General features: G+C 64.3%; 108 protein-coding genes and 1 pseudogene. 62 read left to right on the top strand and 47 right to left on the bottom strand.

The window, feature by feature from the left end; genetic code table 11:
- The first annotated feature begins 127 nt into the window (after nt 1-127).
- Genes QME24_RS01695 through QME24_RS01680 form a run of 4 tightly spaced genes read left to right on the top strand, consistent with a single transcriptional unit; the run spans nt 128 to nt 5,263 of the window.
- Nucleotides 128-583, top strand: a complete 456-nt coding sequence (locus QME24_RS01695; protein ID WP_009686563.1) for a (2Fe-2S)-binding protein — start codon at nt 128-130, stop codon at nt 581-583.
- Entirely contained in the window at nt 583-2,832 is a 2,250-nt protein-coding gene (locus QME24_RS01690) for a molybdopterin cofactor-binding domain-containing protein (RefSeq protein WP_280091314.1), read from the top strand. The genes QME24_RS01695 and QME24_RS01690 overlap by 1 nt, the downstream gene beginning before the upstream one ends.
- A 17-nt stretch (nt 2,833-2,849) precedes the next feature.
- Nucleotides 2,850-4,193: a cytochrome c gene (locus tag QME24_RS01685; RefSeq protein ID WP_054903952.1), complete on the top strand. Its 1,344-nt coding sequence runs from the start codon at nt 2,850-2,852 to the stop codon at nt 4,191-4,193.
- A 50-nt stretch (nt 4,194-4,243) separates the two neighbouring features.
- Nucleotides 4,244-5,263: an XdhC family protein gene (locus tag QME24_RS01680; RefSeq protein WP_047149645.1), complete on the top strand. Its 1,020-nt coding sequence runs from the start codon at nt 4,244-4,246 to the stop codon at nt 5,261-5,263.
- Between the two features lie 21 nt (nt 5,264-5,284).
- Here QME24_RS01680 and QME24_RS01675 read toward each other — a convergent pair whose 3' ends face one another.
- The 3 genes from QME24_RS01675 to QME24_RS01665 form a co-directional block, all read right to left on the bottom strand.
- Nucleotides 5,285-6,073 (bottom strand): transporter substrate-binding domain-containing protein, encoded by a 789-nt coding sequence (locus tag QME24_RS01675; RefSeq protein ID WP_054903951.1) that lies wholly within the window; start codon nt 6,071-6,073, stop codon nt 5,285-5,287.
- 241 nt (nt 6,074-6,314) lie between these two features.
- A complete protein-coding gene (locus QME24_RS01670) occupies nt 6,315-6,512 on the bottom strand; it encodes a DUF1289 domain-containing protein (protein WP_029887314.1) in 198 nt (65 codons plus the stop codon).
- A gap of 7 nt (nt 6,513-6,519) precedes the next feature.
- The gene (locus tag QME24_RS01665; RefSeq protein WP_054903950.1) at nt 6,520-6,837 is read right to left on the bottom strand and encodes a hypothetical protein; all 318 of its coding nucleotides are present in this window, start codon (nt 6,835-6,837) and stop codon (nt 6,520-6,522) included.
- 314 nt (nt 6,838-7,151) lie between these two features.
- Here QME24_RS01665 and QME24_RS01660 point away from each other — a divergent pair, with 314 nt between their 5' ends.
- Complete coding sequence (locus QME24_RS01660; protein ID WP_054903949.1) at nt 7,152-8,900, top strand: BCCT family transporter; 1,749 nt, start codon at nt 7,152-7,154, stop codon at nt 8,898-8,900.
- Between the two features lie 222 nt (nt 8,901-9,122).
- Here the strand turns inward: QME24_RS01660 and QME24_RS01655 are convergent.
- Nucleotides 9,123-9,227 (bottom strand): annotated as a pseudogene (locus QME24_RS01655) (hypothetical protein); the annotation flags it as partial.
- Nucleotides 9,228-9,386: 159 nt separating this feature from the next.
- Here QME24_RS01655 and QME24_RS01650 point away from each other — a divergent pair.
- Nucleotides 9,387-10,037, top strand: a complete 651-nt coding sequence (locus QME24_RS01650) for a TIGR04211 family SH3 domain-containing protein (RefSeq protein ID WP_054903948.1) — start codon at nt 9,387-9,389, stop codon at nt 10,035-10,037.
- A gap of 6 nt (nt 10,038-10,043) precedes the next feature.
- Here QME24_RS01650 and QME24_RS01645 read toward each other — a convergent pair whose 3' ends face one another.
- On the bottom strand, nt 10,044-10,976 hold the full coding sequence (locus QME24_RS01645) for a LysR family transcriptional regulator (protein WP_029887319.1): 933 nt from the start codon (nt 10,974-10,976) through the stop codon (nt 10,044-10,046).
- A 208-nt stretch (nt 10,977-11,184) separates the two neighbouring features.
- Between QME24_RS01645 and QME24_RS01640 the strand changes: the two genes are divergently transcribed.
- Together QME24_RS01640 and QME24_RS01635 are read left to right on the top strand one after the other, a co-directional pair.
- Nucleotides 11,185-11,571 carry a VOC family protein gene (locus QME24_RS01640; protein WP_054903947.1) on the top strand — a complete coding sequence of 129 codons (387 nt, stop codon included), beginning with the start codon at nt 11,185-11,187 and terminating at the stop codon, nt 11,569-11,571.
- Between the two features lie 42 nt (nt 11,572-11,613).
- The gene (locus tag QME24_RS01635; RefSeq protein WP_054903946.1) at nt 11,614-12,183 is read left to right on the top strand and encodes a hypothetical protein; all 570 of its coding nucleotides are present in this window, start codon (nt 11,614-11,616) and stop codon (nt 12,181-12,183) included.
- Between the two features lie 34 nt (nt 12,184-12,217).
- On the opposite strand, the gene QME24_RS01630 is transcribed toward QME24_RS01635, so the two are convergent.
- The 3 genes from QME24_RS01630 to QME24_RS01620 form a co-directional block, all read right to left on the bottom strand.
- Nucleotides 12,218-12,658 (bottom strand): VOC family protein, encoded by a 441-nt coding sequence (locus QME24_RS01630; RefSeq protein ID WP_054903945.1) that lies wholly within the window; start codon nt 12,656-12,658, stop codon nt 12,218-12,220.
- Nucleotides 12,659-12,725: 67 nt separating this feature from the next.
- Complete coding sequence (locus QME24_RS01625; RefSeq protein WP_009686546.1) at nt 12,726-13,652, bottom strand: alpha/beta fold hydrolase; 927 nt, start codon at nt 13,650-13,652, stop codon at nt 12,726-12,728.
- Nucleotides 13,653-13,804: 152 nt separating this feature from the next.
- Complete coding sequence (locus QME24_RS01620) at nt 13,805-16,309, bottom strand: UvrD-helicase domain-containing protein (RefSeq protein WP_054903944.1); 2,505 nt, start codon at nt 16,307-16,309, stop codon at nt 13,805-13,807.
- Nucleotides 16,310-16,493: 184 nt separating this feature from the next.
- Here QME24_RS01620 and QME24_RS01615 point away from each other — a divergent pair, with 184 nt between their 5' ends.
- From QME24_RS01615 to QME24_RS01600, 4 genes are all read left to right on the top strand, one after another.
- A complete protein-coding gene (locus QME24_RS01615; RefSeq protein WP_054903943.1) occupies nt 16,494-17,192 on the top strand; it encodes a pirin family protein in 699 nt (232 codons plus the stop codon).
- A gap of 124 nt (nt 17,193-17,316) precedes the next feature.
- Nucleotides 17,317-18,234 (top strand): AEC family transporter, encoded by a 918-nt coding sequence (locus tag QME24_RS01610; RefSeq protein ID WP_054903942.1) that lies wholly within the window; start codon nt 17,317-17,319, stop codon nt 18,232-18,234.
- Nucleotides 18,235-18,266: 32 nt separating this feature from the next.
- Nucleotides 18,267-18,878: a cell wall hydrolase gene (locus QME24_RS01605; protein ID WP_054903941.1), complete on the top strand. Its 612-nt coding sequence runs from the start codon at nt 18,267-18,269 to the stop codon at nt 18,876-18,878.
- 231 nt (nt 18,879-19,109) lie between these two features.
- Nucleotides 19,110-19,961, top strand: coding sequence for a CAP domain-containing protein (locus QME24_RS01600; RefSeq protein WP_047149650.1), 852 nt, complete (start codon nt 19,110-19,112; stop codon nt 19,959-19,961).
- A 34-nt stretch (nt 19,962-19,995) separates the two neighbouring features.
- Here the strand turns inward: QME24_RS01600 and QME24_RS01595 are convergent, their stop codons facing one another.
- Nucleotides 19,996-20,970 (bottom strand): helix-turn-helix domain-containing protein, encoded by a 975-nt coding sequence (locus QME24_RS01595; protein ID WP_029887073.1) that lies wholly within the window; start codon nt 20,968-20,970, stop codon nt 19,996-19,998.
- 105 nt (nt 20,971-21,075) lie between these two features.
- On the opposite strand from QME24_RS01595, the gene QME24_RS01590 reads away from it, so the two are divergent.
- On the top strand, nt 21,076-21,687 hold the full coding sequence (locus QME24_RS01590; protein WP_280091313.1) for a LysE family transporter: 612 nt from the start codon (nt 21,076-21,078) through the stop codon (nt 21,685-21,687).
- 41 nt (nt 21,688-21,728) lie between these two features.
- Here the strand turns inward: QME24_RS01590 and QME24_RS01585 are convergent, their stop codons facing one another.
- Both QME24_RS01585 and QME24_RS01580 read right to left on the bottom strand, forming a co-directional pair.
- Nucleotides 21,729-22,931: an MFS transporter gene (locus QME24_RS01585; RefSeq protein WP_054905563.1), complete on the bottom strand. Its 1,203-nt coding sequence runs from the start codon at nt 22,929-22,931 to the stop codon at nt 21,729-21,731.
- A gap of 104 nt (nt 22,932-23,035) precedes the next feature.
- Nucleotides 23,036-23,941, bottom strand: a complete 906-nt coding sequence (locus QME24_RS01580; RefSeq protein WP_225785600.1) for a LysR family transcriptional regulator — start codon at nt 23,939-23,941, stop codon at nt 23,036-23,038.
- Nucleotides 23,942-24,259: 318 nt separating this feature from the next.
- On the opposite strand from QME24_RS01580, the gene QME24_RS01575 reads away from it, so the two are divergent.
- Both QME24_RS01575 and QME24_RS01570 read left to right on the top strand, forming a co-directional pair.
- The gene (locus QME24_RS01575) at nt 24,260-26,677 is read left to right on the top strand and encodes a glucose/quinate/shikimate family membrane-bound PQQ-dependent dehydrogenase (protein WP_054905561.1); all 2,418 of its coding nucleotides are present in this window, start codon (nt 24,260-24,262) and stop codon (nt 26,675-26,677) included.
- Between the two features lie 128 nt (nt 26,678-26,805).
- The gene (locus QME24_RS01570; RefSeq protein WP_009686532.1) at nt 26,806-28,074 is read left to right on the top strand and encodes a carbohydrate porin; all 1,269 of its coding nucleotides are present in this window, start codon (nt 26,806-26,808) and stop codon (nt 28,072-28,074) included.
- A gap of 70 nt (nt 28,075-28,144) precedes the next feature.
- On the opposite strand, the gene argE is transcribed toward QME24_RS01570, so the two are convergent.
- Nucleotides 28,145-29,305: an acetylornithine deacetylase gene (gene argE, locus QME24_RS01565; RefSeq protein WP_054905560.1), complete on the bottom strand. Its 1,161-nt coding sequence runs from the start codon at nt 29,303-29,305 to the stop codon at nt 28,145-28,147.
- Nucleotides 29,298-29,975, bottom strand: coding sequence for a DUF1028 domain-containing protein (locus tag QME24_RS01560; protein ID WP_054905559.1), 678 nt, complete (start codon nt 29,973-29,975; stop codon nt 29,298-29,300). The genes argE and QME24_RS01560 overlap by 8 nt, the downstream gene beginning before the upstream one ends.
- A gap of 308 nt (nt 29,976-30,283) precedes the next feature.
- On the opposite strand from QME24_RS01560, the gene QME24_RS01555 reads away from it, so the two are divergent.
- Nucleotides 30,284-31,603: an NAD(P)/FAD-dependent oxidoreductase gene (locus QME24_RS01555; protein ID WP_054905558.1), complete on the top strand. Its 1,320-nt coding sequence runs from the start codon at nt 30,284-30,286 to the stop codon at nt 31,601-31,603.
- The gene (locus tag QME24_RS01550) at nt 31,603-32,019 is read left to right on the top strand and encodes a RidA family protein (protein ID WP_029887064.1); all 417 of its coding nucleotides are present in this window, start codon (nt 31,603-31,605) and stop codon (nt 32,017-32,019) included. The genes QME24_RS01555 and QME24_RS01550 overlap by 1 nt, the downstream gene beginning before the upstream one ends.
- A 170-nt stretch (nt 32,020-32,189) precedes the next feature.
- On the opposite strand, the gene QME24_RS01545 is transcribed toward QME24_RS01550, so the two are convergent.
- From QME24_RS01545 to pgm, 4 genes are all read right to left on the bottom strand, one after another.
- The gene (locus QME24_RS01545) at nt 32,190-34,595 is read right to left on the bottom strand and encodes a TonB-dependent receptor (RefSeq protein ID WP_054905557.1); all 2,406 of its coding nucleotides are present in this window, start codon (nt 34,593-34,595) and stop codon (nt 32,190-32,192) included.
- Nucleotides 34,596-34,661: 66 nt separating this feature from the next.
- Nucleotides 34,662-35,606, bottom strand: coding sequence for a FecR domain-containing protein (locus QME24_RS01540; RefSeq protein WP_280091240.1), 945 nt, complete (start codon nt 35,604-35,606; stop codon nt 34,662-34,664).
- Nucleotides 35,603-36,115: a sigma-70 family RNA polymerase sigma factor gene (locus QME24_RS01535; protein WP_009686523.1), complete on the bottom strand. Its 513-nt coding sequence runs from the start codon at nt 36,113-36,115 to the stop codon at nt 35,603-35,605. The genes QME24_RS01540 and QME24_RS01535 overlap by 4 nt, the downstream gene beginning before the upstream one ends.
- A 77-nt stretch (nt 36,116-36,192) precedes the next feature.
- Nucleotides 36,193-37,830, bottom strand: a complete 1,638-nt coding sequence (gene pgm / locus QME24_RS01530; RefSeq protein ID WP_054905555.1) for a phosphoglucomutase (alpha-D-glucose-1,6-bisphosphate-dependent) — start codon at nt 37,828-37,830, stop codon at nt 36,193-36,195.
- Nucleotides 37,831-38,034: 204 nt separating this feature from the next.
- Between pgm and QME24_RS01525 the strand changes: the two genes are divergently transcribed.
- Together QME24_RS01525 and QME24_RS01520 are read left to right on the top strand one after the other, a co-directional pair.
- Complete coding sequence (locus tag QME24_RS01525; protein WP_009686521.1) at nt 38,035-38,682, top strand: DUF1345 domain-containing protein; 648 nt, start codon at nt 38,035-38,037, stop codon at nt 38,680-38,682.
- A 274-nt stretch (nt 38,683-38,956) separates the two neighbouring features.
- Nucleotides 38,957-39,217: a DUF1652 domain-containing protein gene (locus QME24_RS01520; protein ID WP_009686520.1), complete on the top strand. Its 261-nt coding sequence runs from the start codon at nt 38,957-38,959 to the stop codon at nt 39,215-39,217.
- Here the strand turns inward: QME24_RS01520 and QME24_RS01515 are convergent.
- Nucleotides 39,214-41,304, bottom strand: coding sequence for an EAL domain-containing protein (locus QME24_RS01515; RefSeq protein ID WP_281690736.1), 2,091 nt, complete (start codon nt 41,302-41,304; stop codon nt 39,214-39,216). The two genes, QME24_RS01520 and QME24_RS01515, sit on opposite strands and share 4 nt — an antisense overlap.
- A 173-nt stretch (nt 41,305-41,477) precedes the next feature.
- Nucleotides 41,478-42,878, bottom strand: coding sequence for a muconate/chloromuconate family cycloisomerase (locus tag QME24_RS01510; RefSeq protein WP_280091241.1), 1,401 nt, complete (start codon nt 42,876-42,878; stop codon nt 41,478-41,480).
- 135 nt (nt 42,879-43,013) lie between these two features.
- Between QME24_RS01510 and QME24_RS01505 the strand changes: the two genes are divergently transcribed.
- Nucleotides 43,014-43,886 carry a LysR family transcriptional regulator gene (locus QME24_RS01505; RefSeq protein ID WP_054905552.1) on the top strand — a complete coding sequence of 291 codons (873 nt, stop codon included), beginning with the start codon at nt 43,014-43,016 and terminating at the stop codon, nt 43,884-43,886.
- A gap of 101 nt (nt 43,887-43,987) precedes the next feature.
- On the opposite strand, the gene QME24_RS01500 is transcribed toward QME24_RS01505, so the two are convergent.
- Genes QME24_RS01500 through QME24_RS01490 form a run of 3 tightly spaced genes read right to left on the bottom strand, consistent with a single transcriptional unit; the run spans nt 43,988 to nt 48,160 of the window.
- Nucleotides 43,988-45,043 carry a lipocalin-like domain-containing protein gene (locus QME24_RS01500; protein WP_029887055.1) on the bottom strand — a complete coding sequence of 352 codons (1,056 nt, stop codon included), beginning with the start codon at nt 45,041-45,043 and terminating at the stop codon, nt 43,988-43,990.
- Nucleotides 45,033-47,495, bottom strand: coding sequence for an FtsX-like permease family protein (locus QME24_RS01495; protein ID WP_154211007.1), 2,463 nt, complete (start codon nt 47,493-47,495; stop codon nt 45,033-45,035). The genes QME24_RS01500 and QME24_RS01495 overlap by 11 nt, the downstream gene beginning before the upstream one ends.
- On the bottom strand, nt 47,492-48,160 hold the full coding sequence (locus QME24_RS01490; protein ID WP_054905549.1) for an ABC transporter ATP-binding protein: 669 nt from the start codon (nt 48,158-48,160) through the stop codon (nt 47,492-47,494). Before QME24_RS01490 ends, QME24_RS01495 begins: the two co-directional genes overlap by 4 nt.
- Nucleotides 48,161-48,361: 201 nt before the next feature.
- On the opposite strand from QME24_RS01490, the gene QME24_RS01485 reads away from it, so the two are divergent.
- Entirely contained in the window at nt 48,362-49,429 is a 1,068-nt protein-coding gene (locus QME24_RS01485) for an aromatic ring-hydroxylating dioxygenase subunit alpha (RefSeq protein ID WP_280091242.1), read from the top strand.
- Nucleotides 49,430-49,441: 12 nt separating this feature from the next.
- Nucleotides 49,442-50,392 (top strand): PDR/VanB family oxidoreductase, encoded by a 951-nt coding sequence (locus tag QME24_RS01480; RefSeq protein WP_054905547.1) that lies wholly within the window; start codon nt 49,442-49,444, stop codon nt 50,390-50,392.
- Here the strand turns inward: QME24_RS01480 and QME24_RS01475 are convergent.
- Nucleotides 50,372-51,112, bottom strand: coding sequence for a GntR family transcriptional regulator (locus tag QME24_RS01475; RefSeq protein ID WP_009686503.1), 741 nt, complete (start codon nt 51,110-51,112; stop codon nt 50,372-50,374). The genes QME24_RS01480 and QME24_RS01475 overlap by 21 nt on opposite strands.
- Before the next feature lie 56 nt (nt 51,113-51,168).
- Nucleotides 51,169-52,107, bottom strand: coding sequence for an MFS transporter (locus tag QME24_RS01470; RefSeq protein ID WP_280091243.1), 939 nt, complete (start codon nt 52,105-52,107; stop codon nt 51,169-51,171).
- A 349-nt stretch (nt 52,108-52,456) separates the two neighbouring features.
- Between QME24_RS01470 and mrdA the strand changes: the two genes are divergently transcribed.
- Nucleotides 52,457-54,352 (top strand): penicillin-binding protein 2, encoded by a 1,896-nt coding sequence (gene mrdA, locus QME24_RS01465; protein ID WP_110678469.1) that lies wholly within the window; start codon nt 52,457-52,459, stop codon nt 54,350-54,352.
- Between the two features lie 61 nt (nt 54,353-54,413).
- Here mrdA and QME24_RS01460 read toward each other — a convergent pair whose 3' ends face one another.
- Nucleotides 54,414-55,046: a glutathione S-transferase gene (locus tag QME24_RS01460; protein WP_280091244.1), complete on the bottom strand. Its 633-nt coding sequence runs from the start codon at nt 55,044-55,046 to the stop codon at nt 54,414-54,416.
- 189 nt (nt 55,047-55,235) lie between these two features.
- Between QME24_RS01460 and QME24_RS01455 the strand changes: the two genes are divergently transcribed.
- The gene (locus tag QME24_RS01455; protein ID WP_009686497.1) at nt 55,236-55,553 is read left to right on the top strand and encodes a DUF2388 domain-containing protein; all 318 of its coding nucleotides are present in this window, start codon (nt 55,236-55,238) and stop codon (nt 55,551-55,553) included.
- A gap of 60 nt (nt 55,554-55,613) precedes the next feature.
- Here the strand turns inward: QME24_RS01455 and glcC are convergent, their stop codons facing one another.
- The gene (gene glcC / locus QME24_RS01450) at nt 55,614-56,378 is read right to left on the bottom strand and encodes a transcriptional regulator GlcC (RefSeq protein ID WP_280091245.1); all 765 of its coding nucleotides are present in this window, start codon (nt 56,376-56,378) and stop codon (nt 55,614-55,616) included.
- A gap of 195 nt (nt 56,379-56,573) precedes the next feature.
- Here glcC and glcD point away from each other — a divergent pair, with 195 nt between their 5' ends.
- The 6 genes from glcD to QME24_RS01420 all read left to right on the top strand — a co-directional run bounded on the left by glcD (nt 56,574) and on the right by QME24_RS01420 (nt 62,749).
- Nucleotides 56,574-58,073, top strand: a complete 1,500-nt coding sequence (gene glcD / locus QME24_RS01445; RefSeq protein ID WP_154211006.1) for a glycolate oxidase subunit GlcD — start codon at nt 56,574-56,576, stop codon at nt 58,071-58,073.
- A complete protein-coding gene (gene glcE, locus QME24_RS01440) occupies nt 58,073-59,125 on the top strand; it encodes a glycolate oxidase subunit GlcE (protein WP_054905078.1) in 1,053 nt (350 codons plus the stop codon). The genes glcD and glcE overlap by 1 nt, the downstream gene beginning before the upstream one ends.
- Before the next feature lie 9 nt (nt 59,126-59,134).
- Entirely contained in the window at nt 59,135-60,370 is a 1,236-nt protein-coding gene (glcF, locus tag QME24_RS01435) for a glycolate oxidase subunit GlcF (RefSeq protein WP_054905077.1), read from the top strand.
- Nucleotides 60,363-60,761: a heme-binding protein gene (locus tag QME24_RS01430; protein WP_054905076.1), complete on the top strand. Its 399-nt coding sequence runs from the start codon at nt 60,363-60,365 to the stop codon at nt 60,759-60,761. Before glcF ends, QME24_RS01430 begins: the two co-directional genes overlap by 8 nt.
- A gap of 131 nt (nt 60,762-60,892) precedes the next feature.
- Nucleotides 60,893-61,231: a hypothetical protein gene (locus tag QME24_RS01425; protein ID WP_054905082.1), complete on the top strand. Its 339-nt coding sequence runs from the start codon at nt 60,893-60,895 to the stop codon at nt 61,229-61,231.
- An 84-nt stretch (nt 61,232-61,315) separates the two neighbouring features.
- On the top strand, nt 61,316-62,749 hold the full coding sequence (locus QME24_RS01420; RefSeq protein WP_054905075.1) for a PLP-dependent aminotransferase family protein: 1,434 nt from the start codon (nt 61,316-61,318) through the stop codon (nt 62,747-62,749).
- Here the strand turns inward: QME24_RS01420 and QME24_RS01415 are convergent.
- Entirely contained in the window at nt 62,742-63,935 is a 1,194-nt protein-coding gene (locus QME24_RS01415; RefSeq protein WP_232892162.1) for a CynX/NimT family MFS transporter, read from the bottom strand. The genes QME24_RS01420 and QME24_RS01415 overlap by 8 nt on opposite strands.
- 200 nt (nt 63,936-64,135) lie before the next feature.
- Between QME24_RS01415 and QME24_RS01410 the strand changes: the two genes are divergently transcribed.
- Nucleotides 64,136-64,576 (top strand): carboxymuconolactone decarboxylase family protein, encoded by a 441-nt coding sequence (locus tag QME24_RS01410; RefSeq protein WP_029887041.1) that lies wholly within the window; start codon nt 64,136-64,138, stop codon nt 64,574-64,576.
- A 45-nt stretch (nt 64,577-64,621) separates the two neighbouring features.
- Here the strand turns inward: QME24_RS01410 and QME24_RS01405 are convergent, their stop codons facing one another.
- The gene (locus QME24_RS01405; RefSeq protein ID WP_054905074.1) at nt 64,622-65,632 is read right to left on the bottom strand and encodes an AraC family transcriptional regulator; all 1,011 of its coding nucleotides are present in this window, start codon (nt 65,630-65,632) and stop codon (nt 64,622-64,624) included.
- A gap of 170 nt (nt 65,633-65,802) precedes the next feature.
- On the opposite strand from QME24_RS01405, the gene QME24_RS01400 reads away from it, so the two are divergent.
- The 3 genes from QME24_RS01400 to QME24_RS01390 are packed head-to-tail and all read left to right on the top strand — an operon-like array spanning nt 65,803 to nt 68,442.
- Nucleotides 65,803-66,987 carry an acetyl-CoA C-acyltransferase family protein gene (locus QME24_RS01400; RefSeq protein WP_029887040.1) on the top strand — a complete coding sequence of 395 codons (1,185 nt, stop codon included), beginning with the start codon at nt 65,803-65,805 and terminating at the stop codon, nt 66,985-66,987.
- Nucleotides 66,988-66,999: 12 nt separating this feature from the next.
- Nucleotides 67,000-67,848: a 3-hydroxybutyryl-CoA dehydrogenase gene (locus QME24_RS01395; protein WP_280091246.1), complete on the top strand. Its 849-nt coding sequence runs from the start codon at nt 67,000-67,002 to the stop codon at nt 67,846-67,848.
- A 12-nt stretch (nt 67,849-67,860) separates the two neighbouring features.
- Nucleotides 67,861-68,442 (top strand): TetR/AcrR family transcriptional regulator, encoded by a 582-nt coding sequence (locus QME24_RS01390; RefSeq protein WP_054905072.1) that lies wholly within the window; start codon nt 67,861-67,863, stop codon nt 68,440-68,442.
- A 48-nt stretch (nt 68,443-68,490) separates the two neighbouring features.
- Here the strand turns inward: QME24_RS01390 and QME24_RS01385 are convergent, their stop codons facing one another.
- The 5 genes from QME24_RS01385 to QME24_RS01365 are packed head-to-tail and all read right to left on the bottom strand — an operon-like array spanning nt 68,491 to nt 74,991.
- Nucleotides 68,491-68,868 carry a response regulator gene (locus QME24_RS01385; RefSeq protein ID WP_009686481.1) on the bottom strand — a complete coding sequence of 126 codons (378 nt, stop codon included), beginning with the start codon at nt 68,866-68,868 and terminating at the stop codon, nt 68,491-68,493.
- A gap of 45 nt (nt 68,869-68,913) precedes the next feature.
- A complete protein-coding gene (locus QME24_RS01380; protein ID WP_054905071.1) occupies nt 68,914-70,140 on the bottom strand; it encodes a hybrid sensor histidine kinase/response regulator in 1,227 nt (408 codons plus the stop codon).
- On the bottom strand, nt 70,134-70,709 hold the full coding sequence (locus QME24_RS01375) for a chemotaxis protein CheB (protein ID WP_280091247.1): 576 nt from the start codon (nt 70,707-70,709) through the stop codon (nt 70,134-70,136). Before QME24_RS01375 ends, QME24_RS01380 begins: the two co-directional genes overlap by 7 nt.
- Nucleotides 70,706-71,527, bottom strand: coding sequence for a protein-glutamate O-methyltransferase CheR (locus tag QME24_RS01370; protein WP_054905069.1), 822 nt, complete (start codon nt 71,525-71,527; stop codon nt 70,706-70,708). Before QME24_RS01370 ends, QME24_RS01375 begins: the two co-directional genes overlap by 4 nt.
- Nucleotides 71,524-74,991, bottom strand: a complete 3,468-nt coding sequence (locus QME24_RS01365) for a response regulator (protein WP_047149658.1) — start codon at nt 74,989-74,991, stop codon at nt 71,524-71,526. The genes QME24_RS01370 and QME24_RS01365 overlap by 4 nt, the downstream gene beginning before the upstream one ends.
- A 248-nt stretch (nt 74,992-75,239) precedes the next feature.
- Between QME24_RS01365 and QME24_RS01360 the strand changes: the two genes are divergently transcribed.
- On the top strand, nt 75,240-75,590 hold the full coding sequence (locus QME24_RS01360; RefSeq protein ID WP_054905067.1) for a response regulator: 351 nt from the start codon (nt 75,240-75,242) through the stop codon (nt 75,588-75,590).
- 60 nt (nt 75,591-75,650) lie between these two features.
- Here QME24_RS01360 and cobF read toward each other — a convergent pair whose 3' ends face one another.
- Both cobF and QME24_RS01350 read right to left on the bottom strand, forming a co-directional pair.
- Entirely contained in the window at nt 75,651-76,400 is a 750-nt protein-coding gene (cobF, locus tag QME24_RS01355) for a precorrin-6A synthase (deacetylating) (protein WP_054905066.1), read from the bottom strand.
- Nucleotides 76,401-76,468: 68 nt separating this feature from the next.
- Nucleotides 76,469-77,758 (bottom strand): OprD family porin, encoded by a 1,290-nt coding sequence (locus tag QME24_RS01350; RefSeq protein WP_054905065.1) that lies wholly within the window; start codon nt 77,756-77,758, stop codon nt 76,469-76,471.
- Between the two features lie 360 nt (nt 77,759-78,118).
- Here QME24_RS01350 and QME24_RS01345 point away from each other — a divergent pair, with 360 nt between their 5' ends.
- The 3 genes from QME24_RS01345 (at nt 78,119) to QME24_RS01335 (ending at nt 79,560) form a co-directional block, all read left to right on the top strand.
- Nucleotides 78,119-78,478: a histone-like nucleoid-structuring protein, MvaT/MvaU family gene (locus tag QME24_RS01345; RefSeq protein WP_054905064.1), complete on the top strand. Its 360-nt coding sequence runs from the start codon at nt 78,119-78,121 to the stop codon at nt 78,476-78,478.
- A gap of 226 nt (nt 78,479-78,704) precedes the next feature.
- A complete protein-coding gene (gene gloA, locus QME24_RS01340; RefSeq protein ID WP_054905063.1) occupies nt 78,705-79,232 on the top strand; it encodes a lactoylglutathione lyase in 528 nt (175 codons plus the stop codon).
- An 85-nt stretch (nt 79,233-79,317) separates the two neighbouring features.
- The gene (locus tag QME24_RS01335) at nt 79,318-79,560 is read left to right on the top strand and encodes a hypothetical protein (protein ID WP_009686469.1); all 243 of its coding nucleotides are present in this window, start codon (nt 79,318-79,320) and stop codon (nt 79,558-79,560) included.
- A 73-nt stretch (nt 79,561-79,633) separates the two neighbouring features.
- Here QME24_RS01335 and QME24_RS01330 read toward each other — a convergent pair whose 3' ends face one another.
- Nucleotides 79,634-80,455 carry a shikimate 5-dehydrogenase gene (locus tag QME24_RS01330; protein WP_054905062.1) on the bottom strand — a complete coding sequence of 274 codons (822 nt, stop codon included), beginning with the start codon at nt 80,453-80,455 and terminating at the stop codon, nt 79,634-79,636.
- Between the two features lie 159 nt (nt 80,456-80,614).
- Between QME24_RS01330 and QME24_RS01325 the strand changes: the two genes are divergently transcribed.
- Nucleotides 80,615-80,962, top strand: a complete 348-nt coding sequence (locus QME24_RS01325) for a hypothetical protein (RefSeq protein ID WP_009686467.1) — start codon at nt 80,615-80,617, stop codon at nt 80,960-80,962.
- Between the two features lie 94 nt (nt 80,963-81,056).
- On the top strand, nt 81,057-81,239 hold the full coding sequence (locus QME24_RS01320; protein ID WP_054905061.1) for a hypothetical protein: 183 nt from the start codon (nt 81,057-81,059) through the stop codon (nt 81,237-81,239).
- 97 nt (nt 81,240-81,336) lie between these two features.
- Here the strand turns inward: QME24_RS01320 and QME24_RS01315 are convergent, their stop codons facing one another.
- Nucleotides 81,337-81,687 (bottom strand): chemotaxis protein, encoded by a 351-nt coding sequence (locus QME24_RS01315; protein WP_281690735.1) that lies wholly within the window; start codon nt 81,685-81,687, stop codon nt 81,337-81,339.
- A 120-nt stretch (nt 81,688-81,807) separates the two neighbouring features.
- Here QME24_RS01315 and QME24_RS01310 point away from each other — a divergent pair, with 120 nt between their 5' ends.
- Nucleotides 81,808-82,632, top strand: coding sequence for a S24 family peptidase (locus QME24_RS01310; protein ID WP_054905059.1), 825 nt, complete (start codon nt 81,808-81,810; stop codon nt 82,630-82,632).
- 38 nt (nt 82,633-82,670) lie between these two features.
- On the opposite strand, the gene QME24_RS01305 is transcribed toward QME24_RS01310, so the two are convergent.
- A complete protein-coding gene (locus tag QME24_RS01305) occupies nt 82,671-82,991 on the bottom strand; it encodes a DUF1654 domain-containing protein (protein ID WP_054905058.1) in 321 nt (106 codons plus the stop codon).
- Nucleotides 82,992-83,217: 226 nt separating this feature from the next.
- Here QME24_RS01305 and QME24_RS01300 point away from each other — a divergent pair, with 226 nt between their 5' ends.
- Nucleotides 83,218-83,892, top strand: coding sequence for a polysaccharide lyase family 7 protein (locus QME24_RS01300; protein WP_054905057.1), 675 nt, complete (start codon nt 83,218-83,220; stop codon nt 83,890-83,892).
- A 281-nt stretch (nt 83,893-84,173) separates the two neighbouring features.
- Complete coding sequence (gene pbpG, locus QME24_RS01295) at nt 84,174-85,100, top strand: D-alanyl-D-alanine endopeptidase (RefSeq protein WP_054905056.1); 927 nt, start codon at nt 84,174-84,176, stop codon at nt 85,098-85,100.
- Between the two features lie 30 nt (nt 85,101-85,130).
- On the opposite strand, the gene QME24_RS01290 is transcribed toward pbpG, so the two are convergent.
- Nucleotides 85,131-85,577 (bottom strand): hypothetical protein, encoded by a 447-nt coding sequence (locus QME24_RS01290; protein ID WP_029887027.1) that lies wholly within the window; start codon nt 85,575-85,577, stop codon nt 85,131-85,133.
- A gap of 276 nt (nt 85,578-85,853) precedes the next feature.
- On the opposite strand from QME24_RS01290, the gene QME24_RS01285 reads away from it, so the two are divergent.
- The 8 genes from QME24_RS01285 to QME24_RS01250 are packed head-to-tail and all read left to right on the top strand — an operon-like array spanning nt 85,854 to nt 91,887.
- Nucleotides 85,854-87,047: a PepSY domain-containing protein gene (locus QME24_RS01285; RefSeq protein ID WP_054905054.1), complete on the top strand. Its 1,194-nt coding sequence runs from the start codon at nt 85,854-85,856 to the stop codon at nt 87,045-87,047.
- Nucleotides 87,044-87,583: a hypothetical protein gene (locus QME24_RS01280; RefSeq protein WP_054905053.1), complete on the top strand. Its 540-nt coding sequence runs from the start codon at nt 87,044-87,046 to the stop codon at nt 87,581-87,583. The genes QME24_RS01285 and QME24_RS01280 overlap by 4 nt, the downstream gene beginning before the upstream one ends.
- On the top strand, nt 87,580-87,900 hold the full coding sequence (locus QME24_RS01275) for a hypothetical protein (protein ID WP_009686454.1): 321 nt from the start codon (nt 87,580-87,582) through the stop codon (nt 87,898-87,900). Before QME24_RS01280 ends, QME24_RS01275 begins: the two co-directional genes overlap by 4 nt.
- Nucleotides 87,897-88,466, top strand: coding sequence for a DUF6162 family protein (locus QME24_RS01270; protein WP_054905052.1), 570 nt, complete (start codon nt 87,897-87,899; stop codon nt 88,464-88,466). Before QME24_RS01275 ends, QME24_RS01270 begins: the two co-directional genes overlap by 4 nt.
- Before the next feature lie 16 nt (nt 88,467-88,482).
- Nucleotides 88,483-89,385 (top strand): metal ABC transporter substrate-binding protein, encoded by a 903-nt coding sequence (locus tag QME24_RS01265; protein ID WP_054905051.1) that lies wholly within the window; start codon nt 88,483-88,485, stop codon nt 89,383-89,385.
- Nucleotides 89,382-90,128, top strand: coding sequence for a metal ABC transporter ATP-binding protein (locus QME24_RS01260; RefSeq protein WP_054905050.1), 747 nt, complete (start codon nt 89,382-89,384; stop codon nt 90,126-90,128). Before QME24_RS01265 ends, QME24_RS01260 begins: the two co-directional genes overlap by 4 nt.
- Nucleotides 90,128-91,027, top strand: coding sequence for a metal ABC transporter permease (locus tag QME24_RS01255; RefSeq protein ID WP_054905049.1), 900 nt, complete (start codon nt 90,128-90,130; stop codon nt 91,025-91,027). The genes QME24_RS01260 and QME24_RS01255 overlap by 1 nt, the downstream gene beginning before the upstream one ends.
- Nucleotides 91,024-91,887, top strand: a complete 864-nt coding sequence (locus QME24_RS01250; RefSeq protein ID WP_047149662.1) for a zinc ABC transporter substrate-binding protein — start codon at nt 91,024-91,026, stop codon at nt 91,885-91,887. The genes QME24_RS01255 and QME24_RS01250 overlap by 4 nt, the downstream gene beginning before the upstream one ends.
- A gap of 100 nt (nt 91,888-91,987) precedes the next feature.
- Here the strand turns inward: QME24_RS01250 and QME24_RS01245 are convergent, their stop codons facing one another.
- The 6 genes from QME24_RS01245 to QME24_RS01220 form a co-directional block, all read right to left on the bottom strand.
- Complete coding sequence (locus QME24_RS01245; protein WP_281690734.1) at nt 91,988-93,043, bottom strand: DUF1615 domain-containing protein; 1,056 nt, start codon at nt 93,041-93,043, stop codon at nt 91,988-91,990.
- A 23-nt stretch (nt 93,044-93,066) separates the two neighbouring features.
- Entirely contained in the window at nt 93,067-93,618 is a 552-nt protein-coding gene (locus QME24_RS01240; protein ID WP_054905048.1) for a hydrolase, read from the bottom strand.
- A 57-nt stretch (nt 93,619-93,675) separates the two neighbouring features.
- Nucleotides 93,676-94,395, bottom strand: coding sequence for an alpha/beta fold hydrolase (locus QME24_RS01235; protein WP_054905047.1), 720 nt, complete (start codon nt 94,393-94,395; stop codon nt 93,676-93,678).
- Entirely contained in the window at nt 94,392-94,613 is a 222-nt protein-coding gene (locus QME24_RS01230; RefSeq protein WP_009686443.1) for an MbtH family protein, read from the bottom strand. Before QME24_RS01230 ends, QME24_RS01235 begins: the two co-directional genes overlap by 4 nt.
- A gap of 93 nt (nt 94,614-94,706) precedes the next feature.
- Nucleotides 94,707-95,108 carry a hypothetical protein gene (locus tag QME24_RS01225; RefSeq protein WP_054905046.1) on the bottom strand — a complete coding sequence of 134 codons (402 nt, stop codon included), beginning with the start codon at nt 95,106-95,108 and terminating at the stop codon, nt 94,707-94,709.
- A 67-nt stretch (nt 95,109-95,175) separates the two neighbouring features.
- On the bottom strand, nt 95,176-96,060 hold the full coding sequence (locus QME24_RS01220) for a LysR family transcriptional regulator (protein ID WP_054905045.1): 885 nt from the start codon (nt 96,058-96,060) through the stop codon (nt 95,176-95,178).
- A gap of 146 nt (nt 96,061-96,206) precedes the next feature.
- Here QME24_RS01220 and QME24_RS01215 point away from each other — a divergent pair, with 146 nt between their 5' ends.
- Together QME24_RS01215 and QME24_RS01210 are read left to right on the top strand one after the other, a co-directional pair.
- Nucleotides 96,207-97,226, top strand: a complete 1,020-nt coding sequence (locus QME24_RS01215) for an alpha/beta hydrolase (protein WP_029887295.1) — start codon at nt 96,207-96,209, stop codon at nt 97,224-97,226.
- A 321-nt stretch (nt 97,227-97,547) separates the two neighbouring features.
- A complete protein-coding gene (locus QME24_RS01210) occupies nt 97,548-98,783 on the top strand; it encodes a hypothetical protein (RefSeq protein ID WP_232892157.1) in 1,236 nt (411 codons plus the stop codon).
- 64 nt (nt 98,784-98,847) lie between these two features.
- Here the strand turns inward: QME24_RS01210 and QME24_RS01205 are convergent, their stop codons facing one another.
- Nucleotides 98,848-99,141 (bottom strand): DUF1330 domain-containing protein, encoded by a 294-nt coding sequence (locus QME24_RS01205; protein WP_054905043.1) that lies wholly within the window; start codon nt 99,139-99,141, stop codon nt 98,848-98,850.
- A 77-nt stretch (nt 99,142-99,218) separates the two neighbouring features.
- On the opposite strand from QME24_RS01205, the gene ribBA reads away from it, so the two are divergent.
- The 7 genes from ribBA (at nt 99,219) to QME24_RS01170 (ending at nt 107,337) form a co-directional block, all read left to right on the top strand.
- On the top strand, nt 99,219-100,340 hold the full coding sequence (gene ribBA / locus QME24_RS01200; RefSeq protein ID WP_054905042.1) for a bifunctional 3,4-dihydroxy-2-butanone-4-phosphate synthase/GTP cyclohydrolase II: 1,122 nt from the start codon (nt 99,219-99,221) through the stop codon (nt 100,338-100,340).
- Nucleotides 100,341-100,605: 265 nt separating this feature from the next.
- A complete protein-coding gene (locus tag QME24_RS01195) occupies nt 100,606-101,631 on the top strand; it encodes an ABC transporter substrate-binding protein (RefSeq protein WP_054905041.1) in 1,026 nt (341 codons plus the stop codon).
- The gene (locus QME24_RS01190; protein ID WP_009686435.1) at nt 101,628-102,545 is read left to right on the top strand and encodes an ABC transporter permease; all 918 of its coding nucleotides are present in this window, start codon (nt 101,628-101,630) and stop codon (nt 102,543-102,545) included. Before QME24_RS01195 ends, QME24_RS01190 begins: the two co-directional genes overlap by 4 nt.
- A 6-nt stretch (nt 102,546-102,551) precedes the next feature.
- The gene (locus QME24_RS01185; RefSeq protein ID WP_054905040.1) at nt 102,552-103,358 is read left to right on the top strand and encodes an ABC transporter permease; all 807 of its coding nucleotides are present in this window, start codon (nt 102,552-102,554) and stop codon (nt 103,356-103,358) included.
- A gap of 17 nt (nt 103,359-103,375) precedes the next feature.
- Nucleotides 103,376-104,524 carry an ABC transporter ATP-binding protein gene (locus QME24_RS01180; RefSeq protein ID WP_054905039.1) on the top strand — a complete coding sequence of 383 codons (1,149 nt, stop codon included), beginning with the start codon at nt 103,376-103,378 and terminating at the stop codon, nt 104,522-104,524.
- A gap of 286 nt (nt 104,525-104,810) precedes the next feature.
- Entirely contained in the window at nt 104,811-106,118 is a 1,308-nt protein-coding gene (locus tag QME24_RS01175) for a substrate-binding domain-containing protein (protein WP_054905038.1), read from the top strand.
- 178 nt (nt 106,119-106,296) lie between these two features.
- Nucleotides 106,297-107,337, top strand: a complete 1,041-nt coding sequence (locus QME24_RS01170; RefSeq protein WP_154211002.1) for a TerC family protein — start codon at nt 106,297-106,299, stop codon at nt 107,335-107,337.
- A gap of 22 nt (nt 107,338-107,359) precedes the next feature.
- On the opposite strand, the gene QME24_RS01165 is transcribed toward QME24_RS01170, so the two are convergent.
- Nucleotides 107,360-108,589 (bottom strand): acyl-CoA dehydrogenase, encoded by a 1,230-nt coding sequence (locus QME24_RS01165; protein WP_029887303.1) that lies wholly within the window; start codon nt 108,587-108,589, stop codon nt 107,360-107,362.
- Between the two features lie 139 nt (nt 108,590-108,728).
- Here QME24_RS01165 and QME24_RS01160 point away from each other — a divergent pair, with 139 nt between their 5' ends.
- Nucleotides 108,729-109,655 (top strand): LysR family transcriptional regulator, encoded by a 927-nt coding sequence (locus QME24_RS01160; RefSeq protein ID WP_029887304.1) that lies wholly within the window; start codon nt 108,729-108,731, stop codon nt 109,653-109,655.
- Between the two features lie 210 nt (nt 109,656-109,865).
- Nucleotides 109,866-111,020 carry an aminotransferase class V-fold PLP-dependent enzyme gene (locus QME24_RS01155; protein ID WP_281690733.1) on the top strand — a complete coding sequence of 385 codons (1,155 nt, stop codon included), beginning with the start codon at nt 109,866-109,868 and terminating at the stop codon, nt 111,018-111,020.
- Nucleotides 111,021-111,223: the final 203 nt, after the last annotated feature.

The raw sequence follows: 111,223 nt of genomic DNA, 5'->3' as shown, positions 1-111,223 counted from the left end.
TCTCTGAACCTGCCACCCGGTTCAAACCGGTGGCCGCTGGCCTGTGCTAGCGTTTCCCCACCGGGGAACAATGTATTCCCCACCCGACATGACCCCGCGACAACAACCGATGACTGGCAGGTGAACCATGGAACTACGCATCAACCAGAAGACCTACCAGGTCGAGGCGGACGCCGACACGCCCCTCTTGTGGGTGATCCGCGATGACCTGGGGCTGACCGGCACCAAGTATGGCTGCGGCCTGGCCCAGTGCGGCGCGTGTTCGGTACTGGTCGACGGCAACGTGGTCCGTGCCTGCGTCACCCCGGTGGCCGGCGTGGTCGGCCGCGAGGTCACCACCATCGAAGCGATCGAAGCCGACCCGGTCGGCCAACGGGTGGTCACGGCGTGGGTCGACCACCAGGTGGCTCAGTGCGGCTACTGCCAGTCCGGCCAGGTGATGGCGGCCACCGCGCTGCTCAAGCACACGCCCAAACCCAGCGCCGAGCAGATCGACGCAGCCATGGTCAACCTGTGTCGCTGCGGCACCTACAACGCCATCCATGCCGCCATGCACGACTTGGCCCAAGGGGAGCAGGCCTGATGAACACACCCGTCGATACCCCTGCCGAACTGCTCGCCCTGCAGCACGGCGAAACGGTCAACCTGTCACGCCGTCGCTTCCTCGCCGGCACTGCCGTGGGCGCACTGGTGCTGGGCTTCGGCCTGCCGGTGGGCGTGCCGCGGGTGCAAGCCGCCGCCGTGGCCACAGCAGAACGCGGCACCCAAGTGCCGGCGTTTCTGGAAATTCGCCCAGACGGTACGGTGCGCCTGCTCAGCCCGTTCATTGAAGGCGGCCAGGGCCCGTTCACCGCCATGGCCCAGATCGTCGGTGAAGAGCTGGACGTGGACCCCGCGCACTTCGTGGTCGAAAGCGCGCCACCCGGCGAAGCCTATGTGGTGATGGAAAACGGCATGCGGATTACCGGCGGCAGCATGTCGGTACGCTTGAGCTACCCCACCATGCGCCGCCTGGGCGCCCTCGCCCGGGCCATGTTGCTGCAGGCTGGCGCCGAAAAACTGGGGGTGCCGGTGGCCGAACTGTCGAGCACCCCGGGTAACGTGGTACATACCATGAGCGGCCGCTCGGTGCCTTACGGCGAACTGGCCGGGCGGGCCATGGACCTGCCGGTACCCGATCCGGCCAGCGTCAAGCTGCGCGACCCTGGCCAGTTCCGCTGGATCGGCAAGCCGGTTCGGCGCCTGGATGCCTACGACAAATCCACCGGCAAAGCCCAATACTGCATCGACATCAAGGTGGACGGCATGCTCCACGCCGCCGTACAGCATGCGCCGCGCCTGGGCATGACCGTTGGCAGCCTGCGTAACGAAGGCCAGGTCAAGGCCATGAACGGCGTGCACTCGGTGCATCAGTTGCCAGGGGCGGTAGCGGTGGTCGCTGAACGCTGGTGGCACGCCAAGCGCGCCGTCGAAGCCCTTCAAGTCGATTGGCAAGAACCAGCCGCCGACAGCACCCTGCGGGCGATGCCGGCTGATTTTTCCAGCGACGGCTGGCGCGAGCACCTGGCCACGGTCGATGGCCCGGCGCGCGATGAAGAAAACGAAGGCGATGTAGCGGGTGCCTTGGCCAATGCCAAGACCCGGGTCGAGGCCAGCTACCACAACCAGTACCTGAACCATGCCCAGCTGGAGCCACCGTCGGCCCTTGCCCGCTTCAATGCCGATGGCACGCTGGATGTCTGGCTGCCCAACCAGGCCCCGGACATGTTCCGCGACGACATCGCCCAACGCACCGGCCTGCAAACCAGCCAGATCAACCTGCACTCGCCACTGTTGGGCGGCTTCTTCGGCCGCCACTTCCTGTACGAATCGGCCAACCCCTACCCGCAGGCCATTGCCCTGGCCAAGGCGGTGGGCCGGCCGGTCAAACTGATCTGGAGCCGCGAAGAAGAGTTTCTGCGTGATGTACTGCGCCCGGTCGCCGTGGTGAAGTTCCGCGCTGGGCTCGATGCCGACGGCCTGCCGGTGGCCATCGAAGCGGTCAGCGCCACCGAAGGCCCGACCGAGGCCCTGGCGGGCAAGCAGGGCGACAAGGTCGACCCCACCGCGCTTGAGGGGCTGTCGGGCAAGGCCTATGCCATCGCCAACAAACGCATTGCCCAGGTCTATGTCAAAGGCCCGGCCATGCTCGGCTACTGGCGCTCGGTGGGCAACTCGCTGAACGATTTCTTCTATGAGTCGTTTCTAGACGAACTGGCCGACAAAGGTGGCAAGGACCCGTTCGAACTGCGCCTGCACCTGCTGCGCGACAACCCCCGGCTGACCACCCTGCTGAACGCGGTCGCCGACTTGTCCGGGGGCTGGAAGCGCGGGCCGTTCACCGCCGAAGATGGCAGCAAGCGGGCCCGTGGCGTGGCCATGGCCTCGCCCTTCGGCTCGCACGCAGCCGTCATCGCCGAAGTGTCGATGGAGAACGGCCAGGTCAAGGTGCACGATATCTGGCAGGCCATCGACCCCGGCAGTATCGTCAACCCGGCCATCATCGAGCACCAGGTCAATGGGGCGGTGGCGTTGGGCCTGTCGCAGACGCTGGTGGAAGAAGCGGTGTACGTGGATGGCAAGCCGCGCGCGCGCAATTACGACCTCTACCCGATCCTGCCGCCTTCGCGCATGGCACGGGTACATGTGCGCATTGTCGAAAGCGGGGCGAAAATGGGCGGCATTGGCGAACCGCCACTGCCCGCAGTCGCGCCGGCAGTGGCCAACGCGGTGGCGCAACTGACCGGCCAGCGCGTACGCAGCCTGCCAATGAGCCGCCACACCTTCAGCTGACGCACGAGGATTGCCCCATGACCCATCGCTTCGCAAGAACCGCTGGTTGGCTGGCGCTGCCGTGCCTGATCGCGGCGGGCCTGCTGGCCTGGTATGTCACCCGCGAGCCCGCTTCGCCGTTCACCGACGCGCAGGCGGATACCGCCGCCGCAGCGCTGGTCAGCCGTGGCGAATACGTGGCCCGGCTCAGCGACTGCGTCGCCTGCCACAGCCTGCCAGAGGGCCAACCGTTCGCCGGCGGGCTACAAATGGCCACCCCGCTGGGGGCCATTCATGCCACCAACATCACCCCCGATCGCGACACTGGCATCGGCGCCTACAGCCTGGCGGACTTCGACCGCGCCGTGCGCCACGGCGTGGCGCCCGGTGGCCGGCGCCTGTACCCGGCCATGCCCTACCCCTCGTACGCCAAACTCAGCGACGACGATGTAAAGGCGCTGTATGCGTTCTTCATGCACGGCGTGCAGCCGGCCAAGCAAGCCAACCTGCCCAGCGATATCCCGTGGCCGCTGAACCTGCGCTGGCCCATTGCGCTGTGGAACGGCCTGTTCGCCCCGACTGCGCCGTACACCGCCCAGGCGGGGCAGGACGCGCAGTGGAACCGTGGTGCCTACATCGTCCAGGGCCCTGGCCACTGCGGCAGTTGCCACACGCCGCGTGGCCTGGCGTTCAACGAAAAGGCCCTGGACGACAGCGGCACAGCGTACCTGGCCGGGGCATTGCTCGATGGCTGGTATGCACCGAGCCTGCGTGCGGACCACAACACCGGGTTGGGGCGCTGGAGCGAAGCGGAAATCGCCCAGTTCCTCAAGACCGGCCGCAACCGCCATGCCGTGGTATTCGGTTCGATGACCGAGGCATTCAACAACTCCACCCAGTTCATGACTGACGACGACCTGGCCGCCATCGCCCATTACCTGAATTCGCTGCCCGGTGACCCTCAGCGCGATGGCGCGCCCTGGCAGTACCAGGCGGTGTCGGCTGCCGAGCGGCTGGACGCCCCCGGGGCGCACACCTACGTGACCCGCTGCGCGTCGTGCCATGGCCTGGACGGCAAGGGCCAGGCGCCATCGATGCCACCACTGGCCGGGGCTACATCGGCTTTGGCCAAAGAAGACGCGTCGGCGATCAATATCACCTTGAACGGTTCACAGCGGGTAGTGTCTGCTGGAGTGCCTGATGCTTACCGTATGCCGGCCTTTCGCGAGCAACTGGGGGACAAGGAGATCGCCGAAGTGCTGACGTTCGTGCGCTCGGCCTGGGGCAACCAGGGCGGCGCGGTGGACGCGCAGGCGGTAAGCAAGTTGCGCGGGCACACCGACCCGGCCAGCAGTAGCCCCATCATCTTGCATATGCGCTGAAGGGGGCATGCCTGAGCCAACCTTCTCGACAGCGTTGTAACGGAGTTTCCATGGAAAGCATCGACCTGCTGGTGCTGCGCACCACCCGCGACTGGCTTGCCGGCGGCCACCGCGCCCTGCTTGCCACGGTCGCCCGTACGTGGGGCTCTTCACCGCGCCCGGTCGGCTCGATGATGGCGCTGCGCAGCGATGGCCGGGTGGTTGGCAGCGTATCCGGTGGCTGTATCGAGGACGACCTGATCCACCGCTACACCAGCGCCTATGGCGGCCCCGGCATGCCCAGCGGCCAGCCGCAGGTGGTGCGCTACGGCGTCAGCGCCGACGAAGCCCACCGTTTCGGCCTGCCCTGCGGCGGCACCCTTGAACTGGTGCTGGAGTTCGCGCCCGCGTTGTCGCACCTGGAACAACTGCTGGCCAGCCTGGACAGCGGCAACCTGATGTGTCGCGAACTCGACTTGCACACGGGTGCTGCCAGCCTGGTTGCCACCGCTACCCCACAACTGTTCAGGTTTGATGGCCAGCGCCTGTGCAGCACCCTTGGGCCTGGTTACCGCCTGCTCCTAATCGGTGCTGGCGCCCTGGCCGAGTACCTCGCAACCATGGCCCTGTTCAACGGCTTCAGTGTCTCGTTGTGCGACCCGCGCCCGGAATACACGGCAGGCTGGAGCATCCCCGGCGTTACCCTGCTGCCAGGCATGCCAGACGATGTGGTCCGTGCCTTCAAGGCGGATGTGCGCAGCGCCATCGTTGCCGTCAGCCATGACCCCAAGCTGGACGACCTGGCCTTGCTCGAAGCCTTGCACAGCCCGGCCTTCTACATTGGCGCCATCGGCTCGCGGCGCAACAGCCAACTGCGCCGTGAGCGGCTGATCGAGCATTTCGGCGAAAGCGAAGCGTCGCTGCAGCGTTTGCATGGACCGATAGGCATCTATATCGGCAGCAAGACCCCGGCGGAAATCGCCGTCAGCGTGATGGCCGAGCTGCTGGCGGCAAAAAATGATGTGCATTTGCCTGGCGCGGTCAACGTCAGCAACGCCAAGGAAGCCGAGCAGCTGGCCCACGCGCTGTAGCAACGGCCGGCGCACGACCTGTCATTGCCATTGCTCCATGTTCTGCTTCAACAACTGCTGCGGCAGGGCTCCGCCCACGATCCTGGCCATCTCCCGGGCCAGTGCTGCGCGCAGCTGTGGTTGGTTGCAGGGTGAATTATGCGAAATGGCCAGGTACAACCCTTCACTGGAGACCGGTGGCTGCAGTACCTGCACGGCACCGCCAATACCCAGTGTGCGCGCCAGGGCCATGCCTGGGTACTGTTCGTAAACCACGTAGGCACTGCGCTTGTGCACCAGTTTTTCGAACGCCTGGCGAGCAGTGGGTACCGCTTCGAGCGTGAGATGAGCCTGCGCGTACTCGTCGAACTGCTGGCCATGGCTGTTGTTCACCAACGTACCGCCCTTGCGGCCCTTCAGGTCCGCCCATTGCCGGTAGGCAAAGGCGTCACCCTGGCGCACCCAGACCACGCTGGGGGTGGCCAGGAACGGTGGCTCGATGAAGTCCATGTGCTGTTGCCGCGCCTCGGTGCGAAAGTACCCGGCCAGAAGGTCGATCCGACCAGTGCGCACTTCTTCCTGCGCGCGTGACCACGGCCCCGCGTAAACCACGTCGATCTCCAGCCCGAGCTGCTTGCCCAGGTGCTTGAGCAAATCGGCATTGGCACCCATCAACTGCTGCGGGTTGCGCGGATCGCGCCACAGGTAAGGCGGGTATTCCGGGTTACCGGTGGCGGTCAGCCGCCGGCATGTGTCATCGGCTACCGCCGCCAGGGGCAGCAGCATCAGGCACAACAAGGGCAAGGCGTGGCGCAGGCAACGCTTGATCATCAACGACCCTCGGCAGTTGTAACTTCGCCGCCCCGCTGGGTGACCAATGGCTTGAGCAATGCTGGTCGGCTGCATCAGGTGTGGGGCTGCATACAGTCTGGACCATCAGAGGCCGACTAGCGGACCTTTTATGGGCAAAAAAAGGAGTGCGGCCCATCGCCGGCAAGCCGGGCTCCCACAGGAGCAGTGCAGACCTCATGCTTTGCGCCCCCTGTGGGGGCTGATGGGCTGCCAGCAGGGCCTAACTGACCTGCCGCTTGGCCGCCTTCTTGGCGATGGCCTTCATGCGCGTGGCCGCCCGCTGCACGGTCGCCATCTTCTCGGGGCGCTTCATGCCCCGCCATTTGCGGATTTCCTCGCGGGTACGGCCGCAGCTCACGCACAGCTCACTGTTGAGCTGGCACAGCGAAACGCAGGGGTTGTCGATGTCTTTGGCCATATGCTGTTCAGCCGGGTAATTCGGCCCGCGCGCGCTCGCCAGCATCCTTGAACACTTTGCTCACTTCATCGGCCTTGACCTTGTTGACCGAGTAGGCGGCCACCAGCTCGTCGACAACGCGTAGGCCTTGTTCCAAGGCCGTCTTCAATTGGTCGGCGTCGCTAGCGTCAGCGATATCCCCAAGGTAAGGCGCGATGAGGTAAACGTAACGGTCTTGCAGCTTGAGCGCTTCCAGCGCATCGAGAGCATGCTGGAACCGCTCGGCTGCGGCAGGGCTCATGCTCAGTTTATCGAAATGAATCAGGCTCACACGGTCAGTGGCCATTATTACGAATCTCCGTTTCCTGGTACGGCCGGGCCCGCACGCGACAGCGCTTCTACGGTGCTTGATGTGCGGCCCCGGGTAATGCTCACCAGCGTACCAGAAGCCGAGACAGAAAGGGCCAATGCCCCCAGAACTAAAAGTATTTGCCAAGTCGCGCAAGGGCAGCCCCAGGACGCTATCGGGACAGGTGCCGGCGCCGACCGCGCAGGATAATCCCGCCAGCACTCCACCCGGCCGAGGCGCCAACGCCCTCGGTAGCTCACACAACTACAAGCCTGCACGAACAGGCAAGCCACACAGGGGCCTCAGCATTCATGGTAAAGGAACACATCAACGAAACACTCGACCTTGGCGTTACCGACCCCTCGAAAACCGCAGAAGCCCGCCAGGACCGGCGCTTCGAGGGCAAGCTGGACTGGGTGGTCTTCGGTTTCACCAGCATCCTGGCCATCGCTTTCGTGCTTTGGGGCTTCATCAACCAGGCCAGCCTGGCGCGCAGTGCCTCCACCGCTCAATCGTGGGTCATTCTCAACTTTGGCTGGTTCTTCGTACTGACCTCCACCCTGTTCGTGATGTTCGTGCTGTGGCTGGCCGCCAGCCGTTACGGGCGGGTACCGCTTGGCCGTGATGGCGAACAGCCAGAGTTTCGCACGGTGTCCTGGGTGGCGATGATGTTCAGTGCCGGCATGGGTATCGGCCTGATGTTCTTCGGGGTGGCCGAGCCGCTGTCGCACTACGTGTCACCGCCGCCCGGCTCGGCCAGCGGGCAGACCAGCGAAGCGATGCAGGTCGCGATGGCGACCACCCTCTTCCACTGGACCTTGCACCCTTGGGCCATGTACGCCATCGTTGGCCTGGTCATCGCCTACGGGACCTTCCGCCGGGGCCGCTCACAGTTGATTTCCGCGGCCTTCCGGCCGTTGATCGGCAAGCACGCCAACGGCCCGCTTGGCCGGCTGATCGACATGATGGCAATTTTCGCCACGCTGTTCGGCTCGGCGGCCTCGCTGGGCCTGGGCGCCCTGCAGATCGCCGGCGGGTTGGAATACAACGGCTGGATCGAAAGCCCTGGCAAGCTGTTCTACATCTCCATCATCACCCTGCTGACCATCGCCTTCGTCTCGTCGGCGGTATCGGGCATCGGCAAGGGCATCCAGTGGTTGTCCAACATCAACATGGTGCTGGCCCTGGTGCTGGCGCTGTTCGTGTTCATGGTCGGGCCGACCCTGCTCATGCTGAACCTGCTGCCGACCTCGCTCGGCATCTACATCAAGATGCTGCCGGAAATGATGGCCCGTACCAACGCCAGCGGTGGCGAGCAGATGAACAGCTGGCTGGCCGGCTGGACAGTGTTCTATTGGGCCTGGTGGATTTCCTGGACGCCGTTCGTGGGCATGTTCATTGCCCGCATCAGCCGTGGCCGCACCATCCGCCAGTTCGTTACCGGCGTGCTGCTGGTGCCGAGCCTGGTCAGCCTGGTGTGGTTCACCATCTTCGGCGGCGCGGCCGTCGATGCCCTGCGCGAAGGTGCTTTCCAGCTGGCCAACGGGGCCGTCAACAGCAACCATGCGTTGTACCAGTTGCTGGACAGCTACCCACTGGCCTCTGCGACGTCAGTGCTGGTGATGGTGCTGGTGGGCATCTTCTTTGTCTCGGGCGCCGACGCGGCGTCGCTGGTGATGGGCACGCTGTCGGAGCACGGCACCACTGCACCTTCGCGGCGCACGGTGATCTTCTGGGGCGCGCTGACCGGGACGGTCGCGGCCATCATGTTGGCGATCGGCGACCCACGGGACCCTGGCGAAGCGCTGACCGGGCTTCAGAACCTGACGATCGTGGTGGCCCTGCCGTTTGTGGTGGTGATGGTGCTGCTTTGCCTGGCGCTGTACCGCGACCTGCGCAAGGACCCGATGATGCTGCGCCAGCTGCGCGGCAACGAGCTGATCGAAAAAGCCGTGCTGTATGGGGCGGTGAAGCATGGGGAAGAGTTCTATATCGTGGTGCAGGAGAAAAAGGCGTCGGTCAAGACGGCGCAGGCTGCGAGCGAAACCGCAGACACCTGAACCCGCGCAGCGGTAACGGCTACTAAGCGTTATAGGGGCTGCTTTGCAGCCCTTCGCGGGCGCGCCCGCTCCCACAGGTTTGGCGCTGAACTCAAGTAATGCGCGATCCCCTGTGGGAACGGGCGCGCCCGCGAAGGGTCGCAAAGCGGCCCCAAATTACTTGACTGACTTGCCTCACCCAACGGGCGCAAAACATTCACCCAAACCAAAGGAGCAGGAAAGCTACCAAGGTGAATTCGACAGTGGGTACTCGACGATCAGCCGCACTTCGTCCAGGTCCGACTCGAACGCCGTGGCGCGGGTGGTGGCCTGGCGTACGCGCAGCGCCCGGGCACGGCCTGGGCGCTGCAACATCCTGCAGACATTTCCGACGCCAGGCAGTGAACCTGCTGACAAAAAAAAGGTCATTCGCTGACGGTCAACTCACCGACCGGTTCATCGGCCCAGTCACCGGCCTACTTTTTCTCCGTTGCAGCGAAGACCAACATGCCCGATTCCCGCCCAACCGCCTCCGCCCTCCCTGCCCTGCGCGGCAGCCTGATCGCCGCCCTGCTGGCGCTTGCCGCACCCGTGCATGCCGAACAGGCCGCCAGCGACGCACGCTGGGTCAGCGACAGCCTGAGCACCTATGTGCGTAGCGGGCCGACCGACGGCCATCGCATTGTCGGCACCCTCAAGTCCGGGCAAAAGCTGACCCTGCTTGGCAGCCAAGGCAAGTACAGCCAGGTGCGCGGCCAGAATGGCGATGTGGTGTGGATCCTCAGCGAGGACCTGCAGGCGGTTCCCGGCCAGAACGAACGGCTGCCGCTGCTGGATGCGCAGGTGGCAGAGCTCACCGGCCAGCTGAAGACCATCGACGACAGCTGGAAAAACCGCGTGCAGGGCATGCAGGAAACCCTGGACTCGCGCAAGAAGCTGATCGACGAGCTGGAGGCACGCAACAAGGCGCTCAACGAGCAATACGACCAGAGCCAGTCGGAGCTGCGCGACACCCAGGCGCGCCTGGGCGATGAGAACAAACAGGTGATGATGCGCTACATGGTCTACGGTGGCAGCATCGCCGGCGCGGGCCTGCTGGCGGGGCTGATCCTGCCGGCGCTGACCCGCGGGCGCAAGAAGAATGACCGCTGGTTCTGAACGGCGTCAGGCACCGCGCTGCGGCTGCAGATCTTGGAACTTCGCCAGCTCTTCGCGGCAGAACGCCACGAACAACTGCGCCGGCTTGGTCAGCTGTACACGCTTCAACCAAGCCGCGGCCAGCCCCGACAGCGCCACCGGCTCGGTGATGTCCAGCATGACCAGGCGCTGGCCGTCGTAGGTGTAGGGCGAATGCGGCCGGGTGACCAACAGCGAAAACCCGAACCCCTGCCCGACCATGCCGCGCACCATCTCGATCGAGGGCGAACTGAAGACGATGTTTGGCGTGAGGCCCAGTTCGTTGAACAGGCTGACGAAGTAAGTACGGCTGGGCGCCACGTCCAGCAAGATCATCGGCTCCGGGCACAGGTCGCGCAGCGAGACCTGGCCCTGGCTGGCAAAACGGTGGTTCTCCGGCAGCAATACGTACGGTTTTTGCGGCGGCATCAGCGGCTCGGCCTCGATGGTGCCATCGAGGTCGTGATCATAGAGAAACGCCAGGTCGAAGCTGCCTGCCGTCAGGCCCTGGATCAGGTCCTGCTGCTCGCCGTCGCGCAGGCGGATATCCACGCCAGGGTAGCGCTGGCGGAAACCGGCAATCAGCCGTGGCAGGTACAACGGCGCCACGGTTTCGAAACAACCGATATCGATTTGCCCGGCAACGGTGTCATTGTCGGCCAGGGCGTTTTGTTCGAACTCATGGGCCATTTGCAGCAGCGACTTGGCCTTGGCGTAAAAGCGCTTGCCGCTGGGCGTCAACGACACACCCTGAGCATGGTGGCGGATGAACAACTGCACCCCGAAGCTTTCCTCCAGGCCTTTGATGGCCGTGGAAATCGACGGCTGGGCGATGTAAAGCTGGCGCGAAGCCTCCGCCACGCTACCGGCTTCTACCGTGGTGACGAAGTACTTGAGTTGTCGCAGGGTATAGGCAGCCACGCTTACCTCTCTGGCGCCGGCCTGGGCGCACGGGAATCGGGATCATGGCTGATACTTTACCCCCGCAGGCGCCCGGGCGGTGGCTGGCGGATCAAGCATTTGCCTATGGCTTGAGCAGGTTTTCCCTGGGTAGGCTCAAGCGCACTGGTCAAATGGCCGTCAGCGTCTTTACTAATGCTTATCGACCCTAGGCATACGGTGTGCACTCATGAAGATCGTCGTCACCAGCATCCTCGTCGACAATCAAGCCAAAGCCCTTGCTTTCTACCATTACGTACTCGGTTTCGAGCCCAAGCAGGACTTCCCCATGGGCGACCACCGCTGGCTGACCCTCACCTCGCCCAACGACCCCAACGGCGTTGAGTTGCTGCTGGAGGCGTACGACAGCGAACAGGCCCAGGCCAACCATGCGAGACTCAAGAAAGCCGGTACCCCTGCCACCTCCTTCGCCGTGCGTGACATTCAGGCAGAGTATGCCCGGCTCTGCGCCGCCGGCGTCCAGTTCACCCAGCACCCTACCAACAAGGGGGCGGTAACCGTCGCGGTGTTCGATGACACCTGCGGCAACCTGATCCAGATCGCACAGAAGCACTAACCCCATGCCGCTATGGCACTGCGCAACAAATAAGGAAAACAGATGCGCCACGAATTCAGCGAAGTGCTCAATGACGGGGTCGACTACTTTCTGCTTGGCGATATCCAGTTGCTCGAACGGTTCAAGCAGGACCAGCAACTGCCCGATGACCTGGCCTACGCCTTCACCCATGACGACAGCGGCGACCAAGCCGTGAGTGAAGGTGTGGTGCTGCCACTGGCCGGGGTCGATAACCTGCCGTACCGCATTCTGTTCACCCTGGACAACCACACACCAGCGCTGCGCGAAGCTGGCAGCCGCCTGAAGCACCAGCGCAACGGCTATGTGCTGCGCGTCGAGCACGGGGCGCTGATGCTGTATACCTGGCGGATCCTTCAGCACTTCACGCCCAAGACGCTGGGTGACTTCTTGGCGCGTTACCAGGTACCGGGGCGGCCGATCATCGAGCTGGACAATGGCTGGTATGACGTGGAGGTGCTGGCCGGCGCAGTGGTGCGCGACGCCTTGTACGAGCCAGCGTTCGAGTTCGTGTTGAAAAAGCGCTGGAACCGGGGCCGGCCGGCCACCGTGGACACTGGCTACGCGTTCGGGCTGCGCGGCTATTTCGACTGATGGTTGCCTGCCCCGGTGTGCGGCGCCGCCAGGGTTAAACCCCGAGGGGGTGCACCGCTGCCACTGGCGCTATCGGCCCCTTAAGCTCGACCTGGTTGCCATCCGGGTCGTAGCAGTACAGCGACGGCCCTTCGCCTTCGGCACCGTAGCGTTTCTCGGCAGGTTCCACCTGCACCCCCGCCGCTTGCAGGTAGGCCAGCAAGGCGGGCTCATCGAATGGCTCGATACGCAGGCAGAAATGATGCAGGTTGCGCCCCTCGGCGCCCGGCGCCGCACCACCGGTTCGCCCCAGCGGCCCGTCCAGCGTAACCAGGTCGATCATCGCCGTGCCCGTGGCCAGGTGCACCATGCCCAGGTCATCGCGCACGCGGCTGACCGAACAGCCAAGCAGGTCGGTATAGAACGCCACGCTGCGCGGCAGGTCCCTGACCCGCAGTACCAGGTGGTCGATATGCTGGATGGCGAAGGGTCGCATGGCGGGCTCCTGCTGGCCTGGAGGTGTACCACCATAGCGCAGGACACCAGGCCATCACCAGCACTCGCTACTCATTCACCAGGCGTTGCAGCATGCCCCCTTCGTGCCGCGCGATGATGCGCAGCAGTTGGTCGGCCAGCGCCCGGTCCGGCGCATCCAGGTGGAAATGATGACCGCCCGGGTGCCAGGACACCTTCGCATGGTCGGGCAAAGCTGCCTGGCGCTGGCTGAACGCATCGCCGGAAAATGCCCCCTGGCGGCCGAACATCAGGTACAACGGGCAGCGGATCTGGCTGAGCAGGTCGCACGCTTCGCGCTCGGTCAGCGGCATGGGTTCGGGCAGCACCAGCCGCGGGTCGTGGCGCCAGCAATAGCCCTCGCCCAACTGCAACAGGTCGCGCATGGCCAACAAGCGGGCGGCGCCTTCGGACAGCTCGGTGTCCAGCCGCTCGCGGCGTTGCGCCAAGGCGGTGTCGAGGTCATCGAAGCGGGCGGCGCCCGGCTCGCCGAAGCCCGCTAGCTGGCTGCGCTGCACCATGCGCTTGAGCCGATAGGCCCGCGCCAGGTGCTGCACGCGGTCATCCTCCGCGACGGTGAACGGTGCCCCCATGCCGTCGAGGAACGTCATGCTGGCGATGCCGCTGGTCATGGCCGCAAGCAGTGACGCCACCCCCGTGCCCATGCCGTGGGCCAGTACATGGAATTGGCTCAGGCCGAGGCTGTCGGCAACCGCCAGCATGTCCTCGGCGTGCTCCCACAGGTAATAGCCACTGTCGTGCCGGCGATGGTCGGAACGCCCATGGCCGACCAGGTCGGGGGCCACGACGAAACAGTGTTCGAGCAGCGGTGCCAAGCGGTCGAACGAGGCTGCATTGTCCAGCCAGCCATGCAAGGCCAAGACCGGCATGCCGTCCTCCCGGCCCCAGCAGCGCACCGCGATCTCGATGCCATTGTTGTCCAGCAAGTAATCCTTGGGTGTCGACGATGAACGCATGGGTAGCTTCCTGACTAAGGCCTGGCAAGGCCGCGACACCCCTACCTTGGCGCGATGCCGGCAGCCGCGTTGGTGCCGGGCCGACACTTGCATAGGCCAGACCGACACCCCTCAGCTGAACGGCGCCCCTTGCTCGCCGGCCACAGCACCCTTCACTGCCCGCGCAGGTCCTCGAAGAATGCCTGCCGACCATCGACCCGTGCAGACGCCCTTGGCGCCACCGCCGCTTCGCCGCTGGCGGCCTCGACGTGCCAATAGCAGTGCTGCACGGCTCGGGTCACTGCCACGTAGGCCAGGCGCTGCACTTCTTCCTTCTGCGCGGTATCGAACGGCTGGGCGTCTGCGGCCTTGCCCAACCCGGCCTGGCGGTAGACCTGGTTCTTGTAGGGGGAGCTGGTCAGGTACTGGCAGTCGCCGAGCATGAACACCGCGTCGGCCTGCAGCCCCTTGGCACTGTGGTAGGTCAGCTGGCGCAGCCGGCGTTGCTCGGCCGGCAGCGCGGCCTCGGCTTGCACCACGCTTTGCAGGTGCTCGCTCATCAGTACCCGGTCGCTGCCCTTGCGGTACAGCATCATCACCGTCTCGCCGCGCTGGTAGTGCTCCATCAGTGTCTGGCCCAAGGCTGCCTCATCCCGGTCGAAGACCTTGACCGGCGAGCCCGGCAATTGCGCGGCGGGGCCGCTGGCGCGGGCCTTCTTGCCGGCAATTGCCGGGGTGCCCTTGACCAGGTGCTCGGCGGCATCGATCACCTGTTGCTGGCAACGGTAGTTATCGACCAGCATCACGCGGGTGTTTGCCGGTGCAGCAAAGGCCTTGGTGAATTCCATGAAGTACTTGGGTGAACTGCCGCGCCAGCCATAGATCGACTGCCAGTCGTCGCCCACGCACAGCAGTGACGAATGCTGGGCATGCCGCCCGGTGTGCATGGCCGGGCCGCGTCGGCGTATTTCGCGCAAACTCGCACGCAGCCAGCTGACGATCTGTGGCGACACGTCCTGGAACTCGTCGATCATCAGGTGCGCCAATGGCCGCAACAGCGGGTCGGGTAGCAGGCGCAGGTTTTCCGGGTTGTTTTCGCCGAACAGGGCGAACATGCGGTTGTAGCTCATCACCGGTGGCGACAGGCCCAGCAGGTGCGCTTCCAGGGCTTTCCAGTACAAGGCCAGGGCCTCGAAGAACAGGGCGTCGCTGTCACCGCTGGGGAAACTCATCGACGCCACGGCCGTGTTCACCTCAAGGCCAAGGTTCTCGATGAAATTGGCAGCCCCCACGAACGCATCCAGCAGTGGCGCCGCCGCCAGCTCGCCCTTGACCTTGTACTCGAAGCCAGGGCCCGCCACGGCATCACCGGCCAGCGACGCTGCCAGGCGCCGAGCCATGGCGTAGTTGTCGAGCCAGATCAGCGGCCGGTCGCAGAACGCCTGCAACAAAGTGCGTTTGACCGCCCACTCACCGCGTACCGCCAGCTTGGCGCCAGGGCGCTGGTACTGCGCGCTTTCCGTCGGGTCGAAGCCGAGCACCACCAACGGCCCGCCCCCCGCCAGGCGCCCATGCACATGAAACCGGCTGCCACGGATCTCGACGGTATCGCGGCACGGTTCGATACCTGTGATCGGCCAGGCGCCGGCAGCGAACCAGAGGTCCTCGATCACATCGCACAGCTCTTCGTCGCGCTGCGCAGCCAATTGCGTAACCTGGGCGCGTTTTTGCACCTCGGGGTTGTTCGGGTCCAGGGGTTTGAGCTGCAAGGCTTCGCTTCGCAGCAAGCCGACCAGCTCGGCAAAGCGTGGGCTTTCATGCAGCACGCGGCTGTAGCACTGGTTCAGTTGCTGGCGTTGGGCGTCATTCAAGCGCAGGTCGAACGGGTTGCTGTCGGCCTCGGCTTCGCGCCCGGCTGGCATGTCGCTGCCCAGCGTTTCGAAAGCACGCAGCTGGTCAAAACCCGGCAGGCTGCGCACCAGCGGAAGAATGCGTGAATGGAAGGTCCGCACCAGCTCGCGCGCCTGCGCCGGTTGCAGGTTGATCTGCCATAGGGCGAACACCTGCAGCAGGCGCTTGATGAAGTCTTTGCGCGACTCGCGGGTAAAGGTGACCACGGTCATCGCGTCCAGTTCGTAGCCCAGGTAATGGCGCAACAGCAGGATGCGCAGTACCAGCGACGTCGATTTGCCCGCGCCCGCGCCGGCCACCACGCAGGTAGACGGCGTGTCGCTGAAAATCAGCTTCCATTGCGCAGCGCTGGGTTGCGCTTCGGCGGGCAGGCGCTGGGCCACATCGGCCTTGAAGCGTTTTTTCAGTTCGGCCGTCAGCGGCAGGCGCCAGTCGTCGAAGAGGTTGTCGTCGCAGCCAGGCACGGCAGCATCCTCGGGGCGGCTGTCGCGGATCACCAGTACCTGGCGCCCGGCCTCGTAGCCGGCTTCCCGGCCACGCTCGAAACCATCGCGCACACCCTCGGCATGGCCCCTGCGTTGCCCGCTGGCATGGCCCTGGAACCATGAGTCCCGGTGCTGCGCCTGCAAGCCGGTCAGGCAGCGCCCCAGCAGGCGCGCCGCCACACGGCGAAACCAGGGCAACTGGGCGGGCGGGGTAAGGTCGGCGGGGGCATGGGGTAGCTCTTGGGCCACGGTCACTCCTTGCTGAACAGAAACAATGGGCATGTTCGCCGCATCGACTCAAAATGGCCAGCGAATGCTTGCAGATCAGGGGATTAGGCGATGAAGCGGATAAGTGCCTGCAGGTTATAGAACCACTAATTCGATTGTTTTGAGCCGATATTTACGCTTATTTTCGATGCTTCTTTGGCGCATCATGGCCTCATCCACTGATTCAAGGAGCACGACCATGCTGCAACTTCGTTCGTTCGATAGCCTCGGCCATGCCAACCACGGCTGGCTCGACGCCCACCACCATTTTTCCTTTGCCGAGTACTACGACCCAGCGCGCATGCACTGGGGCAACCTGCGGGTCTGGAACGATGACCTGATCGCGGCCGGCAGCGGCTTCCCTCCGCACCCACACCGTGACATGGAAATCATCACTTATGTGCGCGAAGGCGCGATCACCCACCAGGACAGCCTTGGCAATAAAGGCCGGACCGAGGCCGGTGACGTCCAGGTGATGAGTGCCGGTACCGGCATCGTGCACAGCGAGTACAACCTGGAAGACGTCGATACCCGTATCTTCCAGATCTGGATCGTGCCGGAACGCACCGGTGAAGCACCGCAATGGGGTAGCCGACCATTCCCCAAAGGTGAACGTGGCGAAGGCTTCGTGACCCTGGCCAGCGGCCGCGCCGGCGATGAAGACAGCCTGCAGATCCGCACCGATGCACGCCTGGTGGCTGCCACCCTGAAAGCGGGTGAGACCGCCGAATACCGTTTCGACGCCGATCGCCGGGGCTACCTGGTACCCGCCAAGGGCCGGGTGGAAGTCAACGGCCTGCGGGTCGAGGCGCGTGATGGTGTGGCCATCGAGCAGGAGCAGCTTCTGCGCGTGACCGCCATCGAAGACAGCGAGATCGTGCTGGTGGACGTGGCCTGACCTTCACCCGGCAGGCTTGGTGGTCAGCCGGGCTGTCGTTTTCAGCAGCGAGTGCAGTCAATACCGTTTCACAAATCGTTGCGTAGCCGTAGTCTTTGCCGGTACCCGACCACGGAACGTTGACATGCTGCAGTTGCTGCTGACCACCCTGCTCCCGATCATTCTGCTGATTGCCCTGGGTACTTTCCTGCGCCTGCGGGGGTTTCTGGCCGAAACCTTCTGGCCTGGCGCTGAACGCCTGAGCTACTACGTACTGCTGCCAGCGCTGTTCCTGCATGGCCTGGCCACCGCCAACCTGGAGGGTGTGCCGGTGCTGGGCATGGTCGGCGCGCTGATGCTTTCCACCTTGGCGGGCGCGGTGATGCTGGTGCTTTACCAAGGCATGGCAGACCACGAGGGTGCCGATTTCACCTCGGTGTTCCAGGGCGGTATCCGCTTCAACAACTACATTGGTGCTACCCTGGCTGCCGGCCTCTACGGCAGCGCCGGCATAGCCCTGGCCGCGGTTGCCAACGCGGCCATCGTGCCCCTGGTCAACCTGCTCTGCGTGCTGGTGTTCGCCCGCTTCAGCGCCCGCCACAGTTCGCCAGCAACCGTGCTGAAGGCAATCTTCGCCAACCCGCTGATTGTCGGCTGCGCGGGTGGCCTGCTGCTGCGTTTGACCGGGCTGGGCCTGCCGCCGGGCATCGAGCCCACGGTCAAGGCCCTGGGCCAGGCTGCCCTGCCGCTGGGGCTGCTGTGCGTGGGGGCAGCGCTGGGCGGCGCCCGCCTCGGCCAGCAGGCGCGGCCATTACTGGCGGCTTCGGCGTTCAAGTTCCTGGTCATGCCCGTGACCACCTGGGGCCTGTGCCGGCTGCTGGGCCTGGGCGGCCAGGCCGCAGTGGTGGCGGTGCTGTTCCAGGCACTGCCGACAGCCTCGTCCTCCTACGTAATGGCGCGGCAAATGGGCGGCAATGCACCGTTGATGGCCACCATCATCGCCCTGCAAACCGTGGCCGCCGCCGCCACCCTGCCTTTGGTATTAATGCTTACGCTTGGCTAGACTGGCATCAGCCCACCATTGGGAGTTAGACCATGCGCTTTTCGTGGATGCTGATCGGCCTGACCACCGCCCTGCTTGCCGCCCCCTTGCACGCTGCCGACCCCGCCAAAGCCGCCGTGGCCGAGGGCAAGGCCGAGGCCCTTGAAGAAAAAGTGGTCGAGGCAGCGCCCCCGCCCAAGCCCGCCGAAAAGTTGACCCCGAGCGAAGCGCAGGCCGTGGACCCGGCTGGCAAGGCACCGCTGGATGACAGCCTTACCTGCCTGGCGCGCACCCTTTACTGGGAAGCCAAGGGCGCCGATGCCTCAGACATGGCCGCCGTGGCCAGCGTGGTGCTGAACCGCCTGGGCCAGGATGGCTTTCCGGATACCATCTGTGGTGTGGTCAAGCAGGGCGTTGAAAGCAAAGCCTGCCAGTTTTCCTGGTGGTGCGACGGGCGCCCCGACCAGGTCGAGGAGCCGCAGCGCTACGACGTTGCCAAGGAAATTGCGCGCAAAGCCCTCAACCAGCAGTTGCAGGATTCCACTGGCGGCGCGCTCTACTTCCATGACCGCAGTGTGCATCCAGCCTGGGCCAAGACTTATCGCCGAACGGCCAAGACCACGCACTTTTTGTTCTACAAACCCAACCAGGCTTTGGCCCGCTGACAAGGCACGTGTTAGCGCACACTGCCCTGTCACCCGACTGGTCGCCGGCTTTTAGGTTTATTTGCCCCAGATTCGCACTTTTGCGGCGGGCAATGGTCTACCTCCCTTCGTGTACCGCCGGCACTAGTTGCCGGCGTTTTATTTGCCTTGCACCCGCCTGGGCCAAAAGCCCCGAGCTTGTGTAGGATGAGCAGCGCCTACCACGCCGCTGCCAGTCATAGGGAGATACACATGCGCGTGCTGTCATCCGTTGCCGCCTTGTCGCTTGGCCTGTTGATTTCGACCGGGGCATTGGCCGTTACCGGCGAAGAAGCGCAACTGATCGCGTCGATCAATGCCTACCGCAGCCAGGCCCAACCTTGCGGTGGCGAGGCATCGCTGGAACTACCACCGCTGAACAGCGATACCCGCCTGGCGCTGTCGCCGGAGGGCACCCGCGATCTGCAGCAGGCCATGACCCGGGCGGCCTACCCTATGGTCAATGTGCAGGCCATCAGCCTGTCAGGGCCGCGCGATGCGCCTGCGGCCATGCATGCCATCGAGGAAAGTTTCTGCCAGGTGGTGCTGGACCCGCAGTTCGTCGACATTGGCGTCAGCCAGGAAGGCCGCGATTGGCGTATCGTGCTGGCCCGGCCACTGCTCAGTGGCCGCCTCGGTGACTGGCAAGCCGAAGGGCAGAAAGTGGTGGAGGAAATCAACGCGGCCCGCAAGGTGGCCCGGCAGTGTGGCGGGCAACCCTTCGCTGCCGCCCCGCCGTTAAGCTGGAACACGGTGCTGGCGGGGGCTGCCGCCAACCACACGCGGGCCATGGCCAACCAGAATTTCTTCGACCACATCGACAAGGATGGCCGCACCCCCGGCGACCGGGCGGAGCTGGCCGGCTACCTGTATCAGCAGATCGGCGAGAACATTGCTGCTGGGCGTGACACTGCGCACAAGGTGGTCGAAGGCTGGCTGGACAGCCCCGGGCACTGTGCCACGTTGATGAACCCCGAGTTCCGCGACCTGGGGGCTGCCTACGCAGTGGACCCAAAAAGCGATGCGGGCATCTACTGGACCGCACTGTTCGGCACACCACAGTGAATTCGAGCCCCCTTGCAACCCTGTCAGGCGCGCTTCAGCCCTGGTGTGTAGCTGCTCGCAGCTCGAGCGCGGTACAGCCAAACCGCGCCCGCAGGCATTTGCCCAGGTAACTGGCATCGCCCAGGCCGACTTCATCGGCAATCTGCGCCAGGCTGTGCGTGGAGTTGAGCAAGCGCCAGCGTGCTTGCTGCAGGCGCATTTCGCGCCACCAGGCCTTGGCACTCAGGCCATGACTGGCATGAAACTGCCGGTCCAGCTGGCGCCGGCTGATGCCCAACGCTGCCGCCAGTTGCTCCACCGCCAGCGGCGCCCCCAGGTGATGGCGCATCAGTGCCTGCGCCTTCTGCACCTGGCGCCCCGGCCCGCTGCCCGGCTCCAGGGAGCGCAAGGCATGGCGGCTGTCGCGGGTTTCATCCACCAGCATGTCGGCCAAGCCCTTGAGTGCCCGCGTGCGACCGCAGGCACGTGACAGCAGCGCGACAGCCAGGTCGATGGCCGCCGTGCCACCGGCGCAGGTAATACGGTTGCCATCGATGCAGTACAGTTGCTCAGGCAGTAGCTGCACATGCGGGAACGCCGCCCGGAATTCGGCTTCGTGGCGCCAGTGCACCACCACCTTGTGCCCACGCAACAGGCCGCACGCCGCCAGCAGGAAAACACCATTGTCGACCCCGACCAATTTGACGCCCGCCTTGCTGGCGCGCTTGAGCAAAGCCTGGTAGCGCGGTGCAAGTGCGGCGGTGGCCATGGCATTGCGCCCGCCGAACAGCACCAGGTAGTCGAAACTGGCCAGCTCGAGGTCGCCGGCCACGGCCTCGACCTGCAGCACTGCACCGCTGCTGGAAGGCACCGGTTCACCACCCAGCCCCGCCACCGTCCAGCTGCAATAACGCTGCTGGCTGTAGTCCTCGTCATCGGCGCTGAAGCGCAACTTGTCGAGGAAAGCGCCAAACGGCAGCAAGGCAAAATCCGGTAGCGGCAAGATCAGCAAGCGAATATCGGGATACACAGTATTCACGTCCAGAAAGTACCATCGAATGTCCGGATATTACCCTGCCAGCGCCACCATTGCGCCCTAGACTGGCGCCCTGTTCATCACATGGCGTTACCCGGCATGAACCTCGACACATGGCTCATCTACCTGCTGGCGAGCATCGGTTTGTCGCTCACCCCAGGCCCTAACAGCCTGCTGGCCTTGACCCACGGCGCCCTGTATGGGGCCCGGCGAACCCTGTTCACCATTGTCGGCGGCGTATTCGGCTTCAGCGCGCTCATCGCCCTGGCGATGTTCGGCCTTGGTGCATTGCTGCAGTCCTCGGCGTCGGTGCTTGGCGTGCTGAAATGGCTAGGGGGTGCCTATCTGGTCTGGCTAGGTGTGCAGCTGTGGCGCAGCCCAGGCCTGCAGTTGGAACTCAATGCGGGCAACACTGGGCTGAACAACGCAGGGTTGTTTCGCCAAGGGCTGCTGTCGGCCATGGCCAACCCCAAGGTGCTGCTGTTCTACGGCGCGTTCCTGCCACAGTTCATCGACCCACAGCGCGGGCTGCTGTTGCAGTTCGTGGTCATGGCGGCCACCTTCGCCAGCGTCGAGTTTCTGGTCGAATACCTGCTGGCGCGGCTGGCGTACCGCGTTCGGCCCTGGCTGAGCAAAGCAGGCAAAGGCTTCAATCGCTGCTGCGGGGGCTTGTTCGCCCTGATTGGCGTGGCCTTGCCCTTGAGCCGCTAGCCCCTGGCACAGGCAGGCCACTGCCACTGGCGTTGCAGCGCCTATCGAGCCTGGCGTGCCTGGAAAACGAAGACCAGCAGCGCCAGCCCCGGCAAGGCGGCGCCCACCAATGCCACCCCTGGCCAACCAACCTGGCTGAACAGCGCACTGGCCACTGCCGAACCCACTGCCCCGCCAAGGAAGATGCTGGTCATGTACACCGCATTCAAACGCCCACGGCTGGCCGGGTCCAGTGCATACACTTCACGCTGGCCGATCACCATGTTCATCTGCACCGCAAAATCCAGCAGCACACCCGTCAGGCCCAGGCCGATCACGCTGTAGCCGGGCACCGTCAAACCCAGCAGCAAGGCGGCCGGCGCCAGTAACAGCGCCAGTAACGACCCCGCCCGGGCATGCCCGGCATCGGCCAGGCGGCCGGCAATGGGTGCCGCAACCGCACCCACTGCGCCGACCAACGCGAACAAGGCAATCTGGCTTTGCGACAGGCCATGCCCTGCAGCCAGGGCCAGCGGCACCGCCGTCCAGTAAAGGCTGAATGCGGCGAACATCAGGGCCTGGTAGAGCGAGCGCTGGCGCAGCAGCGGGTAACGGCGCAGCAAGGTGAGCAGCGACAGCATCAGCCCTGCGTAACTGGCCTTGTGCTCGGGCCGACGCTGCGGCAGGGTCGACGCCAGCAGCAGGATGATCGCCAACATCACCCCGGCAGCGCCGATGAATACCGCACGCCAGCCGAAGTGGTCGGCCACCAGGCTGGACAACGGCCGGGCCAGCAGGATGCCCAGCAGCAACCCACCCATGATGTTGCCCACTACCCGACCGCGCTGGTGCTCGGGTGCCAGGTGCGCCGCCAGCGGAATCAGCATCTGCACCGCCACTGAACTGAAGCCGATCAGCAGGGCGTAACCCAGGAACAACTGCCCCTGGCCACTGCCACTGGTACCTGCCAACAGCAGGCTGATGCAGGCCAGAACGGCGGTGGCCACCATCAGACGACGGTTTTCCAGCAAGTCGGCCAACGGTACCAGCAACAACAGGCCCAACGCATAGCCGAGCTGGGTGAGGGAAACGATCAGGCTGGCATGTTCGGTAGACAGCCCCAGGTCCGGTGCGATCAGCCCCACGATGGGTTGGGCGTAGTAGATGTTGGCGACGATAGCGCCGCAGCAGAACGCCAGGAGTACCACCAGGGCCCGGCTCAGGCCGGCAGTGGCCGGTTGCGCTGACGCGACGGAAGGGTTCATGCGAGGTTCCTCGACAAGGTATGGGGATGACGGCCACCTTACCTGCGGGCAGCGGCGCCGAGAATTGGGCAGCTACGCAACGCGCCTTTGCGTACAGCGCAACGCTAGCGACCAGTATTCAGCACATTTTCGCAAAACCCGATGAAAGCGCTGACCCGTCGCGAACCCCGGTGGTTGGGCAGGTACAGGGCGTTGATACAGTCGTTGGCGGTGCCAGGGTTGGCTTGCCATTCAGGGAAGAGGCGCTGCAGCCGACCGCCTTCAACATCTTCGCGTACCAGCCAGTCGGCCAGCAATGCAATACCGCTGCCTGCCAGCGCCGTTTCGCGCAACATGTCGGCGTTGGCACTGCGCAGCGGCCCGCTTACGTCCAGCTCCAGGCTTTCCTGGCCACAGGTCAGCCGCCAGGGCCGTGCTTTTTGCCCATAGCGAAAACGCAGGCAGGGGTGTTCAAGCAGCTGCCGGGGATGCAGGAGCGGCCCGCGCTCGGCCAGGTAGCCCGGGCTGGCGACCAGCCAGCGTTGGAAGCGGCCGAGTGGGCGGCATACCATTTCATCGCTGGGCGCTGGGTCACCCAGGCGGATCGACAGGTCATAACGCCCGTCGAGCAGGTCGTCGATGCGGTCGCTAAGATCGATGTCCAGCTCCAGCGCCGGGTGGCGCGCCAGAAACGGCCCCAGGTGCGGGGCGATGACCCGCCTGCCGAACTCCACCGGCAAGCACAGGCGCAGCACACCGACCGGTTCCTCACCGCGGTCCGAGATGCTGGCATCGGCCTCGTCCAGCGCCTCGAAGATGCCTCGGGCGCGCTGGTAGTAGCGCGCGCCTGCCTCGGTCAGACTGACCTGGCGCGTCGAACGATTGAGCAAGGTGGCACCCAGCGCCGACTCAAGGGCATCGACCAGGCGCGTCACCGATGAGGTCGCCACCCCCAGCCGGCGTGCAGCCGCTGAAAAACCCTGGGCATCGACGGTGGCCACGAACATTTTCATCGCCAAAAGTTTGTCCATGTCAGGCCGTCCTCGAAAACTCGCAAAGGTCTAATAAACCGCCAGCCCGGTCAAGAAGCATGGCGCCAAGCAAACAGGGCCATGGCGGGCGCACGCCCAACCGGCGTTAAGCCTACAAATGAACGTAGCCGCGATAAAAAAACCTTGCCCGCCATACCCGGTGTTTTCCTGCATTTTTCCAGGCACGATCTAGAATTTTAGACACACCGCGTTAAGTTCAGCCCTGCGACAATCAGCCTCACAAAATTATGTACCAACTTGTTAATTAGCAAGCTAAGGGATTAAACTGCGCGCATTCCACCTGCTGAGATCCCTGGCATGAACGAAACACCGCGCGCCTCTGGCGCCTCTAAAATCATCCTGATTGGCCTGGGCGTGATCATCGCCCTGCTTGGCCTGCTCCTGGCTGCCGGCGGCGTCAAACTCGCCGGCCTGGGCGGTTCCTGGTACTTCCTGATCGGCGGCCTGGCCATGGCCATCGCCGGTGTGCTCATTGCCCGCCGTAAAAAAGCGGGCGCCTGGCTGTACGCGCTGTTCCTGGTTGGCACTGCCCTCTGGGCGCTGGTCGACGCCGGCCTGGTGTTCTGGCCGCTGTTCTCGCGCCTGTTCATGTTCGGTGTCATCGGCATGGTGGTAGCGCTGGTGTACCCACTGCTGGCCCGCGCCAATGGCGCCAGCGCCGGGCGCGGTGCCTACGGCGTTGCCGCGGTGATGGCCGTGGTGCTGGCGGTTGCCGCCGGCAACATGTTCGTCGCCCACCCAAGCGTGGCCCCTACTGGCAAAGGCCCGGGCATGACCGCGGTCGAGGCCGGCAAGGAACAGAAGGACTGGGCCCACTACGGTAATACCGAAGGTGGCAGCCGCTTCGCCGCGCTGGACCAGATCAACCGTGACAACGTGAACAAGCTGAAGGTGGCCTGGACCTACCACACCGGCGACGTCGCCATCAGCGACGGCAACGGTGCCGAAGACCAGCTGACACCCCTGCAGATCGGCAACAAGGTGTTCATCTGCACCCCGCACAACAACCTGATCGCGCTGGATGCCGACACCGGCAAAGAGCTGTGGAAGAACGCCATCAATGCCCAGTCCAAGGTCTGGCAGCGTTGCCGTGGCCTGGCCTATTTCGATGCCACTGCGGCCATCGCCCAGCCGACCCAGCCCAACAGCTCGCCGGTCACCGGCGGTAGCGTGCCGGCCGGCGCCAACTGCCAGCGTCGCCTGCTGACCAACACCATCGATGGCCGCCTGATTGCCGTCGATGCCGACACCGGCAAGTTCTGCCAGGGCTTCGGCAACAACGGCCAGGTCAACCTGATGGCCGGCCTGGGCGATGTGCCAGACTCTTACTACCAGCTGTCCTCGGCACCGCTGATGGCCGGCACCACCGTGGTGGTCGGCGGCCGCGTTGCCGACAACGTCCAGACCGACATGCCAGGCGGCGTGATCCGTGGCTTCGACGTGATCACCGGGGAAATGCGCTGGGCCTTCGACCCGGGCAACCCGGAAGACCGCCAGGCCCCGCAGGGCGACAACACCTACGTGCGCAGCACCCCGAACAGCTGGGCACCGATGTCCTACGACCCGGCGATGAACACCGTATTCCTGCCGATGGGCTCGTCGTCCACCGACATCTACGGTGTTGAACGCAGCAAGCTGGACCACACCTACGGCGCTTCGGTGCTGGCCCTGGACGCCACCACCGGCAACCAGAAGTGGGTGTACCAGACCGTGCACAACGACCTCTGGGACTTCGACCTGCCGATGCAGCCGAGCCTGATCGACTTCACCAAGGACGACGGCCAGACCGTACCTGCGGTAGTGATCGGCACCAAAGCCGGGCAGATCTATGTGCTCGACCGCGCCACCGGCAAACCGCTGACCCAGGTCGACGAAGTTCCGGTCAAGCCAGGCAACATTCCAAACGAGCCGTACTCGCCAACCCAGCCCAAGTCGGTGGGCATGCCGCAGATCGGCGCGCAGACCCTGACCGAGTCGGACATGTGGGGTGCTACCCCGTATGACCAGCTGCTGTGCCGCATCGACTTCAAGAAGATGCGCTATGACGGCTTGTACACAGCGCCTGGCACCGACCTGTCGCTGAGCTTCCCGGGTTCGCTGGGCGGCATGAACTGGGGCAGCCTTTCCACCGACCCGGTGCACGGTTTCATCTTCGTCAACGACATGCGCCTGGGCCTGTGGATCCAGATGATTCCGTCGCAGAACAAAGGCAATGCAGCGTCCGGCGGCGAAGCCCTGAACACCGGCATGGGTGCAGTACCGCTCAAGGGCACCCCGTATGCGGTGAACAAGAACCGCTTCCTGTCGGTAGCCGGTATTCCATGCCAGGCGCCGCCGTTCGGCACCCTCACCGCGATCGACATGAAGACCCGTCAGGTGGCCTGGCAGGTACCGGTGGGCACCGTTGAAGACACCGGCCCGCTGGGTATCCGCATGCACCTGCCGATCAAGATCGGCCTGCCCACCCTGGGCGGCACCCTGTCGACCCAAGGCGGCCTGGTGTTCATTGCCGGCACCCAGGACTTCTACCTGCGCGCCTACAACAGCGGCAACGGTGACGAAATCTGGAAGGCGCGCCTGCCAGTGGGCAGCCAGGGCGGCCCTATGACCTACGTTTCGCCGAAAACCGGCAAGCAGTACGTGGTCGTGACAGCGGGCGGTGCGCGCCAGTCGACCGACCGTGGCGACTACGTGATCGCTTACGCCTTGCCGTAACACAGCGTCGCCCCGTTCGCGGGTGAACCCGCCGCCACAGGAGGATCACTGCCCCGGCAAATGGTGCAGCCCCTGTGGCAGCGGGTTCGCCCGCGAAGAGGCCCGAACAGACAACCCGAGACACAGCAATGCCATCCGTAATTCGCTTCACCCCCACCCTGCTGCTGGCGCTGGCCAGCAGCACTGCACTCGCCAACGACGACCTCCTCACCCGCAGCACCCTCACCGGTGACTGGGGCGGCCTGCGCCACCAGCTGGAACAGGACGGGGTAAAAATCACCGGCGACTACAGCGGTGAAACCGCCTACAACGCGCATGGCGGCCTGCACCGCTCGGCGCGTTACTCGCAGAACGTCAAGCTGGGCGTGCAGTTCGACCTGTCGAAGCTGTACGGCCTGGACAACGGCGGCAAAGTCCAGCTGACCATCAACGACCGTCGCGGCAACAGCGCGTCGGACGACTTGGTCGGCAACCGCCTGCCGATCCAGGAAAACTACGGCGGTCTGTACACCCGCCTGACCGAGCTGAGCTACGAACGCACCCTGTTCACCCCTGCGCTCAACGTCAAGCTGGGCTACATGGCCATGGGCAACGACGTTGGCGGCCTGGACAGCGGCATCCTGTGCAATTTCATGAACGCCGGCTTCTGTGGCCACCCGCTGAACATGTCGGGGGGCAGCGGCTGGACCAACTACCCCAACGCCCACCTCGGCGTGCGCGTGAAGTACGACCTGTCGCCCGCCTGGCAACTGCGTGTGGCAGCGTTCAATGTGGACCCCGAGAGCAACGGCAATTCCAGCCGTGCCTGGCACCTGGGGCCCAAGCACACCACTGGCACCGTGGTCCCGGTGGAGCTGGTGTACAAGCTGCAGGGCGAGCTGCCGGGCGAGTACAAGCTGGGGTACTACTACGACAGCTCCGACGTGAAGCGCATCGGCAGCGACGACGAAGTGTCGGGGCGCGGCGGGCACTACCTGCTGGTCGACCAGGCGCTGTGGAACGATCAGGCCTCGCCAGGCCGCAGCCTGCACGCCTTCGGCCAGTATTCGGCGTCGAGCAAGGCCGCTTCGCCGTTTACCAAGTGGTATGGCGCCGGGGTGGTGCTGTACAAGCCGTTCGAAGGCCGCCCGAGAGATACCGTGGCACTGGGTTATGGCCGCGCCGTACCCAACCCGCGTAGCCGCGATGTGCTGGAAGATGCTGCATTCAACGCCGGCCAGCCGTTCCCCGATATCGACAGCGCCGAGCAGTTGATCGAGCTGAGCTACGGCTACCAGGCCACGCCATGGCTGAACCTGCGCCCGGATGTGCAGTACATCATCGAGCCAGGGGCGTTCACTGGCAAAGACATCGACAATGCGCTGGTGGTGGGCCTGCAGGTAAAAGCAACCTTCTGAGTCGCCGGGGGCCGCACTGCGGCCCATTCGCGGGTGCATCCGCGCCCACAGAGCCCCGGCAGTTAAACCGTCAAGCCTGCCTGAGGTGATCCACCAGCCTGAGCAGCATGGCATCGCAGCCCTGCAGCTGTTCGACACTGACGAATTCATCCGGCTTGTGCCCCTGCTCCATGCTCCCGGGCCCGCACACCACGGTGGGGATGCCCGCCTGGTCGAACAGCCCGCCTTCAGTACCAAACGCCACGGTGCCGAACTTGTCCGAACCACTGAGCAGCGCCACCAGCTGCGCAGCTTCGCTGTTCTGCGGTGTAGCCAACCCCGGATAGGCACTCAGCGGCTGCAGGCGAATGGCGCTGTCGGCGTGGACCTTGCGCATGCGCGGCAGCAACTCGGTCTCGGCATAGGCCTGCAGTTGGTCCGCCACCGCCTGTGCCTCGAACCCCGGCAAGGCACGCACCTCGAAATCGAATTCGCACTCGGCCGGCACGATGTTCAGCGCCCTGCCCCCTTTGATCACCCCGGTCTGCACCGTGGAGAACGGTGGGTCGAAACGTTCGTCGTGATGCTGCGGCAAGGCCAGCGCGTCGCCGATATCACCCAGCTTGCCGATAAGCCTGGCGGCATACTCGATGGCATTCACGCCATACGGTGCATACGCTGAATGGCAAGCAGCGCCATGCACCTGGCAGCGCATCGCCAGTTTGCCCTTGTGCCCCAACACGGGTTTGAGTTCGGTGGGCTCACCGATCAGGCACAGCCGTGGTTTGTGCGGGCGCTGTTCGAGCGCTGCGAGCATCGAGCGTACACCCAGGCAGCCGACCTCTTCGTCATATGAAAATGCCAGGTGCACCGGCATGCGTAGCGGCTGGGCGAGAAAGGCTGGTACCGCTGCCAGCACTGACGCGATGAAGCCTTTCATGTCGGCTGTGCCACGGCCATACAAGCGGCCATCGTGTTCGCTGAGGGCGAACGGTTCGGCCGTCCAGGCCTGGCCGTCTACCGGCACCACGTCGGTATGCCCGGACAGCACCACGCCGCCAACATCCTTGGGCCCGATGGTGGCAAACAGGTTAGCCTTGGTTCTCTCCGGGTTGTGGAACAGCTCGCATTCCACGCCCAACCCGGCCAGGTAATCGCGAATGAAGCCGATCAGCGCCAGGTTTGAGTCACGGCTGACCGTGGCAAAGCCGACCAGCCTGGCCAGCAGCGTGCGGCTGGCAAACTCACTCATCGCCCGGCACCCCGTAGCTTGGCGCAGAGGTCGGGTTGAGGGCGCGGGTAACGTAGTCTTGCATTTGTGGGCGGTAGGCTTGCCACAGGCCATCGAGCGCTCCGATCGGGTCGTTGTCGGCCCAGTCGACGCGCAGGTCCACCAGTGGCCAGGTCAGCTCGCCCGCAATTTTCAGCGCCGCCGAGTGTACCGGCCCCGCCTCACCGCCCGCAGCCATCGCCGCGTGCATGGCCGCCAGCAGGCGGTCGGCCAGGTGCCCACCGGCCTGTTCGAAGGCCAGCACCATCGCTTCGATCACCACGGTGGAGGACAGCAAATTGCCCGCCGCCGCGCATTGCTCGCCGGCCACGGCATGGTGTGTGCCAAGCGCCTCGCGCCCCGTGAACAAGGCCACCTGGCCGGTGCTGTCGATCACCGTCACCTGGCGGTACTCGCTCCAGCCATTGGCGCTCAACACCCGGTCCAGCGCAGCGGCGGGTGGCAACTGGCCCTGCTCCATGGCGTCGAGAATCTGCGGGCCCAGCGCCGGCAGGGTGATGTTCTGGGTAGCGACCGCGCCCACGCCGGCACGCACCCACGGGCAACGGGCCCCTACGGCGATGCTCGACGAGCTGATGGCAATACCGATCTGGCCGGTTTCCTGGCAGCGACCAATGATGGAGAAGGTCATGGCATGGTTCCTGTGTGCTGTGCAATGCAGGCCATTCTGGGTGGAACCTTCGGGCAGGCGAAACCACCTTTTTCCGAGGAGCTAGGCAGGAAAAAACTAGGGTCTGAGGCCCGCTCCCACAGCGAGTGCGCGAGCTTTCAACGTTTCAACACGACAGTTGCGTTCACAAGATCCGGGCCTTCGCCGTTTTATCGGCAAGCCCCAGCTAAATACTATTTTCGCCATTTGCGCAGCATCCCTAGTCTGGCCCCAGGCAACGGCGGTCCCCAAACCGACCTGACAAAAACCGCCTGAACAAGGGCTCGGACATGACACTGAACAACTTCGAAATCGACACCCTCGTGGTCGGCGCCGGCCAGGCTGGCGTGGCCATGAGCGAACACCTGAGCAAGCTGGGCGTGCCGCACCTGGTGCTGGAGCGCAACCGCATTGCCGAGGCCTGGCGCAGCGGCCGCTGGGATTCGCTGGTGGCCAATGGGCCGGCCTGGCACGACCGCTTCCCAGGGCTGGAATTCAACCTCGATGCCGACGCCTTCGCCGGCAAGGACCAGGTGGCCGACTACTTCGAGCAGTACGTACGCAAGTTCAACCTGCCGGTGCGCACCGGCATCGAAGTGAAGAAAGTACAGCGCAACAGCGACCGCCCTGGCTTCACCATCGAAACCAATGAAGGCGTGATCCGCGCCAACCGCGTGGTGGCGGCGACCGGCCCGTTCCAGAAGCCGGTGATACCGGCGATCGCGCCAAAAGACGCCAACCTGCACCAGATCCACTCGGCCGCCTACTTCAACCCCGAACAACTGCCCGAAGGGGCAGTGCTGGTGGTGGGTGCAGGCTCGTCCGGCGTGCAGATCGCCGAAGAGCTGATGCGTGCCGGCCGCCAGGTGTACCTGTCGGTCGGCGCTCATGATCGCCCGCCACGGGCTTACCGCAACCGCGACTTCTGCTGGTGGCTTGGCGTATTGGGTGAATGGGACGCAGAGATTGCCAAGCCTGGCCGCGAGCACGTAACCATTGCCGTGAGCGGCGCCCGTGGGGGCCATACGGTCGACTTCCGTGCCCTCGCCCACCAGGGCATGACCCTGGTTGGCCTGACCCGGTCGTTCGAAAACGGCGTGGCGCACTTCCAGGACAACCTGGTCGAGAACATCACGCGGGGCGATGAGAACTACCTGGCCTTGCTGGACGCCGCCGATGCCTATGTGGAGCGCAACGGCCTCGACCTGCCGCAAGAGCCTGAAGCGCGCCAGCGCCTGGCCGACCCGGCCTGCATGCTCAACCCACTGCAGCAGCTGGACCTGGCGAAGGCCGGTGTCCGCAGCATCATCTGGGCCACCGGCTACGGCGTGGACTTCAGTTGGCTGCAGGTGGACACCTTCGACGCCAATGGCAAGCCCCAGCATCAGCGCGGTGTCGCTCGCGAACCAGGTGTGTATTTCCTGGGCCTGCCGTGGCTGTCGCGCCGTGGCTCGTCGTTCATCTGGGGCGTATGGCACGACGCCAAACACGTCGCCGGCCACATTGCCACGCAACGCACCTACAGCGCCTACCTCGACCGCGACCAGCGCGCGGCCGACCGGCAGCGACCTGCCGCATTCAGCAACGTCAGCACCCTCGGAGCCCACTGATGCCTACCCATACCCGCATCCGCATGTTCAACACCAAGGCCACCTACCCCAACCAGACCCTGGACAACGACCTGTGCCAGGCGGTGCGGGCCGGTAACACCATTTATGTGCGTGGCCAGGTCGGCACCGACTTCGAAGGCAGGCTGGTGGGCCTGGGTGACCCGCGGGCGCAGGCCGAACAGGCGATGAAGAACGTCAAGCAACTGCTCGAAGAAGCCGGCTCGGACCTGTCGCATATCGTCAAGACCACCACCTACATCACCGACCCACGTTTCCGCGAGCCGGTGTACAAGGAAGTGGGCAAATGGCTCAAGGGCGTGTTCCCGATTTCCACCGGCCTGGTAGTGGCCGGCCTGGCCCAGGCCGAATGGCTGATGGAGATCGACGTGATCGCCGTGGTGCCGGACCAGGCGTGACCGGCAATTGCCAGGCGCTTGCCCTGTAGGAGCGGCCTTGTGTCGCGATGGGGCGCGAAGCGGCCCCGTTTTTTTGCGGCGAAGCTGAAGTTGCGGCGAAGCTGGAAATTTAGGGCCGCTTCGCGCCCCATCGCGACACAAGGCCGCTCCTACAGGGGACGGTGCAAGGCTTAGAAGCCGACCGTGGCAGACAGCAGATAGGTGCGTGGGGTCGACAGGGTCAGGCCCGGCTCGCTGTCATCCGGGGCCCCTGTCGAGCTCCAGTAGCGGTCATCCAGCACGTTCTCGACGCTGGCACGCAATGTGACCTCGGTCTCATCCACCTTGAACGCGTAGCGCGCCCCCAGGTCATAGCGCTCCCAGCCATCGATCTTCTTGCTGTTGTTCTGGTCCAGGTACTGCGAGCTGGAGTGGATACCGCGTGCCGTCAGGGTCAAGCCTTTGACCCCCGGCACGTCCCACTCGCCCCCCAGGTTCACGTTGTACTCCGGCGTGGCCGGGGCGCGGTTGCCGTCGTAGGCGCCATCGACCGTGTCGGTCAGCTCGCTGTCGATGTACATCACCCCACCCAGTACCCGCACACCCTGCACAGGCTCACCGAACACACTCAGCTCGATGCCGCGGTTATCACGCTTGCCATTGGGGCCGAACACCCGCGAAGCCGGGTTGGTTTCGTAGGCCGGCTGGCGAATGCGGAACGCGCTGGCGGTGAAGGCCACCTGGCCAAAGTCATACTTGGCCCCGACCTCGACCTGGCGGCTGGTGAATGGCGGAAATATCTGGTCTTCGTTGACCGAGGTCGACGGGGCGATCTTGCCTTGGCTCAGGCCTTCCATGTAATTGGCGTACAGCGACAACTGCTCGGTGACCTTGAGCAGCACCCCGCCAGAGGGCGAGACCTTTTCTTCGTCATAGGCGGTGTCGCCTTTGACGCCATCACTCCAGTCATCCACTTGCACCCGCTGCCAGCGCGCGCCCAGGGTCAGCAGAAGGCGGTCGTCGAAAAAGCCCAGGGTGTCGGCCAGGGCCACGCCGGAGAAGCGGTTTTCCGTGTAGACCTTCGAATCGAAGCGGGTGGGTGTGCCCGGCGTGGGTGTGGCCACCGGGTGGTAGAGGTTGCTGGGTGCGGCGGCATAACGGGCGCCGCCGTTGGTGAAGTCCATGTAGTAATAGCTGGCGGCCAGGTTCAGTTCGTGGCTGACCGGCCCGGTCTGCAGCCACTTGCGCAGGCCAGCCATGGCGGTACGCACAGATTCATCGCGGGTAAAGTCGCGGGGCTGCACACTGAAATTGCCGGCGTCATTGATGACCGACACGTTGTGGCGCAGGAAGTCATGGTTGCTCTTGCGCGCGCCGACCGCACCATAGGCCAGCAGCGAATCACTGATATCGTATTCGGCATTCAGTGCGCCAAAGGTGTCATTGGTGCGCGCCTTGCTCCAGGCCTGGGCATAGTTGTGGCGCACGTCATCGGCATCCGGCACCTTGGCGTTGGCGCCGATCAGCACACGCTCCTGCGGCGCATCGGTATCGCGCTCGGTGTGGCCCAGGTCGGCCGAGAGGCGCAGGCGCTCGCCGCGGAAATCCAGGCCCAGCACCGCCATCTGGCGATCGACAGACTGGTGGTCCCAGGCAGTATCGCCGGCTTGCTTGACGCCGTTGAAGCGCACACCGAACTGGTCACCTTCGCCGAAGCGCCGGCCGATATCCACGGCCCCCCCCACCTGGCTGTCGGAGGCATAGCTGCCGGTGAACATGGTAATCGGCTTGTCGCCAGCGCGCTTGGGTTGCACGTTGATGCCACCGCCTACGCTGCCCCGGGGCGATATGCCGTTGAGCAACTGGTTGGGGCCTTTGATGATATCGACCCGCTCGGCCATTTCCATGTCGATCGAATAGGTCGGCAAGATCCCGTACAAGCCGTTGTAGGCGACATCACTATTGAACAGGCTGAAGCCGCGAATGGTGAATTGTTCGAAGCGCCCGCCGGCGGGGTTGGTGGCGCGTACCGAGGGGTCGCTGGCAATCAGCTCGCCCAGGGTGCGGGCCTGCTGGTTCTTGACCACCTCGCTGGTGTAACTGGTGATGCTGAAGGGGGTTTCCATGAAGTCCCGCGAGCCGAGCAGGCCTTGTGCGCCCTGGCGTGCCACCTGGCCGCCAGCGTAGGGCTGCGATTGGCCAGGGGCGACCAGCCCGCCGACGATACTGGTAGGGGCGATTTCCAGGGCGCTACCGGCCTGGGGGGCCGGCACCAGGGTGAAGGCCCCTTCACCCACCGGGAGCCATTGCAGGCCGCTGCCACGCAGCAATTGGGCAAACCCTTCGTCAACACTGTAGGCGCCAGACAGGCCAGCGCTCTGCCGGCCTTGCACCAGTGCCGGGTCCAGCGAAAGGCTGACGCCCGCCTGGTCGGCGAAGCGGGTCAACGCGGCCCCCAGGCTGGCGGGCGCTACCTGGTAAGTGCGGCGCACGGGCTCATCGGCCCAGGCCGGTGAACACAGCAACAGGCTCATAGCGAACAACGGATGCGCGGCGCGCGCCAGTGGGCGCAAGCGGCAAGACTTTACTGCAGGCATTGAACAAGGCTCCCCTTTATTTTCTCCTACCGGTAATGACCGGCGAGTGAAAAAAAGGGGACAGCCTCATGCACGATTTTCTCGCGCAGACAAACTGACCCAGTAACGGGTGCGTGACTGCACCTGCAACGGCAGGCTTGCAGCCAGCAAGGCCAGCACCCGGTCGGTGTCGTCAAGGCGGAAGGTGCCGGTGACGCGCAGCCGCTCCAGCGCGGGCGCCCAGCGCAGCACCCCGGGGCGGTAGCGACGCAGCTCGTGCAACAGTTCGCCCAGCGGCCGGTCGTCCAGCCGCAGCACCCCTTCGCGCCAGCCCAGCCGCCAAGGGTCCAGCCCGCTGACCGCGCCGACGCCAGTTGCCAGCAAGCTGGCCTGCTGCCCTGCCAGCAGCGTGCGTGCCGGGCCGCGGGCCGGCTGAAGCTGGGCCCTGCCGTTGAGCACCGACACCCGGCAGGCGTCGCCCAACAGGCGCAAGCACACCTCGGCATCGCCCAGCAGCACCTGGCCCTCGGGCACGTGCAAGGTCAGTTGCAGATGCGCGGGCACCTTTACCGCAACCTCCCCGCGCAGCAAGGTCAGGCGCCGTGCACCGAGGTCGAGATCGACCGCGCTGTCGGTATTCAACTGCAGGAAGGTCCCGTCGCTCAACAGCACCTGGCGCTGCTCTCCCACCGCGGTGCGCAGGTCGGCAGCCCAGGTTTCCAGGGGCAGCTCACGGCTTGCCAGCCACGCCGCCGGCAGCACCGCCGCCACGCCCAGGGCGCGCTTGAGCAGCGCCCGTCGGCCGGCATCCGGGCGGTCCAGCGTGGCCATTGCCAACGCCCCTGGCAGCCCGGAGAAGCGCGCGCGCAACAAGGCTGCCTTGTGCCACGCCTGCTCATGCAGGCTGCTGCTGGCGCGCCATTGCGCGAGCCGCTGCAGGTCCTTGTCGCTGGCGGCGCCGGAATCCAGCAGTGCCAGCCAACGGGCAGCGGCACGCACGGCCTTGCGGGTTTCGGCGCTAGGTTGGGTCATTGCAGATCGGCCAACAGGCAATGCTCGTAAGCCTGCGCCATGTAACGTTTGACCGAGCGCTCGCACACACCCAGCCGCTTGCCGATTTCGGCATAGCCCAGGCCTTCCAGCTGGCTCCAGAGAAACGCCCTGCGCACCGGCGGCTTCAGGCCGTCGAGCAGTTCATCCAGTGCTTGCAGGGTTTCCAGCACGATCCAGCGCTGCTCGGGCGACGGTACATGCTGCTCAGGCAACTGCGCCAAGGCATCCATGTAGGCCTGCTCCAGGCTGCGGCGCTGGTGGAAGTTGCTGAGCAGGCGCTTGCCCACGGTAAGCAGGTAGGCGCGTGGCTCGCGGATGTCTGCCAGCGGCTGAGCACTGGCCAGCACCCGCAGGAACGTATCCTGGCTGAGGTCGGCGGCATCCCAGGCATTGCCCATGCGCCGGCGCAGCCAGCTTTCCAGCCAGCTGCGATGCTCCCGATACAGGGCAGGCAGGCTAGGCTCTTGTGGCGGCGCGGCGTCGATCATGGGAAGGCCCTGCGGCGGCGTAAATAGGATTAATTCTAATTTACATCGCGCCGCAGTTCCAAGTGCTTTGTTGCCGGTCAGGCGATAGCAGCGTCCACCAGCACCTGCGCTTCCTGCACCAGACGCTGCAGGTGGGCTTCGTCGATGAAGCTTTCGGCGTAGATCTTGTAGATGTCTTCGGTGCCTGACGGGCGTGCGGCGAACCAACCGTTGGCAGTCATCACCTTCAGCCCGCCAATCGCCTGGCCATTACCTGGGGCGTGGCTGAGGATCTGCACGATCGGCTCACCGGCCAGCTCGGTGGATTTCACCTGCTCCGGTGCCAGCTTGCTCAGCAGCGCCTTCTGCCGCGCATCGGCCTTGGCCTCGACGCGGGTGGCATAGGGTTTGCCCAGTGCCTCGGTCAGGTCGGCATAGGCCTGGCTAGGGTTGCGCCCGGTGCGGGCGGTCATCTCGGCAGCCAGCAGCGCGGGGATCAGGCCGTCCTTGTCGGTGGCCCACACCGAGCCATCGCGGCGCAGGAACGATGCCCCTGCACTTTCTTCGCCACCAAAACCGAGTGTGCCGTCGAACAGGCCTTGGGCAAAGAACTTGAAGCCCACCGGCACTTCATACAGCTCGCGGCCCAGGCGCTGGGTAACCCGATCGATCAGGCCGCTGGACACCACGGTCTTGCCCACGGCGGCATCGCTGCGCCATTGCGGGCGATGGCGGTACAGGTAATCGATGGCCACGGCCAGGTAGTTGTTCGGCTGCAGCAGGCCATCGGCCGTGACGATGCCATGGCGATCGTGGTCCGGGTCGCAGGCGAACGCCACGTCGAAGCGGTCGCGCAGGCCGATCAGGCCCTGCATCGCATACGGCGAGGATGGGTCCATGCGGATCTGGCCATCCCAGTCGACGGTCATGAAGCGGAAGGTCGGGTCGACCTCGGTATTCACCACTTCCAGGTCGAGTTGGTAATGCTTGGCGATCGCCGACCAGTAACGCACCCCTGCCCCACCCAGGGGGTCTACGCCCAAGCGCAGCTTGGCAGCACGGATGACGTCGAAGTCGATGACGTTTTCCAGGTCGGCCACATAGTGGCTGACGTAGTCATGGCGCTGGGTGGTGGCCGCCTGCAGGGCCTGGGCATGGTCCATGCGCTTGACGCCGGCCAGGTTGGCCGCCAGCAAGTCGTTGGCCTTGGCTTCGATCCACTTGGTCACGTCGCTGTCGGCCGGGCCGCCATTGGGCGGGTTGTACTTGAAGCCACCGCTTTGCGGCGGGTTGTGCGACGGGGTGATGACGATGCCGTCGGCCAGGCCCTGGGTACGGCCACGGTTATGGCAGAGGATGGCGTGCGACACGGCCGGGGTTGGCGTGTATTCGTCATCCTTGGACAGCATGACATGCACGCCGTTGGCGGCCAGCACTTCCAGGGCGCTGGCGGCGGCAGGGGCCGACAGGGCGTGAGTGTCGGCGCCGATGAACAGCGGGCCATCGATGCCCTTTTCCTTGCGGTACAGGCAGATCGCCTGGGTGATGGCCAGGACGTGGTACTCGTTGAAACTCAATTCAAGCGAAGTGCCGCGGTGCCCCGAGGTGCCGAAGGCCACCCGCTGGGCCGCCACGGCGGCGTCTGGGCGGCCGGTGTAGTAGGCGGTGAGCAGCCGGGGAATATCGACCAGCACGCTGGCTGGTGCCGGCTTGCCTGCCAAAGGACTGAGCTTCATGCAAAAACCTCGAGATCAACGGATGTTGGTGTTGGAACGTGCAGTGTACTGAGAGTTGCAAGGGTGTGCGATGGGCGCCAGCAAACAACACCGGCGTTGCCGCCGGCCACCCTGCCGCTGGCGGCCTGAAGCGCCCGGTGACCTGCCACCGGGTTGGCCACGACAGGCTAGAGTGATAGCCATATCGACCGAGAAAGAGGCCCCATGGCTTTCCACCGCCTGACCCGTACACACCCCCGCCTGAGCATCGCCGCCGTGGTCGGCCTGCTGGGCGGCTGGCTGATACCCGCTGGCGACAGCGTGCAGCATATTCTCGCTGGCTGGAACCTGGGGGTCTGGCTGTATCTGCTGCTGGTGCTGTACCTGAGCTGCAGCGCCAACCCGGAGAAAGTCCGCCAGGTGGCCCGCATCGAAGATGAAAATGCCGGCCTGGTGCTGCTGACGGTGTGCATTGCCGCCATCGCCAGCCTGGCCGCAGTGACGCTGCAACTGGTGTCCAGCCGCGGCCTGCAGGGCAGCGCCCAGGCCCTGCACTACCTGTACACCGGCCTGACGGTAGCGGGGTCCTGGTTGATGATCGGTTGCATCTTCAGCCTGCACTATGCGCGGTTGTTCTACACCGGGCGGCAGCATGAACCCCCCCTGCGATTTGCCGATGGCGAACGCAACCCCGACTACTGGGACTTCCACTACTTCTCGTTCACCATCAGCGTGGCCGTGCAGACCTCCGACGTGGGAGTGGCCGGGCGTGGCTTGCGCCGGGTAGTGCTGGCGCATTCATTGGTGGGGTTCGTGTTCAACACGGCGATCCTGGGGTTCACCATCAACATCGCAGCCGGTTTGCTGGGTTGAGCACGCCGTTCGTCTGAAAGCCAGGGGCCAGGGCCGACAGTGCAACCCGCATGAAAGGTGCGCCGGGGCGCACATCCAACAGGCGAAAACGTTTGCCCCGAGGGCTTTGGCACTGCGCCGGCGGGGCCGCAGATGTGACCGTTGTCATGCATCAATACATTTGTCATGTTCGCCGCTGAGAATCGCGCATTGCAGGTGCTATGTTTACTTACCCGGCGGCCGCATCGATGTGGCCACCCGCCCACTACGTCCAGGCACGGACCAGGAGGCTGGCATGAACAAGATGACGTTCCCCAACGCCTGCCAGGTGATGCGCTGGCATTTCCACCCGCTGGGCTTCGAAGCCAGCATGGATGCGCCACGCAGCATGGTCGCGCGGTTGTTCGACCGGGCCACCGGAGAAACCGTGCTGGCGATTGCCGGCATCCCGTGTGCGGCAATCATGGCCGCCGCCGATGTCGAACGCATCATCGAGGCCGTCGAGGCCGAGATGGATGCCTTCGCCCCCGCCTTTACCTTGCGCGACGCCGGTTAACCGGCTGCCAGGGCCCCCGGGCCCATCGCTTGCAGCTTGCTCAGAAATTGCTCGGCCGGTACGGGTTGCCCCAACAGGTAGCCCTGCAGCGAGTCACAGCCCAGGCGGGTCAGGAACGCCCGCTGCCGGTCAGTTTCTACCCCTTCGGCGACGATTCGCAGCCCCAGTGCCTGGCCTAGCGCGACAATCGCCGACACGATCGCGGCGTCATCGCTGTCCTGTTCCAGTTCACGCACAAAGCCCCGGTCGATCTTCAATTCGTTGGCGGGCAGGCGCTTGAGGTACATCAGGCTGGAATAACCGGTACCGAAATCATCAATGGATAGGTCCACGCCCATGTCGGACAAGCGCTGCAGCACCGTGAGGCTGGCATCGGCGTCATGCATGGCGGTGGTTTCGGTAATTTCCAGGGTCAGGCAGTTGGCTGGCAGGCCATTGTGCTGCAACGCCTGGGCCACGCTGTCGACCAGCCCGCAATGGCTGAACTGGATAGCCGACAGGTTGACCGCCATGCGCCACTGATGATGGCCTTGGTCCAGCCAGAGACGCATCTGCCGGCAGGCTTCGTTGAGCACCCATTCGGCAATCGGGATGATCAGGCCGGTTTTTTCTGCCAGCGCGATGAAGCGGTCAGGCATCAGCAACCCCTGCTGCGGGTGCTCCCAGCGCAACAAGGCTTCGGCACCGATGGGCTGGCAAGCCTGGGCGTCGAACTTGGGCTGGTAGTGCAAGCGGAACTGGCGCTGTGCCACGGCCTGACGCAAGTCCTGCAACAGCTGCAACTGCTGGCGGGCGTTGCTGTTCATCGACACGTCGAAGAACCTGTAGCCATTCTTGCCGGCGCTCTTGGCGTGGTACATGGCCGCGTCGGCATTGCGCAGCAGCTCGTGCTGGTCCTGGCCATTGCCCGGGTAAAGGACGATACCCAGGCTGGCCGACAACTGCAGGTCGTGCTCGGCCACCCGGAATGGCCGTGACACCAGGTTGACCTGCTTGACCGCCACGTCCATGGCATCGTCGGGTTCCTGCAACTGCACCAGCAGCACGAACTCATCGCCACCGATCCGTGCCAGGGTGTCCTGGCTGTGCAGGTGGCCGCGCAGGCGGGCGGCCACGGCCTTGAGCAGCAGGTCGCCAATGTGGTGGCCAAACGCATCGTTGACCGGTTTGAAACCGTCCAGGTCGATGAACATCAGGGCAAAACAGCCGCCCTGCTCCGCCACCCTGGCGATCGCCTGCTCGATGCGGTCGGCCAGCAAGGTGCGGTTGGGCAGGTCTGTCAGGGTGTCGTGCAGGGCCAGCTGGGTCAGTTCCTGGTTGGCCAAGGTCAGCGAACGGGCCAGCTCTGCGGTGCGCACCTCCAGGCGCGCGTCCAGCACCGAGGTCAACAAGGCTACCGCCAACACGGACAAGGTGGTGATAAGCACCAGGTAGACCAGGCCATCGCCTTGCAGGCCACCGCCCGCCAGCGCCCCGCAGAAGCTGCCATCCGGGAAGTTCGCCGCTGCCATGCCGGTGTAGTGCATGCCCACGATGGCCAAGCCCATTACCACTGCTGCCAGGCCGCGAATCTGCCGCACATAGGGTGTGTGCGCACGCAGGCGGAAGGCGATCCACAATGCCGCCGCCGAGGCACCGACCGCGATCAGCAGCGAGGCGCCGAACAGTGTCGGGTCATAATCGATGCCTGGCAGCATGCGCATCGCCGCCATGCCGGTGTAGTGCATGCAGGCAATGCCTGCACCCATGATCAGCGCGCCAAACGCCAATTGCAGCCCTGGCAGGCTTGGCTGGCTGACCAGCCACAAGGCAAAGCCCGATGAAAGCACGGCGATCAACAGCGAGAACGCGGTCAGGCCCAGGTCGTACCCCAGGTCGATGGGCAGGCTGAAGGCGAGCATGCCCACGAAGTGCATGGACCAGACGCCCATCCCCATGGCCAGTGCGCCACCGAACATCCACAAGTGCGCAGCCCGGCCCTTGGCCGTGGCGATGCGGCCGGCCAGGTCAAGGGCGGTATAGGACGCCAGGATCGCCACGCACAGCGAAATCAACACCAGCGAAGAGGAGTAGCTACCGGTCAGCATGGGGGTTTCCAGCACTGGGACGGGAGTCCCGGAAAAAGCTGACGATTGTACTCAAGCTTTGGCGAAACGCACGGGGTTTTTGCGAATGGAAATGGATCCAAAAAAGCCCGTAGCGGGTTTGCCAACGGAGCCGGTGCCGCGGCGGGTGGCAACGGCTTTGCGGGTGTTTGCGGCTAACCTTGCAAGGCGCGCGGGCGGTGGCTGCGTTCCTCGGCTTGCGGCGCCGTCGCCGCCTGCAGATGGAAGTCGAAGGCCAGCTCGGCAAAGCGCCCACCCTGCACGCCACGGTCATGCGCTGCCGCGGCATCCTCGACAAAGCGCAGCTCGCCGATCAACCCGTCACGGGTGGCATAGGCGAAGTCATCCCACAGATACCGGTCGCCGGCAAAATTGATCTGGGTGGTCAGGTACCGGTGCCCAGGTGCCGAAATGAAGAAGTGCACGTGCGCCGGGCGCTGGCCGTGACGACCGAGCTGGTCCAGGCACTCCTGGGTAGGCCCCTGTGGGTCGCAGCCGTAGCCCGACGGCACGATCGAGCGCGCCCGGTAGCGGCCCTCGGGATCGGTGACGATGCGGCGGCGCAGGTTGTACGCGGACTGGCTCGAATCGAAGTACGAGTACGTGCCTTGGGTGTTGGCGTGCCACAGGTCGACGGTCGCGCCCGCCAACGGCCGGCCGTCGGCAGCAAAGACCTGGCCGTGCAGGAACATCACCACCCCGGGGTCGGTGCCGTCATCCAAGCGCGCCTCCCCTTCTGCCAGCGGGGCACCGGCAACGTACAGCGGCCCTTCGATGGTGCGCGGGGTCCCCCCGCTTTCGATCGACTCATCGGCCATGATCGGTGCCGGGCTGCGCTGGTTCAGGCGCACCTGGCCAGCGCGGTTGATGCGCGAAATCGGCTGCTCGATCAGGTCGATGCCGTTGTCGCCCAGTACCTGGCATGCCCGCAGCGCCTGGGACTCGTCCCAGTACTGGTTGACGTCGACCCGCACGCTGGCGCTGTCGCCCAGTTCGCGCTTGATCGCCACCACATGCCTGAGGTCCTGGTCCACCGGGTTGGCACCGATCTTCAGCTTGAACACCCGGTGGCGGCGTATTTCCAGCATGTGCTGGGCTTCGGCGATATCACGCGCAGTGTCGCCGCTGGCCAGGGTCCAGGCCACCTCCAGGCTGTCGCGTACACGGCCACCCAGCAGTTCGCTGACCGGCAGGCCCAGGCGCTTGCCCTGGGCGTCGAGCAACGCGCTTTCGAGCCCGGACTTGGCAAAGGTGTTGCCTTTGGCCAATTTGTCCAGCTTGAGCATGGCCGCGTTGATGTTGTCTGCCGGCAGGCCGAGCAGCGCCGGGGCCAGGTACGCGTCGATGTTGGCCTTGATACCCTCGGGGCTTTCGTAGCCATAGGCCAGGCCGCCAATGGTGGTGGCCTCGCCCAGGCCTTCCACGCCATCGCTGCAGCGCACGCGCAATACCACCAGGGTCTGCTGCTGCAGGGTGTGCATTGCCAGCTTGTGCGGGCGAATGGTGGGCAGGTCGACGATGACTGCCTCGATACGTTCAATCAGCGCGCTTGTCATTGTTGCCAGGTCTCGTCAGGTCGGGAGGGCGAAGGCCAGCCCGGATGGTGCATGTGCTTGCTTGTGCGAAGATTGCGCGAGACCCTGCGCAGCGTCCAATATCATGTGAATCTCTCACCATACCCTGGAGGTCTGATGGAGCTACGCCACCTGCGCTACTTCAAGGTCCTGGCAGAAACCTTGAACTTCACCCGCGCCGCTGAGCTGCTGCACATTGCCCAGCCACCGCTGAGCCGGCAGATCAGCCAGCTCGAAGACGAGCTCGGCACCCTGTTGGTCGCGCGCGAACGCCCGCTGCGGCTGACCGATGCAGGCCGTTTTTTCTATGAGCAAACCTGCACCGTGCTGCAGCAGTTGCAGAGCATCAACGACAACACCCGGCGTATCGGCCAGGGCCAGCGCCAGTGGCTGGGCATCGGTTTTGCCCCCTCCACCCTGTACACCGTGCTGCCCGACTTGATCCGCGAGCTGCGCCAGGACAGCGACCTGGAGCTGGGCCTGAGCGAAATGACCACGCTGCAGCAGGTGCAAGCCCTGAAAAGCGGGCGTATCGACATTGCCTTTGGCCGCATCCGCATCGACGATCCGGCCATTGAGCAGCAGGTACTGTGCGAGGACCCGCTGGTAGCGGTGCTACCCAAGGGCCACCCGCTGTCTGGCAGCCCATTGAGCCTGGCGCAACTGGCGGCGGAGGCGTTCATCCTTTACCCGGCCAACCCTCGGCCCAGTTATGCCGACCATGTGCTGGCGCTGTTTGCCCAGCACGGCATGAGCATCCGGGTCAGCCAGTGGGCCAATGAGTTGCAGACAGCGATCGGCCTGGTGGCAGTAGGTGTCGGTATCACCCTGGTGCCGGCATCGGTGCAGCAGCAGCACCGCACCGACATTGAATACGTGGGCCTGCTGGACAGCAGCGCGGTCAGCCCGATCATTCTCAGCCGCCGCCAGGGGGATATCAGCCCGATGGTGCAGCGATGCCTGGCCTTGCTCGAGCGACAGGCTGGCTGAGGCGAGTGCTGCAACGGCATAGGTAGCGATGCGTTGCATGGGCTGTGCATGTACCGGGAGGTCTATGTGGCAGGCAAAGGGGATGCTGAGGCCTGAAATGCCTAGTACCCGGTCATTTCCAGGTACCCACGGCCACCGGCACTGCCGCTCAAGCGCACCGGCCCTTCCCAATACGGGAAGCGCGTCTGCATCCACGCCTGCGGCTGAACAGCATCGACCTGCACATCCACCCCGTGCTCAGGCACCTGCACCCGCCAGCGGGTCGGCAGCTGCTTGCCATTGCCCTGTGGGGCCCAGGCCAACGGCTGCAAGCGGATCTGTGCCGGCAACAGCGCTAGCCCCTGGCCCTGCGGGTCGATCCAGGTGCCGGCGCGATACGCCTCCCCGTGCGCTTCGCGCACCTGGAACAGCATCAGCTTGGCGCCGCTGTCCAGGTGCAGCGAGAACCAGTCCCAGCCCGTTTGCCCGGCGGCCAGCGGCTGGCTGCTCCATTCCCGGTCCAGCCAGGCCTGGCCAGTCACCGCGATGCACAGGCCGTCGCGCTCGACCTCGCCGCGCACCCGGTAGAACGGCTGGCTGTAGTAGTAAGAAGCCTGGCCCTTGCCCGACTTTTCGCTGTAGCCCTGCTGGCCGTGCAGCACCAGAGGCCGCTCGCTGCGCAACTGCAGGTCGTAGCGAAAACCTTTGCCAGCGGCCGTCATGCGCAGGTTGTCGATACCGCCCGGCCCCTGCAGCGACCAATCGTCGATCCACGCCCGAAACGGCTGGGCCTGCACACCCGCCTGGCCAATCCCGCCACGGGCCAGGGTTTCAGCTGACCGATGGCCGCCGGGGCCGGTCAACGCGGCGTGGCCCATCCACAGGTTCGGGCTCTGCCAATCGCCGGTCTCCGGGCCGGGGCGCAGGGCCGAGCGGAACAGCGTCCACTGCGCGCCCCAGTCACGCCCTTGGGTGTCTTTGAGGTTGGCGGTGACGTACCACCACTCGATGCGGAAACCATCGTGGGCCGCATGGTCCCGTGGGAATTCCAGGCGATGGCCGCGGGTGACCTGGCTGAACCCGCCTGCCGGCTGGCCGAGGCCGGCATAGCTTTGCGGTGCCGGCTGATCACAGCCGCACAACAGGCTGCAGAGCAACAGCCAGGCTCTACGTTTCATCGGCAAACGGCCTCAACAGTTCGCGCGGCTGACGCCGGGCCAGTTGCCAGAGTGGCCAGGCGCTGGCCAACAGGCTGGTGAGCAGGCCCAGCAGGGCCAGTTGCAGCAACTGGGCGGGAAACACATGCAGCGGCAAACGCCAGCCGAATGCCTGAACATTCACCACCGCGACCAGGCACCAGGCCAGCAACAGGCCCAACGGCAGCGCCAACAGCACGGTGAGGCTGCTGAGCAGCAGTGCCTGGCCAAGGCTCAGCCACACCAGCTGGGTACGCCGTACCCCCAAGGCCCATAGCGGCGCCAGCTGGCGCAGACGGGACTGGCCCAAGGTCAGCAGGTTGATGAACAGCGCCACGCCGGCCACGCCCAGGGTCAGGCTGTTGAGCGCGGCGGTGGCGGCGAAGGTGCGGTTGAATACCTCGGTCGACCACCGCTTCAACTGCACCTGCTGCACGACCCGGCTGTCGTCGAGGTGAAAGCGCTGTTGCAACGCGGCTTTCAAGGCGGTCCCCTGGGGGTCGAGCAGGTCGACGCTCAAGCCTGTCAACGCAGCATCCGGCCAATGCGCGCGCAGCAATTGGGCATTCACCAGCATTTGGCCCTTGGGGTTGCCATAGTCGGCGTACAGGCCAACGACGAGCAGGCGGCGAGACGGGTCCGTGGGCAGTTTCAGGTGGTCCCCCAGGTGCAAACGCAACCGCCGCGCCAGCTGCTCACTGAGCATCACGGCCTGCCCCTCGGCCAATAGCTGCCAGGCCTGCGGCTGCTGTTCCAGCAACGGCCACCGGCTGTGATAAACGGGGTGGTCGACAATGCCCTGCACCTGGACCGGCCAGCCTTGCACCTGCGTTTCGACGCGCCAGCCAGGCAAAACCACCCGCACGGCAGGTTGCTGCCCCAGCCACTGGGCTATCTGCAGGCCTTGCGCGGTATCGCTTGGGCTCACGTACAGGTCGGCGGACAAGCGCTGGTCCAGCCAGCCGACAAAGGTTTTGCGAAAGCCCTCGGTCATGCTGCCCACACCCACGCTGGCAGCCAGCGCCAGCAGCAAGGCCATCAGCGCCAGGCTCAAGGCAGGCAACTGCTGGCGGCTGTCGGCGACGAACCACTGGGCCAACGGCCGCTGACAACGGCGCGCCAACCAGGCCAGCACCCTGTCGAGCCAGGCTGGCAACGCCAATGCCGCCCCCAGCAGCAGCGCCGCCAGCATACCGAAGGCGCTGGGCAGGCTGTCACCGAACACCCCACAAGCTGACGCCAGCACCAGCAACAGGCCCGCTACCCAAGCCTGACGCCTCAGCCACGGCCCCTGTGCCAGGCGCCATGCTTGCGGCTGCGCCAACGCCAGCAAGGGCAAGCGCGCGGCGCGCAGGATGCTGCCCAGCCCGGCCAGCAGTGCACCGAGCACGCTCACCAGCACGCCCCATAACCACCACTGCGCAGGCAGGTTCAACGTGCCTGCGACCTGCGCGCCATACAGGCCGCGCAGGCTGGCGGCGACATCGGGCAGCAACCAGGCCGCCACCGCATAGCCACTGGCAACCCCGGCCAGCCCGCCGAGCACTGCGAACAGCCCCAGCTCCAGCCCCAGGGCACACAGCAGGGTAGCCAGGCTGACACCACAGGCGCGCAGGTTGCGAATCAGCCCGCGCCGCTGTTCCAATGCCAGGCCAATCGCGGCATGGGCAATGAACAGGCCGACGACGAAGGCCAACAGGCCTAGCGCAGTGAGGTTGAGGTGGAAGCTGTCGGTCAGGCGCTGCAAACCGCCATCATCCTGCCGGGGTTGCACGACAAGGTCAGCCGCAATCTCGGCAGGCAAAGGCCCCGGGCTTGCCGCTACCAGCAGGCGTGACAACTGCCGCGGTGCCTGCAGCAAGGCCTGCGCGTGGCCGATATCGACCACGATCACCCCGGGGGCCAGCTCGGCTTGCACCAGCAACGGTGGCAGCGGTTGCCCATCGCGGTCGTGGGCCACCTGCCCTGCGGTCATGTTCAACAGGCGCAAGGTGTCTGGCCCGACCCAGGCCTGCCCGGGCACGCCGATGAACGCCTGCAGGTCGAACGCCTGGGGCTGCACCCCGGCAATACTGCTGGCCGCCGGCAGGCTCAATGGCTCGATGCCGATCAGGCGCACACTGCGCCCGGGCTCGCCTGGCAGGCGCAGGCGCCCCTCCAGCACCGGCGACACCGCCCAACCCAGCCTGCGCAGTTGCACGTACAGCGCCTGGTCAAAGCGTTCGCCGTGGCGTGGCAGCAGTTGCGTCTGCAGCGGCCCGGCCAGCACCGCACTGGCCCTGGCGTAGTCGCTGCGTGCCTGGCTGTTCAAGGCCTGCACCCCGGTCCATAACGCCGTGGCCAGCCACAGCCCGGTGAAGATGCTGAAAAACTGCACGCGGTGGCGCCGCCAGTGGCTGAGCAATGCCAACAGGGCCAGCGACAGCAGCCTCATGCGCCCTGCCCGCTGCGCACACGGCCACCCTGCAGGTAGCAACGTTGCTGCAGCCGCGCCGCCAGCCGAGGGCTGTGGGTGACCATCAGCAGGCCACTGCCAGCCTCGCTGACCAGTTGCAGCAACAGGCTCAGCACTTCGTCGCTGGTGGCTTCGTCAAGGCTGCCGGTGGGTTCGTCAGCCAATAACCAGGCCGGGCGCCCAGCCAATGCGCGGCCGATGGCCACGCGTTGCTGCTGGCCGCCCGACAGTTGTTCAGGGTAACGCCCGAGCAGGTCAGCCAGGCCCAGGCGTTGAGCCAGGTGGGCGCCCCATTCGGGATCGTGCCGGTTGGCCAGCCGGGCCTGGAATGCCAGGTTGCTGCCCACGTCCAGGCTGCTGATCAGGTTGTACTGCTGGAACACCAGGCCAATCCCCTGTCGCCGCCACAGTGCCAGGGACGCCTCCGAGCGGCTGTCCAGGGCACTGCCGTCAATCAGGATGCGCCCGCTGTCGGCACGGTCCAGGCCGGCCACCAGGTGCAGCAAGGTGCTCTTGCCACTGCCAGACTCGCCCATCAAGGCCAGGCTGCTGGCGCGCGGCAGGCACAGGTCGACACCCTGCAACACCGGCAACGGCCCTTGGGGGGTGGCAAATGATTTGTGCAGGTTTTCGATGGCCAGCATCGGGGGGGCCTTGGGGTATCGGGTGACTATCCAGTAATAGCAGGTCACGGACACATAGGAGAGACGCGCCCATCAATGGATCCACAGGCGATTCGATAATCGCACAAATAGCACTACTCATTACCTAAAGTCAGATTGACCACGGACGGGCATATGGCTCTAATGGATCCATTACAAAAAAACAAAACCTGGAGAGCCTTCATGTACCCGAAAAACACCTGGTACGTTGCCTGCACCCCTGACGAAATTGCCGACAAGCCCCTGGGCCGACAGATCTGCGGCGAAAAAATCGTGTTTTACCGTGGCCAGCAGAACCGCGTAGCCGCTGTCGAGGATTTCTGCCCGCACCGAGGGGCGCCGTTATCCCTCGGCTACGTGGAGGACGGCAACCTGGTCTGCGGCTATCACGGCCTGGTCATGGGCTGCGACGGCAAGACGGTGTCGATGCCTGGCCAGCGGGTTCGCGGCTTTCCGTGCAACAAGGCGTTTGCCGTTGTGGAGCGCCATGGCTTCATCTGGGTCTGGCCTGGCGACCAGGCGCAAGCCGACCCAGCGCTTATCCCGCACCTGGAATGGGCAGACAATGAAGAGTGGGCCTACGGCGGAGGGCTGTTCCACATTGGCTGCGACTATCGCCTGATGATCGACAACCTTATGGACCTGACTCACGAAACCTACGTGCATGCCTCCAGCATCGGCCAGAAGGAAATCGACGAAGCGCCGCCCGTCACCACCGTCACCGGCGACGAGGTGGTCACCGCCCGGCACATGGAAAACATCATGGCCCCGCCCTTCTGGCGCATGGCCCTGCGCGGCAACGGCCTGGCCGACGATGTGCCGGTGGACCGCTGGCAGATCTGCCGCTTCACCCCACCCAGCCACGTCCTGATCGAAGTGGGTGTGGCACATGCCGGCAAGGGTGGCTACCACGCTGCAGCGCAGCACAAGGCCGCGAGCATCGTGGTCGACTTAATCACCCCGGAAAGCGACACCTCGATCTGGTACTTCTGGGGCATGGCGCGCAATTTTGCCGCGCACGACCAGAACCTGACCGCCGACATCCGCGAGGGCCAGGGCAAGATTTTCAGCGAGGACCTGGAAATGCTCGAGCGCCAGCAACAAAACCTGCTGGCCAACCCTGGGCGCAACCTGCTGAAGCTGAACATCGATGCCGGTGGCGTGCAATCGCGCAAGGTGCTGGAGCGGGTCATCGCCAAAGAGCGTGCAGCACAGCCGCAACTGATCGCCACCAGCGCCACCCCTGCCTGAGGAGCCACCGACATGATCGATGCCATCGTGGTATCCCGTAACGATGAAGCGCAGGGTATCTGCAGTTTCGAGCTGGCCTCGGCAGATGGCAGCCTGCTGCCGGCATTCAGCGCCGGGGCCCACATTGACGTGCACCTGCCCGATGGCCTGGTGCGCCAGTATTCGCTATGCAACCACCCGCAAGAGCGCCACCGCTACCTGATCGGCGTACTCCATGACCCGGCTTCGCGGGGCGGCTCACGCAGCCTGCACGAGCAGGTGCAGGTCGGCGCGCGGCTGCAGATCAGTGCACCGCGCAACCTGTTCCCGCTGGCCGATGGGGCGCGGCGCAGCCTGCTGTTTGCCGGCGGCATCGGCATTACCCCGATCCTGTGCATGGCCGAGCAGTTGGCCCACAGTGGCCACGATTTCGAGCTGCACTACTGCGCCCGCTCCAGTGAGCGTGCCGCATTCGTCGGGCGTATCCGCAACGCGCCCTTTGCCGACCGCTTGTTCGTGCATTTTGACCAGCAGCCGGAAACGGCGCTGGACGCTCGCCAGGTGCTGGGCAACCCGCAAGCTGACGTGCACCTGTATGTGTGCGGGCCGGGCGGGTTCATGCAGCATGTGCTGGGCAGCGCCAGGGAGCTGGGCTGGCAGGAGGCCAACCTGCACCGCGAGTATTTCGCAGCCGCACCCGTGGACGCCAGCAACGACGGCAGCTTCTCGGTACAGGTCAACAGCACCGGCCAAGTGTTCGAGGTGCCAGCCGACCAGACCGTGGTACAGGTACTGGAGCAAAACGGCATCGAGATCGCCATGTCGTGCGAGCAAGGTATTTGCGGCACGTGCCTGACCCGCGTACTGCAGGGCACGCCAGACCACCGCGACCTGTTCCTGACCGAAGAGGAACAAGCCCTCAACGATCAGTTCACGCCTTGCTGCTCGCGCGCGAAAACACCGTTACTGGTGCTGGATATCTGAAGCGGCCAGCGCACTGGGAAGGATCACCTGCATGCCGGTGCCCGAGGCGTTTGCGCCGAAGGTTTCGGCATAGCGCAAGGTTGCATTGGCATGCTCGCGCATGATCGCTTCGGCGCGGGCACCCTGGCGGTTGACCAGGGCATCGAACACGGCATGGTGCTGCATGTGGGCGAAGTTGAAGCGCCGGTATTCACGGGCCAGGTCGTGGCGGTCTACCGCCAGCGCCGTGACCGAGGCGAATGGCAGGTGGTCGTTGCGCGCCAGCGCCACGGTAATGGCCGGGTTGTGGCTGGCTTCGATGATCACCTGATGAAAGCGCATGTTCAGATCGTGGTAGGCCTGCAGGTCTTCTTCGGTTACGAAGCCCTTGTCGAACAGCTGGTCGCCCTCTATCAGGCACTGCTGCAGTGCCGCACGGGCCGGCGCGGCCAAGCCGCGCTCGGCAGCCTGGCGGGCGGCCAGGCCTTCGAGCACACCGCGCACCTCGACTGCACCGGCAATGTCATCGGCGCTCACCGAACGCACTTGAAAGCCCCGGCCGCCGAAGCGGACCAGCAGGCCTTCCTGTTCGAGCGTGCGAAAGGCCATGCGCACCGGCATGCGTGAAACGCCGAACAGTTCGGCAGTGGGAACTTCCATCAGGCGCTCGCCGGCCGCCAGCTCGCCTGAGGCGATCATCTTGCGCAACGCGACCAGCACCATTTGACCGGGCTTGCTCATCCAGGCAACTTCCAGGGAAACTAGCCGGCATCTTAGCGCAAGCCGGGCTCGAGTAGTCAGTGGCTCAGCGCATCGCTGACCGCCACTGGGGCCGGCCTGGGTGCGCGCAGCAGTAGCAGGCACCCCGCCGCCAGCACGAACACACTGGCAAACACCCCATACAAGTTCAGCGGCTGCCAGCCGCCATCGAGCAGCACACCCGCCACGGTGGGCGACACAATGGCGCCCATACGCCCGATGCAGATGCCCCACCCCACGCCGGTGGCGCGCACCGATGCGTCGTAGACCACCGGCGACAAGGCATACAAGCCGGCCACGCAGCCGTTGGCGAACAGCCCGATCAACAGGCCCAGGGCCAATGCCGCGCTAGCCGAGGCGCCGTTGGCCACGAACAGCACCAGCACGCGGGTAAGCGGCCAGCGCGAGGCCAGCCCGCCGATCAGCGCCGCGCCGAGGATGCCGCCCACGCTCAACAGAACACCGCCCGTAATGCCTTGCTGCGCGGACAGCCCGGCAGCCATCAGCAGCTTCGGGGTCCAGCTCATGACGAAGTAGAAACCGAACATGACCAGGAAGAACAGCAGCCAGATCACCAGCGTGGTCCGGCGCATGGCCGGCGCCAACAGTTGCCGGAAACCGCTGGCACTGCCCGGCACCCTGGCCGCAAGCGCTGGCAGCTGCGCCAGTGCCGGGTGGCCTAGCCTTGCCGCCAAGCGATTGACCCGCACCAGGGCGTTGGCGGGCCGGCGTGCCAGCAGAAAGTCCAGCGACTCCGGCAACCACAACCACACCAGCGGTAACACGCAGACGGTGACGATACCGCCGAACAGAAACACCGACCGCCAACCCCACTGCCCCAGCAGCCACACCGCCAGCAAACCGCCCAGGGTTGCCCCCAGGGCATAGCCGGTGGACTGCAGGCTGACCGCCAGGCCGCGCCAGCGTTTGCTGGCATATTCGCTGACAATGACGAATCCAGGGGCTAACGCAAGCACGGCTCAGGCCGGTGATGACATTCTGATCAGCCCAAAAACCAAAAATTTAAATCTTAATTATCAGTACTTTACATATTCATGATTACCGTTAATTCGCGTTCGTTTATCGAACAGATTCAGTACATGGATCCATATCGATCACGGCATTACCGCATAGGCCTGTCATCGCACCCGGCGCCATGAACAAATCTTCATATAGCGCTCCAGCGCCCTGACCATGCGGCGCACAGCGCAAGCCAGGCTACCGCCAGCCACCACCCGGCTTGAGGCTGCCGGGTGGGTTGCGTAGCATCCCCCGCCCGTTCGCGCGCCTGCACATCGACGCGTAACCCGCACAAAAGAGCCCCGAATGCCGCAACCTATCCCCCTCAAGGACCACGAAAAGGAAAAGCACCTGGTCAACCGCCGGCTTCTGGCCTGCGCCGCCCTGGTCTTCAGCCTGTGTGCCGTGCTGGTGGGTCGGCTCTATGTGCTGCAGGTGCTGCAGCACGACCAGCAGAGTGCCGTGTCGGAAAACAACCGCGTGCATGTGCTGCCCATCGCCCCTGAGCGCGGGCTTATCTACGACCGCAACGGCGTGGTGCTGGCCGACAACAAGCCCAGCTTCGACCTGACCATCACCCGCGAGCGGACCGGCGGCAATTCGGCCAAGGTGCTCGACACCCTGACCCAGGTGCTGGGGCTGAACGAGGACGACCGCAAGCAGTTCGACAAGGACCTGCGCCGGGGCCGCAAGCCGTTCGAGCCGGTCACCCTGATAGTGGGGCTGAGCGAAGAGCAGATCGCCCTGGTGGCGGTCAACCAGTTCCGCCTGCCGGGCCTGGAGGTCGAACCACAGTTCATCCGCGAGTACCCGCTGGGCGCGCATTTCGCCCATTCGGTTGGCTACGTGGGGCGTATCAACGAGAAGGAGGCCAAAGTAGTCGACAGCACCGAATACCGGGGCACCCAGTCGATTGGCAAGACCGGCATCGAGCGCTTCTACGAAAGCCAGCTGCATGGCCATGTGGGCTATGAGGAAGTCGAGACCAACGCCCAGGGCCGGGTGATGCGCGTGCTCAACCACAAGGCCCCGACACCCGGGCAGGACATCGTGCTGACGCTGGACGCCCGCCTGCAAGTCGCTGCAGAAAAGGCCCTGGGCGACCGCCGTGGCTCGGTGGTGGTGCTGGACCCGGCCAATGGTGACGTGCTGGCCATGGTCAGCAACCCCAGCTTCGACCCCAACCTGTTCGTCAAGGGCATCAGCTTCAAGCAGTACGCACAATTGCGCGATTCGATCGACCGCCCACTGTTCAACCGCGTGCTGCGCGGCCTGTACGCGCCCGGCTCGACGGTGAAGCCGGAAGTGGCCATCGCCGGCCTCGACAGCGGCGTGATCACCCCCGGCAGCCGGGTGTTCGACCCGGGCTACTACGAGCTGCCCAACTACGCCCACAAGTACCGCAACTGGAACCGCAGCGGTGACGGCTGGGTAGATATGTACACAGCCATCATGCGCTCCAACGACACCTACTTCTACGACCTGGCGCACAAACTGGGCATCGATCGCCTGCACGACTACATGGCGGAGTTCGGCCTGGGCCAGAAGGTGTCGCTGGACATGTTCGAAGAGGCCGCCGGCCTGATGCCTTCTGCCCAATGGAAACGGGCCACCCGGCGCCAGGCCTGGTTCCCTGGCGAAACACTGATCCTTGGCATCGGCCAGGGCTACATGCAGGTCACCCCGTTGCAGCTGGCCCAGGCCACCAGCCTGCTGGCCAGCAAGGGCGTGTGGCACCGCCCGCACCTGGCCATGACCGTAGGCGGCGATGCACCGGTCGACCCCCACCCGATGCCCGACATCGTGCTGCATGACAAGCACGCCTGGGACCAGGTCAGCCAGGGCATGCAGATGGTCATGCACGACCCGCGGGGTATCGCCCGTGCGGCCGCTGCCGGCGCGCAGTACCGGATTGCCGGCAAAAGCGGCACCGCACAGGTGGTGGCGATCAAGCAGGGTGAACGCTACAACCGTGACAAGACACTGGAACGGCACCGCGACAATGCCCTGTTCGTCGGCTTTGCCCCGGCTGACCACCCGGCCGTGGTGGTGGCGGTGATGATCGAGAACGGCGAAGCCGGTGGCCGGGTGGCGGGGCCTGTGGTGCGTGAAGTGATGGACGCCTACCTGCTGGATGAACAGGGGCACCTGAAGCCCGAGTATGCGGGTGCCGTGCCACCGCGCACTACGCCGCATACCTGATGCTGCGCGGGCCTGCTGGCTGAGCGGGCCCGTGCTTCAAGCCCAGAGCAGCCCCGTGCCCTCAGTGCTGCCCACCGGTACGAGGCATCAGCTCGTAGGGGTGCTTCCACCCTGGCATGGCTTGGATGCGTGCCTTCCATGCCTCGATGTGGATGAACTCGGCCAACGCCATACCGGTGTCCTCCGGCATGAACACATACCCCGCCAGCGACAGGTCGGCGATGGTCAACCGCCCGCCCACCATGAACGGGGCCTTCGCCAGATGGGCATCGACAATGCGGTACGCGGCGGTTGCACGCTCGCGCAAGAACTGCGTCACGTCGGTTTCGCCCGTGTTCTTCAGGCAGAACAGGAAACGCAGCGCCGCGTAATAGCTGGTGAACTTATGGTTGTCGAACAGCATCCAGCGCCAGATTTCGCGCTTTTCGTCCGCGTCGCGGGGGCCGAATTGCCCGGTCTGCTGCGCAAGGTACTCCAGAATCAGCGCAGACTGGGTCAAGGACTTGCCAGCGTGCTCCAGCACCGGCACCTCACCCTGTTCATTGACCTCATCGCGCCAGGCTTGCTCGCGGGTCTGGCCGTTGAAGAAATCGACGAACACCGGCTGCCAGTTCTGGCCAGTCAATTGCAGCATCAGCGCGGCCTTGTAGGCGTTGCCGGATTCGGCGAAGCAATGCAGCTTGTAGTCAGGCATGGGCGAACCTTGCGGTGGCTGTGATGAGCGAATGGCAGAGCAGACCACGCGCACCGCGTGGCGGTCAATGCCCGGTACCACCTGCGGGCATGCATTCTGCCAACGAACAACGGAACTACTTTCACACTGATGCTTTCTTAACCTCTGAGTGGTTTATTCCTTGGGCTTCACCCTTCTGGAGAACACGACATGCGCCACCTACTCATCGCACCTGCGCTGCTGCTCCTGCTGCCTGCCGGTGCCGCACTGGCCCGCGTCGATGCGGGCGACGTCGCCACCTCGGCCGGTGTTTCCGCTTCGCTGTATTCCACCTTCAAAGATGACAAACGCATCATTCCTGCCCGCGACGAGCTTTCGGCGTTCGTTGCCAGTGGGGGTGCGATTCGCGGCGCTTATGTCGAAGCCGCACTGGAACAGGCCCGCAAGGACCACCCAGGGCTCCAGGCCGACGACGAAGAGCTGGCCAGGGCCATTCTGTCGCAGGATGACCGCATCGCTGATCGTTGAATCAGACTTGCACCCGCCTCTGCGTGAATCTACCCACGCCGAGGCCGGTGCAGGTTCGGCTCACCCCCAACCATCCATACGCATGGTCGCCCTGACCAGGCGCTGGTCCTCCTGTTCGATCTCCCGCAAACTGTCGCGAATGCCATTGATGTGCTCGCGCGCCGCGCGCTGGGCCTGTTCCGGCAACTGCTCCATCACCGCGTGATACAGGCGTGCATGCTGGCGATCGATCTGACGTTTCTGCGCCGGCCGGCAGTACAGGTTGTTGACCGACGCAAACACTGTGTTAAGGGTCAGATCGCTCAGCGATTGCAGGGTATGTACCAGCACGGGGTTGTGCGAGGCCTCGCTGATCGCCCGATGGAACGCATGATCGCGGTGGGCGTGCTCACGGGCATCAATGGCCTCGACGGCCTGATGCGCGGCCAGCATCTCCTCATAGCGGCGGCGGATCAGCAAGCGGTCCACGTCGGTGGCGCGCAACGCTGCCAGCCGGGCAGATTCGGCCTCCAGCAAAGCGCGCACTTCCAGCAAGTCGAACAATGTGCGCGGCTGTGAGCTGAACAGATGCATCAACGGCGTGTGGCCCGCCTGCCCGGTGAGGTCGGCAACAAAGGAGCCGCGCCCGTGCTCGGTGTCGATGATGCCCCGCCCGCGCAGCACCCGCAGCCCCTCACGCAGTGCAGAGCGCGAGCACCCCAGCTTCTCGACAAGCCGCCGCTCCGAAGGCAATGCCTGGCCCACCTTGAGCACGCCGTCGACAATCAGCCGCTCGACCCGCTCGGCCACCTGGTCGGCCACCTTCGCCCTGCCCTCGTTCGCCATTGCGCACCCTCCTGCTGGTAGGACCACTTGCACACCCGCCTGCAATCTAGCCAAGCCAGGCCACCAACGGCCAGTACCCAGCGGAAAAACTGGTAGGACCAGTGGCGAGCCCACTCGACCCAGACTAGCACCGCGCGCAGGCTGCAAGCGTGACCGCTTTGCCAACAACAATAAAAACCGTTGCCGAGTGAGCTAATGACCATTCTCTACGACGAACGCGTCGATGGTGCGCTGCCCAGCAGTGACCGCGAGGGGCTGTTGCAGGCATTGCAGGCTGCCCTGCCCGACCTGCACGTTTTGCACCGTGAGGAAGACCTCAAGCCCTACGAGTGCGACGGCCTGTCGGCCTACCGCACCGTACCGTTGCTGGTCGTGCTGCCCGAACGCCTGGAACAGGTGCAGGCGCTGCTCAAGCTGTGCCATCAACGCGGCGTACCGGTAGTGGCGCGTGGCGCCGGTACCGGCCTGTCCGGTGGCGCCCTGCCACTGGCCAAGGGCATTCTGCTGGTCATGGCGCGCTTCAACCGCATCCTGGAGGTCAACCCGCAGGGTCGCTTCGCCCGGGTGCAGCCCGGGGTACGCAACCTGGCCATTTCCCAGGCCGCAGCCCCCCATGGCCTGTACTACGCACCTGACCCCTCTTCGCAAATAGCCTGCTCCATCGGCGGCAACGTGGCTGAAAACGCCGGCGGCGTGCACTGTTTGAAGTACGGCCTGACCGTGCACAACCTGCTCAAGGTCGAAATACTCACCGTCGAGGGTGAACGCCTGACCCTTGGCAGCGATGCCCTCGACTGCCCTGGCTTCGACCTGCTGGCGTTGTTCACCGGCTCCGAAGGCATGCTCGGCATCGTCACCGAAGTGACCGTCAAGCTGCTGCCCAAGCCGCAAGTCGCACGGGTGTTGCTGGCCAGCTTCGACAGTGTCGAGGACGCCGGCCGCGCCGTGGCCCAGATCATTGCTGCCGGGATCATTCCCGGCGGCCTGGAGATGATGGACAACCTGGCGATCCGCGCCGCCGAGGACTTCATCCACGCGGGCTACCCGGTGGAGGCGGCAGCCATCCTGCTGTGCGAGCTGGACGGTGTCGAGGCCGATGTGCACGCTGACTGCGAACGGGTCGCGGCCGTGCTGGCGCAAGCCGGCGCCCGCGACGTGCGGCTGGCCTGCGACGAGGCCGAGCGGGTGCGTTTCTGGGCCGGGCGCAAGAACGCCTTCCCGGCCGTGGGGCGCATTTCACCCGACTACTACTGCATGGACGGCACCATCCCACGCCGCGAGCTGCCGCGCGTGCTGAAAGGCATCAGCGACTTGTCCAGCGAATACGGCCTGCGCGTGGCCAATGTGTTCCATGCCGGCGACGGCAACATGCACCCGCTGATCCTGTTCGATGCCAACCTGCCGGGTGAACTGGAGCGCGCCGAGGCTATCGGCGGCAAGATTCTCGAACTGTGCGTGGCCGTGGGCGGCAGCATCACGGGTGAACACGGGGTCGGCCGGGAAAAGATCAACCAGATGTGCGCACAGTTCAACAGCGACGAAATCACCTTGTTCCATGCGGTCAAGGCTGCGTTCGACCCACAAGGCCTGCTCAACCCCGGCAAGAACATCCCCACCTTGCACCGCTGTGCCGAATTCGGCGCGTTGCACGTGCACCACGGGCAACTGCCTTTTCCCGAGCTGGAGCGCTTCTGATGAGCATGGACCACGACGACAGCCAGGCCCTGCTCGAACAGGTGAACCAGGCGCTGAACCAAGGGACGGCACTGCGCATTCAGGGTAGCGGCAGCAAGGCCATGCTCGGCAACCCGGTGGTGGCTGAGGTGCTGGACACCCGCCGCCACCGGGGCATCGTCAGCTACGACCCGACCGAACTGGTGCTGACCGCCCGCGCTGGCACGCCGCTGCGCGAAATCGAGGCAGCGCTGCACCAGGCTGGCCAGATGCTGCCGTGCGAACCGCCCCACCTGGGGCCTGATGCGACGTTGGGTGGCATGGTCGCGGCCGGGTTGTCCGGCCCCAGGCGGCCCTGGGCGGGGTCGGTGCGCGATTACGTACTGGGTACACGCGTGGTTACCGGCCACGGCAAGCTGCTGCGCTTTGGCGGCGAGGTCATGAAGAATGTCGCTGGCTACGATGTGTCGCGCCTGATGGCGGGCAGCTTCGGTTGCCTGGGCTTGTTGACCGAGGTGTCGCTGAAGGTGCTGCCACGCCCGCGCCAGTGCCTGAGCCTGCGGCTGCCGATGGGCCGCCACGAGGCGTTGGCCGAACTGGCCGAATGGGGCCAGCAGCCGCTGCCGATCAGCGCCGCCTGCCACCACGGCGATGCCCTGTACCTGCGCCTGGAAGGCGGCGAGGGTTCGGTGCAATCGGCGCGCCTGCGGCTGGGCGGTGAGGCGCTGGACAGCCGGTTCTGGAACGACCTGCGCGAACAGCGCATGGCCTTTTTCAACGGCCCCGCCCCGCTGTGGCGGTTATCCGTACCCATTGCCTGCGGCGAGCTGGCATTGCCCGGCGAGCAATTGATCGACTGGGGCGGGGCCCAGCGCTGGCTCAAGTCTGACGCAGAGGCGCACAGCATTCGCGAGGCGGTTGCCAGGGTGGGCGGCCACGCGACCGCCTACACCCCCGGTGCGGCCAGCAGCCCGCCACTGCCCGCTGCGCTGATGCGCTACCACCAGGCGCTCAAGCAACAGCTCGACCCCCAGGGGGTATTCAACCCCGGCCGCCTGTACCCGGACCTGTGAGGCCAGACCATGCAAACCAACCTCAGCGAAAGCGCCCGCCGCCTGCCCCGTGCCGACGAAGCCGAAAGCATCCTGCGCGCCTGTGTGCACTGTGGGTTCTGCACCGCCACCTGCCCCACCTACCAGTTGCTGGGTGACGAACTGGATGGCCCGCGCGGCCGCATTTACCTCATCAAGCAGATGCTCGAAGGCGAGCCGGTCAGCGCCAGCACCCAACTGCACCTGGACCGTTGCCTGAGCTGCCGTAACTGCGAGTCCACCTGCCCGTCCGGGGTGCGCTACCACGACCTGCTGGACATTGGCCGCGCCGTGGCCGAGCAGCAGGTGCCGCGACCACTCGGCCAGCGCCTGCTGCGCCAGGGCCTGCGCGCAGTGGTACCACGCCCGGCACTGTTCAAGGCGCTGACCCGCAGCGGCCAGGCCCTGCGAGCGCTGCTACCGGCCACGCTCAAGGGCAAGCTGCCGGCATCGGTGACACCGCCCGGCGAGCGCCCGGCGCCGCGCCATGCCCGCCGGTTGCTGATGCTCGAAGGCTGCGTGCAGGCGGCGTTCTCGCCCAATACCAACGCCGCTGCCACGCGCCTGCTCGACCGGCTGGGGATCAGTGTGCAGCCGATCCGCCAGGCAGGCTGCTGTGGCGCCGTGGACTATCACCTCAACGCCCAGGCGCAGGGCCTGCAGCGTGCAAGGCGCAACATAGACGCCTGGTGGCCCGCCATCGAGGCGGGTGCCGAAGCCATCGTGCAAACGGCCAGTGGCTGCGGCGCGTTCGTGCGCGACTACGGCCATCTGCTGGCAAAGGACCGCCAGTACGCAGCCAAGGCGGCGCGCGTCAGCGCGCTGGCCCGCGACCTGGTGGAGGTGCTGGCTGCAGAGCCCGTCGAGCAGTTGGGCCTGTGCGCTGAACAGCGCCTGGCCTTTCACTGCCCGTGCACACTGCAACATGCCCTGAAACTGGGCGGGGCGGTGGAGGCTTTGCTGACCCGCCTGGGCTTCACCCTGACCGCCGTGCCCGATGGCCACCTGTGTTGCGGGTCGGCGGGCACCTATTCGCTGACCCAGCCGGACCTGGCCCTGCAACTGCGCGACAACCGCCTGAACGCGCTGGAAAGCGGCAAGCCGCACATCATCGCTACGGCCAACATCGGCTGCCAGACCCACCTCGCCGGTGCAGGGCGCACCCCCGTCAGGCACTGGGTGGAAATCGTCGAAGCCGCCTTGCGACCGGAGAACGCCCATGCATAGCAAACCCGTGATCGGCCTGGCCGAGGTTACCCGTGTACTTGAGGCTGCGCGCCAGCATGCCTTGGCCGAACAGTGGCCTGTGACCATCGTGGTGGTCGACGACGGCGGGCACCCCCTGGCCCTGCACCGCCTGGATGGCTGTGCGCCAGCCAGTGCCTACATTGCCATGGAAAAGGCCCGCACCTCGGCGCTGGGGCGCAAGGAAACCCGGGACTACGAAGACATGGTCAATCGCGGGCGCACCGCATTCGTCACCGCACCACTGCTGACCTGCCTGGAGGGCGGTGTACCGCTGCAGGTGCAGGGCCAGGTGGTGGGTGCCATTGGCGTGTCGGGGGTCAAGCCCGACCAGGACGCACAAGTGGCCAAGGCGGGCGCAGCAGCGTTGTGAAGGCTGCACAGAGGGTTGCCACTCGGGCAGACTCAGAATTCCCCTACAAAATGTTCGGACGCGTCTTACTTGCCGCCTCAGCGTTGAGAAAACAAGATCGGCGCAGCATGACCAGCCAGGGGAAACGCCGCATGCACCCGTACGCACGCTCCATTGCCGAACTGCGCAGCAGCCTGCGCGAAATGCTCGCCCATGACATCAGCAACCCTGATGACGACCCGCACCTGTCGGGGGTGATGTTCTTCTGCGCTACAGACGAACAGACCCGTTTGCTGATCGAGCGCATCGAGCTGCTGGCCAGCGAGGTGCTTTTCGACCCGAACGGGCGCGCCATTGCCGAGCACATGCGCGCTGCGGCAATCGACGGCGTATGCATCAAACGCAAGCGCAAGGCAGCCACAGACGAAACCCAGATACGCATTGCGCTGGCGGGCAAAGGCTACATCACCATCAGCACCGCCCGGCTCTGACAGCCGTAGCGCAAGGCTCGCGGCCCGGCGCACACGGCGCAGCCAATCCGCTATCCTGTGGGCACCCCCGCTCCGGACCGTTCCATGGAACTGCACATTCGCCTGGATGGCCGCAAAGGCCTCACCGACCAGCTTTACCAGCAATTGCGCGCTGGCATCGACAGTGGCCACCTGGCAGCTGGCACCCAGCTGCCACCCACCCGTCTGTTGGCCGAACAACTGGGTGTGTCGCGCAAGACGGTAGCCGAAGCCTACTCACGCCTGACCTATGACAACCTGCTCAGCGGTGTGGTGGGCCGTGGCACATTCGTCACGCCGCGCCAGCCGCTGCGCAGCAGCGAACCTGCCGCCATCACCCTGGCCGCCAGTGCATCGCTCGAGCGCTGGCAAGCGCGCGCCACGGTGCTCAGCCAACGCCAGGCGCAGGCCCAGTCACGCTACGATTTCATCGGCGGCGTATCGAGCAAGGCCCAATTCCCCTTCGACCAGTGGCGCAGTTGCCTGAACTACGCCCTGCGGCGCAGCCAGCGCCACCCCGAACGGCATTTTACGGCCCAGGGTTTGCCTGAACTACGCCAGGCCATCGCCCACCACATCGCCTACACCCGTGGCGTGCACTGCAGCGCAGCCGACCTGCTCGTGTGCAACGGCGCCCAGCAGGCCCTGGACCTGATCGCCCGCGTGCTGGTCGAGCCAGGTTGCCAGGTGGCCATGGAAGACCCCGGTTACCCACCGGCACGGCAGCTGTTCCTGGCCCTGGGCGCGCAGCTGCAGTCGGTACCGGTCGACGACCAAGGCCTGTGCGTCGAGCACATCGCCGACGGCACCCGGCTGATCTACGTCACGCCGTCTCACCAGTTCCCGCTGGGCATGCCGATGAGCGAGGCGCGTCGGCACGCGCTGCTGGCGCGGGCTGCACAGCTGGGGGCGCTGATCATCGAAGACGACTACGACTGTGAATTTCGCTATCAGGGCCCCGCTGCGGATGCCTTGCAGCGCCTGGACCGACAGGGGCTGGTGGCCTACGTGGGCACGTTTTCCAAGACCCTTTTGCCTGAGCTGCGCCTGGGCTACGCTGTGCTGCCGCCTGCCGTACTGCAGGCTGCCTGCGTGGCCAAGCACCTCAGTGACTGGCACAGCCCGAGCTTGCTGCAGTGGGCCTTGGCGCGCTTTCTTGCCGAGGGCCACCTGCACAAGCACATCCGCCGTTGCCATGAGGTCTACAGCGCGCGCCGCGAACGCATTCTGGCGCGCCTGCAGGGCGACCTGGCCCCTTGGTTCAGCGCGGTTCCGGCCAGCGCCGGCTTTCATCTGAGCGCGTTGGCCAGACCAGGGGTCGACGTGGAATTGCTGGCCAACCTGGCGCGCAAGGTCGAGGTCGGGCTGTACCCACTGGCGCCGTTCTTCAGCGAAGCGCCTGCGCGGCAGGGCTTGCTGATGGGTTTCGGTGCCATTGAACTGCTGGATATCGACCCCGCACTGGATCGCGTGCGCGACACCCTGCAGCACCTCAACTGACCGCTGCCGCCTTGCCGGTTGCCGGGCGGGCGATGGCGGCCGAGTAACCGCGCGGGTTGAAAAACGCGGTGACCCACAGCATGGCCAGCACGGTGACCGTCAACAGTGTCCACGACGCCTGGAAGTCACCACTGACATCCCGCAGCCAACCGGTGATGTAGGGCACGATCCCGGTAATGATGAAGCCGATGCCCTGCACAAATGCCGCCAGGCTGCCCGCCTCGGCTGGCGTTTGCAAATGCTCCAGGGTCAGCGTAAGGCACTGGCTGAAGCAAGCGCCCAGGCCGAAACCGATCAGCGCCACCCACAGCCCCGGGGCCACGGTGGGGGCCAGTAACAGGCCGAGAAAGCCGACCAGCTGGATTGCCAGCGCCAGCCACAAACCGGGGCGCCGGTCAGCATAGCGCCGCAGCAACAGCGGCAAGCCGAGCGCGCCGGCCACCTGGAAAATGGTCATCAGGCCCACCAGGTCGGCGCCACCCTGGGCGCTGCCGCCGTGCTCGGTGTGGTAGGCCGGCAACCACGCCACCATGCTGGTGTAACCGCCATTGATCAAGCCGAAGTACAGGGCCAGCAACCAGGCCCGGCGCGTCCCGAACCAGTGCCCACCGGATGCCCCTGCCAGCTTCGCTGTGCCATGGCGTGGCCGCAGCACGGCCCAGGCCAGCAACGCCAGCACGGCCGGCACCGCCCACAGGCCCAGGCCGGCCTGCCAGTGGCCGAAGTGCGCACTGATGTGCGGGCCCAGCACTGCCGCCAGGCCACCGCCACTCATCAGCGCCGCCGAATACAGGCCCATGGCCGCCGCCAGGCGGCGGGGGAACCAGCGGTTCACCAGCCCCGGCATCATGCCCTGTACCACCGCTACGCCCAGGCCAGCGACCACCGCACTGGCGATCAGTGCCCAGGCACTGTCCAGTTGCAGGCGCCACAGGCAAGCCATGGCAATCGCCGCCAGGCCGCCCAGCATACCGCCGTGCTCGCTGAGCCAGCGCCGCAGCCACGGCTGCAGCAACGGCACCAGGCCCATGCAAAGCACCGGCAAAGCGGTCAGCAGGGCGGCCTGCTGGTAGCCCAGCCCGGTAGTGGCGCGCATGGGCTCGAGCAAGGGGCCGATACTGGTCAGGATGGGCCGCAGGTTCAGGGCCAACAAAATCACCAGCAACAGGTTCAGCGCAGGTCTCATGGGCATTCGTTTCTCTTCGTGCAAGATCGACCATTATCCCGGCTTGGCTGGCTGCGCAGAAATGAAGAGATTGGATGCCTGTCAGTGGCCAGCTGAATGGACATTGGCCTCCTGCGCAAGCGTGCAATTGGCTATCGGGGTGGCCAATCAACGGCGCTACAGTAGCGCCATCACCCCCCACATCCGCATTGGAGACAGCCATGCACAACCGTATCGAATGGGCCAAGCACGCGCCCGAAGCCTACAAAGCCATGGTCGGCCTGGAACAGGCGCTGGCCAGGTGCGGCCTGGAAAACTCGCTGCTGGAACTGGTGCGCCTGCGCGCCTCGCAGATCAACGGCTGCGCCTATTGCGTCAACCTGCATGCCAACGATGCGCGCAAGGCCGGTGAGACCGAGGCACGCCTGCAAACACTGTGCGTGTGGCAGGAAACCGCGTACTTCACCCCGCGTGAACGGGCAGCACTGGCCTGGCTCGAGAGCCTTACCCGCCTGCCTGAACGGGGTGCGCCGCAGGGCGAATACGAAGCCCTGCTGCAGCACTTCGAGCCGGCCGAAGTGGTCAACCTGACCTTGGCCATCGCCACCATCAATGCCTGGAACCGCTTCGGGGTGGGCTTCGCCATGGTGCCGGCGGGCTGAGTGTTGGCGCGGTGGCACCCGCGCAAGGGTCGGCACTGGCCAAGATCAGCGCCCGGCCAACCGCGCGCGGTAGCTACCGGGGCTCTGCCCGGTCCATTTCTTGAACGCCCGGTGGAACGCGCTGGGCTCCTGAAAGCCGGCCTGCTCGGCGATCTCGGCAATGCTCAGCACGCCTTCGCGCAAGCGCTCGAAAGCCATCGCCCGGCGTACCTCGTCCTTGATCTGCTGGTAGGAGCGCCCCTCGCGCTCCAACTGCCGGCGGAAGGTGCTGGCACTGATACCCTGCTGCTGTGCCAGCGACGCCAACGTGGGCCACTGCCCATAGCCACGCGCCCGTAAATGCCGGTACACCTCGGCCACCAGGCCGTTCTGGTTGCGAAAGCGAATGACCAGCCCCTGCGGCGCGCTGCGCAGGAAGGTTTTCAGCGCCGCCACGTCCTGGACCACCGGCTGGCGCAGGCAGGCACTGTCGAACTCCACCTCGGTACGCCCGCTGCCCAGGCGCAGGTCCGGCCCCCACAACAGCAGGTCATCCTCCTGGGCTGGGCGGGCCACTGCCAGTTCGGTCCGGTCAATCGCCACCCTGCGCCCGCCCAGCCAGCACAGCAGGCCGACCATCAGCACCAGGTAGGTTTCCTCGGCGTATACCCGGGTCAACGGGTCGGCGATGCTCGACTGCACGCTGATCAGCGCCCGGCTACCGCGCACGGTCAGGCTGCCGCGCAGATCGTGCAGGAACAGGCCAAAGCCTGCCAGGCACTGGCGTAGAGCCTTTTCCAGGTTGGGTTCCAGGATCAGGCCCCGACAGATCAGGGCAAAACTGCCCAACGGCATGCCATGGCTGTCGAGGCGGAAGAACTCATCGTCCAGGCGCCGGATCATTGCCAGCCACAGCTCGGCGAAGGCCCGGGCCGGCACCCGCGCCTGCGGCTGGTCGAGCAGGTGCGGGTCGATGCCCACCGCACGCAAATGCGCGTCACGCTCGGCGGGGCAATCGCGCAGGGCATGCAGCATGGCGTTGAGGAAGTACACGGCGACCGAATCGCTATCGCGCATGGCGGTGTTCGCTGTCTATGCTGAGTGGCAAAAAGTGCCAGGTTGTTTGAACAGTTCCGGCATAGGCTGCGACAGAGCCTTTGCCTAGACTCGGACCCACTTCGGGACCTCGCCGGCCATTCTCGCAGAGCCTGGCCCAGTCCCGCCATGCCTATGCAATCGGAGCCTCTATGAGCAGCGCAGAAATCTACGTCGTCAGTGCCGTCCGTTCAGCCATCGGTGGCTTTGGCGGCTCCCTCAAGGACCTGCCGCTGGCTGACCTGGCCAGCGCCATCACCCGCGCCGCCATCGAGCGCTCGGGGCTGGCCGCCGAACAGATCGGCCATGTGGTAATGGGCACGGTGATCCCTACCGAACCTCGTGATGCCTACCTGGCGCGGGTTGCGGCCATGAACGCCGGCATCCCCAAGGAAACGCCGGCGTTCAATGTCAACCGCCTGTGTGGCTCGGGCCTGCAGGCCATTGTTTCGGCGGCCCAAGGGCTGCTGCTGGGCGACACCGACGTGGCCATTGCCGCTGGCGCCGAGTCCATGAGCCGCGGCCCTTACCTGCTGCCACAGGCACGCTGGGGCGCGCGCATGGGTGACCTGCAAGGCATCGACTACACCGTCGGGGTACTGCACGACCCCTTCCAGCACTTCCACATGGGCATCACCGCCGAGAACGTCTCGGCCAGCCAGGGCATTACCCGCGAAATGCAGGACGAACTGGCCCTGACCAGCCAGCGCCGGGCCGCTCGCGCCATTGCCGAGGGCCGCTTCACCAGCCAGATCGTGCCGTTGGAACTCAAAACCCGCAAAGGCAGCGTGCAGTTCAGTGTCGATGAACATGTGCGCGGTGAGGTCACCGCCGAGCAACTGGCCGGCATGAAGCCGGTGTTCAAGAAAGACGGCACCGTGACTGCCGGTAACGCCAGTGGCATCAACGACGGCGCCGCTGGCCTGGTGCTGGCCAGCGGTGACGCGGTGCGGCGCCTGGGCCTCAAGCCACTGGCCCGGCTGGTGGGCTACGCACATGCCGGGGTGGAACCCGAGTTGATGGGCCTGGGGCCGATCCCCGCCACCCGCAAGGTGCTGGAGAAGACCGGCCTGAAGGTGCAGGACCTGGATGTGATCGAGTCCAACGAAGCCTTCGCCGCCCAGGCTTGCGCGGTGGCCCGCGAACTGGGCTTCGACCCGGAAAAGGTCAACCCCAACGGTTCGGGCATTTCCCTGGGCCACCCGGTGGGTGCCACCGGCGCGATCATCGCCACCAAGGCCATCCATGAATTGCAGCGCATTCAGGGGCGCTACGCCCTGGCCACCATGTGCATCGGTGGCGGCCAAGGCATCGCCGTGGTCTTCGAGCGGGTTTGAGGAAACTGAAAGATGAACATTGAACAGATCGCCGTGATCGGCGCCGGCACCATGGGCAACGGCATCGCCCAAGTGTGCGCGGTGGCAGGCTACCAGGTGCTGCTGGTGGACGTGGCCGACGCTGCCCTGGAGCGCGGGGTGGCAACGCTGGGCAAGAACCTCGATCGCCAGGTCAGCAAAGGGACCCTCGCCGCCGAGCAGGCAGCGGCAGCCAAAACCCGGATCCGCACCAGCACCGACTACGGCCAGCTGGCCACGATGCAGATGGTGATCGAAGCGGCCACCGAGAACCTGCAGCTCAAGCAACGCATCCTGCAGCAGGTGGCAAGCAACGTCGCCGCCGATTGCCTGATCGCGACCAATACCTCGTCGCTGTCGGTGACCCAGTTGGCCGCCAGCATCGAGCACCCCGAGCGCTTCATTGGCGTGCACTTCTTCAACCCGGTGCCGATGATGGCGCTGGTCGAGATCATTCGTGGCCTGCAGACCAGCGACAGTACCTACGCCCAGGCACTGCTGGTGACAGAGAAGCTGGGCAAGACCCCGATCACTGCTGGCAACCGGCCAGGCTTCGTGGTCAATCGCATCCTGGTGCCGATGATCAACGAAGCGATATTCGTACGCCAGGAAGGCCTGGCCAGCGCCGAGGACATCGACACCGGCATGCGCCTTGGTTGCAACCAGCCGATCGGCCCACTGGCGCTGGCCGACCTGATCGGCCTGGACACCTTGCTGGCGATCATGGAGGCCTTCCATGAGGGCTTCAACGACAGCAAGTACCGCCCTGCCCCGCTGCTCAAGGAGATGGTGGCGGCCGGCTGGCTGGGGCGCAAGAGCGGCCGCGGCTTCTTCACCTACTGAGGCCCAGGCGCCATGCCCCCGATCAATGCCGCGATGCGTTGTGCCAATTTCGAAGAGCGACGTGAACAGGCCATGGCGCTGTTTGCCGAGAAAGGCTTTGGCCAGGTCAGCATGCGCGAATTGGCCGCGCATGTCGGGCTGACGGCCGGCTCGCTGTACCACCACTTTCCCAGCAAGCAGGACCTGCTGTTCGACTTGATCGAGGAATTGTACGAGGAGTTGCAGGCCCTGCTGGACCAGGGGCGGCGGGCCATGGCCCGCGGCGCTTCAGCCTTGAATTGCCTGATCGCGGCGCATTGGCAGTTGCATGCCGAACGGCCGCTGCAGTTTCGTTTGGCTGAGCGTGATTTCTGTTGCCTGAGCGAAGCCCAGCAGGCACGCCTGACGCAGTTGCGCGGGCGTTATGAGGCCGGGCTGTTGCGGCTGATCGCGCCGCAGGCGAAGCTGCAGGGGCCAGCCTTGGTGGCCACCGCCCAGGTGATTGCAACGCTGCTGAACCAGTTGCCCGGCGCGCTGCAGGCATTGCCTGAAGCGCAAGCGCTGGTGTTGATGGAGAGCATGTTGCTGGGTGGGCTGGAACGGACCTTGCGTTGATCAGCACCGGCCCGTCAGCGCGCGCCGGTGACAGGGCCTTGACGGGTATCAGCGCAGCAGTGCCTGAATCTGCTCGTGCAAGGTGTCCAGGTCGAACGGCTTGGCCAGGATCGGTGCCTTGCGGGTGATCGGGCTTCCGGACTCGAGGATCTCGGCGGGGTAGCCGCTGATGAAGATCACTTTCAGGTCGGGCCGCAACTTCACCGCCGGCTCGGCGATTTCCACCCCGGAGATCCCGCCCGGCAGGCGGAAGTCGGTCACCATCAGGTCCAGGTGCGGCTTGCTGGCCAGGATGGCGAACGCCTGTTCACCGTCCTCGGCGACCAGCACGTGGTAGCCCTCGCCCGCCAGGTAGTCCCGCAGAATCATGCGTATCGCTGGTTCGTCCTCGACCACCAGCACTACGTCTTGTGCATCTTCACTCATGTTAACGCCTTGAAAATTCTTCCAGTTGGCCATCAGACCCCAGGCTTATGCAGAGGTTGCCCACGCCTGGTCGTTTAGTTGTTCCACTGCAGCCAGGGGCAGTTGCAGGGTGAAGGTCGCACCTTTGCCCACCTCGCTTTGCACCACAATCCGCCCGCCATGCGCTTGCACGATCTGGTCGGAAATATACAGGCCCAAGCCCAGGCCACCCGTAGCTTGCTGGGTTGCGACGCGCTCGAACTGCTGAAAGATACGTTGCTGGTTAGCCATGTCGATACCAATGCCATGGTCCTGCACCTGTACGCACGCCAGGCCGTCCTGCTCGTACAGCCTTACCTGCACCGGTTTGCGTTCACCATAACGCAAGGCATTGGACAACAGGTTGGCCAGTACTTGTTCAATCCGAAATTCGTCCCACTCCCCCTGCAGTGGCTGGCAATGCTGCAACTCGATGAACGTATCCAGTGCCGTGGCCTGGGCGGTGAAATTCTCCACCAACCGCTGCACCAGCTCGCTCAGGTCGAACGCTTTGGGCCGCAGCGACAGCTTGCCGGTACGAATGCGCGAAACATCGAGCATGTCTTCGATCAGGCGGATCAGGCTGTTGATCTGGCGCTCGTCGCGCTCGACCATGGCCTGCAGCTTGTCGGCGCTGAACGCCGCCAGGTTGCCCCGCGCCAGGTGCAGCTTGCGCAGTTGGGTTTCCAGGATCAGCCCGTTGAGCGGGGTACGCACCTCGTGGGACACGATCGACATGAAATCGTCGCGCATGCGCACCGCATGCTCCAGCTCACCGCGCGCCGCCTGCAGCTGGCCCAGCAGCACTTCCTGCTCCTGGCGGCTGCGCTCCAGCGCCTGCAACTGGCGGTCAAGCACCTTGCGCTGGCGGTAAAGGTCGACGAACACCGACACCTTGCTCTTCACCGCAGCGGTATCCAGCGGTTTGTGCAGGAAGTCCACGGCGCCACTTTCGTAGCCCTTGAAGGCGTAGTTCATTTCACGCCCGGCTGCGGTGACGAAAACGATGGGGATGTGGCGGGTTTTTTCCGTACCGCGCATCAGTTCGGCCAGTTCGAAGCCGTTCATGCCCGGCATCTGCACATCGAGAATGGCCAGCGCGAACTCGTGTTCGAGCAACAGCGACAAGGCGGCTTCGGCAGACTGGGCCTGGTGCACCTCACGGTCCTCGCCCTGTATCAGGGCATCGAGGGCCAACAGGTTCTCTGGCAGGTCGTCGACGATCAGCAGTTTGGCGATAGTGTTGCTTAGCATGCGCTGGGTTCCAGGGCGGCGAGCAACTGCTCGATCCCACTCAAGGTAAGAATATGGTCGGGCTGATGGAGGGCCAGGGCGGCCTCGGGCATCAGCGCCACCTGTGCGTCGCGAGGGTCCTGGACGATGGTCCGGCCGCCGCTGTTCTTGATGTAAGCCAACCCCTGGGCACCGTCTTCATTGGCACCGGTGAGCAGCACGCCAAGCAGGCCGGCACCGTAGGCATCGGCCGCGGAAATGAACAGGTAGTCGATGGCCGGCCGGGAAAAATGCACCGGTGGTTCCTGGCTCAACGACAGGGTGAAGTCGCGTTCTACCGATAAATGATAGCCCGGCCCGGCCACGTAGACCTGGCCAGGGCGCAGCGGTTGCTTGTCACGTGCCTCACACACGGGACGAAGCAGGCGGCGTTGCAGCACCTCGGCCAGTTGGCTGTGGCGGTCATCAGGCAGGTGCAACACACAGACTACCGGAATGGCGAACCCCGACGGCAACCCGCCCAGCACGGTGAACAGCGCGGACACCCCGCCGGCCGAGGCGCCGATCACCACCGCTTGTACGCCCTTCATGATTTTCGATAGATCCGTTCAGGCTTGACCAGCGGCTCGAAACCGTCGCTGTAAGCGGAAAAGTCGACCGACTCCTTGCTGCCCAGCACCAGGAAACCGCGATGGCACAGCGATTCATGGAACAGGCCCAGGGCGCGGTCCTGCAGCTCCTTGTTGAAGTAGATCAGCACATTGCGGCAAGACACCAACTGCGTCTCGGAGAACACGCTGTCGGTGGCCAGGCTATGGTCGGCGAAGGTCACGTTTTCACGCAGGGTGCTGTCCATGATCGCGTTGCCATAGGCTGCCGTGTAGTACTCGGCGAAATCCCGGCGGCCACCGGCGATGCGGTAGTTCTCGGCGTAGTCGAGCATGTTCTGCATCGAGTAGATGCCCTGCTTGGCTTTATCCAGAGAGTGCGGGTTGATGTCGGTGGCGTAGATGATGGTGCGCTCGAGCAGGCCTTCTTCGCGCAGCAGGATGGCCATCGAATACACCTCCTCGCCCGTGCTGCAGCCAGCGATCCACACCTTGATCGATGGCCAGGTGCGCAGCAGCGGCACCACCTCGTTGCGCAGCGCCAGGAAGTGGCCCGGGTCACGGAACATCTCGCTGACCGGTATCGTCAGGTACTGCAGCAACTGCATGAACATGCCAGGGTCGTGCAGCACGCGCTCTTGCAAGGCCGATACCGTCTGGCAACCGAACTGGCGCAGCGCATGCAGGATCCGACGCTTGATCGAAGCGCCGGAATAATTGCGGAAATCATAGCTGTACTTGAGGTAGATGGCCTCGATCAGCAAGCGGATCTCGATGTCGGTGTTACGTTCGCTAGTCAAATTCGCTCCAGTTGCGGCAGCCATACGCGGATCAGCGAGAACAGGCGGTCCAGGTCGATCGGTTTGGCCAGGTAATCGTTGGCACCGGCCTGCAGGCAACGGTGCTGGTCATCTTTCATGGCCTTGGCAGTCACCGCAATGATCGGCAGCTTGCGCCAGCGCGGTTGCTGGCGGATCAGCCGGGTGGCTTCGAAGCCGTCCATCTCCGGCATCATCACATCCATCAGTACCAGGTCGATGTCGTCATGCTGCTCCAGGCGCTCGATCGCCTCGCGGCCGTTACGGCCGATCTCGACGATCGCGCCCTTGTGCTCCAGTGCACTGGTCAGGGCGAAGATATTACGCACATCGTCATCTACCAGCAGCACCTTGCGCCCCTCGAACACCTTGTCGCGGCTGCGCGCCGTTTTCAGCATACGCTGGCGTTCGTTGGACAACTGCGACTCGACCTTGTGCAGGAACAGCGTCACTTCGTCGAGCAGCCGCTCGGGTGAGCGGGCGCCCTTGATGATGATCGAGCGCGAGTACTTGAGCAGGTCGGTTTCTTCTTCGCGGGTCAGGTTGCGGCCGGTATACACGATCACCGGCGGGAAGGCGCGGATATCTTCGGCAGTCATGCGCTTGAGCAGTTCGTTGCCGAGCATGTCTGGCAGCTTGAGGTCGATGATCATGCAGTCGTAGATGTTTTCCCGCAGCAGTGCCAAGGCCTCCTGCGCCATGCCTACGGCGGTGATCTCGACGTCGTCGTCACCGATCAGGCGGGCAATGCTTTCGCGCTGCAGGTCGTCATCTTCCACCAGCAGAATGTGCTTGAGCTTCTGCGTCAGCTTGGCCTCCAGGCGCGCGAAAACTTCCTTGAGCTCTTCGCGGCTGGTGGGTTTGACGGCGTAGCCCACTGCCCCCATGTGCATGGCGGCCTCGACACGGTCCTCGACGGAAATGATATGCACCGGAATGTGCCGGGTATCGGCCTGTTCTTTCAGGCGTTGCAGCACGGTCAGGCCGGAATGGTCAGGCAGGCGCATGTCCAGCAGGATCGCATCGGGTATGAACCGGGCGGCCAGCTCGAAACCTTCGTCGGCCGCATGCGCCACCAGGCAGCTGTAACCCAGCTCGTGAGCCAGGTCGAAGAGAATGCGGGCGAAGTTCGGCTCGTCTTCGATCACCAGGATGCAGCGGTTACTGAAAGGCGCCCGGTCACGGTCGTCGGTGAAGGCCAGTTGCGGCAGCTTCGGCGCCTGGGCAGTGGCGAGTTGCGGTACTGGCGGCAGAGTATCGACAGCCGGGCGCAGGCTAAGGGGCTCGACCTCCTGCTCCAGGTTCTCGTAACGTTCGGGTAATACCAGGCTGAATACACTGCCCTGCCCGGGGCTGCTCTCGACACTGATCTGCCCTCCAAGCAAATGGGCAAGGTCGCGGGAAATCGACAGCCCCAGCCCAGTCCCGCCATACCGGCGGTTGCTGGTGCCATCGACCTGGTGGAACGCACCGAAGATTGCCTGCTGCTGGTCGGCAGCAATGCCGATGCCGCTATCGCGCACGGAAAACACGATGCCGCTGTCTGGCTGGTAGCCGATGTTCAGGCTGACCTGGCCGCGCTCGGTGAACTTGATGGCGTTGGACAGCAGGTTCTTGAGGATCTGCTCCAGTCGCTGGCGGTCGGTGAACAGGGTGGCGGGCACCTGAGCCTGGGCGGTGACCTCGAAGGCCAGCCCCTTTTGCCCGGCCAACGGCTCGAACATGTCGCGCAGGCCTTCGACCAGGCGGTCCAGGTGGGTGGTTTCAGGTCGCACTTCAAGCTTGCCGGCCTCGACCTTGGCGATGTCGAGGATATCGTTGATCAGGTTGAGCAGGTCGTTGCCGGCCGAGTAGATCGACTCGGCGAACTTGACCTGCTCACCGCTGAGGTTGCCTTCAACGTTCTCGGCCAGCAGCTTCGCCAGAATCAGCGAACTGTTCAGTGGCGTGCGCAATTCGTGGGACATGTTGGCGAGGAACTCGGACTTGTACTTGCTCGAACGCAGCAGCTCATCGGCGCGCGCCTGCAGCTCTTCCTGGGCCTGGGTCAGCTCCTCGTTCTTGCGGTCCAGCGCTTCGGTACGGTCGGACAACTGCTCGTTGGTCTGCTCCAGTTCCGCTTGCTGGGTTTCCAGGTGGGCCTGGGACTCCTTGAGCACGCGGGACTGTTCCTCCAGCTCTTCGTTGGCGGTTTTCAGCTCTTCCTGCTGCACCTGCAATTCTTCGTTCAATTGCTGGGTTTCGGCCAGGACTTCCTGCAAGCGCTGGCGATAACGGGCGCTTTCGATGGACATACCCAGGTTGCCCTCCACGCGCTGCAACAGTTCGTCGTCACGCGCCTGCAGCGGCCGCAGGAAGCCCAGTTCGAGCACGCCGTTGATCTGCCCGCCGTCGCTGGCCGGCATCAGCAGTGCACTGCGCGGCAAGCCCTTGCCCAGGCCGGAGCTGAGCTGGAAGTAGTCTTGCGGCAGGTCGTCCAGGCGCAGCAGCCGCCCTTCACGCACGGCCTGGGCCAGCAGGCCCTCACCATCACCCAGCACCTGCTCGCGCGCCTGCTCTTCGGCATCCAGACCATAGCAGGCAACGCGTACCAGGCGGCCATGCTCGTCGCGCACGTACAACGCCCCGACCACACTGCCCAGGTAAGAGGCAAAGAACCGCAGAATGTTGTCCCCGAGCATGTTCAGGGTCAGCTGCCCAAGCACTTGTTGAGCCAGCTGGGTCTGGCCGTTGCGCAGCCAGGCCTGGTGCTCCAGGCGCTCGGCAGAACGTTGCTGGGCCTTGAGGTTGTCGTCGTAACTGCTGGACAACGCCAACAGATCGCGGCGCCCCAGGTACGCCAGCAAGGCGCTGAGGCCAACGATCAGCAGCACGAACGCCGAAATGGAAGTTACGGTGACGGTGCTGACCTTCTCGTTGCGTGCCATGCGCAATTGCTGCTCGGTGGCAATGAGGTCGGCGAATTCCTTGCGAATCTCGTCTGTCAGGCGCTTGCCGCGGCCGTTACCTATCAGCTCCCGGTAGGGGCCGTCATTGCGGCGCAGGGTGATCATGCCGCTGCCGAAGTCATTCCAGGCTTGCTGCAAGGCGATCAGCCGGTCGATACGGTCAACTTGCTGCGGGTTGTCCTCGACCATGCCTTTCAGGCCCTGCAAGCTGCTGAGAATGCGCGGCTTGGCCACCTCATAGGGGTCGAGGAAGCGCTCGTCACCCGTCAGCAGGAAGCCGCGCATGCCGGTTTCCATGTCGATCGACAGCTTCACCGCTTCGTTGGCATTGCCAATGACCCGGTCGGTGTGTTCGACCCATTGCATGGCCGAAAGCAGGTAGTTGATCACCGCGACGAACGCCACGGCACCCAGCAGGCCCACCCCCAAAGGAAGGCCGATGTTGCGGCTCAACAGCTTGCGGAAGCTGCGCTGGTCCATCGAGGCTGCTTGAATCATGAGAAAACGCCCGAGCAAGAAAATCCATGGAAAAGAATGGCGGAACAATCGTTATGGTTATGTGCCGCTGCGCCGTGCCGACAAGCGAAGTCTAACCAGCTTTAGCGGCTCAGGCAGGGCATTTAGCCAGTATTTGAAAGTGCTGTGTGCCAATCGTTCCATCTGATTGCAAGTATCGGTATCCTCGGGAACTTCTGCTGTCGCCTTGTGCACAGATCATAGACATTCAATTGCACAGGACCCGAACCATGCACCTTTTGGTAGTCGAAGACGACGACATCGTACGTATGCTGATGGTCGAAGTGCTCGATGAGTTGGGCTACTCGGTGATCGAGGCGGAAGATGCCAGCGCGGCGCTCAAGGTGTTGGAAGACCCTAACCAGCCGTTGGCGCTGATGATGACGGATGTGGGCCTGCCGGACATGCGCGGCGAGGCGCTGGCAGGCAAGGCACGCGAACTGCGGCCACTGTTGCCGGTGCTGTTCGCCAGTGGCTACGCCGAAAACATTGATGTACCGGAGGGCATGCACATGATCGGCAAGCCGTTCAGCATCGACCAGCTGAGCGACAAGGTGCAGGGGATTCTCGGCAACGCCTGAATTCGGCGGCACCCGCTTACCAAGCGCGCAGGGCGCGCAGGGGCCAAGGAACGGTGCCCGCTACACCTCCCTGCGCAACAGGTAGGTGTCCATGATCCACCCTTTGCGCGCCCTTTCCCGCGCACGCACTTCAAGAATCTGTGCCTTCACCGCCTGCAGCGGCCCGGCGATCAGCTGTTCGTCAGCCGTGCCCAGGTAAGCGCCCCAGTAAATCGTCAAGGCCGGGTCATCGATAGCTGCAAACGCGCACTGCCCATCGAGCATCACCACCACATTGTCGATACTCCCCTGCCCGGCCAGACGCCGACCAGGCAGCACGGTCAGCGGTTCGCCAATGCGGTTGAGCGCAACCCGGTGGCGCGCCGCCAGTGCCTGCACGCTGCTGATGCCCGGAATGACCTGCAGGTGCAGCGCGCCAACTCGCTCGCAGACCAGGTCGAGGATGCGCAAGGTGCTGTCATAGAGCGTGGGCTCGCCCCATAGCAGAAAGGCGCCGGTTTCGCCGTCGCCGATTTCCTGTTCGATCAGTTGCGCATACAGCGCTGCACGTTGTACGTGCCAGTCCTGTACCGCCTGCACATACGCGTCGGCCTGCCCATCGCGCAGCGGGTCGGCGACCTGAACCAGCCGATAGCCGCCCTCGGGGCGGTACCGCTGCAGGATGGCCTTGCGCAGCTGCACCAGCTCGTTCTTGACGCTGCCCTTGTCGAGCACGAAGAACACGTGGGCCTGGCGCAACCCGTCGACGGCTTCGTACGTGACCTGGCGTGGGTCACCCGGGCCGATGCCGATCAACAACAGCTGTTTCATTGTGCTGCCCTCCGGTGCTGTTCAGCAGCCATTGTCGGGCGCCACCAGGCCGCTGGCAAAGCACCCGTTCAGAGCAGCGAGAAGTTGTAGCTGACGATCACCCGCGTTTCGTCCATATCCCGCGCCCACCGCTCATAGTTGCTGCGGTAGGTGGAATTACGCAAACGCACGCTGACGTCCTTGAACGTGCCACTTTGCACTTGATACTTGAGCTCGCTGTCGCGCTCCCACTCCTTGCCTTCGGCATGGCTGCCTGGCACCTGGATATGGTCACCGTTGATGTACCGGGTGAAGAACGTAAGGCCAGGCACACCCAACGCCTTGAAGTCATAGTCATAGCGCACTTGCCAGGAGCGCTCCTGGGCGGCGGCAAAATCATTGACCTGTGCATAGTTGACCAGGTACGGGTTGCTGCCATCCAGGTAGGGCATGGCGCTGTCGCCATACATGCGCTGCCAGCCAGCACTGAGCTTGTGACCACCCAGGCTGTAGCCGAGCATGCCGCTGACGGCGCGGTGGTCGATCGCACCGGCGCGGGCGTTGCCGATGTCGTCGCTTTTGATCAGCCGCAGGTCGGCAGCAAGGCTACCCACCGGCAGCGGTTGGCTGGCCACCAGGCCGAAATACTGCTGGCGATAGATGTTCTCCAGCCTGGCCACTTGATACTGGGCACCGAAACGCTCGTTGACCCGGTAATCGACCCCGGCGAGGTCGAAGTGGTCGGCTTCGATGTCGCAGGCGTAACGCTTGTTCTTGCAATGCACGCGAATGTTTTGGCGGTCGGTTGAATCCCTTGCGGTGTACCGATCCAGGCGTGCCAGGGTGAACTTCAGATCGCGGCGTTCCTCGGAGGTCAGCATGGCGCCCTGGAACATCGTCGGCAGCAGGCGGCCATCGTTGTACTTGAGCAGGGGCACATCGGGCATCATCGAACCGTACTTGAGCACCGTGTTGGAAACTTTGACCTTGGCCGCCAGGCCCATCTTTGCATACTGGTCGGCGGAGTGCCGCGGGTTGTGCCCGGAAGACGGCAGCAAGCCGCTGTTACTGTCGGCGGGGCTGGAGTCCAACTTCACACCGAACATGCCCAGCGCATCCACACCGAACCCTACCGGGCCTTCGGTGTAACCCGACTGTACATTGAGGATAAAGCCCTGGGCCCACTCTTCTCGCTTGGACGCCCCTTGGCCGGAACTGCTGTGGCCGTCACGGAAATCCCGGTTGAAGTAGACAGTGCGTGTTTCAACCTTGGCACTGCTGTCTTCAAGAAAACCGCCAGCCTGGGCGTTGGCACCGGCACATAACAGGAACAGGCCGGCAACACGACGCCCCGGGGCGAGAGGATAGGGGGAAAACATGCAGGGAAACATCCAGATTCAAAGCGGGTTGACAACCGGCGGCACAGACTTGCCACGGTAATGAGACATGACCGCGCAACAGCCAGCCATACTTTGAAATGATCGCGCAATGGCTCTGGCACGGGCCATTGGACCATGGTCTAAGCGCCCTGCCAGGCCGCTTCGGCGGGTCGCCTGTATCGCGCATGGGCAACTAGGAAAGTTCCCCGCTTATTTGCAATAAGTTAGCAGTTTACCCCGCCCCAATGTGTGACTACACTCGCTATCAACGAACAGTAAAACCCACCTGCGTGGCCGGCGTATTCATGCGTTCCAATGTTCGTCACGCCCCGCCACAGCCGACGTACAGGAGTGATTACAGTGTCCAGACTTGCAGAGTTTCGTGCTGCGGAAAAAGCGCTCCAGGAACAGATGGCGCAACTGGAAGCGTTGAAAAAAGATGCCGGGTTAAAACGCGAAATCGAGTTCGAGCAGAAACTCGTCAACCTGATGAAAAGCTACGACAAAAGCCTGCGCGATGTCATAGCCATACTTGACCCCAAAGCCGGGGCGCGCGCCACCAGCCCTGCCCCCAAACAGCACCGTCGCCCGCGGGTGGTGAAGGTTTACACACACCCCGAGACCGGCGAGCGGATCGAGACCAAAGGCGGCAACCACCGCGGCCTCAAAGCCTGGAAAGAGCAGTATGGCGCCGCCGAGGTGGAAAGCTGGGCTCGCTGATGAAACATCAACACGTGCTTCACACTTTTTTCACAAGGGCTGGCTCAGTATCGAGGCAGCTAAAGGACTAGCGACCCCATCACGCGCCCGCACATGCGGGCCTCTAATTCCAGCGCCCTGCACTCGTGCAGGGCGCTTTCATTTGCGCAATCGGCGCACTGACGTATCATGGCCAGCCTGTCTGTTTTGCCGGCGCCCAGTGCCCGGCCCTGCCTCAGGAGTTCCCATGAGCCTGCACGATCTGCAAACCTTGCCTGGTGTCACCGCACAACCCGACGCCGCCACTGCCCAATTCGTCTTCAACCACACCATGCTCCGGGTCAAGGACATCGTTAAGTCGCTGGACTTCTACACCCGTGTGCTGGGCTTTCGCGTGGTAGACAAGCGTGATTTCCCCGAAGCCGCTTTCAGCCTGTACTTCCTGGCCCTGGTCGACCCGGCGCAGATTCCCGCCGATGACGCCGCCCGTCACCAGTGGATGAAATCGATCCCTGGCGTGCTGGAGCTCACCCACAACCACGGCACCGAGAACGATGCCGATTTCGCCTATCACGATGGCAATACCGACCCACGCGGCTTCGGTCACATCTGCGTGTCGGTACCCGATGTACGCGTCGCCTGTGCGCGCTTCGAAGCGCTGGGTGTACCGTTCCAGAAGCGCCTGCAGGATGGGCGCATGAACCACCTGGCGTTCATCAAGGACCCGGATGGTTACTGGGTCGAAGTGATTCAGCCGGCCGACCTCGCAGGCTAAGCGTTCGTCGGGGGCGGGAACCACCGCCCCCCTTGCTGTGGTATATGAAGGTAATCGCTTCCCATGCCACAGCGAGGTAAGAACCATGCAATCCCTTCACTGTGAATACCGCAAGCACACCATCACCGCCAGCGTGATGCCCCATCCTGACTCGCCCCTGCCCTACGCCGCCGGTTGCCTGATCACCGCCCCTGATGGCCATACCAGCAGGCGCCTGTCGATGCCGATGAAGTTCTTCTCCGACCTGGAACGTGCCCAGCATGTGTCGCTGGCCCACGGTCGAGCGCTGGTCGACCAGCAACTGGACGCCGGCACCAAGGTGTTCTGATTGCCCCCTTGACCTGTAGCGGCCTCTTCGCCAGCACAGCTGCCATACCGCGAAGGGGCCGCTGCTGGTGCAATCAGATTTCGCGAGCGTACGCCACGGCGGCATCGACTTGCGCCGGCGTCGGCCTCACACCTGTGTACAGCACGAACTGCTCCAGCGCCTGCAGCGCAATCACCTCGAGCCCGGTAATCACAGGTTTGCCCAGCGCTTGGGCGCGGCGAATCAACGGTGTTTGCGCGGGCATGGCCACCACATCGAACACCCGCTCTGCAGCAGCGATGGCGATCTCCGAAAACGCCAGCTCTTCAGCTTCTGCGCCCCCCGCCATGCCGATTGGCGTGACATTCACCAGCATCGGCGGGCAGATATCGCCGAGTTCTGGCAGCCAGCGGTAGCCGCACATATCCGCCAGCTGCTGCCCCGCCTGGGCATTACGCGCGACGATGGTGCCTTCGGCAAAGCCGGCATCGCGCAAGGCGCTGGCAACGGCCTTGGCCATACCGCCGCTGCCGCGCAGGGCGAAAGCGGTTGCCGGATCGACCTGGTGCCGGGTCAACAACTGGCGTACGGCCAGATAGTCGGTGTTGTAGGCTGTGAGGCGACCGTTGGTGTTCACCAAGGTGTTGACCGACTCGATGGCCGCTGCCGACGGATCGATCTCGTCTACCAGCGCCATGCACGCTTCCTTGTATGGCATCGATACCCCACACCCGCGTATGCCCAAGGCTCGAATTCCCGCTACCGCGGCCGGGAGGTCGTCGGTGCGCATGGCCTTGTAGTAATAGTCCAGGCCCAACTGTTGGTACAGGTGGTTGTGAAAGCGCACGCCGAATGTACCGGGGCGGCCTGCCAGGGAAATGCACAGCACGGTATCCCTGCCGGGAGTTGTCGACATAGCCTGCTCCTGAGTCATGACTGAAACGTTTGTGCAGCGTACCAGAGGCAACCGCTGGTCGTCCCTTACACAACCTTTACCATTGCCCTGCGCGCAATTGATAAATACCGGAGTCATATTAGTGACACCCCACTTTGGGGGTTTACTCGCGAGGTTGATATGAACCGTCTCATTCCCGGAATCGCCCTGCTGGTCGGCGCTTTGGCCATCAGCGGGCCTGCAGCTGCCCACGGTGGTTACGGCCATGGCGGCGGTTGGTACGGACCGGGCCCGCTACTGGGCGCTGCCGTGGTTGGCGCGGTGGTTGGCGCTACGGTGTCTGGCGGGCACGACCGTACGGTGTACGTGGAACGCCAGCCGGTGTACTACCCGCCGCAACCGGTGTACGTGCAGCCGCCGCCGCAGCCCGTCTATTACCAGCCTTATTATGCGCCGGCCCCGCCACCGCCAGGCTACCGGGCCTACTACGGCCCGCCACGGGTGTATTACGGCCCGCCACGCTGGTAAGGGTTGATAGAAGTAATGACCACTATCGACAACGTTGATTTCAAACCCTGGTAGCGGCTGGGTATGGTAGGCCCATGTTTCACAGGAGGTCCCCATGGCCACTATCCAGATCATGTCCGTTGTCGGCAGCGCTGTACCGGTTTCACTGCGTGAACAAGGCCTGTTGGCCTGCTGGTACCTGGTGCGCAACGGCGAGGCTGTGAGTGGGCCGGTGCCGACCCTCGCCCAAGCCCGCGCATTGGCTGAACTGTTGCAACCAGGCACTTTGGCAGCCTGACCCGAATTTGTTGTGCGTTGCTCCCTACGCCCTTGTGCCCGCCGAAATGGCGGGCTTTTTTTTGTCTGGCCATGGTGGGTGCGGGTCGTCGGTCGTTTCACGCCCTGGCCCGGGCCAGTTGACTGGTCAGGACCACGACCCTGCCTTGCAAGCGGCCGACGGTGACCACCAGTTCATTGCGCTCCTTGGCGAAATGCTCAGCCTTGGCCTCCGCCTCACGGCGGGCATCGCGCTCGCTATCCAGCAGCTCGGTCAGGCGGCGAATCACGGCAATGTCTGCATTGTCCAGCGCGCGGTCTGCCGCATCTCTGGACAGCCATTTGCGCAGCCATAGAAAGGCCCCGAACAACACGGTGCCTGTACCACCCAGCCACGTGAGGGTGCCTGGGCCGAGGTCGGTGGGATCCTTGTAAACCTCTTTGCTGACGAAATGGACAATCCACGGCATTGCATCGCCGTGGCTTTTATTGTTTGGAGGTTTAATTTAGCCTAGGGGTAAATTTACCTCAAGGGAAATTTAGCCATGCGCACATTTAGCAGAGAGCTAAACACTGGCATGCTTCGCCTTATGGACATCTATGAAATCCGCAAGCAGAACCTGGTCAAGCTGATCGCCGACCAGAAAAAGGGCGCCTGCGCCGAGCGCTGGGGCATGGCGCCTGCGCACCTGAGCCAGATTCTCTCCAACAGGACCGCCAAGAACCTGGGCGACGACGTGGCGCGGCGGATCGAGGGTATCGAAGGCTTGCCACGCGGCTGGTTCGACGCGCTGGCGCCCGGCGATCACCCGCAGGCCTCGGGCGGGCCTGCCGACGGCGCGCTGTGCGCCGCCGACCTGGTCAAGCAGATGCTGGCAAAAAGTGGCAAAGGCATCCCCGAAGAAACCCGCCAGAGGCTGCTGGCCGCGGCTGCCGAGCCCGCGGAAACCGTATTGCTGCAGGCCGACCACGGCCGGCCCGGCCTGGTGGGCGATGAGGTATGGATTGCCCACTATGATGTGCGCGCAGCCATGGGCGGCGGCCAGATCCCCCATGACTACCCGGAAATGTTCAAGGATGTGCGGGTCAGCCCCAGCCACCTGCGTGAACTGGGTGTGGAGTTCAGCGAGCACCACCACCTGAAGATGGTCACTGGCTGGGGCCAATCGATGGAGCCCACCATCAGGCACCGTGACCCACTGATCGTCGATGTGAGCATTCGCGAGTTCGTGGGCGACGGGATCTACTTTTTCGCGTGGGGTGACCATATCTACATCAAGCGCCTGCAGATTGCCGATGACGATCATTTCGAGATGATTTCCGACAACTCACGGCACAAGGACCGCCTGATTCGCCGCGAAGAAACCTATATCCAGGCCAGGGTCCTGCTGGTGTGGAATGCCCACCTCGTGTAAGGCGCCACCTGCCCCGGCAGCGGCCTGGCGCCGGTATTTCAGAACGGCGCAGCAGGCATCAGTGACCCACAGCCCTGCTCGGCGCTCACTTCGTCAAACTGCTGGCCGGCGTGGCGCTGCCAGCGCACCAGCACGCTGCCATCAGGGTTGAAGGTCAGGTCCAACTCGGGTGTTTCCAGCAGCAGCCCCATCACCTCTTCCCATTCCGCGTCGCCATCGCTGTGCAGGCGATGCACCAGCACCCAGCGCTGGGTCTGGGCCACAGGGTGGTTGATCATCGACGATACCCGCAGGCTCAGGCGCTCTACACCCGACATTCCCGGGGGCTGAAGGGTGGTCGACGCTGTTTGCATAGGCATATTGTCATCCTGATATATGTATATTTGTACAGTACCTGGCGAAAGCTTATCGCACAGCCAAATCCAGCGTAAAGGCCTTGCCCTGAAAATTTTCGCCAACAGGTAATTTCACCCACAGCGCAATTTTTAGCTTTAAGCTATTGACATTTAATTTAGCCATTGGCTAACTCTCAACCAGGCAGCATGCAGTCTGCCATTCAAACCTGGCTGTTCATGAGGAGTTACCATGGCCGTAGACATCAGCAACCTCTTGATCGCCACCCCGGTGGCAGTATCCGCAACCAACCCCGTTGCCCTCGAACTTGACGGTGACGAAGCCATTGCCCGCCTCCCAGAGGTGGTCACGCTACTCAGTGACGGCTCGATCCAGTTTTCTGCGCCGACCAAAGGGGCGTCGAGCAAGAGTACCCACCGCACCCGCTGTGAATGGACCGAGACCCGTTCCTGGACGCTGGCCAGTGCCGCGGACCATTGGAGCCGTCAAAGCATGACGTTGACCAAGGTCAACGCAGCGCAGAAGGTGGTCATTGCCCAGATGCACGTGCGCGGCGACGACGGCCCGCCCGTCAAGGTGTTCTGGAAGAAAGGTGATATCACCTTGGGCTTTCGCCAAACCTATGACCAGGCTGACCCGGTGAATTCGACGGTGCTCAAGGGCGTACCGCTGGGCGCGCAGTTCGGCATCAGCCTGCACGTCACGGCACAGGGCCTGGTCACGGTCACCGCAAGCTGCAAGGGAGCAACCGGTACTTCAGGTGGTTTGCAACTCGACGGCAGTTGGGCTTCGCGCCTGTTCGAATTCCACGGCGGCGTTTACAACCAGATCGACTACAACGACCAAACGCCGGTCGACGATGGCTCGATCTGCATTATCAGCGACCTGACGTTGATACATGGCTGAGGCGACAACGCCCTTTGCGTGCCGGCCCTCCTGTTCACGGGTCGGTACCGGACCTGATCAGAACCGAGCGCTCAGTTTGCCCCCGCCCCTATCACCGTTCGGCGCACTTCATGAACAGCACATGAAGGGTACACAATGGGTACGGGATTAAATTTCGTTCACGTTGCGCCCTTTAGATATAAGGCATTCGACAGCCGTTCAGCCATACTCCAGAATGCAGCGGTTTTTGGGGGAAAACCCTTGCACAGCCAACGACATACCAACCTTTAGTGAGCCTCAACGTGAAAACATCCCTGTCCATTCTCAGCCTGCTGCTGTTGCTCACAGGTACCGCGGCGCTGCCGTCGACCGCTGCTGCACAACCCCCGGCCAAGGTGCAACGCGACCCCTCCAAACTGCACCTGGCGTCGGGCAGCGCGCTGCTGATCGACCTCAATACCAACCAGGAGCTGTACTCGAACCACGCCGACCGCGTGGTACCGATCGCTTCGGTGACCAAACTGATGACCGCGATGGTGGTGCTGGACGCCAAGCTGCCCATGGATGAGATGCTCACCATGACCATCGCCAACAACCCGGAGATGAAGGGCGTGTATTCACGGGTACGCCCCGGCAGCCAGCTCAATCGCCGCGAGACCCTGCTGATTACCTTGATGTCTTCGGAAAACCGTGCAGCCAATAGCTTGGCCAATGCCTACCCCGGTGGCTACCCGGCATTCATCAAGGCGATGAACGCCAAAGCCCGCAGCCTGGGCATGGCCCATACCCGCTACGTAGAACCTACCGGGCTTTCGACGCAGAACGTGTCGACTGCGCGCGACCTGTCCAAGCTGCTGATGGCCTCGCGCAAGTACCCGATGCTGAGCGAGCTGTCGACCACCCGCGAGAAGACCGTGGCCTTCCGCAAGCCCAATTACACCCTGGGCTTCCGTAACACCGACCACCTGGTGAACAAGAGCAACTGGGACATCAAGCTGACCAAGACCGGTTTTACCAACGAAGCCGGGCACTGCCTGGTGCTGTTGACCCGAATGGATAACCGCCCTGTGGCGATGGTCATCCTGGATGCCTTCGGCAAGTACACCCATTTCGCCGATGCCAGCCGCCTGCGCCAATGGCTGGAAACCGGTGCAGCCAAGCCAGCGCCGGCGGTGGCCATGCAGTACAAGGCAGATCGCCAGGGCAAAGGGCGCGTAGCGGCCGAGTAAGCTGGCCCGAACTCACAGGCCACGGCGCCGTCAGGCCGTGGCGCTGACCATTGAGCCGGAGCTGCTGCCACCCTCTTGCTGCAGCAGCGCCAGCAATTGCGCGGTAGCGGCCATGATCTGACCGTTGAGGGTGGCGATGCTTGCCTGTTTGGCACCGACCGCAGCCGCCTTGGATGTCTCATCCATCTTGCTGTTCTGCAACGCGGCAAGCTGCTTCTGCTGCTCGGCCAATTGCTTCTGCAAGTCCTTGATCAACTGTTGCAGGGCGCTTACCGCCTCCGACCCACCAGTGCCCGCTGTATCCGTTGCCTGTGCCTGGCTACCCGCGGATACCCTCAGGCTGTCGCTGCTGATTTGCAGTGGGCCCACCGCTTCGCCGGCCTGCTTGGCCTGGTCGCGTTCAGCGGCGGCATTGGCGCTGCGCGCCTGCGCCGATACGCCATTGATCATGAGGTTGCCAGCTGTGATGACGGCCATGTCGGTCCCTTTCTGAAAGATCGGTCTTTGCGCTAACCATCCTATCGGCCACTTCGCGTCGCGCTTTAGCCAATTAAATTCCCTGCCGGCTGTTTCGTTACACCTCATCATGAGCCCCCCCTTGGCCGACCTGCCGCCCCCTGCGCAGGTTGGCTTCATCGCTTGAAACATTTGCTTTCATTTTAATCGGCAGGATTTCGATTCTCATTCGTCCTTATCAGTACAGCCCTCTTTGGTTGGGCGCACGCTCGACCACCCATTGCAGAAGACCGTCTGATGGCCAAACCCTTGAAAAAATCCAAATCCAGGCTGTGGTTCCTGGTGCACAGCTGGCTCGCCTTGCCGATCTGGTTCTTTGTATTGATCGTCTGCTTCACGGGCATGCTCGCGGTGGTCAGCCAGGAAATCGTCTGGCTGGCCAACCCGGATGTACGTGCCAGCAAGCCGGACACCGACGCCGAACGCCTCAGCTTCCAGCAGGTGCTGAACGCCCTGCACAAAGCAGAGCCGGATATGGTCGTGCAGTCCATCATCCAGCCCGACGGCTCACACTTCGCCCTCACGGCCAATGTGACCTTCCCGGACGGCACCACCCCGACCCTTTACGTCAATCCCTACACCGGTGCGATTCAGGGCAAATCCCCTGACTTCAACTTCGAAGCCTTCACCCGCGCCCTGCACGGCTGGTGGCTGGTGCCCTTCACCAACGGGTTCAGCTGGGGCTGGTACCTGGTGTCGATCCTCGGTCTGCCCATGCTCGCTTCACTGGTAACCGGGCTGGTGGTGTACAAGAAGTTCTGGAAAGGCTTCTTCAAACCGGTACGTACAGGCCACGGTTCGCGCATCTTCTGGGGCGACCTGCACCGCCTGGCCGGTGTCTGGTCGATCTGGTTCATCGCGGTCATTTCCATCACCGGTACCTGGTTCCTGATCCAGGCAATTCTGTTCGACAACCACATCAGCATTTCCAGCGAGCCGATCGTGCCGGTCATCGCTCGCGACGAAGTGCCCCAGACCGCCGATGGCAGCCCAGCCCCACGGATCGACCTCGATGAAGCGGCACGCATCGCTGGCCTGGCGATTCCAGGGCTGGAAATCAACTTCATTGCGTTGCCTGCCACCGCTTACAGCCATATTTCCATGGGCGGGCGGGGTTGGTATCCGCTGATGTTCCAAAGCGCCGAGGTCAACCCCTACACGCGCAAGGTGGACAGCCAGTTCCTGCTGGGCGACCGCTCCGCCCTGGAGTTCGTCACCGAGTCCATGCGCCCCCTGCACACCGGTGACTTCGGCGGCCTGCCGATCAAGCTGATCTGGTTCTTCTTCGGCCTGGTGCTCACCCTGATGGTGTTCAGCGGCTTGCTGATCTGGACAAAACGTACCGCACAAGCCACCGCTGCCGCGCTGAAGCGCAGCGAACGCGCCCCCCGCACTGTGCCCACCCGGACCTCGCTGGAGATGCAACGATGAGCCCCACCCAGGCCGTGCCCGTCAGCCCGCTTAAACAGTGGTGGTTGAAGTGGCGCTTCCACTTGAACATCCTGCTGATCCTGATCCCCCTGGGTTTCATGCCCAAGTATTTCAGCGACGCCAAGCTGTTCCGCGGCGAGGCAGGGCTGGGGGCGAATGTGATCACCGGCATCCAGGCCGGCCCCTACACCCTTGACCTGGCGGAACTGCGTGACGAAGCGCCCCGCAGAGACGGCCCGGCAGGCGACTTCAAGGTATTCAGGGCAGCGCTGTGCAAGTCGTGCGTCAACGACGTGAAGGCCGTTTACCTGCGCATCGGCAAACCGCGCAGCCTGCGGGCGGCGGGCACGATTTTCTTCGGCGCGCCCTACGCCATGGCCACCAACCTGCCGGTCCCTCCGCGCACCAAACCCGACGCCCAGATCTGGATCACCGTGGAAGGCTGGGACGGCAGCATGCACCAGGCGTCTGTCCCGCTGGCCAAGGCATCGCCAGCCACCGTGGCCTGGCTCGAGAACAAAGGAGGCAAGAAATGAAATACCTGCTGCGCACCCTCGCCCTGCCCTTGCTGGCACTGGCCGCAAGCCCGGCATTGGCCCACAACCCCATGTGCGAATGCGAAGAACTGGCCAGCGGCCAAGTCAAGTGCACCGGTGGTTTCTCGGACGGCAGTGGCGCCCCCGGGGTAACCCTGGATGTGATCGGCTATGACGAGCAAGTGCTGGTCGGCGGCAAGCTTGGCGACGATTCGACCCTGACCTTCAAGCGCCCGGACGGCGAATTCTACGTACTGTTCGACGCCGGCCCCGGGCACGTGGTGGAAGTCGACTACGCCGACATCGCCCAGCCATGAGCCGCGCTCACGTGATTCGCCCGGCCGGGGCCGGGCACGAAACCCTGTACGTGCTGTTGGCCAGCTTGCTGATAGTGGCGTTGGCAGCTGGCGTGGTGTCGCTGCGCGGCGAGCGCGAGGACGAACAGGCCATCGCCAGCCACCAGATCGACGCCCGCCGCGACCTCACTGCGGCCGAGCAAGGCCTCTACACCGACCTGCGGGTGGCATTCGACGAGATCCAGTTGCTGCGTGAAGAAAACGCCGCTGCACCTGGGGTACAGGCCCTGGCCGATGAAGGCCTGCCACCATTCGTGGTCGACGCCGGCAGCCAGAGCCGGGGCAGTCACCAGTGGACCTGGCTGGTGCCCGGCGCCTACCTGGGCCGCAGCCAGGCACCCGAAATTGCCGGCAGCCTGCTGCTGATCCTGCCACCCGACAGCACCGGCCAGGCCGATATCTGGTTGCGCCGCGACAGCGCCGCAATCATCCCGGATGACCTCGGCCAGGCGGCACTGATCGCCGCTGGCTGGCAACAGGTGGTCAGCCACTACGACGCCGGGGTTACCCGCGAACACCGCCACTGAACCGAAGGACTCGCCCATGTTTCGCTCCACCCTCGCCCTGCTCCTGGCCCTGGCCCTGCCGGCAATGGCTCTGGCCGATAACGGCAAGCCGCTGCGTATCGGCATCACCTTGCACCCCTACTACAGCTACGTGAGCAACATCGTTGGCGACAAGGCCGAGGTGGTGCCGCTGATTCCGGCGGGCTTCAACCCGCACGCCTACGAGCCCCGGGCCGAAGACATCAAGCGCATCGGCACCCTGGACGTGGTGGTGCTCAATGGCGTTGGCCATGACGACTTTGCCGACCGCATGATCGCTGCCAGTGAAAAACCTGATATCGCCACGATCGAGGCCAACCAGAACGTACCGCTGCTGGCAGCTACCGGCATTGCCGCACGCGGTGCCGGCAAGGTGGTCAACCCGCACACTTTCCTGTCGATCAGCACGACCATTGCCCAGGTCAACAACATTGCCCGCGAGCTGGGCCGGCTCGACCCGGACAATGCCCGGTTCTACACGCAGAACGCCCGGGCCTACGCCAAACGCCTGCGTGGCTTGCGTGCCCAGGCACTGGCCAAGGTCACCGAGGCCCCCACCGCTACCTTCCGCGTGGCCACCATCCACGCTGCCTACGACTACCTGGTCCGCGACTTCGGCCTGGAAGTGACCGCCGTGGTCGAACCCGCCCATGGTATCGAGCCGAGCCCGGCGCAGCTGAAGAAGACCATCGACCAGCTCAAGGCACTGGACGTGAGGGTGATCTTCTCGGAAATGGACTTCCCCTCAGCCTATGTCGAAACCATCCAGCGTGAGTCTGGTGTGCGCCTTTACCCCCTTACCCACATTTCCTATGGCGAATACACCAAGGACAAGTACGAAGTGGAAATGAAGCGCAACCTCGACACCGTGGTCCGCGCCATTCAGGAGAACCGCGCATGACCGCCGCTGCCAACCTGGCAACGGCCTGCGGGCCGCGCATCACCTTTGCCGATATCGACCTGACCCTGGGCCGCACCCGTATCCTCGAACAGGTCAGCTTCACCGTCGCCCCGGGCAGCGTGCACGCCATCGTCGGCCCCAACGGCGGCGGCAAGAGTTCGCTGATCAAGACCCTGCTCGGGCAAATGCCCCACCATGGTGAACTGACCCTGCACTGGCCAGGGCAAGGCGAGGTGATCGGCTACGTCCCGCAGGCCCTGGAGTTCGACCGCGGGCTGCCAATGACCGTGGATGATTTCATGGCCGCCATGTGCCAGCGGCGCCCGGCCTTCCTGGGTTTGTCGCGCAGGGTGCAGCCTGCCATCGATGCTGCGTTGGCGCGGGTTGGCATGCTGGAAAAGCGCAAGCGGCGCATGGGGGCCTTGTCGGGCGGTGAGCGCCAGCGGGTGCTGCTGGCCCAGGGGCTCATCCCCGAACCACAGCTGCTGGTGCTGGACGAGCCGATGTCGGCGCTCGATGAAGCCGGCATTCAGGTGTTCGAACAACTGCTGCTGGCCTGGCGCCAGGCGGGGACCACTGTGTTGTGGATCGAACACGACCTGGAAGCGGTGCTGCGCCTGGCCGACCGGGTTACCGGGCTGAGCCGCCAGGTACTGTTCGACGCCCCGCCAGCCCAGGCCCTGACGCCGGAGCGCCTGCTGGGCCTGTTTTCCGTCCACCCGCGTAGCGAGAGCATTGCCTGATGAGTTTCGAAACCTTTCGCCAAACGGTCCAGGACTGGGCCACTGCCGGCTACCTGCCCGAGGCGCTGGCCTATGGCTTCGTGGTCAATGCCTTGCTCGCCGGCCTGATGATTGGCCCGGTGCTGGGTGGCCTGGGCACCCTGGTGGTGGTCAAGCGCTTTGCATTCTTTTCCGAAGCGGTCGGCCATGCCGCACTGACCGGCGTGGCTATCGGCATCCTGCTGGGCGAGCCCTATACCGGGCCTTATGGCAGCCTGTTCGGTTACTGCCTGCTGTTCGGCATCCTGCTGAACTTCCTGCGTAACCGCACCGGGTTGTCACCGGACACACTGATCGGCGTATTCCTCTCGGTGTCGCTGGCGCTGGGCGCCAGCCTGCTACTGATGCTGGCGGGCAAGATCAATGTGCACATCCTCGAGAACGTGCTGTTCGGTTCGGTGCTGACCGTGAGCGGGCAGGACCTGGTGGTACTGGGCATCGTCGCCATGCTGGTGCTGGCCTTGGCGCTGCCGCTGTACAACCGCATCATGCTGGCCAGCTTCAACCCGCAGTTGGCTGCTGTACGCGGGGTGGCGGTGAAAACACTGGACTACCTGTTCGTGGTGCTGGTGACCCTGGTCACCGTGGCTGCAGTGAAGGTGATCGGGGCCATTCTGGTCGGTGCGTTGCTGGTGATCCCGGCTGCCGCCGCGCGCCTGGTCAGCCAGTCACTGAAGGGCTTTTTCTTCCTCTCGGTGCTCATCGCCACCATCAGCACGTTGTTCGGCATCCTGCTACCGATCGTGTTCGACCTGCCGGTGCCGTCGGGTGCCGCGATCATCCTGGTCGCCGGTCTCTGCTTCGCCCTCGCTGCGCTCGCCCGCGCCCTCGTTCCCCGCCTGCAAGGAAACCCGGCATGAACCTGAAACACCTGACCCTGGCACTGGCCCTGGCCAGCCTGCCGTCGCTGTCTTTCGCCACGCAGGTGCTGACCACCTTGCCGATCACCCACAGCCTGGCCAGCGCCCTGCTCGAGGGGACCGGCGTACAACTCAAGCGCGCAGCCCCGGCCAACCTGCCGGCCAGTCGCCAGCCGTCGTACTTCAGCGGCCGTGGTGGCGCCAGCCTGGACAAGGCTGCGCAACAGGCCGATGCGGTGATCGGCGTACGTTCGATCTGGCGCGACGACCCGCTGTACCCGATGGCCCGGCGCAGCAATATCCGCATTGTCGAGATCGATGCCGCACGACCGGTGGACGGCGCATTGCCAGGTATCGCGGTGAGTGGCGACGATGCCTACAACGCCTACCCGTGGCTGAACCCGACCAATCTGGGGCGCATGGCCGACGTCGTGGCCAACGACCTGGAACGCCTTGCGCCGAGCGAAAAAACGAAAATCCAGGGCAACCTGGCCGCGCTCAAGCGCCAGCTGTTGGAACTTGCCGCCAGCAGCCAGACGCAGTTGGCCAAGGTCGACAACCTCACAGTGGTCAGCCTGTCGCCGCGGTTGGGTTACCTGGCCAGCGGCCTGAACCTGGATGTGGTGCAGCAGCCGCTGCCAACGGCGTGGGATGCTGCCGCGCTGAAGGCGCTGGAGGCCAACCTGAAGGCACAGGATGTGGCGTTGGTGCTGGACCATCGCCAACCGGAGCCGGCGCTGGCCGCAGCGATCCAGGCGGCCGGCGCGAAGCTGGTGGTGGTGGACAGCGACCCGGATGATGCGTTTGCCGGGTTGAAGGCCAGTGTCGAACAAGTCGTCGGGGCACTTGGCGAAAGCTGATCAACAGTCCGTCGCAAATCCTGGGGCCGCTTTGCGGTCCTTTCGCGCTGCAAGACCGCGCCCGCCTCGGCAGGGGCGACATTGACAGTTCACCTGGGCGCTAGCGCTTCATGCACCGTTGGTAACGCTCGTCCACCCGCCCTGCAAACCACGCCGTGGTCAGCTTGCGGGTAATCTTCGGGCTCTTCAGTTCGATCCCCGGCAGCACCGCTCGCGGGAGCGGCTTGCCAGCGGCCGCGTCGGCCAGGGCAAATACCCCGGCGTACAGCTTGCTGTCCTCGAACGCCAGGCTGTCGCCGTCCTCCAGTTGGCGGCGAATCTGCGGGTTGCGCAGCCCCAGCTTCCCGCCCACTTTGCGCGCCGCCGTTTCGGTCGCGCCCGGCATGATCGACCCCGGTGCGATCAGGTCGCCGTCCAGCGCCAGGCGCACACCCGTGACCTTGCTCAGCGCCGCTTGAAACGCCGCATTGCGGCTGGCGTACCAGCCGGCATTGAAATCGGCGAAGCGGTAGAGCGGGCGTTCGTAGCTGGCTGGGTAACCCAACAAGTGGGCGATACCGAAGTACATGCCACCGCGCCGGGTGAATACCTCCTGGCGAATGCTGCCGTCATGGCTGTAGGGGTACCCCTGCGCATGCTGTTCGGCAAAGTCGATGCTGACCTGCATGGGCCCGCCGGTATGCACCGGGTTCAGCCCGCCAAGCAAGGTCCTGCCCAACGGGAGCCGGGCAATGACCTCGTCGTACAGTTCGCTCAACTGTTTCTCGCTGCGCACTGCCTGTAGCCGCTGCTGGTAGCTTTGGCCGTTGCCAGACGGCGTTTTCAACGCACCATCGATCAGCAGCCTGGGGATGTGCAGGCGCGCGGCGCGGCGGTCGATTTCTTCACGGGCGATACGCCCCAGGTTGGGCACCTGTGGGTCGTCAGTGAAGGTCGACTCCTGCTCGGTGACCGCCAACACGGCACACAGGTTGCTCTTGCTGGGGGGGATGCGCTGGGCCTCGAAGGCCACCTGGATGTCCTTGGCCCAGCCCTCGCGGTCGCGGGCTTGCGTGGGCAGCAACCGCAGCAGTTGGGCGCGAACCTCGGCCGGGTCCGCTGCGGGCACCTCTTCGCGGCGCCCGGCGCAACCTTGCAGCAGTGCAAGGGCCATCATGCCTGCCGCCCATAACCGGCCGTTCAGGGCTGTTCACCGACCAGGTAGGTCTTGCTGATATGGCGGAACAACGGATGCGCTGCACTCCCCATCAGTTCGAACAGCACCATTTCCCGGGTCACGACCTGCGCACCGGCTTCGCGCATGCGCGCCAGGCCCGCCGCCTTGCTGGCCGCCGTGCGGCTGTCACAGGCATCTTCGACCACGAACACCTGCTTGCCCAGCGCCAGCAGGCCGAGCACGGTCTGCAGCACGCAGACATGGGTTTCCATGCCACACACGATCACCTGTTCACGGGCCATCAGGCTGTCGGGCAAGCATTGGGCGGCAACGCAGGAAAAATGGCTTTTCTCCACCACCTGGGCGGCCGGTGCCACCGCCAGCAACTCGGCCAGGGTGTGGCCCAGACCCTTGGGGTACTGTTCGGAAATCACCACCGGCAGCTCCAGCTCGGCGGTCGCCGCCAGCAGCCAGCGGGCCCGCGCCCGGGTGCCTTCGGCGTCGCTCATGGCGCCGATGAGCTTTTCCTGGATGTCGACGACCAGCAGCGTGGCCTTGTGTGGATCGATCAGCATGCTCTGCCCCTTGCCTGGGAAAAGGCCTAGCCTCCCCCAGGCAAGCGGTGACGTCAATCAGGCGGACAGGCGCAACGGTTGCAGCGAGGCAGTGAGGGCGTCGAGCACACGGTCTTCATGCTCGTGGATGAAGAAGTGCCCGCCGGGGAACATCTGCAGCGAAAACTCGCCGTGGGTTTCTTTGCCCCAGGCCCGCAGTTGCTCGTCATTGGCCCGGTCATCAGTGCCGGCCAGCACATGCAGCGGGCAGCTCAGGGCCGGCCGCTGACGGTAGGCGTAGGTGCCGCACAGCAGGAAATCGGCGCGCAGTGTCGGCAAGGTCAGGCTCATCAACTCGGCATTGGCCAGCACTTCCTCGGGCGTACCTTGCAGCTCACGCAGCTCGCTGATCAGCTCGGCGTCGGTTTTTGGCTCGCGCCAGTGCCTGCCATCGTAATCTTCGCGCCGGGTCGGGGCCGCCGTGCCGCAGGCAAACAACGCCAGCGGCGCCGGGCAGCCCAGCGCTTGCAGCTCATGCGCCAGCTCGAAGGCCAGCAAGGCACCCAGGCTGTGGCCCAGCAACGCGTAGGGTGCATTGGCGGCCAGGCGCTGCTCGCTGGCCAGTTGCCGGGCCAGCGCCTGCATGTCGGTGTGCAGCGGCTCGGCCATGCGGGCGCCGCGCCCGGGCAGTTCCACCGGGCGCACCTGCACCCACGACGGCAGCTTGCGCCGCCAGCGGCTGTAGACCATGGCGCTGGCCCCCGAGTACGGCAGGCACAGCAGGTTCAGTGCGGTCACTGGGGGGCGGCTTCGGCCATTTTCTGGCGCAGGCTGAGGGGGCGCATGTCGGTCCACACCTCGTCGATATACGCCAGGCATTCCTTTTTCAGGCCGCTTTTGCCCACTGCACGCCAGCCGTTGGGGATGGCTTTGTAGTCGGGCCAGATCGAGTATTGCTCTTCATGGTTGACCACTACCTGGAACTGGATATCTTCGCGGTCGAATACAGAAGTCATTGCCTGCCTCCTTGAATGATGAAAACCGCTGCGCGCACTGGCGCAGGGGGCTTTCAAGTAGACGTAGCAAGGCGGCGGAAAATTAACTTCATCTCATGCATCGCGCAGCAGGTCGTGGGTATCGAGCAGGCGGAACGCAACCTCGGGATTGCGCTCCAGCCCGCGCCGAATCGCCGCCGGGATCGCCTGCCGGGTCTTGCGGCATAGTCCGGGCTGGTTATCCAGTTCGATGACGATGCCGCGCATGGTCCGCACTTCATTGAAGCCCGGGGCGATGTGCACGCGAATGCCGAGATTGTCGAACAGGCGTTGTTGCAGCCGCTGCAGGTCTTCAAGGTCCTTCAGGTTTTCCAGGCGGTCGAGCAGGCGCTTTTCTTCCTGGCGGGTCAGCAGGAGTATGCGCTGGGCGGTCTGCGGGTGGTCGGCCAGTTGTTCGCGGCCACAAATGCAGGCGCCAGGGGGACAAGGCTGGCGCAACGGTGGAGAGCTGGTCATGGGCCAAGCATAGCCAGTTTTTGCGGGTGCTTGTAGAAGCGGTCTTCTTATCGCCCGTGCCCTGGCTTTACAACTGCAGCAAGCGCTCGCGCAGGAAGTTCACGAACCCCTGCACCGGCCGCGCCACCTGGCGGTGCTGCGGGTACACTGCCGACAGCTGCAATGCCGGCGGGCGCCAGTCATCCAGCACCGTGACCAGGCGACCATCGGCCAGCGCTTGCCCTACGATGAAGGTCGGCAGGTAAGTCACCCCCATGCCGGCAATCGCCGCGTCCCTCAGGATTTCACCATTGTTCGCGCGCATGCGCCCGGCCACCTGAATCGCCTGGGCCTTGCCAGCCTGCCGAAACTGCCACTGCACCTGCCGCGAATGCCCATAGGGCAGGCAGTCATGCCCGGCCAGGTTCTCCGGCCTGGCCGGCACACCGCGCGCCGCCAGGTAGCTCGGGCTCGCGCAGTACACCCGCTGCACATCGGCGATGCGCCGGGCGATCAGGCTGGAGTCCTCCAGCGCGCCAATCCGCAACGCCAGGTCATAGCCTTCGCCGATCAGATCCACCGCCCGATCACTGAGGTCCACCTCCACATCCACCTGCGCATGCAACTGCAGGAACTCGGTCAGCAAACAGCCCAGGTGCGCCATGGCGAACGACAATGGCGCGCTCAGGCGCAAGGTGCCGCGCAAGGCCTGGGCCTGGCCGCTGATGTCGTGCTCCACCTGCTGCACTTCACCCAGCAGGCGCATGGCCGACTGGTAGTACTGCTGCCCCAGCGGCGTGGCATCCAGGCGCCGGGTGGAGCGGTTGAGCAGGCGCACGCCCAGGCGCGCTTCGAGTTGCATCAGGCGCCGGCTCACCGATTGCTTGGACATCCCCAGGCGCTCGGCAGCGGCGGTGAAACTGCCGGCCTCCATCACCTGGGCAAAGATTCGCATGTCTTCGTAGGGGTTCATTGTCTCGCTCTTGGTGACAGTAAAACGCTTTATAGCGGCTTTTTCCCACGAGCGCACCTGCCTAATCTACGCACAGGTCGCAGCGATGGCCCAGCAGGCCAGGCAAGACGACCATTCCCGACACTTTCACAGAAAAGGATTCGCCCATGAACATTGTCCACAAAACACTCACCGCCTCGCTTCTGGCGCTGTCCGTTTCCAGCGCGTTCGCAGCGGGAAGCCCAGGCGTGGAGCAACGCACCCAGGCCTTCCTCGAAGCCCTGGAGCAAGGCGGCGGCAAGCCACTGGAGCAACTCAGCCCGAAAGATGCCCGCGCGGTGCTGACCGGCGCCCAGGCCTCGGTCAAGGTTGACCTCTCCGGGATCGAGGTGAAGGAACGCACCATCGAGGCCGACGGCCAGTCGATCAAGCTGCAGGTGGTTCGCCCGGCCAATGTCAAAGGGGCGTTGCCGGTATTCATGTTCTTCCATGGCGGTGGCTGGGTGCTCGGCGACTTCCCGACCCACCAGCGGCTGATCCGTGACCTGGTGGTTGGCTCTGGGGCAGTGGCGGTCTATGTCGACTACACCCCGTCGCCGGAGGCGCATTATCCAACCGCGATCAACCAGGCCTATGCCGCGACCCGCTGGGTGGCCGAGCACGGCCAGCAGATCGGCGTGGATGGCAAGCGCCTGGGCGTGGCTGGCAACAGCGTCGGTGGCAACATGGCGGCGGTCGTGGCGCTGAAGGCCAAAGAAGCTGGCACCCCGGCCCTGCGCTTCCAGCTGTTGCTGTGGCCGGTGACGGACGCCAGCTTCGAAACCGCTTCGTACAAACAGTTTGCCGAAGGGCACTTCCTGACCACCGGCATGATGAAGTGGTTCTGGGACAACTACACCACGGATGCCAAGGCGCGGGAACAGATCTACGCCGCGCCGCTGCGAGCTACCACCGAACAGTTGCAAGGCTTGCCGCCAGCGCTGGTGCAAACAGCCGAGTTCGACGTGCTGCGTGATGAAGGTGAGGCCTATGCCCGCAAGCTGAATGCCGCCGGCGTGCCGGTGACCTCGGTGCGCTACAACGGCATGATCCATGACTATGGGCTGCTCAACCCGCTGAGCCAGGTACCGGCGGTCAAGGCGGCAATGCGCCAGGCTGGCGCCGAACTCAAAGCGCACCTGAACTGAGCCCATGACCGGAAGACCTGCCCAGGCCCAATCGAGATGTTGGCGCTCGGTCACCTGGGCTTGGCCCGAATGCTGATAGAACTGCCAGTAGCCGCCACTTTTTTCCTGTGCGCAAATTGCAGCAAAGCCCACGATAGCTATGCGTGCGGCTGTGCTACTCCACTCAGAAAAAGGTGCTCGCCAATGTGGACACGAATAGCCTTGTCGCTTCTAACCCTGGGAAGTTTGATCGGTTGCGTGTCGCACACGTCCCCTGTGCTGCCTGCCCGTCCGCCCGCGCAGACTCAGGCACTCACAAGCGCAACAGCCAAGTCACAGCAGTTGATCGAATTGAACAAGCGGGGTGAACAGGCGGTTACGCAACTGAAAGTCTGGTACGACTCGGTCACCGAAGACTGTGGTGGGCCTGACAAACCCAGCTACCTGTGCAGCGGTTTTGAAATGCGTGCCACCGGTTTCAGCCCAGAATCGCTACCTTGGGACCCGAGCCGCAAGCACTTGGATAAAGGCGCCATAGCGTTTTCCTGGGTGCGCCGCGACACCAACTTCGGCAGGGCGGCGGAACGCTTCAATGGTTTTTTGTTCCCGCCGCTGCAGGCCATCCCGCACGGCAAGCTGCGCGAGCTCGAAGTACTGTGCACCTTCCCCATCGATGGTGGCACGGACAACCGCGAAACCGCGCAGGGGTGCGGCCCGCATGATGGGTTTGAGAGCACCACGGATGCGTGCCAGAAGGTCGGCGTGAAGGATGCCGAAGCGTGGTTGGCAACGTACAGCGAAGATGACATCAGAAAATCAAGAGTCTGCGGATGGGACCTTCGCGAAGCACCCGCGAACATGAAGGCCCGGTGGTTCGAGATGCCGTTAAAAGTCAGGGCAGGTTTGAGCGCCGATGCGTGGATGGGCTACAACGAGATTTTGCTCCCAGCCTGGCAAGTCGGCGTGGGCGCCGACTTGCCTGTTTTTGCATTTTTCTATGTCGAGGGTCAGACGCAGGCTGGCTTGCTGGCGCAGTTCGACCAGTTCCGGTATCACGCAGCGTATGGCCAGGCGGTGCCTGTAATCCGAATCAAGCTGCCCACGGCGAAGGATCAGGTTATGCAGCTCACCTACGATGAGCAAGACCAAGCGGTAGGTCGCCCCATCGTGCCTTCGGAGGTCGATTTCGAGTCCGAGCAGGTCGGTGACCGCAAGGAATTCAAGGTTGACCAAACGACATTCAAACTACATGGCACGGGTGGGATCAGCGACGATTCGCACAGCGGCGATGGAAGCGCCATAAAGGCAAAACATCTTACGTTCGACGGTTCAACCGAAATTCTGCTGCCTGGCACAGGTACCCGCCGCGTAAGTTACGACTGGGGGTGCAGTGATCTATGTACCAGAGATCTCACCTTTACGGACAACCACAAACGGCTGAGTGACCGTGACGGTATGCATTATGGGTCCGATGAGCTAACGGTGAACGGCCCTGAAATCCTGCACCTTCACATGGTTGAAGACGGCGTAAATCCGCGCATGGTCATCGACAACGTGCACGTTACGCAAGCGCCTTGAGCTTCTGTTTTGCCAGTAGTGGCCCTATCGCCGGCTCGCCGGCGTCAGGGGCATCAACCAACACTCACGGCCCCACCCCTTCAACGATGATCACCTCGGCCTTCGCTACCCCTTGGCGATGGCTGCACGCCTCCTGGTACAGCTCAGACCGGTAACACGCCACCGCCTGCGCGTAGGAATCAAATTCGATCACCACGCTACGCTGAGGTGTGGCCCGCCCTTCCAGCGCTTCGCTGCGCCCGCCACGGGCCAGAAAGCGGCCACCGAACGCCTGGAAGGCAGCCGGGGCGCGTTGGGTGTATTGCAGGTACTGCTCGGGGTCGGTCACGTCCACATGGGCGATCCAATAGGCCTTCATGCACTTCCTCCTGATTCGTCGACATTTGTGTATGATGGTATACCATAAAAATGACACCACCACAGCGAGCGTGCAACATGGCTTTCAACACCATCGAGGAACTTCTCGAGGACTACCGGCAAGGCAAAATGGTCCTGCTGGTGGATGACGAGGACCGCGAAAACGAAGGCGACCTGCTGATCGCCGCCGAGCGTTGCGACGCCCAGGCCATCAACTTCATGGCCCGCGAAGCACGGGGCCTGATCTGCCTGACCCTGACCGACGATCACTGCCAACGCCTGGGGCTGGAGCAGATGGTACCGGCCAACGGCAGTGTGTTCAGCACCGCGTTCACCGTGTCGATCGAAGCTGCCACGGGCGTCACTACGGGCATCTCTGCCGCCGACCGGGCACGTACCGTGGCCGCCGCCATGGCCCCCACGGCCCGCCCCGAAGACCTGGTCCAACCCGGCCATATATTCCCCCTGCGTGCCCGCGAAGGCGGCGTGCTGACCCGCGCCGGCCACACCGAAGCGGGTTGCGACCTTGCGCGCCTGGCCGGCTTCAGCCCGGCCTCGGTGATCGTCGAAGTGCTCAACGACGACGGCACCATGGCGCGTCGCCCGGACCTTGAGGTGTTCGCTGCACGGCATGGCATCAAGATCGGCACCATCGCCGACCTGATCCACTACCGCCTGAGCACCGAGCAGACCATCAAGCGCATCGGCGAACGTGAGCTGCCGACCGTGCATGGCACCTTCCGCCTGGTCACCTATGAAGACCGCATCGAAGGTGGCGTGCACATGGCCATGGTAATGGGCGACATCCGCCGCGAGCAGCCAACCCTGGTCAGGGTGCATGTGATCGACCCCCTGCGCGACCTGGTTGGTGCCGAGTACGCCGGCCCCGCCAACTGGACCCTGTGGGCGGCACTGCAGAAGGTGGCCGAGGAAGGCAGCGGCGTGGTGGTGGTCCTGGCCAACCATGAATCCTCGCAGGCATTGCTGGAGCGGGTACCACAGCTGACCCAACCGGTGCGGCCTTACCAGCGCGGGCAGTCCAAGGTGTACTCGGAAGTGGGCACCGGAGCACAGATTCTGCAGGACCTGGGGGTGGGCAAGCTGCGCCACCTGGGGCCGCCGCTGAAATATGCGGGGCTGGCGGGTTATGAGCTGGAGGTGGTGCAGAGCATTCCCTTTGAGCCAGGCCTGGTGGACTGACGCAGTGCCTTGTAGGCGCGGCCTTGCGTCGCGCCTACAGAGGTTCGCGCAAGCATGCAGAGGACAGAGTGATGGCCGGTCGCCTCATACCTCTTGCCAAAAGTTTGGAATACCATAATATGATATCCCGTAGACCTTAAGTCTGCTGGCCGGCATCCACAACGCCAGATGGCCATCGACACTATGTTTTAGCTGCTCCCCGAACACTATTGGCGGGCGCACCACAAGCCCAGCCTCGAATAACAAAAGCAACGAGGGCGTAACCATGCTGTTGAGCAAACGTGTAACCGCAGTGCTGTCTGCCAGCCTGCTGACCCTGGCATGTCAGGCCGCCCAAGCCGCCGACAGCCTCAACTTCGTCAGCTGGGGCGGGACCACCCAGGACGCCCAGAAAGAAGCGTGGGCCGTTCCCTTCACCAAAGCGACCGACATCAAGGTAGTCCAGGACGGCCCGACCGACTATGGCAAGCTCAAGGCCATGGTCGAGAGCGGTAACGTGCAATGGGACGTGGTCGACGTGGAAGCCGACTTTGCCCTGCGCGCCGCCAGCGAAGGCTTGCTCGAACCCCTCGATTTCACCCAGATCAAGCGCGACAAGATCGACCCACGCTTTGTGTCCGACCACGGTGTCGGCTCGTTCTTCTTCTCCTTCGTGCTCGGTTACAACGAAGGCAAGCTCGGTGCCAACAAGCCAGTCGACTGGGCCGCGCTGTTCGACACCAAGACCTACCCTGGCAAACGCGCCTTGTACAAATGGCCCAGCCCAGGCGTGCTGGAACTGGCCCTGCTGGCCGACGGTGTAGCCCCCGACAAGCTCTACCCGCTGGACCTGGACCGCGCCTTCAATAAGCTCGACACCATCAAGAAAGACATCGTCTGGTGGGGCGGTGGCGCTCAGTCGCAGCAATTGCTGGCCTCTGGTGAAGCTGCGCTGGGCCAGTTCTGGAACGGTCGCGTCTACGCCCTGCAGCAAGACGGTGCCCCGGTGGGTGTGAGCTGGAAGCAGAACCTGGTCATGGCCGATTTCCTGGTCATCCCCAAGGGCGCCAAGAACAAGGACGCGGCCATGAAGTTCCTGGCCAACGCCAGCAGCGCCGAAGGCCAGGCCGAGTTCGCCAACAAGACCGCCTACGCGCCGGTCAACGTCGACAGCGTAGCCAAGCTGGACAAGGACCTTGCACCCAACCTGCCTACCGCCCATGCCCAGGACCAGGTCACCCTCGACTTCGCCTACTGGGCCAAGAACGGCCAGGCCATCGCCGCGCGCTGGAATGAGTGGTTGGTCAAATGAAAGTCGCCATCAACGCCCTGCATAACGCCCAAGGTGCCCCCACGGGGGCCGGCGCTCCGGGCACCGTACCGCGGCGCGTGGGCCTGAGCCAGCGCTGGAAAGGCAGCCGCAACCTGCTGCCGGCCTTGCTGTTCCTGGGTCTGTTCTTTTTCGCCCCGCTGATCGGCCTGTTGCTGCGCGGGGTACTGGAGCCAACGCCCGGGCTGGGCAACTACGAGCAGCTGTTCGCCAACTCGGCTTACGCACGGGTGCTGTTCAACACCTTCTCGGTGGCCGGTGTGGTCACCCTGATCAGCGTGCTGCTCGGGTTCCCGCTGGCGTGGGCCATCACCCTGGTGCCCAAAGGCTGGGGCCGCTGGCTGCTGAACATCGTGCTGCTGTCGATGTGGACCAGCCTGCTGGCACGCACCTACTCGTGGCTGGTGCTGCTGCAGAGTTCGGGGGTAATCAACAAGGCGTTGATGGCCATGGGCATCATCGATGCCCCGCTGGAGATGGTGCATAACCTGACCGGTGTAGTGATCGGCATGAGCTACATCATGATCCCGTTCATCGTGCTGCCGCTGCAGGCGACCATGCACGCCATCGACCCGATGGTGCTGCAGGCAGGCTCGATCTGTGGCGCCAGCCCGTGGACCAACTTCTGGAAGGTGTTCCTGCCACTGTGCCGCTCGGGGCTGTTTTCCGGGGCGCTGATGGTGTTCGTGATGTCGCTCGGTTACTACGTCACCCCGGCACTGCTGGGCGGGGCGCAGAACATGATGCTGCCGGAATTCATCATCCAGCAGGTGCAGTCGTTCCTCAACTGGGGCTTGGCCAGCGCCGCCGCCGCACTGCTGGTGTTGATCACCCTGGTGCTCTTCTACCTGTACCTGAAGCTGCAGCCGGAGTCCCCGGTTGGCAACCCGAGGTAAACCGCCATGCTCCTTTCCCCCAATGCCATGGGCCGCCCGCTGCGCACAGGCCTGTACCTGACCACCGGGGTGATCGCAGCCTTCCTGCTGCTGCCGGTAGTGTTCATCGTGTTGCTGTCGTTCGGGTCGTCGCAGTGGCTGGTCTTCCCGCCGCCCGGCTGGACCCTCAAGTGGTACGGCCAGTTCTTTTCCAACCCCGAGTGGATGGAGGCTGCACTGGCCAGCTTCAAGGTGGCCGTGCTGACCACCGTTGCAGCGGTGCTGCTGGGGTTACCCAGCGCGTTCGCCCTGGTGCGTGGCCGCTTCCCGGGCCGTGAACTGCTGTACGGGCTGTTCACCATGCCAATGATCGTGCCGCTGGTGATCATTGCGGTGGCGGTGTACGCGCTGTTCCTCAAGCTGGGCTATACCGGCACGCTGTTCGCGTTCGTGGTCAGCCATGTGATCGTCGCCCTGCCCTTCACCATCATTTCGATCATCAACTCGCTGAAGCTGTTCGACCAGTCGATCGAGGATGCCGCCGTGATCTGCGGCGCGTCGCGCCTGCAGGCGATCTTCAATGTCACCTTCCCGGCCATTCGCCCGGGGATGATTGCCGGGGGCCTGTTCGCCTTCCTGGTGTCCTGGGATGAAGTGGTACTGAGCGTGATGATGGCCAGCCCCGACTTGCAGACCTTGCCAGTGAAGATGTGGACCACCCTGCGCCAGGACCTGAGCCCGGTGATCGCCGTGGCCTCGACCTTGCTGATCGGCCTTTCGCTGCTGGTCATGTTCATTGCCGCCGCCTTGCGCCGGCGCACCGAAAACGCCTGAGCGCGGAGATAACAACAATGAGTGCAGTGATCAAAGACAACGCGCACGGCAAGACCCTGGTCAGCCTGCGTGGCCTGAACAAGCACTACGGCGACTTCACCGCCGTGGACAACCTAGACCTGGAGATCCAGGAAGGCGAGTTTCTGACCTTTCTCGGCTCCAGTGGCTCGGGCAAGTCCACCACCCTGTCGATGCTGGCCGGTTTCGAAACGCCGAGCAGCGGCGAGATTCTGGTCGACGGCCAGTCGCTGGTCAACGTGCCGCCGCACAAGCGTGATATCGGCATGGTGTTCCAGCGTTACTCGTTGTTCCCGCACCTGAACGTGCGCGACAACATCGCCTTTCCGCTGGCCATTCGCAAACTCAATGCGGGCGAAACCAGCAAGCGCGTCGATGCCATGCTCAAGCTGGTGCAACTGGAACAGTTCGCCCAACGCAAGCCGTCGCAGATGTCCGGCGGCCAGCAGCAACGTGTGGCGATTGCCCGCGCGTTGGTGTACGAGCCACGCATTCTGCTGATGGACGAGCCGCTCGGGGCCTTGGACAAGAAGCTGCGTGAAGACCTGCAGGACGAGCTGCGTCAGCTGCACCGCCGCCTCGGCATCACCATTGTCTACGTGACCCACGACCAGGAAGAGGCCATGCGCCTGTCGCAGCGCATTGCCATTTTCAGCCACGGCAAGATCGTTGGCCTGGGCACCGGCTACGACCTGTACCAGAACCCGCCGAATGCGTTTGTGGCATCGTTCCTGGGCAACTCCAACTTCCTGCGGATCAAGGCCAGCAGCAACGGCGCAGCCAGCTTCGAAGGCCAGCCGGTGGCCATCCGCCTGACCCCGGGGCTGGCAGCCTCGCAGGATGCGCTGATCATGGTCCGCCCGGAAAAAGCCCTGGCCCTGACTGCCGAACAAGCCGCGCGCCAGCCGCTGCCGGCAGGCTGGAACGAGGTCAGCGCCAAGGTTGGCGAGGTACTGTTCCTGGGGGAAAGCCAAACCTGCCATGTGGTCACTGCTGGTGGTACCGAACTGACGGTCAAGGCACTGTCTGCAGCGGGTATGCCGATGCAGCCAGGGGACAGCGTGAAGGTGCGCTGGGCAGTGGCAGATGCCTGCATCTACACCGAATGGGCCGAGAGCGACCTGAGCAAATCGGCCGGCGCGCATTGAGACCGCCAAGGCCGGCTTGCGGCCCATCGCCGGCAAGCCGGCTCCCACAGGGATCGCATCAGGGCTGACAGGCGCTGAAGATGCTGCGGCTACCTTTGCCAGAAACCATAGAATCTCCCACAACGTACAGCACAGGTCTTGAGAACATTGCTATCGGTGTGGGAGCCGGCTTGCCGCCGATGGGCTGCACAGCAGCCTCGACAGCCTCAAGCCCATTGACTGTCACATTATCATCACGCCCCTGTCGTAATCTGCCGGCCAACTCTATGCCACAGGGCCACCCGGCATGCCGCGCCTGCTTGTGCTACTGCTCACCGTGCTACCACTGACCACCGTGGCTGAACCCGTTCATTTGCGTGTGCAAGGCTCCAATACCATTGGCGCAGCCCTGCTGCCGGCGCTGGTGGAGGGCCAGCTCCGTGCGCAGCAAGCCAGCGCGATCGAACGCCAGGCCGGCAAGCTGCCCAACGAAACCGTGATCACGGCCCGCGACACGCAGGGCCAACCGGTACGCATCGACATCGCTGCCCACGGTTCCAGCACCGGCTTCACCGCCCTGGTTGAGGGCGAGGCCGACCTGGCCGCCGCCTCACGGCCGATCAACGACAACGAAGTACTCCAGTTGCGAGCGTTGGGCGACCTGCGTGCTGCCGCTTCCGAGCAAGTCATTGCCCTGGATGGTGTGGCGGTCATTGTCCACCCCGACAACCCGCTGCCGCAGCTCAGCACAGGGCAACTGGCGCAAGTTTTCTCTGGTCAGATCCAGCGTTGGGAAGAATTGGGCATTTCCGGCGGGGCCATTCACCTGTACGCCCGTGACGACCGCTCCGGCACCTTTGAAACCTTCAAGGCACTGGTACTGGCGCCACAGCACGCGGCACTGTCAGCCCAGGCCCGGCGCTTCGAATCCAGTGACGAACTGGCCGCAGGGGTGAGCACCGACCGCCAGGCCATTGGCTTCAGTAGCCTGGCCGCCATTCACGGGGCCAAGGTGCTGGCGGTGGCTGAAGGGGACGCCCCGGCCATGCTGCCAGCGCGCGCCCTGGTGGCCAGCGAGGACTACCCCCTGTCACGGCGCTTGTACTTCTATCTGCCGGCCAACCCCAAACCACCCGCCAAAGCCTTGGCGGACTTCGCCCAAAGCCCGGCAGGCCAGGCCATCGTCGCCCAGCAAGGGTTCGTTTCGCAGCAGATACAGGCCCTGCCAGTGCCACCACAGGCAGGCATGCCGCCGCGCTACCGCAACCTGGCCAGGCAGGCACAACGGCTGAGCGTGAACTTTCGCTTTCAGGCAGGCAGCGCCAACCTCGACAACAAGGCCCTGCGTGATGTGCAACGGGTGGCCGATTACCTGCACCAGGCCGGCAAGCTACAAGGCAAGACAGTGCTGGTTGGCTTCGGCGACCCCAAGCTGACCCCAGGCCGCGCTGCGCTGCTGTCGCGCTTGCGGGCGCAGGCGGTGCGCCGCCAGTTGGCACGTAACGGCGTCGCAGTGCTGCAGGTGACCGGCATGGGCGCTGAGTTGCCTGTGGCCGGCAACGAACGTGAACAAGGGCGGCTGCACAACCAGCGTGTGGAGGTGTGGGTGTACTGAGCAACAGGGTGATGCTGTTCACGGCCGCCTGGCAAACAAATGTAACAGCGCCGGATTCGGCAGCGCAGGCAAACAGGTCTAGCCTTAACCCTATGTGATACCGGGCCCCTCTGACGGCTGCCACGCCGTGATGTCGGATCACTGTTGCCACGCAACGTCGACATTCAAGGAGGGGCTCATGACAGCTCTACAGGCGTTTCTCACCACCCCGTTCCTCGGTACCAGCACCTGGTTGTGGCTGGTGTTCATGGCCATCGTCATCGGCCTGCTGGTACTCGACCTCGGCATACTGCACCGTCACGAACGTGAAATCGGCATGCGCGAGAGCCTGCTGTTGTACTCCGGCTACTTCAGCATCGGCGTGCTGTTCGGCGGTTGGGTCTGGTTCCAGCTAGGCGCGCAATCGGCGCTGGAGTTCTACACCGGCTTCCTGGTCGAGCAATCACTGTCGATGGACAACGTGTTCGTCATGGCCATGATTTTCAGCTATTTCGCCATCCCCCGCCGTTACCAGCACCGCGTGCTGTTCTGGGGCATCCTCGGGGTGGTGATCCTGCGCGCGATCATGATCGGGGTGGGCGCAGCACTGGTGCAGAACTTCGCCTGGGTGCTGTACCTCTTCGGGGCCTTCCTGCTGTTCACCGGGGTGAAGATGGCGCTGGCCAAAGAAGACAGCCATCCAGACCTGGCCAACAACCCAATCCTCAAGTTCGTGCGCCGGCACCTGCGGGTGACCGACGAGATCCATGGCTCGCACTTCTTTGTCCGCCAGACACCCCCGGGGCAGAACAAGGCCCTGCGCCATGCAACGCCGCTGTTCCTGGCACTGGTGCTGATCGAGCTGGCCGACCTGGTGTTCGCAGTGGACAGCGTACCCGCGATCTTCGCCATCACCCAGGACCCGTTCATTGTCTACACCTCGAACATCTTTGCCATTCTTGGCCTGCGCTCGCTGTACTTTGCGTTGTCGGCGCTGATGCACCGGTTCGTATACCTCAAGTACGCATTGGCGCTGGTGTTGATCTTCATCGGCTGCAAGATCTTCTACCATGGCATGGTCGGCAAGGTGCCGGCGTTGCTGTCGTTGGGTGTGACGTTCGGGCTGTTGCTGGGTGGGGTGGTGATTTCGCTGCTCAAGACGCGGGGGCAGAAGCCGGCTGTGGTGGATCAGCCGCCGGCACACGGTACCCCCCAAGCCAATGCCGGCCACAAAGAGTAGGCCTGACGAGAATCAGCCTGCCTCACCGCCCGCTGCGCAACATCTCTGCCGGCACATACTTGCCAATCTCATACTTGCCGATCGCCGCCCGGTGCACTTCATCGGGCCCGTCGGCCAGGCGCAGGGTGCGTTGCATGGCGTACATGTACGCCAGCGGGAAATCGCCGCTCACCCCTGCCCCGCCATGCAGCTGGATCGCCCGGTCGATCACCTTCAGCGCCACGTTCGGCGCCACCACCTTGATCTGCGCGATCTCGCTGCGCGCGACCTTGTTGCCGACCGTGTCCATCATGTACGCCGCTTTGAGCGTGAGTAGCCGGGCCATGTCGATTTCCATGCGCGAATCGGCAATCTTGTCGACGTTGCCCCCCAGGCGTGCCAGAGGCTTGCCGAAGGCGGTGCGCGCAACCGAGCGCTTGCACATCAGCTCCAGCGCCCGTTCGGCCATGCCGACAGAACGCATGCAGTGGTGGATACGCCCAGGGCCCAGGCGCCCCTGGGCGATCTCGAAGCCGCGGCCCTCGCCGAGGATCACGTTTTCGTAAGGCACCCTTACGTTCTCGAACAGCACCTCGGCGTGGCCATGCGGGGCATCGTCGTAGCCGAATACCGGCAGCGGGCGAACAATCTTCACACCAGGCGTATCGGTTGGCACCAATACCATCGAGTGCTGCTGGTGACGCGGGCTTTCCGGATTGGAGAGGCCCATGAAGATCATCACCTTGCAGCGCGGGTCGCACGCACCAGACGTCCACCATTTGCGCCCATTGATCACCCACTCGTCACCGTCACGCACCGCGGTCGCGACCATGTTGGTCGCGTCCGAGGAAGCCACATCCGGTTCGGTCATGGCGAAGGAGGAACGAATCTCGCCCCGCAGTAGCGGCTCCAGCCACTGGCGTTTCTGCGCCTGGCTGCCGTAGCGCACCAGCACCTCCATGTTGCCGGTATCCGGGGCCGAACAGTTGAACGGCTCCGGGCCGAGCAGTGAGCGGCCCATGATTTCGGCCAGCGGCGCGTACTCCAGGTTGCTCAGGCCAGCGCCGTACTCCGACTCGGGCAGGAACAGGTTCCATAGCCCCTCGGCGCGGGCCTTGGCCTTGAGCTCTTCCATGATCGCGGTGGGCTGCCAGCGGTCACCCTCGGCGACCTGGCGATCAAACACCGCCTCGGCGGGGTAGACATAAGCATCCATGAACGCGGTGACACGTTCGCGCAGTGCCTGGACCTTGGGCGAATAGGCGAAATCCATCGGGGTTACCTTCACGGTTCGAAGAACATGGCCAGAGCCTAGAGCAGCGCAACCCGATCCACCTAGTCTATTTTCAGCGTGTATGAACATTCATAACCGATATATGATCGACAGATAACTCCAACAAAGAGCGGCGCCCATGAACCTCAGCAAGGTCGACCTCAACCTGTTCATCGTGTTCGATGCGATCTACACCGAAGCCAACCTCACCCGCGCCGGGCAGATTGTCGGCATCACCCAGCCGGCGGTGTCCAACGCCCTGTCGCGCCTGCGCGAAACTTTCAACGACCCGCTATTCGTGCGCACTGCGCAAGGCATGGTGCCCACGCCCATGGCGCAGAACATCATCGGCCCGGTGCGCAACGCCCTGGCGCTGCTGCGCACCTCAGTACAGGAAAGCCGCATTTTCAACCCGCAACAGGCCAACAAAACCTTCCGTATCAGCATGACCGACCTGACCGAAGCGGTCATTCTGCCGCCCCTGTTCCAGCGGCTGCGCCGCCTGGCGCCGGCGGTGCTGATCGAGAGTTTCCTGTGCAAGCGCCGTGAAACCACCAAGGAGCTGGCCGCAGGCCGCCTGGATTTCGCCATCGACGCGCCGTTGAACACCGACCCCCAGGTCCGCCACGTGAAGTTGATGCAGGACCGCTATGTCTGTGCCCTGCGCCAAAGCCACCCGCTGGCGGACAGCAAACTGACCCTCGACAGCTACCTGGGCATGACCCATATCCACATTTCCAGCCGCCGCAACGGCCTGGGGTATGTCGACCTGGCCTTGGGCAAGATGGGCGTGCAACGCAAGGTCGCCCTGCGCTCGCAGCACTACCTGATGGCCTCGCAAGTGTTGCAGCAGACCGACATGGCAATGACCGTCCCGGAGCGTTTCGCTCGCCGTCATCAGCTGCGCTACCACCCGCTGCCGGTGGAGGTCCCGGCCCTGGAAACCCACCTGTACTGGCACGAAAGTACCGACCAGGACCCGGCCAACCGTTGGATGCGCGAGCAGATCACCGAGCTGTGCCAACGTGTGGTAGCCGACGAAGAAAAAGCGCTTGAACCTGCCTGAAATGCGCGCTGAAACCGGTCGATGCGTATCACGGTGTGCTGTGCGAAAGAATGAATCGAGAAAAATATTCTCCAAAAAGACAATCAAATAGAACAAGCATGCAAATACGCCACAAATAGCCCAGCGGGAAGCGAAAAGCATCTTTCGGCCACACGATAGGCTGATGCCAACGATCGCCGACCCCACGGCGACAGACATGGACATGCCTCGATGCCTAACGCCCCGCTGTACTTCGATTACGCCGCCACTACCCCGGTCGATGACCGGGTCATCGAAACCATGCTCGCCTGCCTCGGCCGCCAGGCCAACTTCGGCAACCCGGCCTCCAGTGGCCATGCCTACGGCCAGGCCGCCCGCAGTGCGGTGGACCAGGCACGCCAGCAAGTGGCCGAGCGCATTGGGGCCCCGGCCGAAGCGCTGGTATGGACCTCTGGCGCCACCGAGTCGAACAACCTGGCACTCAAAGGCGTTGCCAACGGCATCGACCACCCCGGGCACCTGGTCACCAGCCTGCTGGAACACAAAGCCGTACTCGAAACCGTGGCCGAACTGGAGCGCCAAGGCTGGGCGGTCACGCGCCTGGCACCTGATGCCCGTGGCCTGATCCAGCCCGCGGCGGTACAAGCCGCGTTGCGCGCCGATACCCGCCTGGTATCGCTGATGGCCGTCAACAATGAATTGGGCACGGTCACCGACGTTGCCGCCATTGGCGAGTGCGTTCGCGCGCATGGCGCCCTGTTGCACGTGGACGCCGCACAGGCAGTGGGCAAACTGGCGATCGACCTGCGCGCGATGGCTGTCGACCTGATGTCGTTCTCGGCGCACAAGGTCTATGGGCCCAAAGGCATCGGCGCCCTGTACGTCGGGCCTCGCGCGCGCCCGGTACTGCGCGCACAGATCCACGGCGGTGGCCATGAACAGGGCCTGCGTTCCGGGACCTTGGCCACCCATCAGATTGCCGGCATGGGCAGTGCGTTCGCCCTGGCCGGGCAGCCCGGCGACAGCGAGTACCTGCGCCTAGCACAGCTGGCCACGCGGCTGCAGGAAGGCTTGCTGAAGTTGTCCGGGGTCAGCCTCAATGGCTGCGCCACACAACGCATCCCGCACACCCTGAACCTGTGCATCGACAGCCCGGGCTTCAACAGTGCGGCGCTGGCGAGCGAACTGGCGTTGTCCACCACCTCGGCGTGCAACTCGGGCAGCAACATGTCGTCCCACGTGCTGCTGGCGCTGGGGCTGAATGAGCACCAGGCGCGCAACAGCGTGCGCCTTAGCATCGGCCGTTTCAGCACCGACGCCGAAGTCGACAAGGCGCTGGAGGTGTTTGCCAGGGTACTGGCTGCGGCCTCGGCAGCCTTGTGGTAACCCGCCTCTTGCGCGGGCCCTGTGGGAAATTCTATGGTTCCTGGCAAGGGTAGCCGCAGCATCTTCAGCGTCTGTGAGATCGAGCGCCGCCCGCGCGGCGCATCGCGAGCTGCGCTCGCTCCTACATTTGTTTCGGGCCAGTAACCCCTGTGCCAGATGCGCGCGGCCGCCTTGTTCGTACGACGCGATTTTGAGGCATGCGC

The sequence above is a fragment of the Pseudomonas sp. PARCl1 genome (assembly GCF_947311875.1).
In the GTDB taxonomy this organism is placed as follows: Bacteria; Pseudomonadota; Gammaproteobacteria; order Pseudomonadales; family Pseudomonadaceae; genus Aquipseudomonas; species Aquipseudomonas juntendi.
Note: the sequence above shows the minus strand (reverse complement) of the source record. Positions and strands in the feature narration are given on the sequence as shown.

Excerpts from the sequence above, each read along its gene's own strand:
- QME24_RS01430 (WP_054905076.1), top strand. The coding sequence starts at position 60,363 with ATGCATAGCAAACCCGTGATCGGCCTGGCCGAGGTTACCCGTGTACTT.
- QME24_RS01310 (WP_054905059.1), top strand. The coding sequence starts at position 81,808 with ATGGACATCTATGAAATCCGCAAGCAGAACCTGGTCAAGCTGATCGCC.
- QME24_RS01640 (WP_054903947.1), top strand. The coding sequence starts at position 11,185 with ATGAAGATCGTCGTCACCAGCATCCTCGTCGACAATCAAGCCAAAGCC.
- QME24_RS01555 (WP_054905558.1), top strand. The coding sequence starts at position 30,284 with ATGACACTGAACAACTTCGAAATCGACACCCTCGTGGTCGGCGCCGGC.
- QME24_RS01405 (WP_054905074.1), bottom strand. The coding sequence starts at position 65,632 with ATGCGCGATAGCGATTCGGTCGCCGTGTACTTCCTCAACGCCATGCTG.
- QME24_RS01275 (WP_009686454.1), top strand. The coding sequence starts at position 87,580 with ATGAAATACCTGCTGCGCACCCTCGCCCTGCCCTTGCTGGCACTGGCC.
- QME24_RS01285 (WP_054905054.1), top strand. The coding sequence starts at position 85,854 with ATGGCCAAACCCTTGAAAAAATCCAAATCCAGGCTGTGGTTCCTGGTG.
- QME24_RS01245 (WP_281690734.1), bottom strand. The coding sequence starts at position 93,043 with ATGATGGCCCTTGCACTGCTGCAAGGTTGCGCCGGGCGCCGCGAAGAG.
- QME24_RS01610 (WP_054903942.1), top strand. The coding sequence starts at position 17,317 with ATGCTGCAGTTGCTGCTGACCACCCTGCTCCCGATCATTCTGCTGATT.
- QME24_RS01525 (WP_009686521.1), top strand. The coding sequence starts at position 38,035 with ATGGCTTTCCACCGCCTGACCCGTACACACCCCCGCCTGAGCATCGCC.
- QME24_RS01585 (WP_054905563.1), bottom strand. The coding sequence starts at position 22,931 with ATGAACCCTTCCGTCGCGTCAGCGCAACCGGCCACTGCCGGCCTGAGC.
- QME24_RS01520 (WP_009686520.1), top strand. The coding sequence starts at position 38,957 with ATGAACAAGATGACGTTCCCCAACGCCTGCCAGGTGATGCGCTGGCAT.
- QME24_RS01350 (WP_054905065.1), bottom strand. The coding sequence starts at position 77,758 with ATGTTTTCCCCCTATCCTCTCGCCCCGGGGCGTCGTGTTGCCGGCCTG.
- QME24_RS01690 (WP_280091314.1), top strand. The coding sequence starts at position 583 with ATGAACACACCCGTCGATACCCCTGCCGAACTGCTCGCCCTGCAGCAC.
- QME24_RS01385 (WP_009686481.1), bottom strand. The coding sequence starts at position 68,868 with ATGAGTGAAGATGCACAAGACGTAGTGCTGGTGGTCGAGGACGAACCA.
- mrdA (WP_110678469.1), top strand. The coding sequence starts at position 52,457 with ATGCCGCAACCTATCCCCCTCAAGGACCACGAAAAGGAAAAGCACCTG.
- pgm (WP_054905555.1), bottom strand. The coding sequence starts at position 37,830 with ATGAAGCTCAGTCCTTTGGCAGGCAAGCCGGCACCAGCCAGCGTGCTG.
- QME24_RS01510 (WP_280091241.1), bottom strand. The coding sequence starts at position 42,878 with ATGACAAGCGCGCTGATTGAACGTATCGAGGCAGTCATCGTCGACCTG.
- QME24_RS01215 (WP_029887295.1), top strand. The coding sequence starts at position 96,207 with ATGAACATTGTCCACAAAACACTCACCGCCTCGCTTCTGGCGCTGTCC.
- QME24_RS01535 (WP_009686523.1), bottom strand. The coding sequence starts at position 36,115 with ATGATCGACGCCGCGCCGCCACAAGAGCCTAGCCTGCCTGCCCTGTAT.
- QME24_RS01550 (WP_029887064.1), top strand. The coding sequence starts at position 31,603 with ATGCCTACCCATACCCGCATCCGCATGTTCAACACCAAGGCCACCTAC.
- QME24_RS01270 (WP_054905052.1), top strand. The coding sequence starts at position 87,897 with ATGAGCCGCGCTCACGTGATTCGCCCGGCCGGGGCCGGGCACGAAACC.
- QME24_RS01410 (WP_029887041.1), top strand. The coding sequence starts at position 64,136 with ATGCACAACCGTATCGAATGGGCCAAGCACGCGCCCGAAGCCTACAAA.
- QME24_RS01180 (WP_054905039.1), top strand. The coding sequence starts at position 103,376 with ATGAGTGCAGTGATCAAAGACAACGCGCACGGCAAGACCCTGGTCAGC.
- QME24_RS01375 (WP_280091247.1), bottom strand. The coding sequence starts at position 70,709 with ATGAAGGGCGTACAAGCGGTGGTGATCGGCGCCTCGGCCGGCGGGGTG.
- QME24_RS01225 (WP_054905046.1), bottom strand. The coding sequence starts at position 95,108 with ATGACCAGCTCTCCACCGTTGCGCCAGCCTTGTCCCCCTGGCGCCTGC.
- QME24_RS01205 (WP_054905043.1), bottom strand. The coding sequence starts at position 99,141 with ATGAAGGCCTATTGGATCGCCCATGTGGACGTGACCGACCCCGAGCAG.
- QME24_RS01280 (WP_054905053.1), top strand. The coding sequence starts at position 87,044 with ATGAGCCCCACCCAGGCCGTGCCCGTCAGCCCGCTTAAACAGTGGTGG.
- QME24_RS01695 (WP_009686563.1), top strand. The coding sequence starts at position 128 with ATGGAACTACGCATCAACCAGAAGACCTACCAGGTCGAGGCGGACGCC.
- QME24_RS01460 (WP_280091244.1), bottom strand. The coding sequence starts at position 55,046 with ATGCCTGACTACAAGCTGCATTGCTTCGCCGAATCCGGCAACGCCTAC.
- QME24_RS01500 (WP_029887055.1), bottom strand. The coding sequence starts at position 45,043 with ATGAAACGTAGAGCCTGGCTGTTGCTCTGCAGCCTGTTGTGCGGCTGT.
- QME24_RS01505 (WP_054905552.1), top strand. The coding sequence starts at position 43,014 with ATGGAGCTACGCCACCTGCGCTACTTCAAGGTCCTGGCAGAAACCTTG.
- QME24_RS01490 (WP_054905549.1), bottom strand. The coding sequence starts at position 48,160 with ATGCTGGCCATCGAAAACCTGCACAAATCATTTGCCACCCCCCAAGGG.
- QME24_RS01665 (WP_054903950.1), bottom strand. The coding sequence starts at position 6,837 with ATGGCCACTGACCGTGTGAGCCTGATTCATTTCGATAAACTGAGCATG.
- QME24_RS01560 (WP_054905559.1), bottom strand. The coding sequence starts at position 29,975 with ATGACCTTCTCCATCATTGGTCGCTGCCAGGAAACCGGCCAGATCGGT.
- QME24_RS01380 (WP_054905071.1), bottom strand. The coding sequence starts at position 70,140 with ATGCTAAGCAACACTATCGCCAAACTGCTGATCGTCGACGACCTGCCA.
- QME24_RS01575 (WP_054905561.1), top strand. The coding sequence starts at position 24,260 with ATGAACGAAACACCGCGCGCCTCTGGCGCCTCTAAAATCATCCTGATT.
- QME24_RS01615 (WP_054903943.1), top strand. The coding sequence starts at position 16,494 with ATGCTGCAACTTCGTTCGTTCGATAGCCTCGGCCATGCCAACCACGGC.
- QME24_RS01185 (WP_054905040.1), top strand. The coding sequence starts at position 102,552 with ATGCTCCTTTCCCCCAATGCCATGGGCCGCCCGCTGCGCACAGGCCTG.
- ribBA (WP_054905042.1), top strand. The coding sequence starts at position 99,219 with ATGGCTTTCAACACCATCGAGGAACTTCTCGAGGACTACCGGCAAGGC.
- QME24_RS01365 (WP_047149658.1), bottom strand. The coding sequence starts at position 74,991 with ATGATTCAAGCAGCCTCGATGGACCAGCGCAGCTTCCGCAAGCTGTTG.
- QME24_RS01415 (WP_232892162.1), bottom strand. The coding sequence starts at position 63,935 with ATGAGACCTGCGCTGAACCTGTTGCTGGTGATTTTGTTGGCCCTGAAC.
- argE (WP_054905560.1), bottom strand. The coding sequence starts at position 29,305 with ATGAGTGAGTTTGCCAGCCGCACGCTGCTGGCCAGGCTGGTCGGCTTT.
- QME24_RS01155 (WP_281690733.1), top strand. The coding sequence starts at position 109,866 with ATGCCTAACGCCCCGCTGTACTTCGATTACGCCGCCACTACCCCGGTC.
- QME24_RS01675 (WP_054903951.1), bottom strand. The coding sequence starts at position 6,073 with ATGATCAAGCGTTGCCTGCGCCACGCCTTGCCCTTGTTGTGCCTGATG.
- cobF (WP_054905066.1), bottom strand. The coding sequence starts at position 76,400 with ATGAAACAGCTGTTGTTGATCGGCATCGGCCCGGGTGACCCACGCCAG.
- QME24_RS01495 (WP_154211007.1), bottom strand. The coding sequence starts at position 47,495 with ATGAGGCTGCTGTCGCTGGCCCTGTTGGCATTGCTCAGCCACTGGCGG.
- QME24_RS01330 (WP_054905062.1), bottom strand. The coding sequence starts at position 80,455 with ATGTCGACAACTCCCGGCAGGGATACCGTGCTGTGCATTTCCCTGGCA.
- glcC (WP_280091245.1), bottom strand. The coding sequence starts at position 56,378 with ATGGCGAACGAGGGCAGGGCGAAGGTGGCCGACCAGGTGGCCGAGCGG.
- QME24_RS01315 (WP_281690735.1), bottom strand. The coding sequence starts at position 81,687 with ATGCCGTGGATTGTCCATTTCGTCAGCAAAGAGGTTTACAAGGATCCC.
- QME24_RS01475 (WP_009686503.1), bottom strand. The coding sequence starts at position 51,112 with ATGAGCAAGCCCGGTCAAATGGTGCTGGTCGCGTTGCGCAAGATGATC.
- QME24_RS01620 (WP_054903944.1), bottom strand. The coding sequence starts at position 16,309 with ATGCCCATTGTTTCTGTTCAGCAAGGAGTGACCGTGGCCCAAGAGCTA.
- QME24_RS01290 (WP_029887027.1), bottom strand. The coding sequence starts at position 85,577 with ATGGCCGTCATCACAGCTGGCAACCTCATGATCAATGGCGTATCGGCG.
- QME24_RS01305 (WP_054905058.1), bottom strand. The coding sequence starts at position 82,991 with ATGCCTATGCAAACAGCGTCGACCACCCTTCAGCCCCCGGGAATGTCG.
- glcF (WP_054905077.1), top strand. The coding sequence starts at position 59,135 with ATGCAAACCAACCTCAGCGAAAGCGCCCGCCGCCTGCCCCGTGCCGAC.
- QME24_RS01660 (WP_054903949.1), top strand. The coding sequence starts at position 7,152 with ATGGTAAAGGAACACATCAACGAAACACTCGACCTTGGCGTTACCGAC.
- QME24_RS01630 (WP_054903945.1), bottom strand. The coding sequence starts at position 12,658 with ATGCGACCCTTCGCCATCCAGCATATCGACCACCTGGTACTGCGGGTC.
- QME24_RS01515 (WP_281690736.1), bottom strand. The coding sequence starts at position 41,304 with ATGCTGACCGGTAGCTACTCCTCTTCGCTGGTGTTGATTTCGCTGTGC.
- QME24_RS01170 (WP_154211002.1), top strand. The coding sequence starts at position 106,297 with ATGACAGCTCTACAGGCGTTTCTCACCACCCCGTTCCTCGGTACCAGC.
- QME24_RS01390 (WP_054905072.1), top strand. The coding sequence starts at position 67,861 with ATGCCCCCGATCAATGCCGCGATGCGTTGTGCCAATTTCGAAGAGCGA.
- QME24_RS01685 (WP_054903952.1), top strand. The coding sequence starts at position 2,850 with ATGACCCATCGCTTCGCAAGAACCGCTGGTTGGCTGGCGCTGCCGTGC.
- QME24_RS01165 (WP_029887303.1), bottom strand. The coding sequence starts at position 108,589 with ATGGATTTCGCCTATTCGCCCAAGGTCCAGGCACTGCGCGAACGTGTC.
- QME24_RS01320 (WP_054905061.1), top strand. The coding sequence starts at position 81,057 with ATGGCCACTATCCAGATCATGTCCGTTGTCGGCAGCGCTGTACCGGTT.
- QME24_RS01650 (WP_054903948.1), top strand. The coding sequence starts at position 9,387 with ATGCCCGATTCCCGCCCAACCGCCTCCGCCCTCCCTGCCCTGCGCGGC.
- QME24_RS01335 (WP_009686469.1), top strand. The coding sequence starts at position 79,318 with ATGCAATCCCTTCACTGTGAATACCGCAAGCACACCATCACCGCCAGC.
- QME24_RS01190 (WP_009686435.1), top strand. The coding sequence starts at position 101,628 with ATGAAAGTCGCCATCAACGCCCTGCATAACGCCCAAGGTGCCCCCACG.
- QME24_RS01425 (WP_054905082.1), top strand. The coding sequence starts at position 60,893 with ATGCACCCGTACGCACGCTCCATTGCCGAACTGCGCAGCAGCCTGCGC.
- QME24_RS01480 (WP_054905547.1), top strand. The coding sequence starts at position 49,442 with ATGATCGATGCCATCGTGGTATCCCGTAACGATGAAGCGCAGGGTATC.
- QME24_RS01635 (WP_054903946.1), top strand. The coding sequence starts at position 11,614 with ATGCGCCACGAATTCAGCGAAGTGCTCAATGACGGGGTCGACTACTTT.
- QME24_RS01325 (WP_009686467.1), top strand. The coding sequence starts at position 80,615 with ATGAACCGTCTCATTCCCGGAATCGCCCTGCTGGTCGGCGCTTTGGCC.
- glcD (WP_154211006.1), top strand. The coding sequence starts at position 56,574 with ATGACCATTCTCTACGACGAACGCGTCGATGGTGCGCTGCCCAGCAGT.
- QME24_RS01230 (WP_009686443.1), bottom strand. The coding sequence starts at position 94,613 with ATGACTTCTGTATTCGACCGCGAAGATATCCAGTTCCAGGTAGTGGTC.
- QME24_RS01455 (WP_009686497.1), top strand. The coding sequence starts at position 55,236 with ATGCGCCACCTACTCATCGCACCTGCGCTGCTGCTCCTGCTGCCTGCC.
- QME24_RS01485 (WP_280091242.1), top strand. The coding sequence starts at position 48,362 with ATGTACCCGAAAAACACCTGGTACGTTGCCTGCACCCCTGACGAAATT.
- glcE (WP_054905078.1), top strand. The coding sequence starts at position 58,073 with ATGAGCATGGACCACGACGACAGCCAGGCCCTGCTCGAACAGGTGAAC.
- QME24_RS01360 (WP_054905067.1), top strand. The coding sequence starts at position 75,240 with ATGCACCTTTTGGTAGTCGAAGACGACGACATCGTACGTATGCTGATG.
- QME24_RS01670 (WP_029887314.1), bottom strand. The coding sequence starts at position 6,512 with ATGGCCAAAGACATCGACAACCCCTGCGTTTCGCTGTGCCAGCTCAAC.
- QME24_RS01545 (WP_054905557.1), bottom strand. The coding sequence starts at position 34,595 with ATGCCTGCAGTAAAGTCTTGCCGCTTGCGCCCACTGGCGCGCGCCGCG.
- QME24_RS01240 (WP_054905048.1), bottom strand. The coding sequence starts at position 93,618 with ATGCTGATCGATCCACACAAGGCCACGCTGCTGGTCGTCGACATCCAG.
- QME24_RS01300 (WP_054905057.1), top strand. The coding sequence starts at position 83,218 with ATGGCCGTAGACATCAGCAACCTCTTGATCGCCACCCCGGTGGCAGTA.
- QME24_RS01580 (WP_225785600.1), bottom strand. The coding sequence starts at position 23,941 with ATGGACAAACTTTTGGCGATGAAAATGTTCGTGGCCACCGTCGATGCC.
- QME24_RS01605 (WP_054903941.1), top strand. The coding sequence starts at position 18,267 with ATGCGCTTTTCGTGGATGCTGATCGGCCTGACCACCGCCCTGCTTGCC.
- gloA (WP_054905063.1), top strand. The coding sequence starts at position 78,705 with ATGAGCCTGCACGATCTGCAAACCTTGCCTGGTGTCACCGCACAACCC.
- QME24_RS01395 (WP_280091246.1), top strand. The coding sequence starts at position 67,000 with ATGAACATTGAACAGATCGCCGTGATCGGCGCCGGCACCATGGGCAAC.
- QME24_RS01570 (WP_009686532.1), top strand. The coding sequence starts at position 26,806 with ATGCCATCCGTAATTCGCTTCACCCCCACCCTGCTGCTGGCGCTGGCC.
- QME24_RS01540 (WP_280091240.1), bottom strand. The coding sequence starts at position 35,606 with ATGACCCAACCTAGCGCCGAAACCCGCAAGGCCGTGCGTGCCGCTGCC.
- QME24_RS01250 (WP_047149662.1), top strand. The coding sequence starts at position 91,024 with ATGAACCTGAAACACCTGACCCTGGCACTGGCCCTGGCCAGCCTGCCG.
- QME24_RS01255 (WP_054905049.1), top strand. The coding sequence starts at position 90,128 with ATGAGTTTCGAAACCTTTCGCCAAACGGTCCAGGACTGGGCCACTGCC.
- QME24_RS01195 (WP_054905041.1), top strand. The coding sequence starts at position 100,606 with ATGCTGTTGAGCAAACGTGTAACCGCAGTGCTGTCTGCCAGCCTGCTG.
- QME24_RS01400 (WP_029887040.1), top strand. The coding sequence starts at position 65,803 with ATGAGCAGCGCAGAAATCTACGTCGTCAGTGCCGTCCGTTCAGCCATC.
- QME24_RS01590 (WP_280091313.1), top strand. The coding sequence starts at position 21,076 with ATGAACCTCGACACATGGCTCATCTACCTGCTGGCGAGCATCGGTTTG.
- QME24_RS01265 (WP_054905051.1), top strand. The coding sequence starts at position 88,483 with ATGTTTCGCTCCACCCTCGCCCTGCTCCTGGCCCTGGCCCTGCCGGCA.
- QME24_RS01680 (WP_047149645.1), top strand. The coding sequence starts at position 4,244 with ATGGAAAGCATCGACCTGCTGGTGCTGCGCACCACCCGCGACTGGCTT.
- QME24_RS01160 (WP_029887304.1), top strand. The coding sequence starts at position 108,729 with ATGAACCTCAGCAAGGTCGACCTCAACCTGTTCATCGTGTTCGATGCG.
- QME24_RS01625 (WP_009686546.1), bottom strand. The coding sequence starts at position 13,652 with ATGCGTTCATCGTCGACACCCAAGGATTACTTGCTGGACAACAATGGC.
- QME24_RS01220 (WP_054905045.1), bottom strand. The coding sequence starts at position 96,060 with ATGAACCCCTACGAAGACATGCGAATCTTTGCCCAGGTGATGGAGGCC.
- QME24_RS01420 (WP_054905075.1), top strand. The coding sequence starts at position 61,316 with ATGGAACTGCACATTCGCCTGGATGGCCGCAAAGGCCTCACCGACCAG.
- QME24_RS01175 (WP_054905038.1), top strand. The coding sequence starts at position 104,811 with ATGCCGCGCCTGCTTGTGCTACTGCTCACCGTGCTACCACTGACCACC.
- QME24_RS01600 (WP_047149650.1), top strand. The coding sequence starts at position 19,110 with ATGCGCGTGCTGTCATCCGTTGCCGCCTTGTCGCTTGGCCTGTTGATT.
- QME24_RS01260 (WP_054905050.1), top strand. The coding sequence starts at position 89,382 with ATGACCGCCGCTGCCAACCTGGCAACGGCCTGCGGGCCGCGCATCACC.